The 112,921-nt window shown below is 68.9% G+C and carries 102 protein-coding genes (1 of these 102 cut by a window edge); 36 read left to right on the plus strand and 66 right to left on the minus strand.

Annotated elements, in window-relative coordinates; translation table 11 throughout:
- Positions 1–154: 154 nt before the first annotated feature.
- The 4 genes from acnB to LZ009_RS20620 are packed head-to-tail and all read right to left on the minus strand — an operon-like array spanning position 155 to position 5,356.
- Positions 155–2,746, minus strand: coding sequence for a bifunctional aconitate hydratase 2/2-methylisocitrate dehydratase (gene acnB / locus LZ009_RS20605; RefSeq protein WP_275699859.1), 2,592 nt, complete (start codon positions 2,744–2,746; stop codon positions 155–157).
- A 17-nt stretch (positions 2,747–2,763) separates the two neighbouring features.
- Positions 2,764–3,324: a hypothetical protein gene (locus LZ009_RS20610; protein ID WP_275699860.1), complete on the minus strand. Its 561-nt coding sequence runs from the start codon at positions 3,322–3,324 to the stop codon at positions 2,764–2,766.
- A gap of 18 nt (positions 3,325–3,342) precedes the next feature.
- Positions 3,343–4,332, minus strand: a complete 990-nt coding sequence (locus LZ009_RS20615) for an HpcH/HpaI aldolase/citrate lyase family protein (protein WP_275699861.1) — start codon at positions 4,330–4,332, stop codon at positions 3,343–3,345.
- 37 nt (positions 4,333–4,369) lie between these two features.
- A complete protein-coding gene (locus LZ009_RS20620; protein WP_275699862.1) occupies positions 4,370–5,356 on the minus strand; it encodes a malate dehydrogenase in 987 nt (328 codons plus the stop codon).
- A gap of 156 nt (positions 5,357–5,512) precedes the next feature.
- Between LZ009_RS20620 and LZ009_RS20625 the strand changes: the two genes are divergently transcribed.
- The 7 genes from LZ009_RS20625 to gltA all read left to right on the plus strand — a co-directional run bounded on the left by LZ009_RS20625 (position 5,513) and on the right by gltA (position 11,450).
- Positions 5,513–6,295: a GntR family transcriptional regulator gene (locus tag LZ009_RS20625; RefSeq protein WP_275699863.1), complete on the plus strand. Its 783-nt coding sequence runs from the start codon at positions 5,513–5,515 to the stop codon at positions 6,293–6,295.
- A 125-nt stretch (positions 6,296–6,420) separates the two neighbouring features.
- Entirely contained in the window at positions 6,421–6,849 is a 429-nt protein-coding gene (gene sdhC / locus LZ009_RS20630; protein ID WP_275699864.1) for a succinate dehydrogenase, cytochrome b556 subunit, read from the plus strand.
- A gap of 19 nt (positions 6,850–6,868) precedes the next feature.
- Positions 6,869–7,234 (plus strand): succinate dehydrogenase, hydrophobic membrane anchor protein, encoded by a 366-nt coding sequence (gene sdhD / locus LZ009_RS20635; protein ID WP_275699865.1) that lies wholly within the window; start codon positions 6,869–6,871, stop codon positions 7,232–7,234.
- Positions 7,235–7,245: 11 nt separating this feature from the next.
- Entirely contained in the window at positions 7,246–9,054 is a 1,809-nt protein-coding gene (gene sdhA, locus LZ009_RS20640) for a succinate dehydrogenase flavoprotein subunit (RefSeq protein ID WP_275699866.1), read from the plus strand.
- Positions 9,055–9,108: 54 nt separating this feature from the next.
- Positions 9,109–9,816, plus strand: coding sequence for a succinate dehydrogenase iron-sulfur subunit (locus tag LZ009_RS20645; protein ID WP_275699867.1), 708 nt, complete (start codon positions 9,109–9,111; stop codon positions 9,814–9,816).
- An 11-nt stretch (positions 9,817–9,827) separates the two neighbouring features.
- Positions 9,828–10,121 (plus strand): FAD assembly factor SdhE, encoded by a 294-nt coding sequence (locus LZ009_RS20650; protein ID WP_275699868.1) that lies wholly within the window; start codon positions 9,828–9,830, stop codon positions 10,119–10,121.
- Positions 10,122–10,139: 18 nt separating this feature from the next.
- The gene (gene gltA, locus LZ009_RS20655) at positions 10,140–11,450 is read left to right on the plus strand and encodes a citrate synthase (protein ID WP_275699869.1); all 1,311 of its coding nucleotides are present in this window, start codon (positions 10,140–10,142) and stop codon (positions 11,448–11,450) included.
- 63 nt (positions 11,451–11,513) lie between these two features.
- Here gltA and LZ009_RS20660 read toward each other — a convergent pair whose 3' ends face one another.
- Positions 11,514–11,984 carry a BON domain-containing protein gene (locus tag LZ009_RS20660; protein WP_275699870.1) on the minus strand — a complete coding sequence of 157 codons (471 nt, stop codon included), beginning with the start codon at positions 11,982–11,984 and terminating at the stop codon, positions 11,514–11,516.
- 105 nt (positions 11,985–12,089) lie between these two features.
- Here LZ009_RS20660 and LZ009_RS20665 point away from each other — a divergent pair, with 105 nt between their 5' ends.
- From LZ009_RS20665 to accD, 12 genes are all read left to right on the plus strand, one after another.
- Complete coding sequence (locus tag LZ009_RS20665; protein WP_275700071.1) at positions 12,090–13,052, plus strand: LysR family transcriptional regulator; 963 nt, start codon at positions 12,090–12,092, stop codon at positions 13,050–13,052.
- A gap of 20 nt (positions 13,053–13,072) precedes the next feature.
- Positions 13,073–14,494 (plus strand): 3-isopropylmalate dehydratase large subunit, encoded by a 1,422-nt coding sequence (leuC, locus tag LZ009_RS20670; RefSeq protein ID WP_275699871.1) that lies wholly within the window; start codon positions 13,073–13,075, stop codon positions 14,492–14,494.
- A 9-nt stretch (positions 14,495–14,503) separates the two neighbouring features.
- Positions 14,504–14,626 carry an entericidin A/B family lipoprotein gene (locus tag LZ009_RS20675; protein ID WP_275699872.1) on the plus strand — a complete coding sequence of 41 codons (123 nt, stop codon included), beginning with the start codon at positions 14,504–14,506 and terminating at the stop codon, positions 14,624–14,626.
- The gene (gene leuD, locus LZ009_RS20680; protein ID WP_275699873.1) at positions 14,626–15,282 is read left to right on the plus strand and encodes a 3-isopropylmalate dehydratase small subunit; all 657 of its coding nucleotides are present in this window, start codon (positions 14,626–14,628) and stop codon (positions 15,280–15,282) included. The genes LZ009_RS20675 and leuD overlap by 1 nt, the downstream gene beginning before the upstream one ends.
- A gap of 13 nt (positions 15,283–15,295) precedes the next feature.
- Positions 15,296–16,387: a 3-isopropylmalate dehydrogenase gene (leuB, locus tag LZ009_RS20685; RefSeq protein WP_275699874.1), complete on the plus strand. Its 1,092-nt coding sequence runs from the start codon at positions 15,296–15,298 to the stop codon at positions 16,385–16,387.
- Between the two features lie 80 nt (positions 16,388–16,467).
- Positions 16,468–17,616: an aspartate-semialdehyde dehydrogenase gene (gene asd / locus LZ009_RS20690; protein ID WP_275699875.1), complete on the plus strand. Its 1,149-nt coding sequence runs from the start codon at positions 16,468–16,470 to the stop codon at positions 17,614–17,616.
- Positions 17,617–17,833: 217 nt separating this feature from the next.
- Complete coding sequence (locus tag LZ009_RS20695; protein ID WP_275699876.1) at positions 17,834–20,767, plus strand: FimV/HubP family polar landmark protein; 2,934 nt, start codon at positions 17,834–17,836, stop codon at positions 20,765–20,767.
- 21 nt (positions 20,768–20,788) lie between these two features.
- Positions 20,789–21,571, plus strand: coding sequence for a tRNA pseudouridine(38-40) synthase TruA (truA, locus tag LZ009_RS20700; RefSeq protein ID WP_275699877.1), 783 nt, complete (start codon positions 20,789–20,791; stop codon positions 21,569–21,571).
- A 55-nt stretch (positions 21,572–21,626) separates the two neighbouring features.
- The gene (locus LZ009_RS20705) at positions 21,627–22,334 is read left to right on the plus strand and encodes a phosphoribosylanthranilate isomerase (RefSeq protein ID WP_275699878.1); all 708 of its coding nucleotides are present in this window, start codon (positions 21,627–21,629) and stop codon (positions 22,332–22,334) included.
- The gene (gene trpB, locus LZ009_RS20710; RefSeq protein WP_275699879.1) at positions 22,321–23,571 is read left to right on the plus strand and encodes a tryptophan synthase subunit beta; all 1,251 of its coding nucleotides are present in this window, start codon (positions 22,321–22,323) and stop codon (positions 23,569–23,571) included. Before LZ009_RS20705 ends, trpB begins: the two co-directional genes overlap by 14 nt.
- Positions 23,568–24,380, plus strand: coding sequence for a tryptophan synthase subunit alpha (gene trpA, locus LZ009_RS20715; RefSeq protein ID WP_275699880.1), 813 nt, complete (start codon positions 23,568–23,570; stop codon positions 24,378–24,380). Before trpB ends, trpA begins: the two co-directional genes overlap by 4 nt.
- Positions 24,381–24,401: 21 nt before the next feature.
- Positions 24,402–25,274 (plus strand): acetyl-CoA carboxylase, carboxyltransferase subunit beta, encoded by an 873-nt coding sequence (accD, locus tag LZ009_RS20720; RefSeq protein ID WP_275699881.1) that lies wholly within the window; start codon positions 24,402–24,404, stop codon positions 25,272–25,274.
- Positions 25,275–25,376: 102 nt separating this feature from the next.
- Here the strand turns inward: accD and LZ009_RS20725 are convergent, their stop codons facing one another.
- Entirely contained in the window at positions 25,377–25,922 is a 546-nt protein-coding gene (locus LZ009_RS20725) for a YggT family protein (protein ID WP_275699882.1), read from the minus strand.
- 25 nt (positions 25,923–25,947) lie between these two features.
- Between LZ009_RS20725 and LZ009_RS20730 the strand changes: the two genes are divergently transcribed.
- The gene (locus LZ009_RS20730; protein WP_275699883.1) at positions 25,948–26,607 is read left to right on the plus strand and encodes an LON peptidase substrate-binding domain-containing protein; all 660 of its coding nucleotides are present in this window, start codon (positions 25,948–25,950) and stop codon (positions 26,605–26,607) included.
- Positions 26,608–26,610: 3 nt separating this feature from the next.
- Here LZ009_RS20730 and LZ009_RS20735 read toward each other — a convergent pair whose 3' ends face one another.
- Genes LZ009_RS20735 through LZ009_RS20800 form a run of 14 tightly spaced genes read right to left on the minus strand, consistent with a single transcriptional unit; the run spans position 26,611 to position 41,910 of the window.
- Positions 26,611–28,422, minus strand: coding sequence for a polysaccharide biosynthesis protein (locus LZ009_RS20735; protein ID WP_275699884.1), 1,812 nt, complete (start codon positions 28,420–28,422; stop codon positions 26,611–26,613).
- Positions 28,409–29,911 carry an aminotransferase class I/II-fold pyridoxal phosphate-dependent enzyme gene (locus LZ009_RS20740; RefSeq protein WP_275699885.1) on the minus strand — a complete coding sequence of 501 codons (1,503 nt, stop codon included), beginning with the start codon at positions 29,909–29,911 and terminating at the stop codon, positions 28,409–28,411. The genes LZ009_RS20735 and LZ009_RS20740 overlap by 14 nt, the downstream gene beginning before the upstream one ends.
- Entirely contained in the window at positions 29,908–30,531 is a 624-nt protein-coding gene (locus tag LZ009_RS20745; RefSeq protein ID WP_275699886.1) for a NeuD/PglB/VioB family sugar acetyltransferase, read from the minus strand. The genes LZ009_RS20740 and LZ009_RS20745 overlap by 4 nt, the downstream gene beginning before the upstream one ends.
- Positions 30,532–30,538: 7 nt before the next feature.
- Complete coding sequence (neuC, locus tag LZ009_RS20750) at positions 30,539–31,678, minus strand: UDP-N-acetylglucosamine 2-epimerase (RefSeq protein ID WP_275699887.1); 1,140 nt, start codon at positions 31,676–31,678, stop codon at positions 30,539–30,541.
- Positions 31,671–32,690: an N-acetylneuraminate synthase gene (gene neuB, locus LZ009_RS20755; protein WP_275699888.1), complete on the minus strand. Its 1,020-nt coding sequence runs from the start codon at positions 32,688–32,690 to the stop codon at positions 31,671–31,673. The genes neuC and neuB overlap by 8 nt, the downstream gene beginning before the upstream one ends.
- On the minus strand, positions 32,680–33,387 hold the full coding sequence (locus tag LZ009_RS20760) for an acylneuraminate cytidylyltransferase family protein (RefSeq protein ID WP_275699889.1): 708 nt from the start codon (positions 33,385–33,387) through the stop codon (positions 32,680–32,682). Before LZ009_RS20760 ends, neuB begins: the two co-directional genes overlap by 11 nt.
- Positions 33,384–34,022, minus strand: coding sequence for an imidazole glycerol phosphate synthase subunit HisH (gene hisH, locus LZ009_RS20765; protein ID WP_275699890.1), 639 nt, complete (start codon positions 34,020–34,022; stop codon positions 33,384–33,386). The genes LZ009_RS20760 and hisH overlap by 4 nt, the downstream gene beginning before the upstream one ends.
- Positions 34,019–34,789, minus strand: coding sequence for an imidazole glycerol phosphate synthase subunit HisF (gene hisF / locus LZ009_RS20770; protein WP_275699891.1), 771 nt, complete (start codon positions 34,787–34,789; stop codon positions 34,019–34,021). Before hisF ends, hisH begins: the two co-directional genes overlap by 4 nt.
- A gap of 1 nt (position 34,790) precedes the next feature.
- On the minus strand, positions 34,791–36,107 hold the full coding sequence (locus tag LZ009_RS20775) for an N-acetyl sugar amidotransferase (protein ID WP_275699892.1): 1,317 nt from the start codon (positions 36,105–36,107) through the stop codon (positions 34,791–34,793).
- A 6-nt stretch (positions 36,108–36,113) separates the two neighbouring features.
- A complete protein-coding gene (locus tag LZ009_RS20780; RefSeq protein ID WP_275699893.1) occupies positions 36,114–37,304 on the minus strand; it encodes a UDP-glycosyltransferase in 1,191 nt (396 codons plus the stop codon).
- Positions 37,301–39,085 carry an asparagine synthase (glutamine-hydrolyzing) gene (asnB, locus tag LZ009_RS20785; protein WP_275699894.1) on the minus strand — a complete coding sequence of 595 codons (1,785 nt, stop codon included), beginning with the start codon at positions 39,083–39,085 and terminating at the stop codon, positions 37,301–37,303. Before asnB ends, LZ009_RS20780 begins: the two co-directional genes overlap by 4 nt.
- Positions 39,086–39,087: 2 nt before the next feature.
- Complete coding sequence (locus LZ009_RS20790; RefSeq protein ID WP_275699895.1) at positions 39,088–39,642, minus strand: sugar transferase; 555 nt, start codon at positions 39,640–39,642, stop codon at positions 39,088–39,090.
- Entirely contained in the window at positions 39,639–40,445 is an 807-nt protein-coding gene (locus tag LZ009_RS20795; protein ID WP_275699896.1) for an aldolase/citrate lyase family protein, read from the minus strand. Before LZ009_RS20795 ends, LZ009_RS20790 begins: the two co-directional genes overlap by 4 nt.
- A gap of 7 nt (positions 40,446–40,452) precedes the next feature.
- Complete coding sequence (locus LZ009_RS20800) at positions 40,453–41,910, minus strand: lipid II flippase MurJ (RefSeq protein ID WP_275699897.1); 1,458 nt, start codon at positions 41,908–41,910, stop codon at positions 40,453–40,455.
- Positions 41,911–41,972: 62 nt separating this feature from the next.
- On the opposite strand from LZ009_RS20800, the gene lysS reads away from it, so the two are divergent.
- A complete protein-coding gene (gene lysS, locus LZ009_RS20805; RefSeq protein ID WP_275699898.1) occupies positions 41,973–43,496 on the plus strand; it encodes a lysine--tRNA ligase in 1,524 nt (507 codons plus the stop codon).
- Between the two features lie 156 nt (positions 43,497–43,652).
- Here lysS and nagZ read toward each other — a convergent pair whose 3' ends face one another.
- The 22 genes from nagZ to LZ009_RS20915 form a co-directional block, all read right to left on the minus strand.
- Positions 43,653–44,717, minus strand: a complete 1,065-nt coding sequence (gene nagZ / locus LZ009_RS20810; protein WP_275699899.1) for a beta-N-acetylhexosaminidase — start codon at positions 44,715–44,717, stop codon at positions 43,653–43,655.
- On the minus strand, positions 44,714–45,115 hold the full coding sequence (acpS, locus tag LZ009_RS20815) for a holo-ACP synthase (RefSeq protein ID WP_275699900.1): 402 nt from the start codon (positions 45,113–45,115) through the stop codon (positions 44,714–44,716). Before acpS ends, nagZ begins: the two co-directional genes overlap by 4 nt.
- Entirely contained in the window at positions 45,112–45,855 is a 744-nt protein-coding gene (locus LZ009_RS20820) for a pyridoxine 5'-phosphate synthase (RefSeq protein WP_275699901.1), read from the minus strand. Before LZ009_RS20820 ends, acpS begins: the two co-directional genes overlap by 4 nt.
- On the minus strand, positions 45,852–46,598 hold the full coding sequence (recO, locus tag LZ009_RS20825; RefSeq protein ID WP_275699902.1) for a DNA repair protein RecO: 747 nt from the start codon (positions 46,596–46,598) through the stop codon (positions 45,852–45,854). Before recO ends, LZ009_RS20820 begins: the two co-directional genes overlap by 4 nt.
- Positions 46,595–47,500, minus strand: coding sequence for a GTPase Era (gene era, locus LZ009_RS20830; protein WP_275699903.1), 906 nt, complete (start codon positions 47,498–47,500; stop codon positions 46,595–46,597). The genes recO and era overlap by 4 nt, the downstream gene beginning before the upstream one ends.
- Complete coding sequence (gene rnc, locus LZ009_RS20835; RefSeq protein ID WP_275699904.1) at positions 47,497–48,183, minus strand: ribonuclease III; 687 nt, start codon at positions 48,181–48,183, stop codon at positions 47,497–47,499. Before rnc ends, era begins: the two co-directional genes overlap by 4 nt.
- An 8-nt stretch (positions 48,184–48,191) precedes the next feature.
- Positions 48,192–48,548: a DUF4845 domain-containing protein gene (locus tag LZ009_RS20840; protein WP_275699905.1), complete on the minus strand. Its 357-nt coding sequence runs from the start codon at positions 48,546–48,548 to the stop codon at positions 48,192–48,194.
- A 23-nt stretch (positions 48,549–48,571) separates the two neighbouring features.
- Complete coding sequence (gene lepB, locus LZ009_RS20845) at positions 48,572–49,537, minus strand: signal peptidase I (protein WP_275699906.1); 966 nt, start codon at positions 49,535–49,537, stop codon at positions 48,572–48,574.
- 2 nt (positions 49,538–49,539) lie between these two features.
- On the minus strand, positions 49,540–51,351 hold the full coding sequence (lepA, locus tag LZ009_RS20850) for a translation elongation factor 4 (protein WP_275699907.1): 1,812 nt from the start codon (positions 51,349–51,351) through the stop codon (positions 49,540–49,542).
- Between the two features lie 509 nt (positions 51,352–51,860).
- Positions 51,861–53,357 (minus strand): DegQ family serine endoprotease, encoded by a 1,497-nt coding sequence (locus LZ009_RS20855; RefSeq protein WP_275699908.1) that lies wholly within the window; start codon positions 53,355–53,357, stop codon positions 51,861–51,863.
- 112 nt (positions 53,358–53,469) lie between these two features.
- On the minus strand, positions 53,470–54,486 hold the full coding sequence (locus LZ009_RS20860; RefSeq protein WP_275699909.1) for a MucB/RseB C-terminal domain-containing protein: 1,017 nt from the start codon (positions 54,484–54,486) through the stop codon (positions 53,470–53,472).
- Positions 54,487–54,496: 10 nt separating this feature from the next.
- Complete coding sequence (locus tag LZ009_RS20865) at positions 54,497–55,072, minus strand: sigma-E factor negative regulatory protein (RefSeq protein ID WP_275699910.1); 576 nt, start codon at positions 55,070–55,072, stop codon at positions 54,497–54,499.
- Positions 55,073–55,098: 26 nt separating this feature from the next.
- A complete protein-coding gene (gene rpoE, locus LZ009_RS20870) occupies positions 55,099–55,734 on the minus strand; it encodes an RNA polymerase sigma factor RpoE (protein ID WP_275699911.1) in 636 nt (211 codons plus the stop codon).
- A 2-nt stretch (positions 55,735–55,736) separates the two neighbouring features.
- Positions 55,737–56,189, minus strand: a complete 453-nt coding sequence (locus LZ009_RS20875) for a hypothetical protein (RefSeq protein ID WP_275699912.1) — start codon at positions 56,187–56,189, stop codon at positions 55,737–55,739.
- Between the two features lie 16 nt (positions 56,190–56,205).
- On the minus strand, positions 56,206–57,447 hold the full coding sequence (gene fabF / locus LZ009_RS20880; RefSeq protein WP_275700072.1) for a beta-ketoacyl-ACP synthase II: 1,242 nt from the start codon (positions 57,445–57,447) through the stop codon (positions 56,206–56,208).
- Positions 57,448–57,459: 12 nt separating this feature from the next.
- Complete coding sequence (acpP, locus tag LZ009_RS20885; RefSeq protein ID WP_275699913.1) at positions 57,460–57,699, minus strand: acyl carrier protein; 240 nt, start codon at positions 57,697–57,699, stop codon at positions 57,460–57,462.
- An 81-nt stretch (positions 57,700–57,780) separates the two neighbouring features.
- A complete protein-coding gene (gene fabG, locus LZ009_RS20890) occupies positions 57,781–58,530 on the minus strand; it encodes a 3-oxoacyl-ACP reductase FabG (RefSeq protein ID WP_275699914.1) in 750 nt (249 codons plus the stop codon).
- Positions 58,527–59,471, minus strand: a complete 945-nt coding sequence (gene fabD / locus LZ009_RS20895) for an ACP S-malonyltransferase (RefSeq protein ID WP_275699915.1) — start codon at positions 59,469–59,471, stop codon at positions 58,527–58,529. The genes fabG and fabD overlap by 4 nt, the downstream gene beginning before the upstream one ends.
- Before the next feature lie 49 nt (positions 59,472–59,520).
- Positions 59,521–60,498 carry a beta-ketoacyl-ACP synthase III gene (locus LZ009_RS20900; RefSeq protein WP_275699916.1) on the minus strand — a complete coding sequence of 326 codons (978 nt, stop codon included), beginning with the start codon at positions 60,496–60,498 and terminating at the stop codon, positions 59,521–59,523.
- A gap of 5 nt (positions 60,499–60,503) precedes the next feature.
- Positions 60,504–61,547: a phosphate acyltransferase PlsX gene (plsX, locus tag LZ009_RS20905; RefSeq protein WP_275700073.1), complete on the minus strand. Its 1,044-nt coding sequence runs from the start codon at positions 61,545–61,547 to the stop codon at positions 60,504–60,506.
- Positions 61,548–61,659: 112 nt separating this feature from the next.
- A complete protein-coding gene (gene rpmF, locus LZ009_RS20910; RefSeq protein WP_275699917.1) occupies positions 61,660–61,842 on the minus strand; it encodes a 50S ribosomal protein L32 in 183 nt (60 codons plus the stop codon).
- Between the two features lie 143 nt (positions 61,843–61,985).
- Complete coding sequence (locus LZ009_RS20915) at positions 61,986–62,534, minus strand: YceD family protein (RefSeq protein ID WP_275699918.1); 549 nt, start codon at positions 62,532–62,534, stop codon at positions 61,986–61,988.
- 25 nt (positions 62,535–62,559) lie between these two features.
- On the opposite strand from LZ009_RS20915, the gene LZ009_RS20920 reads away from it, so the two are divergent.
- Together LZ009_RS20920 and LZ009_RS20925 are read left to right on the plus strand one after the other, a co-directional pair.
- Entirely contained in the window at positions 62,560–63,165 is a 606-nt protein-coding gene (locus tag LZ009_RS20920) for a Maf family protein (RefSeq protein ID WP_275699919.1), read from the plus strand.
- Positions 63,165–63,923 carry an SAM-dependent methyltransferase gene (locus LZ009_RS20925; RefSeq protein WP_275699920.1) on the plus strand — a complete coding sequence of 253 codons (759 nt, stop codon included), beginning with the start codon at positions 63,165–63,167 and terminating at the stop codon, positions 63,921–63,923. The genes LZ009_RS20920 and LZ009_RS20925 overlap by 1 nt, the downstream gene beginning before the upstream one ends.
- A gap of 1 nt (position 63,924) precedes the next feature.
- On the opposite strand, the gene LZ009_RS20930 is transcribed toward LZ009_RS20925, so the two are convergent.
- The 4 genes from LZ009_RS20930 to LZ009_RS20945 are packed head-to-tail and all read right to left on the minus strand — an operon-like array spanning position 63,925 to position 66,920.
- Positions 63,925–64,938: a S49 family peptidase gene (locus LZ009_RS20930; protein ID WP_275699921.1), complete on the minus strand. Its 1,014-nt coding sequence runs from the start codon at positions 64,936–64,938 to the stop codon at positions 63,925–63,927.
- Complete coding sequence (locus LZ009_RS20935) at positions 64,939–65,307, minus strand: Rieske (2Fe-2S) protein (protein WP_275699922.1); 369 nt, start codon at positions 65,305–65,307, stop codon at positions 64,939–64,941. It abuts the gene before it with no gap.
- On the minus strand, positions 65,300–65,959 hold the full coding sequence (locus LZ009_RS20940) for an HAD family hydrolase (RefSeq protein WP_275699923.1): 660 nt from the start codon (positions 65,957–65,959) through the stop codon (positions 65,300–65,302). Before LZ009_RS20940 ends, LZ009_RS20935 begins: the two co-directional genes overlap by 8 nt.
- The gene (locus tag LZ009_RS20945) at positions 65,940–66,920 is read right to left on the minus strand and encodes an RluA family pseudouridine synthase (RefSeq protein WP_430300401.1); all 981 of its coding nucleotides are present in this window, start codon (positions 66,918–66,920) and stop codon (positions 65,940–65,942) included. Before LZ009_RS20945 ends, LZ009_RS20940 begins: the two co-directional genes overlap by 20 nt.
- 505 nt (positions 66,921–67,425) lie before the next feature.
- On the opposite strand from LZ009_RS20945, the gene LZ009_RS20950 reads away from it, so the two are divergent.
- Positions 67,426–70,701, plus strand: coding sequence for an Rne/Rng family ribonuclease (locus LZ009_RS20950; protein ID WP_275699925.1), 3,276 nt, complete (start codon positions 67,426–67,428; stop codon positions 70,699–70,701).
- A 91-nt stretch (positions 70,702–70,792) separates the two neighbouring features.
- Here the strand turns inward: LZ009_RS20950 and LZ009_RS20955 are convergent, their stop codons facing one another.
- The 4 genes from LZ009_RS20955 to hemC are packed head-to-tail and all read right to left on the minus strand — an operon-like array spanning position 70,793 to position 74,823.
- Positions 70,793–72,046: a heme biosynthesis protein HemY gene (locus LZ009_RS20955; protein ID WP_275699926.1), complete on the minus strand. Its 1,254-nt coding sequence runs from the start codon at positions 72,044–72,046 to the stop codon at positions 70,793–70,795.
- 8 nt (positions 72,047–72,054) lie between these two features.
- Complete coding sequence (locus LZ009_RS20960) at positions 72,055–73,140, minus strand: uroporphyrinogen-III C-methyltransferase (RefSeq protein ID WP_275699927.1); 1,086 nt, start codon at positions 73,138–73,140, stop codon at positions 72,055–72,057.
- Complete coding sequence (locus tag LZ009_RS20965) at positions 73,137–73,892, minus strand: uroporphyrinogen-III synthase (RefSeq protein WP_275699928.1); 756 nt, start codon at positions 73,890–73,892, stop codon at positions 73,137–73,139. Before LZ009_RS20965 ends, LZ009_RS20960 begins: the two co-directional genes overlap by 4 nt.
- Before the next feature lie 7 nt (positions 73,893–73,899).
- Positions 73,900–74,823, minus strand: coding sequence for a hydroxymethylbilane synthase (gene hemC / locus LZ009_RS20970; RefSeq protein ID WP_430300405.1), 924 nt, complete (start codon positions 74,821–74,823; stop codon positions 73,900–73,902).
- A gap of 56 nt (positions 74,824–74,879) precedes the next feature.
- Here hemC and ppc point away from each other — a divergent pair, with 56 nt between their 5' ends.
- Entirely contained in the window at positions 74,880–77,678 is a 2,799-nt protein-coding gene (gene ppc / locus LZ009_RS20975; protein ID WP_275699930.1) for a phosphoenolpyruvate carboxylase, read from the plus strand.
- Here the strand turns inward: ppc and LZ009_RS20980 are convergent.
- The 3 genes from LZ009_RS20980 to LZ009_RS20990 all read right to left on the minus strand — a co-directional run bounded on the left by LZ009_RS20980 (position 77,675) and on the right by LZ009_RS20990 (position 80,757).
- Complete coding sequence (locus LZ009_RS20980) at positions 77,675–78,856, minus strand: AI-2E family transporter (protein ID WP_275699931.1); 1,182 nt, start codon at positions 78,854–78,856, stop codon at positions 77,675–77,677. The two genes, ppc and LZ009_RS20980, sit on opposite strands and share 4 nt — an antisense overlap.
- Positions 78,857–78,923: 67 nt before the next feature.
- Complete coding sequence (locus LZ009_RS20985) at positions 78,924–79,661, minus strand: LytR/AlgR family response regulator transcription factor (protein ID WP_275699932.1); 738 nt, start codon at positions 79,659–79,661, stop codon at positions 78,924–78,926.
- A 55-nt stretch (positions 79,662–79,716) separates the two neighbouring features.
- The gene (locus tag LZ009_RS20990; RefSeq protein WP_275699933.1) at positions 79,717–80,757 is read right to left on the minus strand and encodes a sensor histidine kinase; all 1,041 of its coding nucleotides are present in this window, start codon (positions 80,755–80,757) and stop codon (positions 79,717–79,719) included.
- Positions 80,758–80,818: 61 nt separating this feature from the next.
- On the opposite strand from LZ009_RS20990, the gene argH reads away from it, so the two are divergent.
- Positions 80,819–82,210: an argininosuccinate lyase gene (gene argH, locus LZ009_RS20995; RefSeq protein WP_275699934.1), complete on the plus strand. Its 1,392-nt coding sequence runs from the start codon at positions 80,819–80,821 to the stop codon at positions 82,208–82,210.
- 1 nt (position 82,211) lies between these two features.
- Here argH and LZ009_RS21000 read toward each other — a convergent pair whose 3' ends face one another.
- The 6 genes from LZ009_RS21000 to LZ009_RS21025 all read right to left on the minus strand — a co-directional run bounded on the left by LZ009_RS21000 (position 82,212) and on the right by LZ009_RS21025 (position 97,090).
- Complete coding sequence (locus tag LZ009_RS21000) at positions 82,212–83,768, minus strand: hypothetical protein (protein ID WP_275699935.1); 1,557 nt, start codon at positions 83,766–83,768, stop codon at positions 82,212–82,214.
- Positions 83,769–83,775: 7 nt separating this feature from the next.
- On the minus strand, positions 83,776–88,584 hold the full coding sequence (locus LZ009_RS21005; RefSeq protein WP_275699936.1) for a beta strand repeat-containing protein: 4,809 nt from the start codon (positions 88,582–88,584) through the stop codon (positions 83,776–83,778).
- Positions 88,585–88,595: 11 nt separating this feature from the next.
- Positions 88,596–94,022 (minus strand): hypothetical protein, encoded by a 5,427-nt coding sequence (locus LZ009_RS21010; protein ID WP_275699937.1) that lies wholly within the window; start codon positions 94,020–94,022, stop codon positions 88,596–88,598.
- A gap of 114 nt (positions 94,023–94,136) precedes the next feature.
- The gene (locus LZ009_RS21015) at positions 94,137–95,342 is read right to left on the minus strand and encodes a hypothetical protein (RefSeq protein ID WP_275699938.1); all 1,206 of its coding nucleotides are present in this window, start codon (positions 95,340–95,342) and stop codon (positions 94,137–94,139) included.
- Positions 95,343–95,602: 260 nt separating this feature from the next.
- A complete protein-coding gene (locus LZ009_RS21020) occupies positions 95,603–96,100 on the minus strand; it encodes a hypothetical protein (RefSeq protein WP_275699939.1) in 498 nt (165 codons plus the stop codon).
- Between the two features lie 18 nt (positions 96,101–96,118).
- Complete coding sequence (locus LZ009_RS21025; protein WP_275699940.1) at positions 96,119–97,090, minus strand: DUF11 domain-containing protein; 972 nt, start codon at positions 97,088–97,090, stop codon at positions 96,119–96,121.
- A gap of 389 nt (positions 97,091–97,479) precedes the next feature.
- On the opposite strand from LZ009_RS21025, the gene LZ009_RS21030 reads away from it, so the two are divergent.
- From LZ009_RS21030 to LZ009_RS21045, 4 genes are all read left to right on the plus strand, one after another.
- Positions 97,480–98,628 (plus strand): alpha-hydroxy acid oxidase, encoded by a 1,149-nt coding sequence (locus LZ009_RS21030; RefSeq protein WP_275699941.1) that lies wholly within the window; start codon positions 97,480–97,482, stop codon positions 98,626–98,628.
- Positions 98,629–98,704: 76 nt separating this feature from the next.
- Positions 98,705–99,898, plus strand: a complete 1,194-nt coding sequence (locus LZ009_RS21035) for a Y-family DNA polymerase (RefSeq protein ID WP_275700074.1) — start codon at positions 98,705–98,707, stop codon at positions 99,896–99,898.
- 126 nt (positions 99,899–100,024) lie between these two features.
- Entirely contained in the window at positions 100,025–100,279 is a 255-nt protein-coding gene (locus LZ009_RS21040) for a hypothetical protein (RefSeq protein ID WP_275699942.1), read from the plus strand.
- A gap of 35 nt (positions 100,280–100,314) precedes the next feature.
- Complete coding sequence (locus LZ009_RS21045; protein WP_275699943.1) at positions 100,315–101,148, plus strand: enoyl-CoA hydratase-related protein; 834 nt, start codon at positions 100,315–100,317, stop codon at positions 101,146–101,148.
- Between the two features lie 10 nt (positions 101,149–101,158).
- Here the strand turns inward: LZ009_RS21045 and queF are convergent, their stop codons facing one another.
- From queF to LZ009_RS21070, 5 genes are all read right to left on the minus strand, one after another.
- On the minus strand, positions 101,159–102,004 hold the full coding sequence (gene queF, locus LZ009_RS21050; protein ID WP_275699944.1) for an NADPH-dependent 7-cyano-7-deazaguanine reductase QueF: 846 nt from the start codon (positions 102,002–102,004) through the stop codon (positions 101,159–101,161).
- Between the two features lie 267 nt (positions 102,005–102,271).
- Positions 102,272–103,156, minus strand: a complete 885-nt coding sequence (locus tag LZ009_RS21055; protein ID WP_275699945.1) for an alpha/beta fold hydrolase — start codon at positions 103,154–103,156, stop codon at positions 102,272–102,274.
- Between the two features lies 1 nt (position 103,157).
- The gene (locus tag LZ009_RS21060) at positions 103,158–104,015 is read right to left on the minus strand and encodes a 2OG-Fe(II) oxygenase (protein ID WP_430300402.1); all 858 of its coding nucleotides are present in this window, start codon (positions 104,013–104,015) and stop codon (positions 103,158–103,160) included.
- 2 nt (positions 104,016–104,017) lie between these two features.
- Positions 104,018–104,803 (minus strand): peroxide stress protein YaaA, encoded by a 786-nt coding sequence (yaaA, locus tag LZ009_RS21065; protein ID WP_275699947.1) that lies wholly within the window; start codon positions 104,801–104,803, stop codon positions 104,018–104,020.
- Between the two features lie 9 nt (positions 104,804–104,812).
- Complete coding sequence (locus LZ009_RS21070) at positions 104,813–105,091, minus strand: hypothetical protein (protein ID WP_275699948.1); 279 nt, start codon at positions 105,089–105,091, stop codon at positions 104,813–104,815.
- A gap of 60 nt (positions 105,092–105,151) precedes the next feature.
- On the opposite strand from LZ009_RS21070, the gene hemA reads away from it, so the two are divergent.
- The 5 genes from hemA to LZ009_RS21095 all read left to right on the plus strand — a co-directional run bounded on the left by hemA (position 105,152) and on the right by LZ009_RS21095 (position 109,974).
- A complete protein-coding gene (gene hemA / locus LZ009_RS21075) occupies positions 105,152–106,420 on the plus strand; it encodes a glutamyl-tRNA reductase (protein WP_275699949.1) in 1,269 nt (422 codons plus the stop codon).
- Positions 106,421–106,512: 92 nt separating this feature from the next.
- Positions 106,513–107,607: a peptide chain release factor 1 gene (prfA, locus tag LZ009_RS21080; protein ID WP_275699950.1), complete on the plus strand. Its 1,095-nt coding sequence runs from the start codon at positions 106,513–106,515 to the stop codon at positions 107,605–107,607.
- Positions 107,604–108,431, plus strand: a complete 828-nt coding sequence (gene prmC, locus LZ009_RS21085) for a peptide chain release factor N(5)-glutamine methyltransferase (RefSeq protein ID WP_275699951.1) — start codon at positions 107,604–107,606, stop codon at positions 108,429–108,431. Before prfA ends, prmC begins: the two co-directional genes overlap by 4 nt.
- A gap of 44 nt (positions 108,432–108,475) precedes the next feature.
- A complete protein-coding gene (grxD, locus tag LZ009_RS21090; RefSeq protein ID WP_275699952.1) occupies positions 108,476–108,805 on the plus strand; it encodes a Grx4 family monothiol glutaredoxin in 330 nt (109 codons plus the stop codon).
- A 179-nt stretch (positions 108,806–108,984) separates the two neighbouring features.
- Positions 108,985–109,974, plus strand: coding sequence for an AAA family ATPase (locus LZ009_RS21095; protein WP_275699953.1), 990 nt, complete (start codon positions 108,985–108,987; stop codon positions 109,972–109,974).
- A gap of 2 nt (positions 109,975–109,976) precedes the next feature.
- Here the strand turns inward: LZ009_RS21095 and LZ009_RS21100 are convergent, their stop codons facing one another.
- Positions 109,977–110,639 carry a lytic transglycosylase domain-containing protein gene (locus LZ009_RS21100; protein WP_275700075.1) on the minus strand — a complete coding sequence of 221 codons (663 nt, stop codon included), beginning with the start codon at positions 110,637–110,639 and terminating at the stop codon, positions 109,977–109,979.
- Between the two features lie 14 nt (positions 110,640–110,653).
- Positions 110,654–112,399 carry a proline--tRNA ligase gene (locus LZ009_RS21105; RefSeq protein ID WP_275699954.1) on the minus strand — a complete coding sequence of 582 codons (1,746 nt, stop codon included), beginning with the start codon at positions 112,397–112,399 and terminating at the stop codon, positions 110,654–110,656.
- Between the two features lie 97 nt (positions 112,400–112,496).
- Between LZ009_RS21105 and LZ009_RS21110 the strand changes: the two genes are divergently transcribed.
- Positions 112,497–112,921, plus strand: the 5' portion of a protein-coding gene (locus LZ009_RS21110) for an RNA pyrophosphohydrolase (RefSeq protein WP_275699955.1). It continues 229 nt past the right edge of the window; the window shows 425 of its 654 coding nt (coding positions 1–425); its start codon is at positions 112,497–112,499; its stop codon lies off the right edge, out of view.

The raw sequence follows: 112,921 nt of genomic DNA on the forward strand, positions 1-112,921 counted from the left end.
CAGTAGGCCGAGCAGGACGATCAGCAGTTGACAGAACGCCCGTCATAGAAGGCTGTGGTGAGCGGCGCAGCCCGAACCGCAGCGATGCGCGCAGCGCCGCGTTGCCCAAAAAAAAGCGGCCCGCAGGCCGCTTCCTTCCTGGCGCGCTTGCGCCTCAGGCCGTCACTTCCGCCGCCGCCTGCGCGTACTCGTCGATGCGGTCGAAGTTCAGGTACTGGTACACCTTGTCGCCGTCCTTGTTGATCACGCCCATGTCGGCGTGGTACTCGGCCACCGTCGGGATGCGTCCGAGCTTCGAGGCGATCGCCGCGAGTTCGGCCGAGGCCAGGAACACGTTGGTGTTCTTGCCCAGGCGATTGGGGAAGTTGCGGGTCGAGGTCGACACGACCGTCGCGCCTTCCTTCACCTGCGCCTGGTTGCCCATGCACAGCGAGCAGCCGGGCATCTCGGTGCGCGCGCCGGCGCCGCCGAAGTTGGCGTAGTGGCCTTCCTTGGTCAGCTGCTCGGCGTCCATGCGCGTCGGCGGCGCCACCCACAGCTTCACCGGGATGTCGCGCTTGCCTTCCAGCAGCGTCGACGCCGCGCGGAAGTGGCCGATGTTGGTCATGCACGAACCGATGAAGACCTCGTCGATCTTCGTATCCTGCACCTGCGACAGCGGCTTCACGTCGTCCGGGTCGTTGGGGCAGCACAGCAGCGGCTCGGTGATCTCGGCCAGGTCGATCTCGATCACGTGCGCGTACTCGGCATCCTTGTCGGCTTCCAGCAGCTTGGGATCGGCCAGCCAGGCTTCGACGGCGGCGATGCGGCGCTCCAGCGAACGCTTGTCGGCGTAGCCCTGGGCGATCATGTTCTTCATCAGCACGACGTTGCTGGTGAGGTATTCCTTGATCGGCTCGGGGTTCAGCTTCACGGTGCAGCCGGCGGCGGAGCGCTCGGCGGACGCGTCGGACAGCTCGAAGGCCTGTTCCACCTTCAGGTTCGGCAGGCCCTCGATCTCGAGAATGCGGCCGGAGAACTCGTTGATCTTGCCGGCCTTGGCCACGGTCAGCAGGCCCTGCTTGATGCCGTAGTAGGGAATGGCATGCACCAGGTCGCGCAGCGTGATGCCGGGCTGCATCTCGCCCTTGAAGCGCACCAGCACCGACTCGGGCATGTCCAGCGGCATCACGCCGGTGGCGGCCGCAAAGGCCACCAGGCCGGAACCGGCCGGGAAGCTGATGCCGATGGGGAAGCGCGTGTGGCTGTCGCCGCCGGTACCGACGGTGTCGGGCAGCAGCAGGCGGTTCAGCCACGAGTGGATCACGCCGTCGCCCGGCTTCAGCGCCACGCCGCCGCGGTTGCTGATGAAGGCCGGCAGCTCACGGTGCGTCTTCACGTCGACCGGCTTCGGGTAGGCCGCGGTGTGGCAGAAGGACTGCATCACCATGTCGGCGCTGAAGCCCAGGCAGGCCAGGTCCTTCAGCTCGTCGCGGGTCATCGGGCCGGTGGTGTCCTGCGAACCCACGGTGGTCATCTTCGGCTCGCAGTAGGTGCCCGGGCGGATGCCCTTGCCTTCCGGCAGGCCGCAGGCGCGGCCGACCATCTTCTGCGCCAGCGTGTAGCCCTTGCCGGAATCGGCAGGCGCCTTGGGCAGGCGGAACACGGTGGAAGGCTGCAGGCCCAGGAACTGGCGCGCGTTGGCGGTCAGGGAGCGGCCGATGATCAGGTTGATGCGGCCGCCGGCGCGCACTTCGTCCAGCAGCACGTCGTTCTTCAGCTGGAAGCGCTCGATGACGGCGCCGTCGCGCTCGATGGTGCCTTCGTAGGGATAGATGTCGAGCACGTCGCCCATCTCGATCTTCGCGACGTCGACTTCGATCGGCAGCGCGCCGGAGTCTTCCTGCGTGTTGAAGAAGATCGGGGCGATCTTGCCGCCCAGCGTGACGCCGCCGAAGCGCTTGTTCGGCACGAAGGGGATGTCCTGGCCGGTGGCCCAGATCACGCTGTTGGTGGCGGACTTGCGGGAAGAACCCGTGCCTACCACGTCGCCGACGTAGGCAACCTGGTGGCCCTTGGCCTTGAGTTCCTCGATGAACTTCATCGGGCCGCGCTTGCCGTCTTCTTCCGGCGTGAAGGCCGCGCCGGGACGCGTGTTCTTCAGCATCGCCAGCGTGTGCAGCGGGATGTCGGGACGCGACCAGGCGTCCGGCGCCGGCGACAGGTCGTCGGTGTTGGTTTCGCCGGGCACCTTGAACACGGTGACCGTGATCTTCTGCGGCACTTCCTGGCGGCTGGTGAACCACTCGGCGTCGGCCCAGCTCTGGATCACTTCCTTGGCGAAGGCGTTGTTGGCCTTGGCCTTCTCGGCGACGTCGTGGAAGAAGTCGAACATCAGCAGCGTCTTCTTCAGGCCGTCGGCGGCAACCTGGGCCACTTCGACGTCGTCCAGCAAATCGATGAGCGGCTTCACGTTGTAGCCGCCGACCATGGTGCCGAGCAGCTCGGTCGCCTTGGCCTTGGAGATCGCGTTCACGGAGATGTCCCCATGCGCCACGGCGGCCAGGAAGCTGGCCTTCACCTTGGCGGCGTCGTCCACGCCCGGCGGCACGCGGTTCGTCAGCAGGTCGAGCAGGAAGCCTTCTTCCTTCTCGGGCGACGACTTGATCAGCTCGATCAGGTCGGCGGTCTGCTTGGCGGACAGCGGCAGCGGGGGGATGCCGAGCGCGGCGCGCTCGGCAACGTGGGCAACGTAGGCTTGCAACATGGGGACTTCTCCGTGGGTCAGGACGCCGGCTTGGCCGGCGCGGGTTCTAGGATGTTGACGGCCGGCCGGGACTTCATTTCCTCGGCGAACTTGGCCTGCTCGGGGCTCTGGCATTCGTCGGCGAGACGCTTGCCTTCCTTCTGGTTCATCAGCATCGACTTGTTGGCGATCTGCAGGAACAGCGCGCCGCGCTCCGGGTCTTCCAGGCGGATGGCGCCGGTGCGGCTTTCCACCGGGTGCATCACGAAGCGGTTGATGCCGTGCGTGACGAGGAAGTAGCCTTCGCGCTTGCGGGCCTTGATGACGACCTTGGCGCCCAGCTCGCAGGGGATGTCGCCGACGTAGACGCGCTTGGCGATCTCGAGTTCGGCCGGGGTCAGCTTGTCGGTGGGATCGGCATCCTCCAGCGGAATGCCGACCTCGATGGCCTCGCGGCGGCTGGTGTGCGCCGGCTTGGCGGCCGCGGGCTTCGTGGCCGCCGGCTTCTTGGCGGCCGGCTTGGCCGCCGGTGCCGCGGTCTGGGCCAGGCCGGCCGTGGACAGCGAAGCGAACAGGATCGTGGCAATCAGGAATCTCATGACGTCTCTCCTTATGGACTAGGGACGCGCGGCAACGAACCAGCCGCGCGCTTCTGCGGGGAGCTCCCTCCCGGTCCCATGTGCCCTCTCCAGCACCTGCCAGTAGTAGCGGTAGCTCGCCCTGTCCTCCAGTTTGCCGTCGAAACTGATGGGTGCCCAGCCGGCGGCCTGGGCGGCGTGAAGGAGTTGTGACGCCTTGTGTATTTCGTCCGCGGCCGGAGCGAACACTTCCAGGATCGGCCTGATCTGGTCAGGGTGGATCGACCACATGCGGGTGTAACCGAACTCGTTGGCTGCGCGCGACGCCGCGGCGCGGAAAGCCGCCTGGTCCTTGAATTCCGTCACCACGCCATGCGAAGGCACCTTGCCGTGCGCATGGCAGGCCGACGAAATTTCCAGCTTGGCGCGCACCACCAGCGGGTGCGTGAACTGGCCCTGCACACCCATGCCGTGCGAGGGAATCGCGCCGCCGTGGGCGGAGACGAAATCCATCAGGCCGAAGCTGAGCGACTGCATGCGCGGGTGCGCGGCGATGTCGAAGGCACGATGCACCGCGGCCGGCGACTCGATCAGGCCCTGCAGCGACAGCTGCTTCGCGCCGGCGGCGTCCAGCGCCTTGGCCGCGCGTTCCACGTCGGCGGCCGACTCCACCTTGGGCACCATGATGTGCACCAGGCGGTGGCCCGCCTTGCCGGCAATCGTCGCGATGTCGTCGTCGAAGGCCGGATGGTCGACCGGGTGCACCCGCACCGCGACCCGCGCAGCCGGCGCGGCATTCAGCGCGAGCTCCACCACCAGCGCCGCGTGTTCCTTCTCCCCGCCGACCGGCGCGCCGTCCTCGCAATCGAGCGTGACGTCGAACACGCAGGCACCGTACTCCTGCGTCATCTCGGCCTGCAGCTGCAGGCTCTTGCGCATGCGCGCCTCGACGCCGCTGTAGTGGTCGCACACCGGCAGGGCGCCGGTGCGCGCCTGGGCGCCGAGGAGGATTTCGCGGGGGTGGGTCATCGGAGATGGATCCCGGGCCGAGCCCGGGATGGCGCCATCAGAGCAGGTGAGCGACGCCCGCCTTCTCTTCTTCCAGTTCCTTCAGGGTCAGGTTGATGCGCTCCTGCGAGAAGGCATCGATCTCCAGGCCCTTGACCACTTCGTACTTGCCGTCCTTGGTGGTGACGGGGAAGCCGAACATGGTGTCCTTGGGAATGCCGTAGTCGCCGTTGGACGGGATGCCCATGGTGACCCACTTGCCATTGGAGCCCAGGGCCCAGTCGCGCATGTGGTCGATGGCGGCGTTGGCGGCCGAGGCGGCCGACGACAGGCCGCGCGCCTCGATGATGGCGGCGCCGCGCTTGCCCACGGTGGGCAGGAAGGTGTTGGCGTTCCACTCCTGGTCGTTGATCAGGTCCTTGACGGACTTGCCGTTGACGGTGGCGAAGCGGTAGTCGGCGTACATGGTGGGCGAGTGGTTGCCCCACACGGTCAGCTTCTCGATGTCCTTGACCTGGGTGCCGGTCTTGGCGGCAACCTGAGACAGCGCGCGGTTGTGGTCCAGGCGCAGCATGGCGGTGAAGTTCTCGCGCGGCAGGCTGGGCGCGCTCTTCATCGCGATGTAGGCGTTGGTGTTGGCGGGGTTGCCGACGACCAGCACCTTGACGTTGCGGGAAGCAACCTTGTCCAGGGCCTTGCCCTGGGCGGTGAAGATGGCGGCGTTGGCGGACAGCAGGTCCTTGCGCTCCATGCCCGGGCCGCGCGGACGCGCGCCGACCAGCAGCGCGTAGTCGGTGTCCTTGAAGGCGGTCATCGGGTCGCCATGGGCTTCCATGCCGGCCAGCAGCGGGAAGGCGCAGTCTTCCAGTTCCATCATCACGCCCTTGAGCGCCTTCTGGGCCTTCTCGTCGGGGATCTCCAGCAGCTGCAGGATCACGGGCTGGTCCTTGCCCAGCATCTCGCCGGAGGCGATGCGGAACAGCAGGGCATAACCGATCTGGCCAGCGGCGCCGGTGACGGCGACGCGAACGGGCTTCTTGCTCATGGGGAAATCTCCGAAGGAAGGTTGCTTGGAAGCAGTGTTGCGGGCCGGTCGGCAGGCTGCGCCGGCCCTGCTGGAAAGCCCGCGAGTTTACCCTTGGCCGCCGCCTCGGTCAATTTGTCTTATGTCTTATATAAGATATGATTCGCCGGAAGTCCAATGGCCGCCCAGCAGATGCCACCGCCCGCCGAAAGCGCGCCCCTCCCCGAGGCGGCGACGCCGGCATTCAGCCCGCTGTACCAGCAGATCAAGGGGCTGATCCTGCAAAGCCTGGAGGCCGGCGAATGGAAGCCGGGCGAGGCGATCCCCAGCGAAATGGAGCTCGCCGCGCGCTTCCGCGTGAGCCAGGGCACGGTGCGCAAGGCGATCGACGAACTCGCGGCCGAGAACCTGGTGGTGCGCCGCCAGGGCAAGGGCACTTTCGTCGCCACGCACGCCGAGCACCACGTGCGCTACCGCTTCCTGAAGCTGATGCCCGATAGCGGCGACCGCGACGCCGAAGGGCCCGCCTCCCGCACCATCCTCGAATGCAAGCGCGTGCGCGCCAGCGCCGAGATCGCGCGCGGCCTGCAGCTGCGCACCGGCGACGCGGTGATGCAGGTGCGGCGCATCCTCGCCTTCGGCGGCGTCGCCACCATCCTGGAAGACTTCTGGCTGCCGGGCAACACTTTCAAGGGGCTGACGGCGGAGCAGATGGCGAACTTCCAGGGCCCGACCTACGCCCTGTTCGAACTCGAGTTCGGCGTGCGCATGGTGCGCGCTGAGGAGAAGATCCGCGCCGTCATGCCCGACGAGCAGCAGGCGCAGCTGCTGCAGCTGCCGCCGCACATGCCGCTGCTCTCGGTGGAACGCCTTTCCTACACCTACAACGACGTGCCGATGGAGCTGCGCCGCGGCCTCTATCGCACCGACACGCATCACTATCGCAACGACCTGAGTTGAACGGGCCGCCGGGAGAAAACGCGGTCTCCGGTATCAATGTGTTGCGTTGCAATAGAATTTTGGGTTGTCCGCATCCCCCGACCTTCCTTTCTCCCCCGCATGCCTTCCCTGAAAGAAACCACGACATGACGACAGAGCTCGCCAAGAAGCGGCCGGAGTTCCGCAACATCAATGCCTTCACCGACCTGCCGACCTACCGCCTGCCGGCGGCCGGCTGGGTGTCGATCCTGCACCGCGTGAGCGGCGTGCTGATGTTCGTGCTGCTGCCCTTCATCATCTGGATCTTCGACAAGTCGGTGTCTTCGGAGGTCGGCTACAACAAGTTCCGCTTCGCCTTCGCCAACGGCGGCTGGGGCATCCTGCTCAAGCTGGTGGCGCTGGCCCTGATCTGGGCCTACCTGCACCACTTCATCGCCGGCATCCGCCACCTGTGGATGGACGTGAGCCACAAGGCGGTGAGCAAGTCCTTCGGCGCCACCTCGGCGACCGTCACGCTGGTGCTCAGCCTGCTGCTGACGCTCGCGCTGGGCCTCAAGCTGTTCGGCGTCTACTGAAGCAAACGGAGCACACAACATGGCAGTCAACTACGGCTCCAAGCGCATCGTCACCGGCGCGCACTACGGCACCCGCGACTGGCTCGCGCAGCGCGTCACCGCCGCCCTGATGGCGGTCTTCACCCTCGCCGTGCTGGTGCAGGTGATCTTCACCCGCGGTCCCCTGGACTACGTCAAGTGGGCCGGCATCTACGCGAGCCAGCCGATGAAGATGCTGACCTTCGCCACCATCGTCGGCCTGCTGTACCACGTGTGGGTCGGCATGCGCGACGTGCTCATGGACTATGTCAAGCCCGTGGGCGTTCGCCTGGTGCTGCAGATCCTGGTCATCGTGTGGCTGGTCGGCTGCGCGGGCTGGGCGATCCAGGTCCTCTGGCGGGTTTGAGAAGAAACAACATGAGCTACACCACCAGCAACATCACCACCCGCAAGTTCGACGTCGTCATCGTCGGCGCCGGCGGCTCCGGCATGCGCGCCTCGCTCCAGCTCTCGCTGGCCGGCCTGAACGTCGCCGTGCTCTCCAAGGTCTTCCCGACCCGCTCGCACACCGTGGCCGCCCAGGGCGGCATCGGCGCGTCGCTGGGCAACATGTCGGAAGACAACTGGCACTACCACTTCTACGATACCGTCAAGGGCTCCGACTGGCTCGGCGACCAGGACGCGATCGAGTTCATGTGCCGTGAAGCGCCGAAGGTCGTCTACGAGCTCGAGCACTTCGGCATGCCCTTCGACCGCAACCCGGACGGCACGATCTACCAGCGCCCGTTCGGCGGCCACACCGCCAACTACGGCGAGAAGCCGGTGCAGCGCGCCTGCGCCGCGGCCGACCGCACCGGCCACGCCATGCTGCACACGCTGTACCAGCAGAACGTCAAGGCCAAGACCAGCTTCTTCGTCGAGTGGATGGCGCTGGACCTGGTGCGTGACGCCGAAGGCGACGTGGTCGGCGTGACCGCCCTCGAGATGGAAACCGGCGACCTGCACGTGCTGCACGCCAAGACCGTGCTGCTGGCCACCGGCGGCGCCGGCCGCATCTTCCAGGCTTCCACCAACGCCTTCATCAACACCGGCGACGGCCTGGGCATGGCGGCGCGCGCCGGCATCCCGCTGGAAGACATGGAGTTCTGGCAGTTCCACCCGACCGGCGTGGCCGGCGCCGGCGTGCTGCTGACAGAAGGCTGCCGCGGCGAAGGCGCGATCCTGCTGAACAGCAACGGCGAGCGCTTCATGGAGCGCTATGCCCCCACGCTGAAGGACCTGGCGCCGCGCGACTTCGTCTCCCGCTCGATGGACCAGGAGATCAAGGAAGGGCGCGGCTGCGGCCCCAACAAGGACTACGTGCTGCTCAAGCTCGACCACCTGGGCGCCGACACCATCCACAAGCGCCTGCCCTCGGTGTACGAGATCGGCGTGAACTTCGCCAACGTCGACATCACCCGCGAGCCGATCCCGGTCGTGCCCACCATCCACTACCAGATGGGCGGCATCCCGACCAACATCCACGGCCAGGTGGTGGCGCAGCAGAACGGCAGCGACAACGACCCGGTCAACGGGCTGTACGCGGTGGGCGAATGCTCCTGCGTCAGCGTGCACGGCGCCAACCGCCTGGGCACCAACTCGCTGCTGGACCTGCTGGTCTTCGGCAAGGCCGCCGGCAACCACATCGTCGAATTCGCCAGCAAGACCAAGTCGCACAAGCCGCTGCCGGCCAATCCCGCCGCGCAGACGCTGGAGCGCCTGAATCGCCTGGACAACACCTCCTCCGGCGAGTACTCGCAGGACGTGGCCAACGACATCCGCTCGGCCATGCAGGCGCACGCGGGCGTGTTCCGCACCCAGGCCAGCATGGACGAAGGCGTGCGCAAGATCGCCGCCATCCGCGGCCGCGTGAACGCCATCGAGCTGAAGGACAAGTCGCGCGTGTTCAACACGGCCCGCGTGGAAGCGCTGGAAGTCGAGAACCTGATCGAGGCCGCGCAGGCGACCATCGAGTCGGCCGCCGCCCGCAAGGAATGCCGCGGCGCCCACACGGTGAACGACTACGAGCGTCCCGCCGACGACCCGAAGACGCCGCTGGGCCGCAACGACGCCGAGTGGATGAAGCATTCGCTGTGGTACAGCGAAGGCAACCGCCTGGCCTACAAGCCGGTCAGGCTGAAGCCGCTGACGGTGGACTCGGTCCCGCCCAAGGTGCGGACGTTCTGATTACGTACTTCTGCTGACTTCGACTGCGCCTAGATTCATAGATACGGACACCAAATGCAAAAACGCACCTTCCACATCTACCGCTACGACCCGGACAAGGACGCCAAGCCGTACATGCAGACGGTGGAGATCGAGCTGGAAGGCAACGAGCGCATGCTGCTCGACGCCCTGATGAAGCTCAAGCAGCAGGACCCGACGATCTCCTTCCGGCGCTCCTGCCGCGAAGGCGTCTGCGGCTCCGACGCGATGAACATCAACGGCAAGAACGGCCTGGCCTGCCTGACCAACCTGCGCGCGCTGGGCGACAAGCCGATCACGCTCAAGCCGCTGCCGGGCCTGCCGGTCGTGCGCGACCTGATCGTCGACATGACGCAGTTCTTCAAGCAGTACCACTCGATCAAGCCCTACCTGGTCAACGAGCAGATCCCGCCCGAGAAGGAGCGCCTGCAGTCGCCCGAGGAGCGCGAGGAGCTCAACGGCCTGTACGAGTGCATCCTGTGCGCGAGCTGCTCCACCAGCTGCCCCAGCTTCTGGTGGAACCCGGACAAGTTCGTCGGCCCCGCCGGCCTGCTGCAGGCCTACCGCTTCATCGCCGACAGCCGCGACGAAGCCACCGCCGAACGCCTGGACAACCTGGAAGACCCGTACCGCCTGTTCCGCTGCCACACCATCATGAACTGCGTGGACGTGTGCCCGAAGGGACTGAACCCGACGATGGCCATCGGCAAGATCAAGGAATTGATGGTCCGCCGGGCCGTCTGAAGAAGAAAGAAATGGAAGCGCTGCTCGACGAACGGGGTCTCAGCAAGCTGCGCTGGCGCTGCCGGCGCGGCTTGCTGGAAAATGACCTCTTCATCGAGCGGTTCTTCGACCGACACGCCGCGAGCCTGACCGTGAAGCAGGCCGAGGCGCTGGGCGCATTGATGGACCTGGCCGACAACGACCTGCTGGACCTGCTGCTGCGGCGCAAGGAACCGGCGGGCGAACTGGCCGGGGACGAGGTGAGGAAAGTGCTGGAGATGCTGCGCGTGCCCGCGGCCGCATCATCGCCGGTTGTTGGGCATTGAATTTACAGGAACGAAACCATGAAACTCGCTGACAACAAGGCCACGCTGTCCTTCAGCAACGGCAGCCCCAGCGTCGAAATGCCGGTCTACCACGGCACCATCGGCCCCGACGTGATCGACATCCGCAAGCTGTACGCACAGACCGGCATGTTCACGTACGACCCCGGCTTCATGTCCACGGCTTCCTGCCAGTCCGCCATCACCTACATCGACGGCGACAAGGGCGAGCTACTGTACCGCGGCTACCCCATCGAGCAGCTCGCCACCAACTGCGACTACCTCGAAACCTGCTACCTGCTGCTGTACGGCGAGCTGCCGAACGAAACCCAGAAGACCGACTTCGTCTCGCGCGTGACCAACCACACCATGGTCAACGAGCAGATGCAGTTCTTCCTGCGCGGCTTCCGCCGCGACGCGCACCCGATGGCCGTGATGACGGGCCTGGTCGGCGCGCTGTCGGCCTTCTATCACGACAGCACGGACATCAACAATCCCGAGCACCGCGAGATCTCCGCGATCCGCCTGATCGCGAAGATGCCGACGCTGGTGTCCATGGCGTACAAGTACACCATCGGCCAGCCCTACATCTACCCGAAGAACTCGCTGAACTACACGTCGAACTTCATGCGCATGATGTTCGCCACGCCCTGCGAGGACTACGAGCCCAACGACGTGCTGGTGCGCGCCATGGACCGCATCTTCATCCTGCACGCCGACCACGAGCAGAACGCCTCCACCTCCACGGTGCGCCTGTGCGGCTCGTCGGGCACCAACCCGTTCGCGGCGATCGCGGCCGGCGTGGCCTGCCTGTGGGGCCCGGCGCACGGCGGCGCCAACGAAGCGGCGCTGAACATGCTGGAAGACATCCAGAAGATGGGCGGCGCAGCCAAGATCGGCGAGTTCGTCTCCAAGGTCAAGGACAAGAACAGCGGCATCAAGCTGATGGGCTTCGGCCACCGCGTGTACAAGAACTACGACCCGCGCGCCAAGCTGATGCGCGAGACCTGCCACGAAGTGCTGAACGAACTGGGCCTGCACAACGACCCGCTGTTCAAGCTGGCCATGGCCCTGGAGAAGGTGGCGCTGGAAGACGAATACTTCGTGTCGCGCAAGCTGTACCCGAACGTCGACTTCTACTCCGGCATCGTGCAGCGCGCGATCGGCATCCCGGTCTCGCTGTTCACGGCCATCTTCGCGCTGGCCCGCACGGTCGGCTGGATCGCCCAGCTGAACGAGATGATCGGCGACCCCGAGTACAAGATCGGCCGCCCGCGCCAGCTGTTCACCGGCGCGACCAAGCGCGACGTGAAGCCGATCGCGCAGCGCTGATCGCCAACCTGGTCATTGCGGACTTGATCCGCAATCCGGAAGGCCCGCCTCGGCGGGCCTTTTTCATTTCGCCTCGTACTTCGGCTTGCCCTGCGTGCCCACCTGCAGGTAATTCACCACGCCCATCACGTCGTCGACCAGCAGCACCGCCTTCTCCATCTGCTCGGCCTGCTCCTTCGTCCGCACGCATCCCATCAGGGTCACCAGGCGCCGCTCGCCCAACACCCACACGCTGGTGTCGTCGAAGCGTCCGTCCATGCGCAGGTACTGCTGCACGCGCGGGATGATTTCCTTGTCGTAGAGATACGAATTGGGCAGGCGGCAGCGGCCGACGCGGTAGCAGCTGGTGCCGTGCTGCGCGCGCACGTGCGCCTCCTTGCGGACCTCCTCCTCGGTGTAACCCGGCCCGCGCGGCACCGGGCAGGCCGGGATTGCCTGCGTCACCGGCAGGAAAGGATCGTCGAAGGCATTCCTGCGTTCCTCGGCCTGGGCGGCAAACACGAGGCCGAGCAACAGGACGGCGGCACGAAGCATGGAATCTCCCGGCTGGCAGGGCCGCCATCGCGGATGGCGATGGCCAAAGCCTTACTTTACTGAGAAAATTGCGACTTGGCATCTCCCACGGCGATGCCGCAAGCCATGCAACCCTCCGAACGCTCCTTCGCCCGCCGGATCGACCTCACCTCGCTGCAGCTGTTCGTGGCCGTCTGCGAGCTGGGCTCCATCGGCCGCGCCGCGGAGCGCGAGTTCATTGCCGCCTCCGCCGTCAGCAAGCGCCTCTCGGACCTGGAGGCGACGCTGCAGACGCCGCTGCTGTACCGCCACACGCGCGGCGTGAACCTCACGCCGGCCGGCGAAAGCCTCTTGCACCACGCGCGCTCGGTGCTCTTCTCGCTGGAGAAGATGCAGGCGGAGCTGTCCGAATACGCCGAAGGCGTGCGCGGCCACGTCCGGATCCACGCCAACATCTCCGCCATCGTGCAGTTCCTGCCGGAAGACCTGGGCGACTTCACCCGCGAGCATCCGCAGGTCAAGATCGACCTCGAGGAGCACCTCAGCACGGAGGTGGTGCGCGCGGTGCAGGAAGGCGCGGCCGACATCGGCATCTGCAATGCCGGCGTCGCCGCCGGCCACGCACTGCAGACGCTGCCCTACCGGCAAGACGAGCTGGTGCTGATCGTGCCGCGCGGCCACGCGCTGGCGCAGCGCGCCTCGGTCGCCTTCGAGGACACGCTGGACCTGGACCATGTCGGCCTGCATTCCAACAGCTCGATCTACCTGGCCATGCGCGAAGCGGCCGCCGCCGCGGGCCGCACGATCCGCCTGCGCATCCACGTCACCGGCCTCGACGCCATGTGCCGCATGATCGACAACGGCCTCGGCGTGGGCGTGATGCCGCGCCGCGCCTTCCTGTTGATGCACGGCGTGGGCGCGCTCGAGTGCGTGCGCCTGACCAATCCGTGGGCGACGCGCAACATCGACCTGGTCGCCCGCGATTTCTCCACCCTCCCCCTCACCGCCCGGCTGCTGGTCGACCACCTGCGGGCGCGCGCCGCCGGGCCTGCCACGTCGCGTAACAAGGCCCTGGCGGCCGCTGCATAGAATCCATCCAAGGAAGAACCATGGGACGCACCCTCTACGACAAGATCTGGGACGAGCACGTCATCCACACCGAGGACGACGGCACCTCCATCCTGTACATCGACCGCCACCTGGTGCACGAAGTCACCAGCCCGCAGGCCTTCGAGGGCCTGCGCGAAGCCGGTCGCAAGGTCTGGCGCATCAGCTCCGTGGTGGCCACCGCCGACCACAACACGCCCACCACCGGCTGGGAGCGCGGCTACGACGGCATCGAGGACCCGATCTCCAAGGAGCAGGTCACCACGCTGGACAAGAACATCGCGGAGTTCGGCTCGGCCGCCTACTTCCCCTTCCTGTCGAAGCAGCAGGGCATCGTGCACGTGATCGGCCCGGAGTCCGGCGCCACCCTGCCCGGCATGACGGTGGTCTGCGGCGACTCGCACACCTCCACGCACGGCGCCTTCGGCGCGCTGGCGCACGGCATCGGCACCTCGGAAGTCGAGCACGTGCTGGCCACGCAGACGCTGCTGGCGAAGAAGGCGAAGAACCTGCTGGTGCAGGTGGACGGCAAGCTCGCCCCCGGCATCACGGCCAAGGACATCGTGCTGGCCATCATCGGCAAGATCGGCACGGCCGGCGGCACCGGCTACACGATCGAGTTCGCCGGCTCGGCCATCCGCTCCCTCAGCATGGAAGGCCGCATGACGGTGTGCAACATGGCGATCGAGGCCGGCGCGCGCGCGGGCCTGGTCGGCGTGGACGAGAAGACCATCGCCTACGTGAAGGGCCGCCCGCTCGCGCCCACCGGCGTCGAATGGGACCAGGCTGTCGCCTACTGGCGTACCCTGCAGTCCGACCCGGACGCGAAGTTCGACACCGTGGTCAAGCTCGATGCGAGCGAGATCCAGCCGCAGGTCACCTGGGGCACCTCGCCCGAGATGGTGACCGGCATCGACGGCCGCGTGCCCGACCCGGACAAGGAGAAGGACGCGAACAAGCGCGGCGCCATCGAGCGCGCGCTGACCTACATGGGCCTGCAGCCCGGCAAGCCGATGAACGACGTGTTCATCGACAAGGTGTTCATCGGCTCCTGCACCAACAGCCGCATCGAGGACATGCGCGAGGCCGCCGCCGTGGTCAAGCGCCTGGGCCGCAAGGTGGCGCCCAACGTCAAGCTGGCGATGGTGGTGCCGGGCTCGGGCGTGGTGAAGGAACAGGCCGAGCGCGAAGGCCTGGACAAGATCTTCGAGGCCGCCGGCTTCGAATGGCGCGAGCCGGGCTGCTCCATGTGCCTGGCGATGAACGCCGACCGGCTGGAGCCGGGCGAGCGCTGCGCCTCCACCAGCAACCGCAACTTCGAGGGCCGGCAGGGAGCCGGCGGCCGTACGCACCTCGTCAGCCCCGCGATGGCAGCCGCCGCCGCGGTGCACGGCCATTTCGTCGACATCCGTCAATTCTCCTAGGAGCTTTCCATGAAAAAAGTCGTTGTGCTGCTCGCCGTTGCTTTCGTTCTCGCTGGCTGCAACACCGTCCGCGGTTTCGGCCAGGACGTGCAGAAGGTGGGAGAGAAGATGGAAGAGAAGGCGAAGAAGTGATGGACAAGTTCGTCGTCCACAAAGGGCTGGTCGCGCCGATCGACCGTGAAAACGTCGACACCGACGCCATCATCCCCAAGCAGTTCCTGAAGTCGATCCGCAAGACCGGCTTCGGCATCAACCTGTTCGACGAGTGGCGCTATCTTGACCACGGCGAGCCCGGGCAGGACCCGGCCAGCCGCAAGCCGAACCCGGACTTCGTGCTGAACCAGCCGCGCTACAAGGGCGCGTCGGTGCTGATCGCCCGCAAGAACTTCGGCTGCGGCTCCTCGCGCGAGCATGCGCCCTGGGCGCTGCAGCAATACGGCTTCCGCGCGCTCATCGCGCCCAGCTTCGCCGACATCTTCTTCAACAACTGCTTCAAGAACGGCATCCTGCCGATCGTGCTGCCAGAGTCCGTGGTGGCCAAGCTGTTCGACGACGTCGCCGCCTTCCCGGGCTACGAGCTCACCGTGGACCTGCCGCGCCAGGTGGTCGTCAAGCCGCAGGGCGAGGAGATCCCGTTCGAGGTGCAGGCCTTCCGCAAGTACTGCCTGCTGAACGGCTTCGACGACATCGGCCTCACGCTGCGCCAGTCCGACAAGATCAAGGCCTACGAAGCCGAGCGCCTGGCCACCAAGCCCTGGCTCGCGCACACGCTGACCGCCCAACGCTGAACCTGGAACGACCATGAAGATCGCAGTGCTGCCGGGCGATGGCATCGGCACCGAAATCGTCGCCGAGGCCGTCAAGGTCCTCAAGGTCCTCGACCTGCCGATGGAACTGGAGACCGCCGACGTCGGCGGCGTGGCCTACGACAAGCATGGCCACCCTCTGCCGGAAGCCACGTTGAAGCTCGCCAAGGAAGCCGACGCCATCCTGTTCGGTGCCGTCGGCGACTGGAAGTACGACAAGCTGGAGCGCCAGTTCCGCCCCGAGCAGGCGATCCTGGGCCTGCGCAAGAACCTCGGCCTGTTCGCCAACTTCCGCCCCGCGATCTGCTACGAACAGCTGACCCACGCCTCCAGCCTCAAGCCGGAGCTGGTGTCGGGCCTGGACATCCTGATCATCCGCGAGCTCACCGGCGACATCTATTTCGGCCAGCCGCGCGGCCGCCGCACCGCCCCGGACGGCAACTTCCCCGGCGCCGAGGAAGCCTTCGACACCATGCGCTACACGCGCCCGGAGATCGAGCGCATCGCCCACGTCGCCTTCCAGGCCGCCCGCAAGCGCAGCAAGAAGGTGACTTCGGTCGACAAGGCCAACGTGCTGGAGACCTTCCAGTTCTGGAAGGACGTGGTCACCGAGGTGGGCCAGCAGTACCCGGACGTGAAGCTGGACCACATGTACGTGGACAACGCGGCCATGCAGCTGGTGAAGCAGCCCAAGTCCTTCGACGTGGTGGTCACCGGCAACATGTTCGGGGACATCCTGTCCGACGAGGCGGCGATGCTGACCGGCTCCATCGGCATGCTGCCCTCCGGCAGCATGAATGCGACCAACCAAGGCCTGTACGAACCGTCCCACGGCAGCGCGCCCGACATCGCCGGCAAGGGCGTGGCGAATCCTTTGGCTACAATATTGTCTGCCGCCATGATGCTCCGTTTCTCCCTCAACCAGCCCCAAGCCGCCGACCGGATCGAGTCCGCGGTGAAGGACGTGCTGTCGCAGGGCCTGCGGACGGCGGACATCCACTCCGACGGCACCCGCAAGGTCGGCACCCGCGAAATGGGCGACGCGGTCGTGGCCTCGATCACCAAGAAGACGATTACCAAGAGCTAGCAAGCTCCGGTTCGTCACGCGCCCTCCCCGGCCCAGACGAGCCGGGGAACCCAGATTCAAAACCTGAAAGGCGCGCACCGATGAAACTCTCGAACGGACAACAACCGCTGGTCGGCCTCGTCGGCTGGCGCGGCATGGTCGGCTCGGTCCTGATGGACCGCATGCAGGCCGAAGGCGACTTCGGCCTGATCGAGCCGGTCTTCTTCTCCACTTCCAACGCCGGCGGCAAGGCCCCGGCCCAGGCGAAGAACGAGAAGGCCCTCAAGGACGCCTTCGACATCGAGGCACTGAAGAAGTGCGACATCGTCATCACGGCCCAGGGCGGCGACTACACCACCGAAGTCTTCCCCAAGCTGCGCGCCGCCGGCTGGACCGGCCACTGGATCGATGCCGCGTCCACGCTGCGGATGAAGGACGACGCGGTCATCATCCTCGACCCGGTCAACCTGCCGGTCATCAAGAACGCCCTCTCCAAGGGCGGCAAGAACTGGATCGGCGGCAACTGCACCGTCAGCTGCATGCTGATGGGCATGGGCGCCCTCTACAAGGCCGGCCTGGTCGAGTGGATGACCAGCATGACCTACCAGGCGGCCTCCGGCGGCGGCGCCCAGCACATGCGCGAGCTGCTCACGCAGTTCGGCACGCTGAACGCCGAAGTGCGTCCGCTGCTCGATGACCCGAAGTCGGCCATCCTGGAGATCGACCGCAAGATCCTGGGACGCCAGCAGTCCATGTCCGGCGACGAGACCGCCAACTTCGGCGTGCCGCTGGGCGGCTCGCTGATCCCCTGGATCGACAAGGACCTGGGCGACGGCATGTCCAAGGAAGAATGGAAGGCCGGCGCCGAGACCAACAAGATCCTGGGCCAGGGCGCGGGCTTCGGCACCGCCGCCGTGCCGGTCGACGGCTTCTGCGTGCGCATCGGCGCGATGCGCTGCCACTCGCAAGCGCTCACCTTCAAGCTGAAGAAGGACGTGCCCCTGGCGGACATCGAAGCCATGATCGCCGCCGACAACCAGTGGGTGCAGGTCGTTCCGAACACGCGCGAGGCCACGCTGCAAGGCCTGACGCCCGTGGCCGTGACCGGCACGCTGGGCATTCCGGTGGGCCGCCTGCGCAAGCTGGCCATGGGACCGGAGTACCTGGGCGCCTTCACCATCGGCGACCAGCTGCTGTGGGGCGCCGCGGAGCCGCTGCGGCGCATGCTGCGCATCCTGCTGGAGGCTTGAGGGTCTGTATCTCGACGTTACGGCGCGTTGTTGCCTGCCAACACGCCGTACGTCAGTACAGGGTGTCAAAGCGTCGCGCGGACGTTAAGAGGTGTCTCAGCTTGTCAGTCTAAGACATTGATGCTATGGTCCTTTTTCGAATTTAAGCCTCGAGGCGATGGGCCGCATGAAGAGAAAAAGACTGCCTCCAGATCGAGCAGTGGGGACGCCAACAACGATGAGCAAGCCGAAGGTTCGGCTTTCTGCGCTGGCGCTCGCGGCGGCAGTAACCCTGGGTTTCGCCACGCCCGACGCCCTGGCCCTGGCCCTGGGCCGCGTCAGTGTGCAGTCCGCGCTGGGTGAACCGCTCCGCGCCGACATCGACGTTCCCGAGATCACCCCGGAGGAAGTGTCCTCCCTGCGCGCCAACATCGCGCCGCCCGCCGTCTTCCAGGCCGCGGGCATGGAAGTCAGCCCCGCCCTGCAAGGCGTGAACATCACGCTGCAGCGCCGTCCCAACGGCACCTATTTCCTGCGCCTGAGCAGCGACAAGCCGGTCAGCGATCCCTTCGTCGACGTGATCCTCGAGGCCAGCTGGGCGTCGGGCCGCCTGCAGCGCGATTTCACGCTGCTGTTCGATCCGCCGAACCTGCGTCCCGGCAACCAGGCGCCGCTGTCGGCGCAGGTCACGCCCGCGCCCGCCGCACCGGCGCGCGCTCCCGCGCCTTCCGCCGGCACGCCGGCTCCCGCACCTGCCGCGCGTCCCGCACCTGCCCCCGCACCGGCACCTGCCGCCCGGGCCGCGGCGCCCACGCCGGCGCCCGCTCCGCGCGTGCCCAGCACCGCTTCCTCTTCGGAAGGCGGCGACGGCAAGAAGGTCACCGTGCAGCCGGGCGACACCGCCGGCAAGATCGCCGGCGCCAACAAGCCGGCCAGCATTTCGCTGGACCAGATGCTGGTGGCGCTGCTGCGCGCCAATCCGGATGCCTTCGTCGACGGCAACGTCAACCGCCTCAAGGCCGGCGCCGTGCTGGACGTGCCCAGCGCCGAGTCCGCGAGCCAGGTGGCGCCCGACGACGCGAAGCAGACGCTCGTGGCGCAAAGCCGCGACTTCAACGAGTTCCGCCGCCGCCTCGCCGAAGGCGTGCCCACGGCGCGTGCGCCGGGCGCCGAACGCCAGGTCAGCGGCCGCGTGAAGGCACAGGTCGAAGACAAGAAGGCCGGCGCCGCGACGCCCGACAAGCTGACCCTGTCCAAGGGCGCCGTCCAGGGCAAGAGCAATGCCGACGCGCTGGCGAAGGAACGCGCCGCCAAGGATGCGGCCAATCGCGTCGCCGAACTGAACAAGAACATCGCGGACCTGAACCGCCTGAGCGGCGCCACGCCCGGCGCTGCCGCGGGCACCGGCGCCAAGCCCGGCGCCGGCGTGAGCACGCCGCCCGGCATCACCGCCCCGCCTGGTGCGCGTCCTGCCTCGGCCACCGCTCCCGCACCGACGATGTCGCCGGCCGCGGCGACGAAACCGGCTTCGGCGGCCGCCGCGGCTGCAGTTGCCGCCGCCCCGCGCGCGTCCGCACCGGCCCCGACGCCTGCGCCCACCCCGGCGCCGACGCCCGCTCCGACCCCGGCACCCACGCCGGCGCCGACGCCCGCGCCTACCCCGGCACCGACGCCCGCGCCCACGCCGGCTCCGACGCCGGCCCCGACGCCCGCGCCCACCCCGGCTCCGGCCCCGGTGGCTGCCGTGGCGCCCGTGACGCCCGCGTCCGCGACTCCCGCCGCCAGCGCGCGCGCTCCGGCCCGTCCGGCCAGCGCCCCCGTCGCCGCCAAGAAGCCCGCCGCCGAGCCCAGCGTGCTCGACGACCTGCTGGAGAACCCGCTGGTCCCCGCCCTCGGCGTCGGCCTGCTGGCCGTCCTGCTGGGCCTGGGCTTCTACAAGATGCGCCAGAAGCGCAAGACCGCCGCGGTGGACAGCTCGTTCCTCGAAAGCCGCCTGCAGCCCGATTCCTTCTTCGGCGCCAGCGGCGGCCAGCGCATCGACACGGCCGAGACCAACAACCCGACCGGCTCCTCGATGGTCTATTCGCCCAGCCAGCTCGATGCGGCCGGCGACGTCGATCCGGTGGCCGAAGCGGACGTGTACCTGGCCTATGGCCGCGACCTGCAGGCCGAGGAAATCCTCAAGGAAGCGCTGCGCATCAACCCGCAACGCGTTGCCATCCACGCCAAGTTGCTGGAGATCTACGCCAAGCGGCGCGACGTGAAGGCCTTCGAGATGGTGGCCGCCGAGGCCTACAACCTCACGCACGGCTCCGGCCCGGAGTGGGAACACATCTGCGAACTGGGCCGCGAGCTGGACGCGTCCAATCCGATGTACCGCTCCGGCGGCCAGCCGGGCGACGACTCCGCCGCTGCAGCCGCCGCGGCTGCGGCCACCAGCCATGGCAGCACGGTCGCCTTTGCCGCGCCGGCCGGTGGGGCCGCTGCCGCAGCCGCCGCCCCCGATCTCGACCTGGACCTGGACTTCTCGCTGGGCGACGAGCCGGACACGGCGCCGCCTGCACCGGCACCCGCGCGTGCCGCCAAGGCTGCGCCCGCTCCCGCGCCGACGGCCGCCCCGATCGCGCCGCTGGACATGGAGTTCTCGCTGCCGCCGGCTCCGGCCGCGGCCATGCCCGACCTCGACCTGCCGCCGGTGGCCGCCGCCGCGCCCGTGCGCCTCGACGCGCCGGACATGACGCTGGACTCCAACAGCATCAACTTCGACGTGTCGCCGTCCCCGGCACCCGCGCCCAAGGCCGCTCCGGCCCCGACGCCGGCGCCCAGCAACAGCGGCATGATGGAGTTCGACCTGGGCGGCCTGTCGCTCGACCTGCCCGGCAGCGCGCCCGCACCGGCGCCGGCTCCCGCTCCTGCGGCTGCCGCACCCAAGGCTGCACCGGCCCCGGCGCCCGCGCTCGACCCGGATGCGACCCTGGTCGGCGGCGGCCTGAGCCTGGCCGGTGGCGGCACCGCCGACGACGGTCCGCTGGCCACCAAGCTGGCGCTGGCCGAAGAGTTCAACGCCATCGGCGACGCCGACGGCGCCCGCAGCCTGGCGGAAGAAGTGCTTGCCGAGGCCTCGGGTGACCTGAAGTCGCGCGCGCAGCGGCTCCTGGCCGAGATCGGCTAAGGGCGCGTGGGAAAGGCGCCCATGCGCTGGGCGCTCGGCGTCTCCTACAACGGACAAGCCTACGACGGCTGGCAGAGCCAGCCGTCGGGCCGCACCGTGCAGGACCACCTCGAAGCGGCGCTCGCCCGCTTCGCCGCCACTCCCATCAACACCTTGTGCGCCGGCCGCACCGATGCCGGCGTGCATGGCCTCAACCAGGTCGTGCATTTCGACACCGAGGTCGAGCGCGCCGAATTCTCCTGGGTGCGCGGCACCAACACCTTCCTGCCGCCGGACATCGCCGTGCAGTGGGCGAAAACCGTGCCCGACGCCTTCCACGCACGCGCCAGCGCCCGCGCGCGGCGCTATGCGTACGTGCTGCTGGAGTCGCCGGTGCGCCCCAGCGTCGAGGCGGGCCGGGTCGGCTGGGTCTTCCGCCCGCTGGACCTCCAGGCGATGCAGCAGGCCGCCGCGCACCTGGTCGGCGAGCACGACTTCACTTCCTTCCGCGCCTCCGGCTGCCAGTCGCGCACACCGGTGAAGACGCTGCAGCCGGTGGCGATCACGCGCCGCGGCCCTTACTGGCGCTTCGAGTTCGAGGCCAACGCCTTCCTGCACCACATGATCCGCAACCTCATGGGCTGCCTGCTGGTGGTGGGCCAGGGCCTGCAGCCGCCCGGCTGGATGCGCGAGGTGCTGGAAGCGAAGAGCCGCGACGCCGCCGCCCCCACTTTCTCGCCCGACGGCCTCTATTTCCTGGGCCCGGTGTATGAAGACCACTGGGGCTTCCCCAGCGAAGTGCCTGCGTATCATTGGCTGCCATGAGCCCGCACGGCCGCCCGAAGGGCGAACTACCACAGCCGCAAGGCGGAGGTTTCCTGTGACCGCCGAACCCCGCACGCGCATCAAGATCTGCGGCCTCACCCGTGAGCAGGACGTGGACGCCGCCGTCGAGGCCGGTGCCGACGCCGTCGGCTTCGTGCTCTATGCGAAGAGCCCGCGCCACGTGAGCGCGGACCGCGCCGCCGAACTGGCGCGCCGGCTGCCGCCCTTCGTCACGCCCGTGCTCCTGTCGGTCAACGCGCCCGCCGCGGAACTGCTGGCCGCCTGCGCGCGCATTCCCAACGCGCTGCTGCAGTTCCACGGCGACGAGACCCCGCAGCAGTGCGACGCCCTGGGCCGGCCCTACCTGCGCGCCGCCCGGGTGCCGCTCGACGAGGCCACGCCCTTCGACTTGCTAAAATTCGCTTCCGACTTCGCAAACGCCCAGGCCGTGCTGCTCGACGCCCACGTCGAAGGCTACGGCGGGGGCGGCAAGGCATTCCATTGGTCACGTCTTCCACCAAGCGTCAGCTGTCACGCCGTTTTGTCTGGTGGGCTCACACCTGCAAACGTGGGCGATGGCATCCTGCAAGTACGGCCGCGGTTCCGTTCGCTGGCCGTTGATGTGAGTTCCGGGGTCGAAGCGTCCACTACCGAAGGGGTTCCCCTGAAGGGCGTGAAGGACCCGGCAAAGATCCATCAGTTCGTCGCGGCCGTGCGTGCCGCCGACGTGCTTCTTGCAAGGCCTTCCGATGTCCTCCTATAGCCAACCCGACGCCACCGGCCACTTCGGCAATTACGGCGGCTCCTTCGTCAGCGAGACGCTGACCCACGCGATCAGCGAGCTGCGCGACGCCTACGCGAAGTACCAGCACGACCCCGAGTTCAAGCGCGAATTCGAGTACGAGCTGAAGCACTTCGTCGGCCGGCCCTCGCCGGTCTACCACGCCGAGCGCATGAGCCGCGAACAGGGCGGCGCGCAGATCTACCTCAAGCGCGAAGACCTGAACCACACCGGCGCGCACAAGATCAACAACGTGATCGGCCAGGCGATGCTGGCGCGCCGCATGGGCAAGCCGCGCGTGATCGCCGAGACCGGCGCGGGCCAGCACGGCGTGGCCACCGCCACCATCTGCGCCCGCTACGGCCTGGAGTGCGTGGTGTACATGGGCAGCAACGACGTGCAGCGGCAAAGCCCCAACGTCTATCGCATGAACCTGCTGGGCGCCCGCGTGGTGCCGGTGGAGTCCGGCAGCAAGACGCTGAAGGACGCGCTGAACGAGGCAATGCGCGACTGGGTCACCAACGTCGAGAACACCTTCTACATCATCGGCACCGTGGCGGGCCCGCATCCCTACCCGATGATGGTGCGCGACTTCCAGAGCGTGATCGGCAACGAGTGCCTCGAACAGATGCCCGCCATGGCGGGCCGCCAGCCCGATGCCGTGATCGCCTGCGTCGGCGGCGGCAGCAATGCCATGGGCATCTTCCACCCTTACATCCCCTACGAGAAGACGCGCCTGATCGGCGTGGAAGCGGCGGGCGAAGGGCTGGAAAGCGGCAAGCATTCGGCTTCGCTGCAGCGCGGCAGCCCCGGCGTGCTGCACGGCAACCGCACCTACATCCTGCAGGACGCCAACGGCCAGATCATCGAGACGCACAGCGTGAGCGCCGGCCTCGACTATCCGGGCGTCGGCCCCGAGCATGCGTGGCTCAAGGACATCGGCCGCGCCGAATACGTCGGCATCACGGACAAGGAGGCGCTGGACGCCTTCCACTACCTGTGCCGCACCGAGGGCATCATCCCGGCCCTGGAGTCCAGCCATGCGATTGCCTACGCGATGAAGCTGGCGAAGACCATGAAGCCCGAACAGTCGATCCTGGTCAACCTTTCGGGCCGCGGCGACAAGGACATCGGGACCGTCGCGGACCTGGCCGGCGTCGATTTCTACGACCGGCCTTCGATGCGCGGCCTCTCCCTGAAGGGCGGGCCCAAGTCATGAGCCGCATCGCCGCCACCTTCGCCAAGCTCGCGCAGCAGAAGCGCAAGGCCCTGATCCCGTACATCACGGCCGGCTTCCCCTATGCCGACATCACTCCGGAACTGATGCACGCGATGGTCGCGGCCGGCTCCGACGTGATCGAGCTGGGCGTGCCCTTCTCCGACCCCATGGCCGACGGCCCGGTGATCCAGAAGGCCGGTGAGAAGGCGCTGGCCTTCGGCGTCGGCCTGGCGCAGGTACTGGCCATGGTGAAGGAGTTCCGGGCCCGAGACAGCGCCACGCCGGTGGTGCTGATGGGCTACGCGAACCCGGTCGAGCGCTACGAGCTCACGCACGGCAAGTCCTCCTTCGCCCGCGATGCGGCCGCCGCCGGCGTCGACGGCGTGCTGGTGGTCGACTATCCGCCGGAGGAATGCGAGACCTTCGCCGCCGAACTGAAGCAGAACGGCCTGGACCTGATCTTCCTGCTGGCGCCGACCAGCACCGACCAGCGCATCCAGCAGGTTGCGCGGGTGGCGAGCGGCTACGTCTACTACGTGTCGCTCAAGGGCGTGACCGGCGCCGGCAACCTCGACACGGACGCCGTGGAAAAGGCCCTGCCGCCGATCCGCAAGCACGTGAAGATTCCCGTGGGGGTCGGTTTCGGCATCCGCGACGCGGCCACCGCCAAGGCCATCGGCAAGGTCGCCGACGCGGTCGTGATCGGCACCAAGGTGATCCAGGTCGTGGAAGAGTTGCCGCGGGAAAAGGTGCTGCCCGCCCTGTCGGATTTCCTACGGGAGATCCGGCGGGCGCTAGACGATAATTAGGGCTAAAGCCCAGGAGCCCCGATGAGCTGGTTAGAAAAACTGCTGCCGCCCAAGATCCAGCAAACCGACCCGAACGAACGCCGCAGCGTTCCGGAAGGCCTGTGGATCAAGTGCCCGAGCTGCGAGACGGTTCTCTACAAGACCGACCTGGAACAGAACCAGAACGTCTGCCCGACCTGCGGGCACCACCACCGCATCGGCGCCCGGGCGCGCCTGAACGCCTTCCTGGACCCGGAAGGCCGCTACGAGATCGGCCAGGAAGTGCTGCCGGTCGACGCCCTGAAGTTCCAGGACAGCCGCAAGTACCCGCAACGCCTGAAGGAAGCGCTGGAAAACACCGGCGAGACCGACGCGCTGATCGTCATGGGCGGCGCGGTGCACAGCATCAGCCTGGTGGCCGCGGCCTTCGAGTTCGACTTCATGGGCGGCTCCATGGGCAGCGTGGTCGGCGAGCGCTTCGTGCGCGGCGTCGAGACCGCCATCGAGCAGAAAGTGCCTTTCCTGTGCTTCACCGCCACCGGCGGCGCGCGCATGCAGGAAGGCCTGCTGTCCCTGATGCAGATGGCCAAGACCAATGCCGCGCTCACGCGCCTGGCGAAGAAGGGCCTGCCTTACATCAGCGTGCTGACCGACCCGACCATGGGCGGCGTCAGCGCCGGCTTCGCCTTCGTCGGCGACGTCGTGATCGCCGAACCCAAGGCGCTGATCGGCTTTGCCGGCCCGCGCGTGATCGAGTCGACGGTGCGCGTGACGCTGCCGGAAGGCTTCCAGCGCGCCGAGTTCCTGCAGACCAAGGGAGCGGTCGATTTCATCTGCGACCGGCGGGAACTGCGCAAGACGGTGGCGAACGTCCTCGCCATGCTGACGCGCCAGGCGGCCGACGCGGTCGAGTAAACAAAGCTTGTCATTGCGGGCTTGACCCGCAATCCATCTCCCGCGCCTGGCCGTGCACCGGGAGATGGATCCCGGCTCGCGGCCGGGATGACAGAGGGGGCGTTACCGCAACACCGCCTCCTGCACCCCCGCCAGCACGAACGTCGCGATCTGCAGCACCACCAGCAACGCCAGCGGCGACAGGTCGAAGCCCCCCACCAGCGGAATCAGCCTGCGGAAAGGCCGCAGCAGCGGGGCGCACAGGCGGTCGATGACGTCCACGATCGGCGAATCGGCCTGCACCCAGGACAGGATCGCGTAGACGATCACCAGGCCGATCATCCCCGACACCACCAGCCGCAGCAGCCCGAACAGCGCCAGCACCGGCACGATGCCCGGGTTCATGTGGCGCGCCAGCAGCCACAGCAGGCCGAACTGCGCCAGCTCGATCAGGTAGGCGGCCACCAGGCTGGACAGGTCGAACTTGCGCGTCTTGGGCAGCACCCGGCGCAGCGGCAGCACGATCCAGTCGGTCAGGGCGAAGACGAAACGCCCCACCGGGTTGCCGAAAGGGATGTGCTGGTACTGCATGTACAGGCGCAGCAGGCAGGCGCCGCCGAGCAGCCCGGCAATGACATCGAGCAGGAAGGATACGATTTGGAAGAGCATCGCCACACGATCAAAAGGTCGTGGGATGATAGCGGCAGCCATTGGAACCGCTGTGCCTGCCCTCCTGACCCTGCAGTCCCTGCCCCTCTTTCCGCTGAGCGCCGTCCTGTACCCGGACGGACTGCTGTCGCTGCGGGTGTTCGAGGTCCGCTACCTGGACATGATCGCCAAGTGCCGCAAGGCCGGCGCGCCGTTCGGCGTGGTTTCGCTCACGCAAGGCAGCGAGGTGCGCCAGCCGGGCAGCCAGGAAGCCTTTGCGCAGGTCGGCACGCTGGCGACCATCCACGACTTCGAGCAGCCCCAGCCCGGCCTGATGCTGGTGCGCGCCACGGGCGCCCAGCGCTTCCGCATCACGGGCAGCGAACAGCTCAAGCACGGCCTGTGGGTGGCCGACGTCGAACGCCTGGTGCCCGACATGGCGGTGCCGATTCCCGATGACCTGCAACCGACGGCCGACGCCCTGGAGCGCCTGATCCAGTCGCTGCAGCTGAAGGCCGACCAGCCGGGGCCCATGCCCTTGCTGCCGCCGTTCAAGCTGGGGGACTGCGGCTGGGTCGCCAACCGCTGGTGCGAGTTGCTGCCGCTGCCAGTGGCCCTGAAGCAGCGGCTGATGGAACTGGACAACCCGCTGGTGCGGCTGGAGCTGGTGAGCGACGTGCTCACGCGCACCGGCATCACGACCTGAGCTTCAGGGCGCTACCTGCGACTGGTACTCCGGCACATGTTGCCGCAACCACGCACGTAAGGCCTCCGCGCCCGGCTGCGCCCCGGCGTCGTCGATCCAGCGCACCACCTCCTCCACATCGGGCAAGGGCCCGCTCGTCTTGGCGATGCGCAGCTTGGCGTGCGGCGTCGGCTCGGTGGTCTCGTCGTCGGCCAGCAGTTCCTCGTAGAGCTTCTCGCCCGGCCGCAGGCCGCTGAAGGCGATCGGCACCTCCTGCTCGGTCTTGCCCGACAGGCGGATCAGCATGCGGGCCAGTTCGACGATCTTCACCGGTTCGCCCATGTCCAGCACGAAGATCTGGCCCGAGCGCCCCATCAGCCCCGCCTGCAGCACCAGCTGCGCCGCCTCGGGGATGGTCATGAAGTAGCGCACGATGTCCGGGTGCGTGACGGTCACCGGCCCGCCGCGCGCGATCTGCGCGGAGAAAAGCGGCACCACCGACCCGCTCGAGCCCAGCACGTTGCCGAAGCGCACGGAGACGAACTGCGTGCGCGGCTCGCGCAGCGCCACCGCCTGCACCAGCAATTCCGCCAAGCGCTTGCTCGCGCCCATCACGTTGGTCGGGTTCACCGCCTTGTCGGTGGAGATCATCACGAAGCGCCGCACGCCGCAGGCCGCCGCGGCGCGCGCCGCGTTCAGCGTGCCCAGCACGTTGGTGCGCAGCGCCTCGATCTCGTTGTGCTGCTCCATCAGCGGCACGTGCTTGTAGGCCGCGGCATGGAACACCACCGCCGGCTGGTGCCGCTGCAGGATCGCGCGCAGGCGCTCCGGCTCGCGCACGTTGGCCGTGTAGTAGGCCGCCTGCATCTGCGGATGCGCGCGGCGCAGTTCCTGTTCGAGCTGGTAGATGTTGTATTCGGAGACGTCGACGCAGACCAGGCGCCCGACGCCGAAGCGCGCCACCTGGCGGCACAGCTCGGAACCGATCGAGCCGCCGGCGCCGGTCACGACCACCACCTGTCCCGAGAAGAGTTCGGCGAGGCCCGCGACGTCCAGCGCCACCGGCGCGCGTCCGAGCAGGTCCTCGAGTTCGATCTTGCGCGGGCCGGAGCTTTCGGCCTGCAGCCACTGGTCGGGGCGCGGCAGCGTCAGCAGCGTGATGCGCGCATCGGCCGCAACCAGCAGCGCCTCGCGCCGCTCGCTGGCGCCCGGTGCGCTGGCCAACAGCGCGGTGTGGACGCCGGCCGCGGCGCACACGTCCTGCAGCTGCGCGATGGTGCCCAGCACGCGCACGTCCTGCAGCGAGCGCCCGCGTTCCTGCGCCAACGGCGACACGATGCCGACAGGCCGCCACTTCTGCGAGCCCTTGAGCGCGCGCAGCGCGCCCGCCGCGTCCTGCAGCGACCCGACGATCACCACCGGTTCGGCGCCCAGGCCGTGCAGCCGGCGTTCGGCCAGCGTGCGCCAGGCCGCGCGCGCCGCGCCCAGCAGCACGAGCGCCAGCAGCGGCTGCAGCAGCAGCACCGACCGCGGGAAGTTGGGGATGCGCAGCATCAGCACCGCCACGGCGGTGAGCACCGCGCCCAGCACGACGCCGCTGCCCAGTTGGCGCAATTCGGACAGGCCGATGAAGGTCCAGACCTGGCGGTCCACGCGCATCACCACCAGGCCGGCCGCCAGCCCCAGCACGCACCAGGGGCTGGCCTGCCAGGCCAGCAGCTCGAAGTCGTCCGGGATGTCGAGGTTGAAGCGCAGCCAGAACGCGCCCCACCAGGCCAGCAGGCCCAGTGCGAGGTCCAGCGCCAGGAGCGGCAGCGCCGTCCTAGGCCAGCGCATCACCCGGCGTCTCCGAACGGGCGAGCACGCGCCGCAGCTGGTCGATCACGCGCTCCTGCTGCGCCTCGCTCATGTTGGATCCCGAAGGCAGGCAGATGCCGGCTTCGAACAGGTGCGCGGAGACATCGTTGCCTTCCGCGTGGGCGAAATACGGCGCGCCGGCAAAGAGCGGCTGCAGGTGCATGGGCTTCCACACCGGCCGCCCCTCGATCGAATGGCGCTCGAGGCTGCGCAGCACGCGGTCGCGCCGCGCTTCGCCACCCGGCAAGGTGAAGCACGTGAGCCAGCGGGTCGAATGCATGCCGGCGGGCTCGGGCATCCACTGGATCTCGTCCAGGTCGGCCAGCGCTTCGCGGTAGGTCTCGAACACGGCACGGCGGCGCGCCACGCGCTGGTCGAGGACGCGCAGCTGGCCGCGGCCGATGCCGGCCAGCACGTTGCTCATGCGGTAGTTGAAGCCGACCTCGGTGTGTTCGTAGTGCGCTGCGGGTTCGCGCGCCTGTGTCGACAGCTTGCGCGCGCGGGCCACCAGGTCGGCGTCGTCGGCCACCAGCATGCCACCGCCGGAGGTCGTGATGATCTTGTTGCCGTTGAAGGAATAGATCGCCACTCGGCCGAAGCTGCCGCTCGCCCGGCCCTTGTAGCGCGCGCCCAGCGATTCGGCCGCGTCCTCCAGCATGGGCACGCCGTAGCGATCGCAGATCGGCTGCAGCGCGTCGATGTCGGCGCTCTGGCCGTACAGGTTGACCACGACCACGCAGCGCGGCAGGCGGTTCTCGCGCCTGGCCCAGGCGAAGGCGCGCTCCAGCGCCTGCGGCGACATGTTCCACGAGCCCGGCTCGGAGTCGATGAAGACCGGCTTGGCGCCGCAATAGAGGATGGGATTGCTGCTGCCCACGAAGGTGAGCGAGGAGCAGAACACCGTGTCGCCCGGCTGCACGCCCAGCAGCAGCAGGGCGAGGTGGATGGCCGCGGTGCCCGAACTGAGCGCCGCCGCGTGGCCGACGCCGGCATAGGTGGCCAGTTCGCGCTCGAAGCCGTCGACGTGCGGGCCCAGCGGCGCGATCCAGTTGGTGCGGAAAGCTTCCTCGACGAAGGCCGTCTCTTCCTCGCCCAGGTGCGGCGAGGACAGCCAGATGCGGTTGGACAGCTCGCGCCGCAGTACGACGTCCACCGGGCGACCTTGCGCGTCGACCACGGGGACGTGGTCGATCTCGTGCTTGTCCATCAATGCGACCGCGGCCGGCAGGCCCTGGTCTTCGCCGACCGTGAGCGGCTTGCCATGCGGGAGCACCGAGACGCGCTCGGTGGCCGCAACGTTGTTCAGCGCGGCGCGGCGCATGTCGCCATCGGTCAACATGCGCAGCAACCTGCCATCGGCGTCCACCACCAGCAGCGCACCGCGCGCGGTCTGGTTGAGGCGCTCGAGCGCGTCGTGCAGCGTGCAATCGGGCGCGATGCAGAGCGCACGGAATTCCTGCTCCTTCATCGCACCCTCCGTGCCGGCACGCCGGCATAGACGCCGGGTTCGAGGATGGGAGCGCGGACGACGGCCCCCGCGCCGAGCGTCACGCCGTCGCACACGCGCAGGCCCGGCAGCACGCTGGCGCCGGCGCCCACCAGGACGCCGCGTCCGACCTGCACGCCGCCCCCGAGGGCCGCTTGCGGGGCGACATGGGTAAAGGCGCCGACCTGCGCATCGTGGTCGACGACCGCGCCGTGGTTGACGATGACGCCGCGGCCCAGGACGGCCGACGGTGCCAGCACCGCCCGGGCGGCAACGAAGCAGCCCGCTTCGACCACGGCATGCGGCGACACGGTCGCGGCCGGATGGACGATGGTGGCCAGCGCACGTCCGGCCACCAAGTCGCTTTCGCGTTCGCGCGCCTCGGCGGCGCCGATCGCCACGTGGAAGTCGGCATCGTCCAGCGCGAGCGCTGCATCCAGTGGCAGCAGGATCACGCCGGGCAGCAGCTCGCCGCGGCAGCGCGCCGGGTTGCGGTCGGTGGCGACCACGCGGCTCCAGTGGCCGCGCGCGAGCGCCGCGTCGGCGACCACCTTGCCGTGGCCGCCCGCGCCCAGGATCACGAGGGTGGAAGCTTGCTTCACGCGTTGTCTAGTAGGAGTTGATCTTTTCCAGGAGGCCGGCGGCTAGCGGCAGGGTGGCGAGCAGCTGCGCGATGCGTTCGCCGGCATGGCCGTCACCCCATCCATTGTCGCATCCGTAGCGCCCGTGGCCGAGCTGCTGCGCGAGGCCGCGCGCGATGGCGCCCTCTTCCGCCGGTACGTCCAGCACATTGGGACCGTGCTCGCGCATCCGCTGGCGGTCGCCGATGTTCAGCACAGGCGTGCCGAAGCTAGCGGCTTCGATCACGCCCGAGGAGGAATTACCGGCCAGCGCTTCGCAATGACGCAGTGCAGCGGCATACAAGGGGCGCGGCAAGTGGGTGACGCGCCGGGAACCGGGTGGCAGCGTGGCGGCGTCCAGCGCGCGCAGCACCTCGCGCGAGCCGGCATCGGCATTCGGTTCCAGCCAGACCACCGGCAGCTTCGCCTGCTGCAGGGCGCGCACCAGGGCCTGCGTCTGCGCGGCAGCCTCGCCGGCCTGTTGGACCACGGGGTGGAACAGCACCAGCACGAAACGGCTGCCCGCGGGCAATTGCAGCGCGGCGAGGCAATCCTCGCGCTCCATGGCGGCCAGTGCCTGCAGGCCATCGAGGCCGGGCGCGCCGGTGACGTGGATACGCCCTGGTTCCTCGCCCATGCGCGCGAGGCGCTCCCGCGCCTGCGCGGTGGCGACGAAGTGATAGCTGGCCAGCTTGCTGATCGCGTGCCGCACCGGTTCGTCGACGGTGCCCGAGCGCTCGCCGCCGTGGATGTGCACGCAGGGCACGCCCACGTGCAAGGCCGCGATGGTGCCGGCCAGCATCTCGCCGCGGTCGCCCAGCACCAGCAAGGCATCCGGGCGATCGCGTGCCAGCAGTTCGGTCATGCCTTGCAGGCAGGCGGCGATGCCTTCGGCCATGCTGGCGCCGCTGCGCGTGGCCATGTCGTACGGGATGCGGGCGCAGATGTCGAGGCCGCTGGCTGCCACTTCATCGACGGTGTGGCCATGCGCGGCGGACAGGTGCTGGCCGGCCACCGCCAGCTGCAGGCGCAAGCCCGGCGTCGCGGCGATGCGCTGCAAGGTCGATTGCATCAGGCCGAAATCGGCGCGCGTTCCGGTGAGGTAGACGATGCGCCGCGCTTCAGCCATCCAGCTGGTCCCATTGCAGCACGCTGCCGGCGGAGATGGCGGAGCGCGCCGTCCGTCCCAGCACCTGGTCCCACTCGCGCGGGGCGATGCCGGTGGCCGGGCGGCGGCAGGCCAGCATGGCGGCCGTGAGTTGCGCGCCGGCCGGGATGTCCTGCAGGGCGACGATGCTGCGGCGGGCGACGCGCGCGGCGTCCTCCTCCTCGGGCCGCCGCGCCTTCACGCCGTCGCCGCGCATTCCGGCGATGCGGCGGATGCCGCGCACCATGGCCGCGAATTCCTCGGGCTCCAGCGAGGCCGCATGGTCGGGGCCGGGCAGCGTGCGGTCCAGCGTGATGTGCTTCTCGATCACGGTCGCGCCGAGCGCCACCGCGGCCAGCGATGCTTCGATGCCGGTGCTGTGGTCGGAGTAGCCGACGGCCAGGCCGGTCGCCTGCGCCAGCGTCTCGATCGCGCGCAGGTTCAGCGCTTCGTCGGCGGCGGGATAAGCGGAGGTGCAATGCAGAACCGCGACGTCGTCGGTGTTGCCGCGTGCAGCGCGCACCCAGGCCAGCGCCTCCTGCACTTCGGCCAGGGTGGCCATGCCGGTGGACATGAGCAGCGGCAAGCCGCTGGCCGCAGCCTTCGCCACCAGCGCGCGATGCGTGAGTTCACCCGAAGGCATCTTCAAGCGCTTGACGCCCAGGCGAACCAGCATGTCCACCGCGTCCTCGGAAAAGGGCGTGGAGAAGAACTCGATGCCGATGCCGGCGCAATGCTCCTGCAACTGCCGGTGCTGGTCCTCGCTCAATTCGAGCTTGCGCAGCATCGCGAACTGGTCGCTCTCGCCGGTCTGGCGCGACTGGTAGGCCGCGGTCGGCGCGCCCGGCACCACCAGGTCCTCGGCGCGAAAGGTCTGGAACTTCACGGCGTCCGCGCCCGCGGACTTGGCGACGTCGCACAGGCGGCGCGCCAGCGCCAGTTCGCCGTTGTGGTTCACGCCGGCTTCGGCGATGACGAAGACTTCAGCCGCCACGGCCCGCCCCATGCCTGGCCAGCAGCCACTCGGCGTATTCGAAGTCCTCGAGGCCGTCGATGTCGACGGACTTCCAGCGCGGCATCTCGTAAGGCACGCACTGCACGCTCCACAGGCCGTGCTCGGCGGCCTTGGCCAGCGCCGCGCGCTGCCACACGTAGATCGAGCCGTTCAAGGCGTAAACCGCGGGCACGTCCTGGCGCCGGCCGCTGCCGTCGCCCTTGGACAGGCGCACCGTTCCATCGGGCTGCGCTTCCACGAGATTGAAATACGGGTTGTCATGCGCCGCGGTGACGCTCACCACCAGCTCCGCCTCAGGCTGCAGGGCGAGCGCCGCTTCGATGTCGGCGCTGCGGCGCAGCGGCGACGTGGGCTGCAGGTCGACGATGCGGGCGATGGCTGCGCCTTCCGCTTCGAGGTAGCGCACCAGGTGCTCGATCACCGGCAGCTTGGGCGCGGCATCGGTCGCCAGTTCGGCCGGGCGCAGGTAAGGCACCTGGGCGCCGGCGCCGCGGGCGATGTCGGCGATGGCGGGATCGTCCGTGGACACGTACACGCCCGCGATGTGTTCGCAGCGCAGCGCCTGCAGGATCGTGTGCACGATCAGCGGCCGGCCGGCGAAGGCGCGGATGTTCTTGCCCGGCAAGCCTTTGCTGCCGCCGCGCGCGCAGATCGTGGCGATGGTCTTGGCTTTCATAGCGCGAGGAACCTGTGCAGCATGCCGAGGCCCGCGTGCGCGCTGCGCTCGGGGTGGAACTGGCAGCCGGTCAGGTTGCCGCTCTGGACCGCCGCGCAGATGCTGCGGCCGTCGTAGTCCACGTCGGCCAGGCGCACCTGCGCATCCGCGGGGTCCGCGCTGAAGGAGTGCACGAAGTAGGCGCGCTCGCCGGGCGCCACCTCGGCCAGGATGCTGCGGCTCCAGTCGCGCGCGGCTTGCAGCGGCCGCCAGCCGATGTGGGGGACGCGATGCGGCTGGCCGTCGCCGCCGGTGGCGGGAATGGCCCGCACGCGGCCGCCCAGCAGGCCGAGGCCGGCATGCTCGCCCATCTCCTCGCTGGCCTCGAACATCATCTGCATGCCGACGCAGATGCCCAGGAAAGGCCGGCCGGTGGCGGCGAAGCGGCGCACTAGGTCGTCGAAGCCGCGCGCGCGCAGTTCCGCCATGCCGTCGCCGAAGGCGCCAACACCGGGCAGCACCAGCCGCGGCGCGTTCAGCGCCTCGGGGCTCGCCTTGTCGATCACGGTGGGCGTTGCACCGCAATGCTCCAGCGCGCGCAGCACGTTCAGCAGGTTGCCGATGCCGTAGTCGAGGACGGTCACTGGGATGCTCATGCCGGCCTCTCCTCGCGGACATCGAAGCCGGCGGCGCGTGCATGCGCCTTGATGTCGGCCAGCGACATGCGCTTCCAGTGCAGGGCATCGGCCACGGCGACCGCAGACAGGTCGATGCCCGCCAGGGCCTGCAGGTGTTCCGCGGCGCCGAAGCCGCCGCTCAGGGTGACCGGAACGCTCACTGCGTCGCAGACCTGCTGCGCCAGCGGCACGTCGAAGCCCTTGCGCGTGCCTTCCTGGTCGACGGAAGTGAGCAGCACTTCGCCGGCGCCGCGGTCCACGGCTTCCTTGACCCACTGCACCACGTCCTTGCCGGTGCGCTCACGGCCGTTGTCGGTGTAAGCCTCCCATTTGCCGGGGGCGACGCGCTTGGCCTCCACGCTCAGCACCATGCACTGCGAGCCATAGCGTTTGGCCACTTCGCCGATCAGGTCCGGCCGCGCGATGGCGGCCGTGTTGATCGCGACCTTGTCGGCGCCCGACAGCATCATGGTCGCCACGTCGGCGAGGCTGCGGATGCCGCCGCCCACCGTGATCGGCACGTAGACCTGGTCGGCCGCGCGCTTGATGATGTCCGACAGGTTGTTCCGCTGGTAGAGGCTGGCGACGATGTCGATGAACAGCAGTTCGTCGGCGCCTTCGTCGTAGTAGCGGATCGCGTGCTCGTTGGGGTCGCCGACGACGCGCAGGCCCTCCAGGTGGATGCCCTTGATGAGGTTGGGCCCCTTGATGTCCAGGCGGGCGATGACGCGGAGATGGCGCGTCAACTCATGCTCCGTCGAACACGGTGTGCCGCAGCTTCCACTGCCCGCCTTCGTGCTTCCACAGGTGCGGCGAGCGGAAGGTGTCGGCCAGCTTCATGAAGTAGGCGCGGTCCATCGTCGGCGACTCGAACATCTTCGAGGCCTGCGGGAACTCCTTGGCCGGGATGCTGAGGTAGCGGAAGATTTCCTCGGCGAAGCGCTCCGGGAATTCGCCGTCGTAGCGCCGCACCAGGGCCACGCCTTCCTCGCGCGTGATGTCGCCCGAACGGATCTCCTGCGCGGCGTCGTAGGTCGCGCGGCCGATGCCGAACTTGGTGAAGGTCGTGTAGTAGTGGAAGTCGTCGATGCGGTCGTCGATGCTGTTGTACTTGCTGTAGGTGCCGGGCGTGCGCTCGGGCGAAGCCTCGAAGCCGCCGTGCTCCACCGCGTAGTAGTAGCAGCTTTGCGGGTGCCACTTGAGGTAGTAGCCCAGGTAGTGCACCTCGATGTTCTTCTGCTGGATCTGCTGCGGGTCGGCCGGCAGGTAGGGCAGCAGGTCCTGGGGCTCCAGGCCGTAGTCGTCGTACAGGCTCTGGATCGACACGCCGCCCAGGTAGATCTGCGACTTGTCCTGCGCGGTGAAGTACGACCAGTCGCGCTTGGCGCTGGTGGTGTCGCCGATCGGGTTGCCGTATTCCGCCTCGTTCTCGCCGTAGATCACGAAGGGGATGTCGTGCAGGATCGCCATCTTGGGCGCCAGCGACTTCTGGCCGAACATGAAGGCCTGGAAAGGGTGGAACAGGTTTTCCACCGCCAGCCGCGTGAGCAGGCGGTGCACCCGGCCGTTCGGCGTGGTCAGTTCGTTGTCGAAGCCCGCGTGCAGCCACGACTGGAAGTTCTTCCAGCCCCACTCGGTGTAGACGTGCGGCGCCCAGGTCACCGTGAGCGGGTGCATGCCGAAGCGCGTCTTCAGGATGTGCGAGGCGTAGAAGCTGTCCTTGCCGCCGGAGCCCGGCACCAGGCAGTCGTAGCCGCTCTTGCTGCGGAACTTGTCGCACAGCGCGGCCAGCTGGTCCTCGCGCTGCTTCCAGTCTATGGTGGCGTTCTTCTGTTCGGCGAAGCGGCAGGCGTCGCAGATGCCTTCCTCGTCGAAGTTGATCGTGGCCTTCTTGCTGGCCTTGGTGTGCTGGTACTCGACCGCGGAATTGGGCCGCTGGTTGGAGATGACGCAGCGCCTGCAAAAGTGCACGTAGCGCGGCAGGCCGTACTTCACCTCGGCCTGGTCGTCGGGCAGGGCAAAGGCGGCGAGGTCGGTGGTCTGCGGGGCGGGAATCAGGGACATAGGCGATTATAAAAAACCGTCCAGCACAGCCAGCACCCGCTCGGTCGCCCCGCCCCCGCCTTGCGTCGCGCGGCGGCCGGCGCGGCTGGCGCGGTCCAGGGCGGCGCGCAGGTCCGGCAGGGGGACGGCGGCGTCGGCGATGCCGAAGCGGGCCAGCGGCATGGCCGCATCGAAAACCGAGCCGAGCACCTGCACCAGACGCGCACCGGCGAGGTGGCCTTCGAGGCCCACGGTGGAGGTCAGGGTAACGACCAGGTCGACGGCGTGCAGCAGCGGTGGCAGCGGCCAGTCCTGGCCGGTGAGGACGATGCGTTCGTGGCTGGGAAGCGCCGGCAGGGCTTGGCCGGAGCGGGCGCGCACGCACAGCACCGCGTCGGGCTGGGCCAGGGTCCAGTCCACCAGGCACTGCAGGGCGCGATCCGGCAGCGTGGGGTCGCCGGGCGTGCCGTCGAAGGGATGCAACGCGGGTTCGACCTGTGCCGGCCACAGCAGCACGCGCTTGCCCTGCCAGCCGTGGCTGGCGCGCAGGGCTGCGCCTTGCTGGGCGAGGCCGGGCGCCTGCAAGGCATCGAAGGCCGGATTGCCGGTGGCGACGATTTCATGGGGCTGTCGTCCGGCCGCGACGAGGAACTCGCGCACGGACTCGTTCAGCACGCAGACGCGGTCGGCATAGCCCGGCTGCGCGATCCAGCGCACTTCGTCGACGGCGAACAGGTCGACCACGCAGACGGCGGGAATGCCCAGCGCGCGCGCCGCCTCGATCGCGGCACGTTCGGCGCGCGGCGAGTTGGTCGCCACCAGCAGGTCGGGCTGCACGCGGCGCAGGATGCGCTCCAGCGTGCGGCGCGGCAGGAAGGCCTGGCGGCCGTCGAGCGCGTAGCGGGCCGCGGCTTCCTGCGCGCCGACTTCCGCTCCGAGATCGGCGTACGAGAGGCCCAGGTAGGCGGCCGTCTCCTCGGGATCGACCACGTTGGCCAGCGTCGCGGTGAGCTCGCGTCCGCGCGCCAGCGCCGCTTCGTCCCCGGGCTGCACGAAATCCTTGACTTGCAGCAAGGGCAAGCCGGCCTGGCGCACATCGCCGGCGGCCGTCGTGAGGCCCAGCACCTGCACCTGGACTTTTCCCCGGAGCGCTTGCGCCAGCGGCAGCACCATGCGCACGTGCCCGCTGCCGTAGCAAACGAACAGGACTTTCTTCATGCCACCTGCGCCTGGCGCGCCCACAGGGCCAGCGCCGCCAGCGCGCGCAGTTCACGCGTGTGGTTGGCGCTGCCGTCGCGGTGCTGCTCCAGCAAGGCCGTCACGGCCTCGGGCCGTAACAGGCGCTGCAGCAGCGGGCTGCCTTGCAGCAGGCCGGACAGCCACGGATAGCTCTCCTTGCGGAACCACTCGCCCACCGGCACGGTGAACATCTGCTTCTTGCGGTAGGCCAGGTCGTGGCCGATCAGGGGCTCGACCGCCTTCTTGTACCAGTGCTTCTTGTCGCCGCTCGCGCCCAGCTTGGTCACGCCGCGCGAGCGGAAGGCGAACTCCATCATCCGCCAGTCGAGGAAAGGCGTGCGCGCCTCGATCGACACCGCCATGCCCATGCGGTCCGGCTTGACCAGGTTGTTGCCCGAGAGCAGCAGCTGCATGTCGAGGTACAGCGCCTGGTTGACGCGGTCGAAGTGCGCGGCTTCCTCGAACCAGGGCTGCGCGGCCGCGGCAAAGCTGTCGATGCCTTGCAGTCGTGCCGCGACTGCGGGCTGGTAGAGCGCTTGCTTGGCCTGTGGCGTGAACAGCGAGATCGCATCGAAATAGCCGCGCTGGAATTCGCCGTCGGGCAGGTCCGCGACGCCGGGCCGCGCGAAGTACTGCTCGTACTTCTCGTAGCCGGCGAACAGCTCGTCGCCGCCGTCGCCGGTGAGCACCACCTTGACGTGCTTCGCCGCGAGTTCGCTCACGCGCAGCGTCGGCAGGAAGGACGCGTCGCCGTGCGGCTGGTCCAGGTGGTAGAGCACGTGCTCCCAGCGATCCAGCATGTTGAGTTCGGCGACTTCCATCGTGTGGTCGCAGCCGAAGCGCTTGGCCGCCTCGGCCGCGAAGGGCGACTCGTCGAAGCGCGGGTCCGCAAAGCCGATGCAGAAGGTCTTGACCGGCCGGTTCACGTGACGCGCCATCAGCGCGACGATGGTGCTGGAGTCGACGCCGCCGGAGAGGAAGGCGCCCCAGGGCACGTCGGCGCGCAGGCGGATGCGGGTGGCGTCGTCGAGGATGGCGAGGAACTCGCGCGACCAGTCCGCGAATTCGAAGTCCTGTTCACGCTGGTCGGCCAGGTTCCACCAGCGGTGCGTCTCGCTGCCGCTGCGCGTGAACTTCATCCAGGTGCCCGGCATCACGTGGCGCACGCCTTGCCAGATGGTCCAGGGCGCCGGGATGTAGTTGAAGCTCAGGTAGTGGTGCACCGCTTCCAGGTCCACCTCGCGCGGGCCGGAGGCGGCAAGCATGGACTTGAGTTCGGAGGCGAACAGAACGCGGCCACCTTCGTCCTGGAAGTACAGCGGCTTCACGCCGATGCGGTCGCGCGCCAGGTACAGCGCGTCCTGGTTCGCGTCGTCGATGGCGATGGCGAACATGCCGTTCAGGCGTGGCAGGCAGGCGATGCCTTCGCGCTCGTACAGCCGCAGGATCACCTCGGTGTCCGAATGCGTCTGCAGCTGCACGCCTTGCGCGCGCAGTTCCTCGGCGAGCTCGACGTAGTTGAAGATCTCGCCGTTCTGCACCACCGCGATGCGGCCGTCGTCGGACACGAAAGGCTGGTGGCCGCCCGCGATGTCGATGATGGACAGGCGGCGGTTGCCGATGGCGACGCCGCGCGCCGGCTGCGACCAGACACCGGCATCGTCGGGGCCGCGATGCCGCAGCTTGTCGCCCATGGCGGCCAGCGCCGCCACGTCGAGGGGACGCCGGCCGCGATCCCAGTAGCCGAAGATGCCGCACATGGCTAGTTGGCTCCCTTGCCGGTGAGGCGGCCCAGGGTCCAGAAAAGGATTTGCAGGTCGAGTGCCAGGCTCTGCTCGCGCACGTAGCGCAGGTCCAGGTCCAGGCGCTGCTCTGGCGTGGCCTCGGAGCGCAGCCTGGCCTGCGCGAGGCCGGTGATGCCGGGCCGCACGCTGCAGCGCGCCTGCCAGTCCTGCGACGTGTAGAGCGAACGCTGCGCCGGCACGTCGGGCCGCGGGCCCACCAGGCTCATCTCGCCCTTCAGCACGTTCAGCAGCTGCGGCAACTCGTCGAGGCTGGTGCGGCGGAGGAAGCGGCCGCTGCGCGTGATGCGCGGGTCGTCGCTGGCCGTGTGGTACGGGCCGATGGCGGCGGCGTTCTTCACCATGCTGCGGAACTTGTAGAGCCCGAACTCGCGGTCGCCGCGGCCCACGCGCTGCTGCTTGAACAGCACCGGCCGCCCGCTCTCCAGGGCGATCGCGACGGCGACGGCCAGCAGCACCGGCGACAACAGCAGCAGGGCCAGGGCGGACACGAGGACGTCCAGCAGGCGCTTCATGCGCGCGCGGCCAGGCCGGCGGAGATGCCGGTGATGGCGTCGGCGATGCGCCGCGCATCGGCCTGCACCTGCGGCGGCGTACGACTGGCCAGGCCGGCCTCGACTTCGCGCAAAGCCTGCACCTCGTGTTCGAACACCACGTCCGGGTCGTCGCGGTGGAAGGTGCGCGAGAGGATCACCGCGCCCGAACCCAGGCGCAGGTGTTCGGCCAGCACGTCGCGCCCCGGCAGCAGGCCCTCTTCCAGGCGCGCGATGCCGCCGAAGCCGAAGCGCAGGCCGCGCGCCTTGGCCGCTCGTGCAACGCGTTCGACGGTACCGTCGGCCAGCGGCTGGAACATGAAGCGATGGCCCAGCGACAGGTGCAGGTCGTTCAGGCCGACATAGATCTCCTGCAGTCCCGGCGTGTCCGCCCACTCGTCCAGCGACTGCAAGGCGCCGGCGGTTTCCAGCAGCGGCACGATGGGCGCGCGGCCCGCAACCAGCGCCGAAAACTCCCGCAAGGTGCGCGCCGTGGTGAACATCGGCAGCATCAGCAGGTCCGCGCCCTGCGCCAGCACGGCGTCGACTTCGCCGGCCGTCCCCGCATGCAGCGGGTTCACGCGCACCATCAGGCGCGAGTTGCGCAGCGCGCGCTTCACGCGGCCCACGTCATCGACCTGGTGCGTGCTGATGAAGGTGTTGCGCCCGGCCTGGCGTTCCGCCTTGCCGTTCCTTTCCAGGTCCACGAACAGGCGAAAGCCGCCCAGGGCGTCGCAGCGCTGCGCGAACGCCGGGTCGTTCGTGATCTGGATCAACTCGAGCATGGCGAAATTATCGCCGCAGGGCCGCACGCAGGTCCGCGCTGGCCCACCAGGTGGCGCCCAGCACCGCCACGCCGGCCGCAACGCCTGCAACCAGTTGCAAACCAAGCTGCGCGGGTGCGCCCGCCACGGCGAGCAAGGCGCGCACCGCGAGCAGCATGGCCAGCGCCACGCCGAGCGCGCGCCAGGGCAGCCAGGACCGCAAACCCTCGCCCACGGCCGCCAGCGTGACCAGGGCGATGCCGGCAAAGCACAGGTTGAGCCACAGCATGAGGCCGGCGCCGTCGTGGGGCCCATAGGCCAGCAGCGCCACCAGGGCCACGGCATAGGCAGCAACCGCAGGTCGCATGCGCGCCTGCGAGGCGAGAATCGCCAAGGCGATGGCGGTCAGCGCCTGCGGCAGCAGCCCCCAGGCCGCGATCCGGCCCCAGTCGGCGACTTGCACGAGGGCGCCCGCCTGCATGCGGCCCCAGCCGAAAAGAAGCTGCGCCAGCGCCGGAGCGGCCACCAGGAGTCCGGCGGCGCTCGCGCAGGCCAGCGCCCAGGCCAGGGCGAAGCCGCGGCGAATCGTTCCGGCTGCCTCGTCGCGCGTCGCCGCGCGCCCCAGCGCCTGCGCGATCGGTCCCAGCGCCAGCGTGGCCACCAGTTGCACGGCCAGCAGCAGCGGGAGTTCCGCCAGTTTCCAGCCGTAGTTGAAGGTCGCGAGCGCGCCCGGCCCCTGCTGCGAAGCGAGCGAGCGCGCGGCGAACGGCAGCGCCAGCGGCAGCCCCGCCGAGGCGACCGCCCAGAACCAGACGGGAGCCCGCGGCAGCTCCGAACCTTCGGGCTGCAAGGGCACGCTGGCAAAGGGACGCTGGCGCAGCGCCAACCACAGCAGCCGCGCGACCATCGCGGCCAGCAGCCCGGCGCCCAGGACGTGGACCGCTGCCCCGGCATGAGCGGCCGTGACCCAGGCAACGGCGGCCAGCGAGGCAATCACCAGGCCGTTGACGACCACGTTGGCGCCATAGAGGCCGACGAAATCGCGCTCGAACTGCAGGCGCGTCGCCCACAAGGCCGCCAACAGGGCCAGCGGCAGCGCCACCGCGCTCCACAGCAGGGCCATCTCCGCTGCCGGGATCAGCTCGTTCGGCAAGCCGCCCGCCAGCGCCCGCACCCCCCAGGCATTCAGCGCACCCAACAGCGCGGCCGCCAGGCAGCCTGCCAGCAGCAGCCCATGGGCCGCGCGGCGCTGGCTGGCCGCGACCTGGCCGGCGCCCTGCCGGGACCAGGCCGGCAACAGCACGTAAGCGAGCCCGCCGCTGGCCAGCACGCCGGCCAGCCAGTCCGGCAGGGACAGCATCAGCACCGCCACGTCGCCCAGGCCGGTGGCGCCGAAGGCCGCGGCCTGGACGGACTCCCGCGCCAGTCCCAGCAAGCGGCTGGCCAGCAAGAGGGAGAGCGAAAGAAGGCCGGCCCGGAGAAACATGGGAGGGCATTATTACAATCGAGGGTTTCGCCCCCTCACCGGCGCTGCCCGCCCGGCCCCCGATGTCCGATACGCCCACCACTCCGCCCACCGATGAAAACCAGCTGATCGCCGAACGGCGCGAGAAGCTGAAGGCCCTGCGCGACGCGCACAAGCAGGGAAAGGGCCCGGCGTTTCCGAACGACTTCAAGCCGGAACACCATGCTGCCACGCTGCATGCGAGCCACGGCGAGAAGGCCGCCGAGCAGTTGGAGTCCGAAGGCCACACCACCCGCGTCGCCGGCCGCATGATGCTCAAGCGCGTCATGGGCAAGGCCAGCTTCGCCACACTGCAGGACCAGAGCGGCCGCATCCAGATCTACGTGACGCGTGACGCCGTGGGCGAGGACGACTACGCCGCCTTCAAGCACTGGGACCTGGGCGACATCGTCGGCGCCGAGGGGAAGCTGTTCAAGACGCGCACCGGCGAGCTGTCGCTGCACGCGACCTCCATCCGCCTGCTGACCAAGAGCCTGCGGCCCATGCCGGACAAGTTCCACGGCGTCGCCGACCAGGAAGTGAAGTACCGCCAGCGCTACGTCGACCTGATGACCGACGAGGAGGCGCGTAAGCGCTTCGTCGCGCGCAGCAAGGCCCTGTCGGGCATCCGCGAGTACATGGTGCAGGCCGGCTTCCTGGAGGTCGAGACGCCCATGCTGCATCCGATCCCCGGCGGCGCCAATGCCAAGCCCTTCGTGACGCACCACAACGCCCTGGACCAGGCGATGTACCTGCGGATCGCGCCGGAGCTGTACCTCAAGCGCCTGCTGGTGGGCGGCTTCGAACGCGTGTTCGAGATCAACCGCAGCTACCGCAACGAAGGCATCTCGGTGCGCCACAACCCCGAGTTCACCATGATGGAGTTCTACGCGGCCTACTGGAACTACCGCGACCTGATGGACTTCACCGAGGCCCTGCTGCGCGACGCCGCCCAGAAGGCCGTCGGCACGCTGCAGCTCACTTACGGCGGCAAGCCGGTGGACCTGAGCCAGCCCTTCGAGCGCCTCACCATCCGCGAGGCGATCGTGCTGCACACCGACGCCGGCGAGAACGTGGACAGCCGCGACTGGCTGATCCCGCAGCTGAAGAAGCTGGGGATGTCGGAGGAGAAGGAGCGCCTGTCGGGCCGTTCGCTCGCTTCGCTGCAGGTGCTGTACTTCGAGGAGAAGGTCGAGGAGAAGCTCTGGCAGCCGACCTTCATCATGGAGCACCCGACCGAGATCTCGCCGCTGGCGCGCGCCAACGACGACCGGCCGGAAGTCACCGAGCGCTTCGAGCTGTACATCACCGGGCGCGAGATGGCCAATGGCTTCTCGGAGCTGAACGACGCCGAAGACCAGGCCGCGCGCTTCCACGCGCAAGTGAATGCCAAGGATGCGGGCGACGACGAGGCGATGTTCTTCGACCACGACTTCGTGCGCGCGCTGGAATACGGCATGCCGCCCGCGGGCGGCTGCGGCATCGGCATCGACCGGCTGATGATGCTGCTGACGGACAGCCCGAGCATCCGGGACGTGATCCTGTTTCCGGCGTTGCGGCGGGAATAAGCGCGCGCGGGGAGCCGCGGTTCGGCTTCGCGCTCACCACGGCCTACGACAGCGTGCACGGAGCCGGGGTTTCCACCCCGGTCAGTCCGTAGGCCGTGGTGAGGAACGAACCGCGGCGGCCTCCCGTAGGCCGGGGTGGCAACCCCGGCTTTCCCCTTACGGCAGCAGCTGCAGCGCCCGCATGTACTTCGGCTCCGTCATCAGGGCATCCCACGACGCCGGCGGCGTGAGCGGCAGCAGCGCCAGGCGCCGGTGCTCGCTGACCTCGTTGGGCGTCCACTCCCCGCGGACCTGCGCTTCCGTGAGCCCATCGAGCATCTCGTCGATCGCCGTGCCACCCTCGCTGTTCACGGACTCGTTGCACAGCAGCACCATGTCGCAGCCTGCCTGCAGCGCCACGACGGCCGCTTCGGTGTAACTCACCTCCCGGCCTTCGATCTTGCGCGCCCCGGCCATGCTCAGGTCGTCGCTGAAGATCGCGCCCTGGAAGTGCAGCTGCGCGCGCAGGATGTCGTTCAGCCACTTCGGCGAAAAACCCGCCGGGCGCTTGTCCACCTTGGGATAGATCACGTGCGCCGGCATCACGCTGGTGAGCGACGTCGTCAGCCAGCCATAGGGCGCGGCGTCCTCGGCGAGGATGGCCTTCAGGCTGCGGTCGTCGACCGGGATCTCCAGATGCGAATCGGCCTTGACGAAGCCATGCCCGGGGAAATGCTTGCCGCAGTTGGCCACGCCTGCCTGCAGCAAGCCGTGCATGAGGCTCTTGGCCAGCATGGTGGCGACGCGCGCATCGCGGTGGAATGAGCGGTCGCCGATCACGCCGCTCTCGCCCCAGTCGAGGTCCAGCACCGGGGTGAAACTGAAATCGACGCCGCAGGCGCGCAGCTCCGCGCCCAGCACGTAACCCGCGGCGGTGGCGGCATCCGTGGCTTGCAAGGCATCCTTCATCCACAGTTCGCCGAACGCGCGCATGGGCGGCAGGTGGGTGAAGCCGTCGGTGCGGAAGCGCTGCACGCGCCCGCCCTCGTGGTCCACGCAGATCAGCAGGTCGTCGCGCACGGCCTTGATCTCCGCGCACAGTGAGGCCAACTGCTCGCGGCTTTGCCAGTTGCGGCCGAAGAGGATCATGCCGCCCACCAGCGGGTGCGCGAGGCGGCGGCGGTCGGCGTCGTCCAGCGCCAGGCCGGCAACGTCGAGGATGACGGGTGCGTGTTCGCTCATGGTTTCTCTTTCTGTTCGACGACCACGAAGCTGGCCGCGTAGTCGGTTTCGTCGGTGACGCTCACCATGGCGGTGAGGCCGCGGGCCTCGCACCATTCCTTGAGCACGCCATGCAGCACGATCACCGGTTTTCCGCTGGAGAGCTTGCCCACCTCGCACAGCTTCCAGGTCATGGGCATGCGCATGCCCAGGCCGACGGCCTTGCTGAAGGCCTCCTTGGCGGAAAAGCGGGTGGCGAGGTAGCGCACGCCGCGCGCCGGCCAGCGCGCGCTGCGGGCGCGCCAGGTCTTCATCTCGGCCTCGCTCAGGATCTTGCCGGCGAAGCGTTCGCCGTGCCGCTCCAGCGAAGCCTCGATGCGACGGATGTCGCAGATGTCGGTGCCGATGCCGTAGATCACGACTTCAGGCAGGCCAGGTAGCGGCGCGTCGTTTCGGCGTAGCCCAGCTCCAGCGCATCGGCGATGAAGGCGTGGCCGATCGAAACTTCGAGCAGGTTGGGCACCGTGCGCGCGAAGGCGCCGAGGTTGTCCAGGTTCAGGTCGTGGCCGGCGTTGACGCCCAGGCCCGCGGCCTGCGCTGCCCGCGCCGCCGCGGCGAAGCGGTCCAGCTGCTGCTGGCGCTGCGGCGTTGACCAAGCCGCCGCGTAGGGCTCGGTGTAGAGCTCCACGCGATCGGCCCCCACGGCCTTGGCAAGCGGCATCTGCTCGGGATCGGCATCCATGAACAGGCTGACGCGCACGCCCAGGGCTTTCGCTTCAGTGATCAGCGGCCGCACGCGTTCCGAATCCTTGCGCAGGTCCCAGCCATGGTCGCTGGTGAACTGGCCCTCGCTGTCCGGCACGAAGGTGGCTTGCTGGGGCCTGAGCCCGCGCACGAACTCCATCAGGTTGTGGAAGGGATTGCCTTCGATGTTGAACTCGGCCCGCGGCCATTCCTGGCGCAGCAGCGCATGCAGCTCGTGGACGTCTTCCGGCCGGATGTGGCGCGCATCCGGCCGCGGGTGCACCGTGATGCCGTGCGCGCCGGCCTGCAGGCAAAGCTGCGCCGCGCGGGCGACGCTGGGGATGCCGAGGTGGCGCGTGTTGCGCACCAGGGCGACCTTGTTCACGTTGACGGAAAGCGCGGTGGCGGAACTCATAGGGCCTGCAGGTCGATCATCAGTTGCCGGGTGCGCAGCGTGTGCACGCCGCAATGGTAGTGCAGCAGGGCGCGCAGCTGCGGCTTGAGCTCGGGCGCGGCGGCGGCTTCGCGCAGCGTCGCGGCGAAAGGCGCCGGATCGTCCAACGCGGCCTGCAGCGCCAGCCATTGCGCGCCGCTGAGGCTGACGCGGGCGTCTTCGGGCGGCGCTTCGCCCAGCCCGCCTTCGGCCTTCAGGCTGTAGCGCTCCTGCGGATCCAGCGGCGCCAGCGTGGCGGTCTGCAGGTCGAGCGAAGGCAGCAGGCCGATCTCGCGCAGCAGCAGCAGCTCGAAGGCGCGCAGGCCGGGCTGCAGCGTGTGCTCGACGTCCTCGCTGCCCAGCACCCGCACCGTGGCGGCATAGGCGTCGAAGAGCGCCGGGTGCGGGTCGTCGCGCGCCAGCAGGCGCAGCAGCAGCTCGTTGAGGTAGTAGCCGGACAGCAGGTTGTCGCCGGTGGGCATGACCTGCCCGCCCAGCCACTCTGCCTGCTTCAGCGTGCGGATCTCGGCGTCGCCGCCGAACGCCACGTGCAAGGGCTGCAAGGGGAGCAGCACGGGCCGGAAATTGGAGCTGGGCTTCTTCGCACCCTTGGCGACCACGGCAATGCGGCCGAAGTGGCGCGTCAGCAGTTCCAGGATCAGGCTGGATTCGCTCCAGTCGTAGCGGTGCAGGACGAACGCCGGTTCGTCGGCGACGCGTTTCATTCGTAGCCGAAGGACCGGACTCGCGATTCGTCGTCGGCCCAGCCGGAGCGCACTTTCACGAAGGTCTGCAGGAAGACCTTCGCCGCCAGCAACTTCTCCAGCTCCTGGCGCGCCTCGGTGCCTATGCGCTTGAGTTTCTCGCCGCCGTCGCCGATGACCATCGCCTTGTGGCTGTCGCGTTCCACCACGATGGTGGCGGCGATGCGCACCATGCGGCCGAACTTGGGGCTGGGCTCTTCCTTGAACTCGTCGATGACGACGGTGGAGGTGTAAGGCAGTTCGTCGCCGGTCAGGCGGAACAGCTTCTCGCGGATCATCTCGCCGGCCAGGAACGTCTCGCTGCGGTCGGTGAGTTCGTCGGCGCCATAGAACCAGGGCTGCTCGGGCAGGTAGCGCGTGCAGACCTCGAGCAGCCGCTCGATGTCCTTGGGCGCCTTGGCCGAGATCGGCATGAATTCCTTGAACGGATGCCGCTCCTGCATGTCGCGCAGCCAGGGCGCGATCTCGGCGCGCCGGTGCACCTGGTCCAGCTTGTTGGCGACCAGGATCGCCGGGATCTCCGGCCGCAGCAGCGCCAGCACCTTGGCGTCGCCCAGCGTGAAGTTGCCCGCCTCCACCACGAACAGCACCAGGTCGACGTCGTTGATGACGCCGGTGACGGCCTTGTTCAGCGAGCGGTTGAGCGCGGAGCTGTGGCGGGTCTGGAAGCCGGGCGTGTCGACGAACACGACCTGCGCGTTGCCTTCGGTGCGCACGCCCGTGATGCGGTGGCGCGTGGTCTGCGCCTTGGCCGAGGTGATGCTGATCTTCTGCCCCACCAGGGCGTTGAGCAGCGTCGACTTGCCCACGTTGGGGCGGCCGACGATGGCCACGAGGCCACAGCGCTGCGCTTCATCCGTCATTTGAACCTGGCTTTCAACACCAACAACATCGCCGCGGCGGCGGCCTGTTCGCCGGCCCGGCGCGAGGCGCCTATGCCGCGCTCCACCAGACCGAGCTCGCTCACTTCGCACTCTACGTCGAAAGTCTGTTTGTGGGCGGCCCCGAGGGTGCCGACCACGCGATAGACGGGCAGGCCCATCTTGCGGCCCTGCAGCATCTCCTGCAGTTCCGTCTTGGCGTCCTTGGCCGCGACGGCCAGGGCGGGATTGAGCTCGACATCCTGGAACAGGCGCCGCACCAGCGCTTCCGCGGCGCCGAAGCCGGCGTCGAGGTAGACGGCGCCGATCAGCGCCTCGACCGCATCGGCCAGGATGGAGGGCCGCTGGCGGCCGTTGGTGCGGACCTCGCCCTCGCCCAGCTTCAGCAGGTCGGGCAGGCCCAGGCGCAGCGCGAGCTGGTGCAAGGGCTCCTGCCGAACCAGCGAGGCGCGCACCTTGGTCAGGTCGCCTTCGGGCAGGGATTGCAGGCGCTCGTAGAGCAGCGCCGAAACGGCCAGGTTGAGGACCGAGTCGCCGAGGAATTCGAGGCGTTCGTTGTGCTCGGCCGAGAAGCTGCGGTGCGTGAGGGCGCGGGAGAGCAGCTTCGGCTCGGCGAACTGGTGCTGCAGGCGGGCTTGCAGCGCGGCAAGCGCGTCAGGTGGCAAGGTCTGGACTACCGGCTGGGGCGCGAAGTGCCCCGGTACTTGAGCAGCAGGTAGGCCGGCCCGAACATGTGGTACTCCTTGTCGTAGGCGAAGGAGATCACGACCGCGTCGCCTTCCTTGGCGACCTCGAGGTCCCGGCCCTTGATGGAGGTGATGCCGTCGATGTCGGCCGCCTTGTCGAAGATGGCGCGCACCTCGGCCACCGTGGCGCCCTGCTGCGCCTTGTTGATCGCCTTCAGCGCCGCCTGGTATTCGATGACCGACGGGAAGGCCTGCGCGCCCATCAGGCCCACCGCGGCGAGCACGCCGACGATGAACAGGATCGTGATGAACGAAATGCCCCTCTGCCTTCTTCTTCCTGCCATTGCGCCCTCTCCAACTAGTTGTCTTATTCGAACGTGCCGATGCGCTTCAGGCTGCCGAAATTCATCCAGATCAGGAAGGCCTTGCCGACGATGTTCTTGTCCGGCACGAAGCCCCAGTAGCGCGAATCGAGCGAATTATCGCGGTTGTCGCCCATCATGAAGTAGTGCCCCTCCGGCACCTTGCAGACGACGCCCTCGACACTGTAGCGGCAATTCTGCCGGAAGGGAAAGTCCTCCGCCCCGGGCACGAAGGCGGGACGCTCGTCGTCGTTCAGGATGTTGTGCTTCTTGTCGCCAAGCTGTTCCTCGAACTGCTTGAAGTAGCGCATCGCGTCCTGGTCGAAGTAGTCGCCCAGCTTGTTCTCGCTCACCGGCTGGCCGTTGATGGTCAGCCGCTTGTTCAGGTAGGCCACCTCGTCGCCCGGCACGCCGACCACGCGCTTGATGTAGTCGAGGCTCGGCTTGGGCGGGTAGCGGAACACCATGACGTCGCCGCGCTTGGGCGGCGTGCCCGAGGTGAGCTTGGTGTTGATCACCGGCAGCCGCAGGCCGTAGGTGAACTTGTTCACGAGGATCAGGTCGCCCACCAGCAGCGTCGGGATCATCGAGCCGGACGGGATCTTGAATGGCTCGAACAGGAAGGAGCGCAGCACGAACACGGCGATGATCACGGGGAACAGGCCCGCCGTCCAATCCAGCCACCAGGGCTGCGCCAGGATCTTCTGCTTCGACTCTTCCAGGTTGGCGTCCACCGGCGCGATGCCCTGCGAGGCCAGCCGGGCCTGGCGCGCGCTGGCGTTCGCCTCGAGCTCCGCGGCCGCGGCGCGGCGCCGGGGCAGGTACCAGAACAGCTCGGCCAGCCAGTACAGGCCGGTGACCACGGTAGCCAGGAACAGGAGCAGCGCGAAATTGCCTTCGACCAGCTCGAAGTACCACGCGCCGGCATAACCGACGAAGGCCGCGAGGATCGCGGCGGTGAGAAAAGGCATTTTTATTCTTCGACTTGAAGGATGGCCAGGAAGGCTTCCTGGGGGACCTCGACCGACCCGATCTGCTTCATGCGTTTCTTGCCGGCCTTCTGTTTTTCGAGCAGCTTGCGCTTGCGGGTGATGTCTCCGCCGTAGCATTTTGCCAGCACGTTCTTGCGCAGCGCCTTGATGTTCTCCCGGGCGATGATGTTGGCGCCGATGGCGGCCTGGATCGCCACGTCGAACATCTGGCGGCTGATGATCTCGCGCATCTTGGCGGCCACCGCGCGGCCGCGGTACTGCGACTGGCTGCGGTGCACGATGATGGACAGCGCGTCGACCTTCTCGCCGTTGAGCAGGATGTCGACCTTCACCACGTCGGAGGCGCGGTACTCCTTGAACTCGTAGTCCATGGACGCGTAGCCGCGGCTCACCGACTTCAGCTTGTCGAAGAAGTCCAGCACGATCTCGCCCAGGGGCAGCTCGTACGTGAGCATCACCTGGCGGCCGTGGTAGGCCATGTTGATCTGCACGCCGCGCTTCTGGTTGGCCAGCGTCATCACCGCGCCCACGTATTCCTGCGGCATGTAGAGGTGCACGGTCACGATCGGCTCGCGGATCTCCTGGATCTGGGCCGCGTCCGGCATCTTCGCCGGGTTCTCCACCATCAGCAGCTCGCCGTCGCCGCGCAGCACCTGGTAGACCACGCTGGGCGCGGTCGTGATCAGGTCCTGGTCGAACTCGCGCTCCAGGCGCTCCTGCACGATCTCCATGTGCAGCAGGCCAAGGAAGCCGCAGCGGAAACCGAAGCCGAGCGCCTGGCTCACTTCCGGCTCGTAGTGCAGCGAGGCGTCGTTGAGCTTCAACTTCTCCAGGCTGTCGCGCAGCGAGTCGTACTGGTTGGACTCGACCGGGTAGAGGCCGGCAAACACCTGCGGCTGGATTTCCTTGAAGCCGGGCAGCGGCTCGGTGGCGGTGAAGGCGGCGCCGCCGGTGCCGGCCTTGATCAGCGTGACCGTGTCGCCGACCTTGGCGGCCTGCAGTTCCTTGATGCCGGCGATGATGTAGCCAACCTCGCCCGCCTCCAGCGACTCGCGCTGGACGTTGTGCGGCGTGAACACGCCGAGCTGGTTGGCTTCGTAGGTGGCCTCGGTCGCCATCAGCTTGATGCGGTCGCCCTTGGCCAGCCGGCCGTCGACGACGCGCACGAGCATCACGACGCCGACGTAGCTGTCGAACCAGCTGTCGATGATCATGGCGCGCAGCGCGCCTTCCGGGTTGCCCTTGGGCGCGGGGATGCGCGCGACGATTGCTTCCAGGATCTCGTCGATGCCCATGCCGGTTTTCGCGGAGCACGGGATCGCGTTGGTGGCATCGATGCCGATGACGTCCTCGATCTCCGCCTTCGCGTTGTCGGGGTCGGCCTGCGGCAGGTCCATCTTGTTCAGGACCGGCACGACTTCCACGCCGAGGTCGAGCGCGGTGTAGCAATTCGCGACCGTCTGCGCTTCGACGCCCTGGCTCGCATCGACGACGAGCAGCGCGCCTTCGCAAGCGGACAGCGAGCGCGAAACTTCGTACGAGAAGTCGACGTGGCCCGGCGTGTCGATCAGATTCAGGTTGTAGACCTGTCCGTCGCGTGCCTTATAGGACAGCGATGCGGTCTGCGCCTTGATGGTTATCCCACGCTCCTTTTCGAGATCCATCGAGTCGAGGACCTGCTCTTCCATCTCTCGATCGGAGAGTCCGCCGCAACGCTGAATGAGGCGGTCGGCGAGCGTCGATTTGCCGTGGTCGATGTGCGCGATGATCGAAAAGTTTCTGATGTGATTCATCAACGGGAACGTTCAAGTGATTGATTCAAAAGGCGCGCACAAAGAAAAAAGGGCGCGCCCTGAAGGTGACGCGCCCTAAACCAACAATCTATGGCAACTGCGATAGTTGGAACTTCATTGTAGGCAAAACGGGCCGGGCGTACAGCCGGAAGGGCACTCCAACTGGGCCGTTGCGGGCGGGCCACGCGCAGGTTATTCACAACTTTTCAACAATTTCGGTGGAGGGTCGGGGGGACAAGTTGTGGGCCGCCTGTGGATGCGCCGGGAAGACCCCGGAACCATCCCGCATCGTGGTGGGACGGGCTGCCGATATGCCGCAATGCTTGCGTCTCGACCGTGGATTCTATCGAAAAACGTCGTTAAGACCGGTCTCAAGTTAGCGTGGGCCAACTTCAAACCGGAACAATGCCCTGACAATTTTTTTTCCGGCCCTGTCTTTTTTTGACCAGCGGTCGGTTCAAAGCCCCAGTCCCCCATGGGGGCTTGGGGCTTTTCCTCACAGGACCCGGCTAGCCGCGGGCCGGGCGGATCAGCAGGTAGGTGGCCAGTTCGCCGCGGCGCAGCAGCACCGGGATCGCCTTGCTCTTGTCGACCCGCGCCACCACCGCGTCGAATTCCTTCACGTTGGCGATCTCGGTGTTGCCGATCGCCACGATGATGTCGCCCTCGCGGATGCCGGCGCGCTGCGCGGCCTCCGTCACGGCGTCGACGCGCACGCCGCCCTTCACCTTGGCTTCGCGCTTCTGCGCTTCGGTGAGCTCGCCCACCTGCAGGCCCAGCGAGGCCGCGGCGGGCGAAGCCTTGGGCCGGTCTTCCGGCGCGGAGCTCGGGCGCGTGGCCCGCGTCGCCACCTTTTCCGGCTCGAGTTCGGCGATGGTCACCGGCAGCTCCCGGGACGCGCCGCGGCGGAACACCGTGACGGTCGCCTTGGAGCCGGGCTTGGTGTTGCCGACGAAACGCTGCAGGTCCGTGGCGCGCTCGATCGTGGTGCCGTTGAACTTGGTGATGATGTCGCCCGCTTCCACGCCCGCCTTGTCGGCCGGCGAGCCGGCTTCCACGCTGCGCACCATCGCGCCTTGCGGGCGGCCCAGCCCGATCGACTCGGCCACGTCCTTGGTGACCTGGTCGATCTGCACGCCGATGCGGCCGCGCGTGACGCGCCCGCTGGTGCGCAACGCTTCGGAGACGCGGATCGCCTCGTCCATCGGGATCGCGAAGGAGATGCCCATGAAGCCGCCGGAGCGCGAGTAGATCTGGCTGTTGATGCCCACCACCTCGCCGCGCAGGTTGATCAGCGGGCCGCCCGAGTTGCCGGGGTTGATCGCGACGTCGGTCTGGATGAAGGGCAGGTAGTCGCCGGTGTCGCGGCCCTTGGCGCTGACGATGCCGGCGGTGACGGTGTTCTCCAGCCCGAAGGGCGAGCCGATGGCCATCACCCACTCGCCCACCTTCAGCTTGGTGACGTCGCCCACGCGCACGGCGGGCAGGCCGGTGGCTTCGATCTTCACCACGGCGACGTCGGTGCGCTTGTCGGCGCCGATGATCTTCGCCTTGAACTCGCGCTTGTCGGTCAGCGTCACCAGCACTTCGTCGGCGCCTTCGACCACGTGCGCATTGGTCATCACGTAGCCGTCGGGCGTCAGGATGAAGCCGGAGCCCACGCCGCGCGGCTGTTCCTCGTCGGGATCGGCGCCGCCGCCGCCGCCGCGCGGGTTCGGAGCGGGCCGGCGCGGCTGGTTCGGCTGGTTGGGGCTGGGCATGGGCACGCCGAAGAAGCGCCGGAAGAACTCCTGCATCTCCTCGTCCATCTGGCCCTGCGCGCCGCCGGCACTGGCACGGACCTTCTCCATCGTTCGGATGTTGACCACCGCGGGGCTCACCTGCTCCACCAGCTCGGTGAAATCAGGCAGCGAGCGCGGCTGCGGCGCCGATTGCGCGAACGCCGCGGCGCCGCTCAGCGCCAGCGACGCGGCAAAGGCGTACTTCTTCCAGTCCATGCGGAACATACGAGGCTCTCCAGGCAGGTTTCGAATCACCAATAGCAGAGATTAAAGCGCAGCGCCCTGGTTCAGCGTCAGCCAAAGACGCTACACGCGAATCCCGCCCCAGGTGGGGGCTTTACCGGCGGCGCTCAAGGCTGAGCGCGAAAGCCTTCAGCGTCTGCGCGGGGACTTCGCCCACGGCGGTGATCCACCAGTCCTGCATCCGCCGGGTGAGCGTGTTGGTGGCGCCGCTGGTGAACACGCCTTCCTGCTGGTGGCGGCGGCCGTCGTAGCTCTCGACGAACAGCGACACGGAGGCAAGGCCGTCCGAGAAGATCCACTGGAGCACGCCTTCCGCGGGGCGCTTGTAGCAGCTCATCGGCCGGAAGCCGGGAACCTGGGCCTTCAGCGACCAGCCTTCGGCGGCGGCGGTGGTCTTCAGGGCATCGGGCTTCTCGACCCGCCAGCCCTCGGGCACGGCCATCATCTGCGACAGCTTGGCGATGCGCACGGGCGCGTCGAGCTGGAGCTCGGAGAAGGCGGCCTGTTCCAGCACGTTGCCCTGGTCGTCCAGCGTCTGCAGCTTCACGACCAGCCCGCTCTTCTTCTCGCTCCAGATCCGGTAGCCGAAGCGCATCGGGTCCTTGGGGGCGACGGAGATGACGTCGGCGTCGTAGCCGGCCACGCGGTCGCTGCCCAGGCGGCGGGCGGCGTAGAACTCGGGAATGGCGGTCTCGCCCGGGTTCAGCGGCTCGGGGAAGATGCCGAAGGACTCGCGCCGTTCGCTCTTGACCGTGCGCGACTCGGGCACGAAAGTCAGCACCTCGTCGTCGCGGCGGAAGGTCTGGCGCGCCGGGCCGGTCAGCGTCTCGACCCGGTCCACCTGGCGCTGGCCGTCACAGGCGTGCCAGATGCGCGCGCTGGACATCCCGCCGTTGCTGGAGGAGACCACGAAGGTGCCGATGTAGCTGCGCTGGCGCGAGGCCTCGTGCATGCGCGAGAGCCATTCGCTGATGGTGCGCTCGCCCTTCTCGTCGCCGCGGCCCGCCGGGCCGGCCTGGGCCGCGCCCAGGCCCAGCGTGCCGGCGGCCCACAGGACCAGCAGGCCGTGGGCCAGGCGCTGGCGTGCGATGCGGAAGGGGACGGGCTTCATCCTCGGGCCCTCAGCGGGCCGGTCCCTCGAAGGTGGCATTGCGCAGGAAGCCCGAAGGGGCCTGCAGCGCGGTGGCGCCGCCGAACTGGCGGTGCGCCTGCAGCAGCTGGTCGAGGCGCGGGTCGCGGATCATGGCCGCGGCGCGCGGATCGGAGGCGGCAGCCACCGGCAGCACGCCGGCCGGCGCGGCGGCCAGCTGCGGGCCGGCGGCCGGGCCGACGCCCGCGGTGCCCCAGACGTTCCAGCCGACGGCGGCAACCGCCGCCACCGAGGCCACGCCGGCCACCAGCTTCCAGCGCCAGTCGTTGGCGGCCGCGTGGCCGGAGGGCCGCACGGCGGCCACGGCCATCACAGGAGCAGCCACGTGGGCGGGCTCCTGCTGCAGGCGCGCCTGCAGCTTGGCCAGGAATTCACCCTGCGCGCTGCCGCCGCAGGCCTGGCCGGAGCGCAGCACCTCGCCGATCACGCAGTAGGCCTGCCAGGTGGCGCGTCCGTCCTCGCTGGCGGCCGCATCCACGCCACGCGCGAGTCCGTCGCCGCGCAGCTGTCCGTCGGCCAGGGCCGAAATCAATTCCCGCTTGTCCATCTTTTGCAATGTATCCATATGCCGCCTTACCACCGCTTGCCCGACTGGTTTTCGAGCATGGGTTTCACCTTGGCCGAAATCGCCTCGCGCGCCCGGAAGATCCGGGACCGGACGGTGCCTATCGGGCAATTCATCACTTCCGCGATCTCTTCATAGCTCAAACCCTCGATCTCGCGCAGCGTCACCGCCTGGCGCAGTTCCTCGGGCAAGGCCTCCATGGCAGAGTTCACCGTGGCAGCAATTTCCTTCGCGGCCAACACCGTTTCGGGCGTTTCCGCGGAGGTTAGTTCGTTCTCCACGCCGGAAGTTTCTTCATCATCATCGCCGCCGCGCAGGGAACTCTCGGACACCACCGGATCTCGCTTGAGGTCGACCAAAGCTTTTTTCGCGGTATTGACGGCGATCCGGTACAGCCAGGTGTAGAACTGGGCCTCGCCGCGGAACTGGGCGAGGGCCCGGTAGGCCCGGATGAAGGTTTCCTGCGCGATGTCCTGGACCAGGTCGGTGTCGCGGACCATCCGGCCTATGAGGCGTTCGATGCGGCGCTGGTACTTGATGACCAGCAGTTCGTAGGCCTTCTGGTCGCCGGCCACCGTGCGTTCCACCAGCACCAGGTCGGTGTCGGAAGGCGAAGGTGCGGGAGCGGCGGGAGTCTTGGTCATCGTTATGCCACCGGCGGCCCGCCGTGGGACGCTGCGGTGGTGGTGCGCGAATATAGCGCACGGCGCAGCGCATCCCAGTGGGACACGGCCGCGTCCCGCTCGGCCCATAGCCAAAGCGGGCGGCCCTGTTCAGGCGTCCATCGCAGCAGCATGCGGGCCTGCAGGTCGAGGGCCAGGTGCGGTTGCCCGGCCACGCTGTCATCGCCTTGTTGCCAGCGCCAGGCGCCGCCGTCCCAGGCGAGGTTTCCGGCGGGGGAACGCAGCCAGCCGGCCAGCGCGGCGAAGCCGGCGGCGGCCAGCACGCCGGCGGCCAGCAAGTGGCGCCAGCCCGGGATGGGCGTCGTGAGGGTCCAGGCCAGGAGGGCGGCAGCGCCCAGCAGCCACACCGTCCCCAGCAAGGCGCCGGCAAAGCGGCTGCGCCCCACCGGATAGGTCACCGATGGGGCCGCATGCATTGCTCTGGAACCGGCTTCAGATCTTCTTGAAGACCAGCGTGCCGTTGGTGCCGCCGAAGCCGAAGTTGTTCTTCAGCGCGTAATCGATCTTCAGGTCCCGCGCCGTGTTGGCGCAGTAGTCCAGGTCGCACTCCGGGTCCTGGTTGAAGATGTTGATCGTGGGCGGGCTTTTCTGGTGGTGGATGGCCAGCACCGTGAAGACCGACTCGATGCCGCCGGCGCCGCCCAGCAGGTGGCCGGTCATCGACTTCGTGGAATTCACCACGGTCTTCTTCGCGTGGTCGCCCAGCGCCAGCTTGAGGGCGTTGGTCTCGTTGATGTCGCCCAGCGGCGTGGACGTGCCGTGCGCGTTGACGTAGTCGATCTGGTCCGGGTTGATCCCGGCATTCTTCACAGCGGCCACCATCGAGCGGCGCGGGCCGTCGACGTTGGGCGCGGTCATGTGGAAGGCGTCGGCGCTCATGCCGAAGCCGGCCAGTTCCGCGTAGATCTTCGCGCCGCGGGCCTTGGCGTGCTCGTACTCCTCGAGCACCAGGACGCCGCCGCCTTCGCCCAGCACGAAGCCGTCGCGGTCCTTGTCCCAGGGACGGGACGCGGTCTCGGGCGAATCGTTGCGGGTGGACAGCGCGCGGGCCGCGGCAAAGCCGCCGATGCCCAGCGGGGAGACGCAGGACTCGGCCCCGCCGGCCACCATGACGTCGGCGTCGCCGCTCTCGATCATGCGGGCCGACACGCCGATGGCGTGCAGGCCGGTGGTGCAGGCCGTGACGATCGCGATGTTGGGGCCCTTGAAGCCGTACTTGATGGAGACGTGGCCCGAGATCATGTTGATGATCGACGCCGGCACGAAGAAGGGCGAGATGCGGCGCGGGCCGCGGTTCACCATTTCGCTGTGGGTCTCCTCGATCATCGGCAGGCCCCCGATGCCCGAGCCGATGTTGACGCCGATGCGCGTGGCCAGCTCGTCACCGAGCGCCTCGCCTTGCGGCAGGCCGGCATCCTCCACCGCCTGGCACGCTGCGGCCAGACCCAGGTGGATGAAGCGATCCATGTGCCGGGCTTCCTTCTCCGGCATGTAGTCCGTGACCTGGAAGTTCTTGACCTCGCCGGCGAACTTGCACGCCAGTGCGCTCGTGTCGAAGGACTTCACCAGGGCGATGCCCGTCCGGCCTGCGACGAGGTTCTCCCAGGACTCGGCAACGGTGTTCCCGACCGGGCTCACGCAGCCCAGGCCCGTCACGACGACGCGGCGGCGCATGCTCATGCTGGCTCAGGCCTTCTGGTGCTGGCTGGCGTAGTCGACGGCGTTCTGCACCGTGGTGATCTTCTCGGCGTCTTCGTCCGGGATCTCGATGCCGAACTCGTCCTCGAGGGCCATGACCAGTTCCACCGTGTCCAGGGAGTCCGCGCCGAGGTCGGCCACGAAGGCCTTTTCATTGGTGACCTGGGACTCTTCCACGCCGAGCTGCTCGGCGATGATTTTTTTGACACGTGCTTCGATATCGCTCATGGTTTCCCTCAAAGGGTTTGTGATTAAGTCCGCGATTTTAAGCCGGGCGGAGATTCCGGCTGGGTAGGCCTGGACCCACGGTCAGGCCATGAACATTCCGCCGTTGACGTGGATCTCTTGCCCGGTGACGTATCCGGCCTGGGGGGAAGCCAGGAAAGCGACCGCGTGGGCGATGTCCGCCGGCTTGCCCAGGTGGCCCAGCGGGATCTGGCCCAGCAGCGCTTTCTGCTGGTCTTCCGGCAGCGCGGCCGTCATGTCGGTCTCGATGAAGCCGGGCGCCACGCAGTTGACCGTGATGCCGCGGCTGCCGAGTTCGCGCGCCAGGGCGCGGGTCATGCCGGCCACGCCCGCCTTGGCAGCGGCGTAGTTGGCCTGGCCGGGATTGCCCGAGGCACCCACCACGCTGGTGATGCTGACGATGCGGCCATAGCGCTGCTTCATCATGGTCCGCATCACGGCGCGGCTCATCCGGAAGACGGCCTTCAGGTTGGTGTCCAGCACCGCATCCCAGTCCTCGTCCTTCATGCGCATCGCCAGCGTGTCGCGGGTGATGCCGGCGTTGTTCACCAGCACGTGCAGCGCGCCATGCTCCTTGGCGATGCCGTCGATCAGGGCCTCGGCCGCCTTGGCGTCGTTGACGTTCAGGTTGGCGCCCTTGCAGCCGGCGTACTGGGACAGCGCCTCGGTGATCTTGGCGGCCCCGTCGTCGGTGGTGGCGGTGCCGATCACCTTCATGCCGCGCGCCGCCAGTTCGTGCGCGATGGCCGCGCCGATGCCGCGCGAGGCGCCGGTGACCAGGGCGACCTGGCCGTGCAGGGTGGTGTTGCTCACGCCAGCAGCCCTTTCACTTCGGCCAGCGTGGCCGGGTCGTACAGCGCCGCGGCCTCCAGCTCGGGAACGATGCGCTTGGCCATGCCGGCCAGCACCTTGCCGGGGCCGCATTCGACCAGCGTCGTCACGCCGCGCTCGCGGATGGCGCGCACGCACTCGACCCAGCGCACCGGGCCGAAGGCCTGCTCATAGAGCGCCGCGCGGATGCGATCCGGGTCGCTCTCGGCCTGGACCTCGATGTTGTTGATCACGGGGATCTTCGGCGCCTGCAGCGCCGTGGCGGCCAGGCGCTCCTTGAGCTTCTCGGCCGCCGGCTTCATCAGGCTGGAGTGGAAAGGCGCGCTCACCGGCAGCAGCAGCGCGCGCTTGGCGCCCATGCCCTTGAGGATCTCGCAGGCCTTGTCGACGCCGGCCCTGGAGCCGGCGATCACGGTCTGCATCGGGTCGTTGAAGTTGACCGCTTCGACCACTTCGCTGTTGTCCAGGGCGCGCTGCGCCTCGGCGCAGCCTTCGATGACGCGCTGGGCATCCATGCCCAGGATCGCCGCCATCGCGCCGGTGCCCACGGGCACGGCTTCCTGCATGGCCTGGGCGCGGAAGCGCACCAGCGGCGCGGCATCCTTCAGCGCCAGGGCGCCGGCGCAGACCAGCGCGGAATACTCGCCCAGCGAGTGGCCCGCCATCACGGACGGCTCGGCGCCGCCTTCGGCGCGCCAGGCGCGGTAGGCCGCCACGCCCGCCACCAGCATCACGGGCTGGGTGTTGGTCGTCAGGGCCAGGGCTTCCTTGGGGCCTTGCTGGATCAGCGTGGCCAGGTCTTCGCCCAGGGCATCGGAGGCTTCCTGGAGCGTTTCCGTGACGGCGGGATGGCCGGCCCAGGCATCGAGCATGCCGACCGATTGCGAACCCTGGCCGGGAAAGACGAAAGCGAACGTTTTCATGGAATGAGTCGTCCTTGTTGTCGGGAGGAGGCGCGCGCCGCGGCCTGGATCAGAAGTCCAGGAGCACCGCGCCCCAGGTGAAGCCGCCGCCCACGCCTTCGAGCATCAGCGTGTCGCCCTTCTTCACCTTGCCGCTGCGCACCGCGTCGTCCAGCGCCAGCGGGATCGAGGCGGCGGACGTGTTGCCATGCTCGTGCACGGTCACCACCAGCTTCTCGAGCGGCATCTTCAGCTTCTTGGCCGTGCCCTGCATGATGCGGATGTTGGCCTGGTGCGGGATCAGCCAGTCGATGTCGGCCTCGGTCTTGCCCGCCTTCTTCAGCGTGGCCCGCGCCGCGTCTTCCAGCACGCCGACGGCGAGCTTGAACACGGCCTGGCCGTCCATCTTGAGCAGCGGGTCGCCCAGCACCTTGCCGCCCGCGACCGTGCCAGGGACGCACAGGATGCCGACGTGCTTGCCGTCGGCATGGAGGTCACTGGCCAGGATGCCGGGGGTGTCGGAAGCTTCCAGCACCACGGCGCCGGCGCCGTCGCCGAACAGCACGCAGGTGGTGCGGTCGTTGAAATCGAGGATGCGCGAGAAGACCTCGGCGCCGATCACCAGCGCCTTGCTCGCGCTGCCGGTGCGGATCATCGCGTCGGCCACCGTCAGCGCATAGACGAAGCCGCTGCACACGGCCTGCACGTCGAAGGCGGGACAGCCGGCGATGCCCAGCTTGTTCTGCAGGATCGCGGCGGAGGACGGGAACACCATGTCCGGCGTGGACGTGGCGACGATGATCAGGTCGATGTCACCCGCCTGGCGCCCGGCCGCCTCGAGCGCGCGCCTGGCCGCCTCGACGCCCAGGTCGCTGCTGGTGACCTCGGGCGCGGCGAAGTGGCGCGCCCGGATGCCGGTGCGCTCCACGATCCACTGGTCGGAGGTCTCCACGCCCTTGGCGGCAAGCTGCGCCGCCAGGTCCGCGTTGGTCACGCGCTGGGGCGGCAGGAAGCTGCCGGTGCCCGTGATCCGGGAATATCTGCTCATTGTGCTCAGGTGGTCGCTTCGACCGGTTCGCCTTCGGCGCCGACCAGGAGGGGTCGGGCATGGGCAATCCGGGCCTGGACGCGGTCCAGCAAGTTGTTTCGGGCCGCATCATAAGCGCGGTTGAGGGCCTGCTCGAAAGCCAGTTCGTCCGCGGACCCGTGGCTCTTGAACACCAGCCCGCGCAGGCCCAGCAGGGCCGCGCCGTTGTAGCGGCGGTAGTCAACGCGCTTTTTGAACGCAGATAGCACCGGCAAGGCGACAATTGCCGCAAGTTTGGTGACGGCGTTGCGCGAAAACTCTTCTTTCAGGAAGCCGCCGATCATCGACGCCAGGCCTTCGCTGGTCTTCAGCGCCACGTTGCCAACGAAGCCGTCGCAGACGACGATCTCGGTCGTGCCCTTGAAGATGTCGTTGCCTTCGACGTTGCCGTAGAAATTGAGATCGCCGGTGTTGGCTGCAGAACGCAGCAATTCGCCGGCTTTCTTGATCACTTCATTGCCCTTGATGACCTCTTCGCCGATGTTCAGCAGGCCGACCGAAGGGCTGTTGTTGTCCGAAAGCGCCGCCACCAGGGCCGAGCCCATCACGGCGAACTGCAGCAGGTGCTGCTCGGTGCAGTCCACATTGGCGCCCAGGTCCAGGACGGTGGTGGCGCCGCCCTTGGCATTGGGCAGGTGGGAGGCGATCGCCGGTCGGTCGATGCCGTCCAGCGTCTTCAGCAGGTAGCGGGCCACGGCCATCAGCGCGCCGGTGTTGCCGGCGGAAACCGCGGCCTGGGCGTCCCCGGACTTCACCTGCTGGATGGCCACCCGCATCGAAGAGTCCTTCTTCTTGCGCAGGGCCACTTCGACGGCGTCGTCCATGGTCACCACCTCGGAGGCAGGAACCACGCGGGCACGGGGATGCTGAAAGGATTCGAGGGCGGCAGGGGCGCCGACGAGGAGCAACTGCGCTTCGGGGTGCGTCTCCAGGAACTGCCGGCAGGCAGGGAGCGTCACCCGGGGGCCATGGTCGCCCCCCATGCAGTCGACGGCGAGGGTCGTTGTCATGGCCTGCAATGTAGAGCCAAAACGGGCGATTTCCGGGCCAGAGAAAACAAAGGCCCGAACTGCGCGTTCACGCAGCCGGGCCCGGCCCCCTGGGGGACTCCCGCAGCGACGCTCAGGCGTCTTGCTTGGTCTTCACGACCTTGCGGCCGCGATAGAAGCCCGTCGGGCTGATGTGGTGGCGCAGGTGGGTTTCGCCGGTGGTCGGCTCGACCGCGATGCCCGGCGTGACCAAGGCATTGTGCGAACGGTGCATGCCGCGCTTGGAAGGCGACTTCTTGTTTTGCTGGACAGCCATGATGGGCTCCTGGAATCGGCCGGCTACCCGGGGGCAGCTGGGGGTTGATCGGTTGGTTGAAGCGCAGGACGGTCGGCGGGCGCAGGACTGGCCTGCATGCCGGTTCGGCGCGAAGCCCACGATTATAGCCCAAAGCGTTCTTCCTAGCTCTTGCCGGTCTTGAGCCGGCCCAGGAGGGCGAAGGGATGCTCTTTTTCCGGCTGCGCCGCCTCGAAGTCGGGGTCGACGGCGGACATCTTCACGGGCTCGGGGCAGACGTCGTGCCGCGGGGCCACCGGCACTTCCATCAGCAGTTCGTCCTCCACCAGTTCCAGCAGGTCGAAGGCCCGCGACAGCGCCAGGATGTCCTCCTCCGCCTCGTCGTCCTCCTTGGCCGCCGTGGCTTCGTCGGCCACGAAACGGAAGGAGCGGCTCACCTCCAGCGGCACGTCCACCGGGTTCAGGCAGCGCTGGCAGACCATGGGCAGGCTGGCTTCGGCCTCCAGGTGCACCCAGATGTCCGGGTGGACGTGGCGGGCGTTGTGCATCTCGCCGCGCGCGCCCCAGTGCACGACGCGTTCCGCGGCCTCCGTGCCTTCGGTCTCGGCCAGCAGGCGGCGAAAGCGGGGCAGCTTGTCGTCCACCGAGAGTTCTGCGCCCTCCTCGGCGAAACGGCGCACGTCCAGGCGGTGCGGGTCGAAGTCCTTGGCCATGAATCCAGTGTAAGAGAATCGGCGGATGCCGCAGTTCCATGCTGACTCAGCCGCACGCACGCTGGTGCTGGGCTCGACCTCCGTCTACCGCCGCGAACTGCTTTCGCGCTTGCAGGTCCCTTTCACGGTCGAGGCACCGCACGTCGACGAGACACCGCAAGCCGGTGAACTCCCCGATCCCCTGGCGCGGCGCCTGGCGGAGGCCAAGGCGCGCTCCGTGGCCGAACGCCATCCCGCGGCGATCGTGATCGGCTCCGACCAGGTGGCGGACCTCGACGGCGAACCGCTCGGCAAGCCGGGCAACCATGCGAATGCCGTGGAGCAACTGACCCGCATGAGCGGCAAGGTGGTGGTCTTCCAGACGGCGCTGAGCGTCGTGTGCCTGGAAAGCGGTTTCGCGCAGCACGACCTGGCCGCCGTGCGCGTGCGCTTCCGCGAGCTGTCGCGCGAGGAGATCGAAGCCTACCTGCACAAGGAGCAGCCTTACGACTGCGCCGGCAGCGCCAAGAGCGAAGGCCTGGGCATCGCACTGCTCGATGCCATCGACAGCGACGATCCCACCGCCCTCGTGGGACTGCCCTTGATCCGCACCTGCCGCATGCTGCGCGCTGCCGGCCTGCGCGTGTTCTGATGGCCGGGCGCCTCTTCCTCGTTCCCACGCCGCTGGACTTCGGCTGCGCGCAAATCGTGCCGATCCGGGAGACGCTGCCGGACGGAACCATCGCGGCGGCCGCCGGCATCACGCACTGGATCTGCGAGAACGCGAAGTCGGCCCGCGCCTTCCTCAAGCGGGTGGGCGAAGTGCAGCCGCTCGCCCTGCCCCTGCAGCAGCAGCAGATCGCGGAGTTGCCGCGCGAGGTGCACAAGAAGGGCGACCACGGACCGGCGGCTTTCGACGCCAGGCCCTTGCTCCAGGCGGCGCTGGAGGGGCACGACGTCGGCTTGGTGAGCGAAGCGGGCATGCCGGCGATCGCCGACCCCGGATCGTCGGTAGTCCGGGCGGCGCACGAACTCGGGCTGCAGGTGGTGCCGCTGGCGGGTCCGGTGTCGCTGCTGCTGGCGCTGGCGGCCAGCGGCCTCAACGGGCAGAACTTCGCCTTCGTCGGCTACCTGCCGCAGGACGCCACGGCGCGCGCATTGCGCCTGAAGGAGTTGGAATCCCTGGCGCTGCGCACCGGCCAGGCGCAGCTGTTCATCGAGACGCCTTATCGCAACCAGGCCTTGTGGCAGGCGCTGGTGCAGCAGCTCAAGCCCACCACGCGCATCGCGGTGGCCAGCGGCCTGACCTTGCCCTCGGCGATGTGCCGCAGCGCGAGCGCCGCGTCCTGGAAGAAGGAAACCGTCCCGGTGACGAACGACGTCCCGGCCGTGTTCGCCGTCGGGATGTGAACTAGCGCAGCGGCTGGACCGCCTTCAGCGCCTTCACCGCCCCGTCGCCGACCGCGGCGCCGAACTTCTTGGCGAGGCGCTCGGCCACGTTCTCGCGGCGGGTGTAGTCGACCAGTTCTTCCGCCTTGATCACCTCGCGCGCGACGTAGTCCAGGTTGCCCAGCTGGTCGGCCAGCCCGAGTTCCACGGCCTGCTGGCCGGTCCAGAACAGGCCGCTGAACAGCTCCGGCGTTTCCTTCAGGCGCTTGCCGCGGCCAGTGCGCACCACGTCGATGAACTGGCGATGCACCAGGTTCAGCATTTCCTGCGCATGCGCCTTCTGCTTCTCGGTCTGCGGGCTGAAGGGATCGAGGAAGCCCTTGTTCTCGCCCGCCGTCATCAGGCGGCGCTCGATGCCCAGCTTGTCCATCAGGCCGACGAAGCCGAAGCCTTCCATCAGCACGCCGATGCTGCCGACGATGCTGGCCTTGTCGACGAAGATGCGGTCGGCCGAAGCGGCGATGTAGTACGCGGCCGAGGCGCAGGACTCTTCCACCACCGCGTACAGCGGCTTCTTGTACTTGGCCTTCAGGCGCTTCAATTCATCGTTGATGATGCCGGCCTGCACCGGGCTGCCGCCCGGCGAGTTGATCAGCAGCACGACGCCCTGCGCGCCGGCGTCCTCGAAGGCCGCCTTGGCCGCGGCGACGATGAATTCGGCGCTGGCTTCCTGCTTGGGGCCGATCTCGCCCTCGATCTCGATCACCGCGGTGTGCGGCGTGGCCTTGTCGGTCGCCGGCGTGCCGCGGTAGGTCAGCGTCCAGATCAGGAAGATGAAGAAGGCCAGCCAGGCCAGGCGGACGAAGGCGCGCCAGCGGCGGGCCGTCTTCTGTTCCTCCAGCGTGGCGAAGAGGAGCTTCTCCATCGTCGCGCGCTCCCAGCCGGGCTCCGCGGCCTTCACGACAGGCGCCGGCGCGGCGGTGGGCGGCGGCGTCGGCTCGGGGGAGTTCGTTTCGGGAAAGACAGGCTCGGTCATCTAGAACTCTAAAGGTTGCAGGTTGAAGGCAGTATGCCAGTGCACCACGCCGCCGCTCTCGGTGAGCGCGATCTTGACCAGCCCGCCGCGGCAAGGGCCGCCGGCGCAGGCGCCGGTGTCCGGCTGGTAGACCGCGCCGTGCGTGCCGCACAGCAGCCAGCGGCCGCTGTCGTCGAAGAAGCGATTGGGCTGCCAGTCCATTTCCATGGCGACGTGCGCGCAGCGATTGAGGTACGCGTGCGCCTGGCCGTGCCAACGGATGGCAAAGGCGCGGCAGGTCTGGCCGCCGTAGACCACGTCGAAAGGCACGGCGAGGCCGCCCTCCTCCAGGTCGGCGGAGTTGCAAAGGGCGACCAGGCCGTCAGCCATGGGCCAGCAGCCAGTCGTGCAGTTCGCGCACGGAATGCACCACGCTGCGCGGCTGGAGCGCCTCGAAGCCATGCGGCTCGTGCGCCCCGTAGGTGACGCCCACGCTGGCGCAGCCCGCGTTCAGCGCCATCTGCAGGTCGTGGGTGGTGTCGCCGATCATCAGCGTGCGCTCGGGCGCGATGCCGAATTCTTCCATCAGCTCGAGCAGCATCTTCGGGTCCGGCTTGCCGGCGGTCTCGTCGGCGGTGCGCGAACCGTGGAACACCGACTTCAGTTCCACCGTCTGCAGCACTTCGTCGAGGCCGCGGCGCGACTTGCCGGTGGCCACCGCCAGCAGGTGATCGCGCCCGCGCAGGTCGGCCAGCATGGGCAGCACGCCGGTGAACAGGTTCAGGTCGTCCTTGTGCGAGAGGTAGTGGTGGCGGTAGCGCGCGCCCAGCTCCTGGTAGCGCTCGCGCGGCACGTCGGGCGCGGCATGGGCCAGCGCTTCCATCAGCCCCATGCCGATCACGTAGGCCGCGGCGGTGTCGGTCGGCGTGGCGCCGCCGACGTCGGTGACGGCCTGCTGGATGCAGCGCACGATGATCCGGGTGGAATCGAACAGCGTGCCGTCCCAGTCGAAGGCGATCAGGTCAAACTGGCGCGGACGCATGGCTCACGAATTTCTGCAGTTCGGGGGGCAAGGGGGCTTGCAGCGCGACGCGCTCGCCGCTGGCGGGATGGTCGAACTGTAACCGCCAGGCATGCAGGAACATGCGCTTGAGGCCCTGTTTCTGCAGGGCCTTGTTGCGCTCGAAGTCGCCGTACTTGTCGTCGCCGGCGATCGGATGACCCTGGCTGGCCAGGTGCACGCGGATCTGGTGGGTGCGGCCGGTCTTGATGGTGACTTCGAGGAGGCTGAAGCCCGGCAGGCCTTGCTGCACTTTCACCAGCGTCACCGAGCGCATGCCGTCCGGGTCGTCCTTGGCCACCACCTTCACCCGCCGCTCGCCGTCGGCCAGCAGGTACTTGTGCAGCGGCAGGTCGATCACCTTCTTGTTGCCCGGCCAGGCGCCTTCGACCAGCGCCAGGTAGGTCTTGCCGGTTTCGCGATCGCGGAACTGGTCCTGCAGCCTGGTGAGCGCCGAGCGCTTCTTGGCGACCAGCAGGATGCCGGAGGTTTCCCGGTCCAGCCGGTGCACCAGCTCCAGGAATTTCGCGGCCGGCCGGGCCTGGCGCAGCTGCTCGATCACGCCGAAGCTCACGCCGCTGCCGCCATGCACGGCCACGCCAGCGGGCTTGTCGATGGCCAGCAGGTGCTCGTCTTCGTAGATCACCGGGAATTCACGCGCCGGCGCCGGTTTTTCCAGCTTTTCGGCCGCTTTCTCGGACAGGCGCACCGGCGGCACCCGCACCACGTCGCCGATCTCGACCCGGGTATCGGCGCCGGCCCGGCCCTTGTTCACCCGGACTTCGCCCGAGCGGATGATGCGGTAGACGTGCGTCTTGGGCACCCCCTTGAGGACGCGGATCAGGAAGTTGTCCAGGCGCTGGCCCGCGGATTCCTCCCCGATGGTCATGAATTTGACTTCAGCGCTTGCGGGGGGCGCTTCGCCCCCTATAATCTGTTTCACTAGCGTTACGCTGTAAGTGGTTGATTTGGCTGGCAGTTTAGTCCACCCCCACCACTGAGCACGCTGGCAGGTCGATGCCACCGGCACCGCACCGCGCAGATTCCGGGCCAAAGCCCGTCGTGGCGCGGGCGGCGCCGGCCAAGCCCGGCTCTTCGAAACACTGAACGGAATTCAAGTCCTCCAGCTACAACCGACGCTGGGGGGCGGATCAAAGCGAGAACAACGGTGCTGATGGTGTTCCTCCTGGCATTCTGGCGCTGGCTCCTGCCGGCGCCCGCCATGCAGGCCCCATGGCCCCTCGTCGGCGTCACTCCCTCCGCAGCCATTGCGGACCGCCGCCGGCGCCAGCTCGCCCCCATCCCTGTGCCCTCGCGACGGCTGCTGAGCTAGCAAGCTCACGCAGCCGCATCGCACTCCGGCAATTCCCTAAGTTTCGAAGCGTCAGTCAGGCACCGAAGTCCGCGCCCCCAACCGGGCGCGCTTGAGGTTTGAAGGAGTGACGCGAATGAAGCGGATGCTGATCAACGCCACGCAGGCGGAAGAACGCCGGCTGGCCATCGTGGACGGGCAGAAACTGCTCGACTACGAAATCGAAATCGAAGGGCGCGAGCAGCGCAAGGGCAACATCTACAAGGCGGTCGTGACGCGGGTCGAGCCCTCGCTCGAGGCCTGCTTCGTCGACTACGGCGAAGACCGCCACGGCTTCCTGCCGTTCAAGGAAATTTCCAAGCAGTACTTCGCCCAGGGCGTGCCGGTCTCGCAGGCGCGGATCAACGACGTCATCAAGGAAGGCCAGGAACTGCTGGTCCAGGTGGAAAAGGAAGAGCGCGGCAACAAGGGCGCGGCGCTCACCACCTTCATCTCGCTGGCCGGCCGCTACGTCGTGCTGATGCCCAACAACCCGCGCGGCGGTGGCGTCAGCCGGCGCATCGAGGGCGACGACCGGGCCGAGCTCAAGGAGAACATGGACCAGTTGGAGTACCCCAACGGCATGTCCATCATCGCCCGCACGGCCGGCATCGGCCGCAGCGCCCCCGAGCTGCAGTGGGACCTGAACTACCTGCTGAAGCTGTGGACCGCCATCGAGGGCGCGTCCAAGGGCGGCAAGGGCGCCTTCCTGATCTACCAGGAATCCAGCCTGGTGATCCGCGCGATCCGTGACTACTTCAATCACGACATCGGCGACATCCTGATCGACACCGACGACATCTACGACCAGGCGCACCAGTTCATGGCGCACGTGATGCCGGAACACGCGCAGCGCGTGAAGCGCTACCGCGACGACGCGCCGCTGTTCAGCCGCTTCCAGATCGAGCACCAGATCGAATCGGCCTACGCCCGCGAAGTGAAGCTGCCCTCGGGCGGCGTGATCGTCATCGACCACACCGAAGCGCTGGTCTCCATCGACGTCAACTCGGCGCGCGCCATCAAGGGCGGCGACATCGAGGAGACGGCGACCCGCACCAACCTCGAAGCGGCCGACGAAGTGGCCCGCCAGATGCGCCTGCGCGACCTGGGCGGCCTGATCGTCATCGACTTCATCGACATGGAAGAGTCGAAGAACCGCCGCGAAGTGGAAAACCGCCTGCGCGACGCGCTGCGGCAGGACCGCGCCCGCGTGCAGTTCGGCTCCATCTCCAAGTTCGGCCTGATGGAAATGAGCCGCCAGCGCCTGCGCCCGGCCCTGTCCGAAGGCGCGTCCATCCCCTGCCCGCGCTGCGGCGGCCACGGCCACATCCGCGACACCGAGAGCTCGGCCCTGCAGATCCTGCGGATCATCCAGGAAGAGTCGATGAAGGACGGCACCGCCGCCGTGCACGTGCAGGTGCCGGTGGAAGTCGCTTCCTTCCTGCTGAACGAGAAGCGCGCCGAGATCGCGAAGATCGAACTGAAGCAGCGCATCGGCGTGCTGATGGTTCCCAACAAGACGCTGGAAACCCCCAACTACCGCCTGGAGCGCCTGAAGCACGACGACGCGCGCCTCGACAACCTGAAGGCCAGCTACCACATGGCCGAGGAGATCGAGGACCCGACCGCCGTGACGCGCCGCTCGCACGAGCGCACCAACAAGCAGGAACCGGTGATCAAGGGCGTGCTGCCCGACGCGCCGGCGCCGATGCCGCTGCCCAAGCCGCCGGTGCAGGAGCCGGTGGCACGCGCTGCCGCGCCGGTGCAGGCGCCCGCGCCCGCGCCGGTGGCCCGTCCGGCCGCCGCGCCGGCGGAAACCGGCTTCTTCTCCTGGATCAAGAGCGTGCTGGGCATGGGCCCGGCGGCCGAACCGGCGCCCGCGCCGGCCCCGGTTGCGGAGGCGCGCCGCGAAGAGAAGCGTGGCGATGGCCGCGGCGAGCGTGGCGAGCGCGGTGGCCGGGACGGCCGCCGGGGCGATGGCCGCGGCGAGCGCGGCGGCCGCGGTGGCCGTGGCGGTGAAGGCCGGCGCGACGGCGAACAGCGGCGCGAGCGCGCGGCCGCGGAAGGCGGCGAGGGCCAGCAAGGCCAGCGCGGTGAAGGCCAGCGCGGCGAACGCGGCGAGGGCCAGGGCCGGCGCGAGCGCGGTGAACGTGGCGAGCGCGGTGAGCAGCGCGGTGAGCGTGGCGAACAACGGGGCGAGCGGCGCGAGCGCGACGTGAGCGCCGGCGGCGAAGGCCGCGAACAGCGCGGCAGCCGCGAAGGGCGCGAGCCGCGTGAGGGCCGCGAGCCGCGTGAAGCGCGCGAACAGCGCGAGCCGCGCGAGGGCCGCGAAGCCCGCGACCAACGCGAACCGCGTGAAGCACGCGAACCGCGCGAAGGCCGCGAAGGCCGCGAGGGTCGTGAAGGTCGTGAGCAGCGCGAGCCGCGTGAAGCCCGCGAAGGCCGTGAGCAACGCGAGCCCCGCGCGCCGCGCGAAGGAGAAGACAACCGCGAGCCGCAGGAAAGCCGCGAGCGTTTCGAGGCGCGCAAGCGCCGCGAAGCACGCGAGGCCGCCGAGGCGCGCGGCGAGGTGCTGCCGCCCGACAACCTGCTGGATGCCGGCGCCGCCGAGGACGCGGCGCAGGATCGTCCGCGCGGTGAGCGTGGCGAGCGCGGCGAAGGCCGGCGCGACGGCGGCCGCCGTGAACGCGGCGAGCGCCGCCCGCGCGACGGCGCGCCGCAGGACGGCAAGCTCGAGGCCGATGCCCTGGCCGGCGCCGCCGGTTCGGTCGGCGCGGTCACTGAGTCGGCCGACCCGCAGCTGCCGCCCGGCGCCAATCCGGTGCTGGAGTCGCACACGCACTTCGACGACAGCCGTCCGGCGGCGGGCGCCGATGGCGCCGACGGCGAAGGCCGCCGCCGCTCGCGCGACCGCTACGGGCGCGATCGCCGCGAACGTGGCGGCGACCGCGGCGAACGCAGCGAGCGTCCGGCGCAAGCCGAGATCGTGACCGGCGCCGAAGTCTCGGCCGCCGAGCAGGAAGTCTTTGCCGGCCACGCGCCGGCGCCGGTGGAGCACCATGCGCCGCGTGCGGAAGCACGCGCGCCGGTCGCCGCCCCGGCTCCCGCCGAAGCCGTGCAGGCGAAGACGCTGCCGCGCGTGCAGCCCTTCCAGCTGCCGGTCGACGAGCTGAAGAACGTCGCCGAAGGCTCGGGCCTGCAGTGGGTGGGTTCCGATGCCGACAAGATCGCCGCCGCCCAGGCCGCGATGGCGGCCGAGCCCAAGCCGGTGCACGTGCCGCGCGAGCGGCCGCCGGTGGTGGAAACCGACGAAGGGCCGCTGGTGCTGGTGGAGACCAAGCGCGACCTGCGGAACCTGCAGCTGCCGTTCTGAGCGGCTTGCTGCCAATGAAAAAGGGCGCCTCCGGGCGCCCTTTTTGTTTGTCGTAGGGTGGGGTCGCTTCGCGACCCCACCACCGTGCGGCTTACTCCCCCGCCGCCCGCTTCCACGCCTGCGCCGCGGCCGACTCGTCCGACCGCTGCTCGGCCAGTTCCGCCAGCGCCCGCCAGGCATTGCGATGCAGGCCCGCATCCTGCAGGCCCAACGCCGCCTGCGTCAGCAGCTGCTGCGCCTTGCCCCACAGCTGCCGCTTCATGCAGGCCATGCCGGCGAGGTATTGCAGGGTCGCGTCGCGCGGGTTCGCCTTCTGCGCCGCCTCGATGCGCGCGAGCCAGCCGGCGTCGAGCGCGCCCAGGCCCTCCTCCAGCGCGCACACCAGCTTCACGCGCAACGCGTCGCCCAGTTCCGACTGCGCCTCCCACACCGGCAGCAGCCAGTCGCGGGCCAGGTGCGCGTCGCCGCGAAGGAACAGCAGGCGCTGCGAGGCGTGGATCGCCACCTCGGGAATCGTGCGCTCCGCCGGCTCCAGCAGGCTCCAGGCCCGCTGCAGCTGCGCGACGTCGTACGCGCCGTTGAGCAGATCGATGGCCAGTCCGCGCACGATGCTGCGCGCCGCCACCGGCGAGAAGGCATGGTGCTTGGCCAGCAGGCGGGCCGTCTCCAGCGCCTCGCGCGCCTGGCCGGCCTGGCGCGAGGCCTTCAGCCGCGTGCGCAGCGACAGCGTGCGGCGCGCCGCACCCTGCGGCAGGCCCTTGAGCCACTGCATCGCCGATTCGGGTTCGCGGTCGTCCAGCGACCAGCGCGCCGCGCGCATCAACGCGCCTTCGCGCGTCTCCTGGGCGTCGCGCGCCTGCACGTGTTCCAGCGCCTGCTTCAGGTGGTCTTCGCGGCCGGCGCGGTCCTGCAAGGCATGCGCGCTCTCGGCGGCGAGCAGGTGCGCGATGGCGCGCAGCTGGCCCGCGTTGGCCGGCTTCTGGCCGGACGCGGTGAGCGAGCCTTCCTGCTGCAGCACCGCCTCCGCGGACTTGCGCGCGCGGATGAAGCGTCCGGCCAGCATGTGCGACAGCGCGTCGAGCAGCGACGCGTAGAGCGTGCGTTCCTTCTGCTGCGTGCGCCAGCGCAGCGCCTGCCGCGGCAGGTCGAACAGCGCCGACAGCGCGCGCAGCGCCGCGTGCAGGAACACGAAGGCGGCCACCAGCAGCAGCACGACCAGGTTCAGGGAAACGTCGACCCGGTATGGCGGCCAGAACAGCGTGACCGTGCCTTGGTTGTTGCCGGCAAACAGCGCGCCCGCGACGGCGATGCCGAACAGGGCCAGGAGCCAGAGCGCGGCGCGCATGGCGGCTCCTACTTCCCGGCGGCGGCCGTTGCCAGCGCCGCCAGGGTCTCGTCGATGCGGGGCAGCTCCACGGTGCGCAGCTGCGCCTGCACCTGCTGCATCTGCGCGGCCGTGGCCTGCGTGCGGCGCGAGGACGGGTCGAAGTATTTCTGCAAGGCGGCCACCGCGGCGGCGATGTCGGCCCGCGCCGCATCGTTCTGGCGCGCCAGCAGCGACAGGCGCGCGTTCAGCAGCTTCAACTTGAGGTTCTCGCGCAGGAAAAAGGCCTGCTCGGGGGCGAGCAGCGCCGCCTCGGGCTGGTCGATGCGGCTCACGCGCACCAGGCCGCGGGCTTCCTCCAGCACGGTGTCGCGCGCCTTCTGCCACCAGAGCACCGGCCCAGGGGCCGCCGGCGCGGAAGCGTGCTTGCGGGCGGTCTCCGCGATGGCGGGGCTGGGCACGGCGTTGGCCAGCGGCAGGTCGTCGACCTGGCGCACCAGTTCGTCCAGGCGCGCCAGCACGCCGGGCACGTCGGTGACGCTCGCCTGGCGGATCCGCACGCTGTCGCGGCCGACCGCGGCCTGCAGGCGCGCGAGGCGCGGCTGCGCGGCGCGCGAGAGCCGGTCGTCGGCGCTGCGCAGCGCGGCCAGCAGGGGTTCGGCGCTGCCGGTGAGCTGGGTCTGCTGCTGCGCGAGGCGCAGGGCGGACTCGATGTCCACCACCAGGTTCTCGTCGCGCGAACGCGAGAGGCTTTGCATCAGTTCTTCGAGCTGGGTGCGCTGCAAGGCGACTTCGCTGACGCGCGACTCGAGCACGACCTGGCGGGCGGCCGCATCGCGGGCGATGTCCTGGGCCTGCCGCGCCAGGGCGCGGGCCTCGATGGCGTTTGCGCCGCTGTCGGCGCTCTGGCGCGCCAGCTGTTCCTGGATGCCGCCCAGCTTCTGCCAGAGCAGCAGGCACGCCAGCAGCGCACCGCCGGCCAGGGCAACCAGCACCAGCAAGGTGGCGCGCGAGACCGTGGCGCTTCGTCCGGCCGCGGCAACGGCCGGAACCGGGGCCACCGGCAAGGGCGGCGACGGCAACTCGGACGGCGGCAACTCGGGCGTCGAACTCATCGGCTCGATTCTATCGACGCCACCACGTCCGGCAGGCCCGGCCGGCATTGCTGCACGTAACCAAACCCCAACGCCTGCACGGCCTGCGCGATGCGCGGATGGGTTGCCAGCGCGCGCGCTTTGCTCCAATCCTGCCCGGGCAGCAACTGCGCGAGGTTGCGGGCCGCCTCCGAGCTGCTGAAGAGCCAGCAATCGCCGGCCGCGGCGCGCGCCTGCGCCACGTCCTGCTCGCTCCAGGCGGGGATGCCGCGCGCGTAGGCCGCGACTTCGTCCACGCCCACGCCGCCCGCCGCCAGCTGTTGCGACAGCCATTCGCGTCCCTGCGAGCGGCCTTCGGCATCGGCGCCGCGCACCAGCAGCAGCCGGCTGCCCGGCGCCAGCCGGCCGCGCACCTCGGCCCACAGGCTTTCGGAATCGAACTGGGCGGCGTCCGGCGCGGGCGCATCGATCTGCGCCGGCGGCACGCCGGCTTCCCGCAAGGCCTCGGCCGTCGCCGGCCCCGGCGCCCAGGCCCGCGGCCCATCCTGCGGCCAGGACGCGCCGGCCGCGAAAAATCCATGCACCGCATTCGCGCTCACGAACATCACGGCGCCATGGCGATCCAGTGAATCCCAGGCGTCGGCCAGGGACTGCGCGTCCGGGGCCGGGGTGATGGCGATCAAGGGCAAGGCGATGGCGTCGTGGCCGCGTTCGCGCAACTGCGCGACCCACTGCGCCGCCTCGCGCGCCGGCCGCGTGACGACCACGCGCATCACGCGCTCAGTGGGCGCCGCCGGCGCGCAGCCGTGCCGCCACGTGCGTGCCGACGGCAGCGGCCTGCTCGACATCGGCGACCACTTCGGCGGAACGCGCCTGCACCAGCGGTGCCGGCGCATCGGGGTTGCCCCAGGCCGCCGTCAGCTGCAGGTACTCGCCGTCGAAGTGCGCATGCGCCGCCAGCGGCATGGAGCAGCTGCCGCCCATGGCCCGGCTCACGGCGCGTTCGGCCGCGACGCAGAGCGCCGTCGCATGGTGTTCCAGCGGGGCCAGCGCGGCGATCACATCGGCGCGATTGCTGCGCACCTCGATGCCCAGCGCGCCCTGGCCGGCCGCCGGCAGCATCTCGGTGGGTTCGAAGAACTGGCGGATGCGCTGCGGCAGGCCCAGGCGCTTCAGGCCGGCGGCCGCGAGCACGATGGCGTCGTAGCCGCCTTCGTCCAGCTTGCGCAGGCGCGTGTCGAGGTTGCCGCGCAGCGGCTCGATCTTGAGGTCGGGCCGCTGGGCGCGCAGCAGCACCACGCGGCGCAGGCTCGACGTGCCGACCACCGCGCCGTGCGGCAGGTCGGCCAGCGTGGCGTACTTGTTCGAAACGAAGGCATCGCGCGGGTCCTCGCGCTCCATCACGCAGGCGAGGGTGAAGCCTTCGGGCAGGTCCATGGGCACGTCCTTCAGGGAGTGCACCGCGAGGTCGGCCCGGCCTTCTTCCAGCGCCGTCTCGAGCTCCTTCACGAACAGGCCCTTGCCGCCCACCTTGGACAGCGAGCGGTCCAGGATCTGGTCGCCCTTGGTCGTCATCCCGAGCAGGCTCACCTGGTGGCCGCGCTGCTCCAGCAAGGCCTTGACGTGTTCCGCCTGCCAGAGGGCGAGCCGGCTTTCACGGGTAGCGATGATGAAGTGGGCCAAGGCTCGTAACCTGTTCGTAATCGGGCGGGGGAAGGCGATGCTAGCATCCCTCGCATCCCCCCACAGGAGTGAGATCCATGCCCCCGGCCACGACGCCGCCCGTGCGGCGCGCCAAGGACAACGAACGCCCGCTGGTGGACGACATCCGCCTGCTCGGACGCATCCTCGGCGACGTGATCCGCGAGCAGGAGGGGGTGCCGGTGTTCGAGCTGGTCGAGCGCATCCGCAAGCTGTCGGTCGCCTTCCGCCGCGACGCCAACCAGGAAGCCGACCGCGCGCTCAAGTCGCTGCTGAAGTCGCTCTCGGGCGACGAGGCGGTGCGCGTGATCCGCGCCTTCACCTACTTCAGCCACCTCGCCAACCTGGCCGAGGACAGGCACCACATCCGCCGCCGGCAGGTGCACGAGCGCGCGGGCGACACCCAGGAAGGCAGCCTGGAGGTGGCGCTGGCGCGCCTGCGCTGGGCCGGCATCAACGCCCGCACGGTGTCGCAGACGCTGGCCCACAGCTACCTCTCGCCGGTGCTGACGGCGCACCCCACCGAAGTGCAGCGCAAGAGCATCCTCGATGCAGAGCGCGACATCGCCCGCCTGCTGACGGAGCGCGACGAGATCCGCGCGCGCGCGCAGCCGCGCGACGCCCTTGCGCCACGCGAGCTGGCGGCCAACGAGTCGCAGCTGCGCGCGCGGGTGATGCAGCTGTGGCAGACGCGCCTGCTGCGCTTCACGAAACTGAGCGTCGCCGACGAGATCGAGACCGCGCTTTCCTACTACGAAGCGACCTTCCTGCGCGAGATCCCCAAGCTCTATGGCCAGCTGGAGCAGGAGCTCGGCCAGCAGCCGGTGGCGAGCTTCCTGCGCATGGGGCAGTGGATAGGCGGCGACCGCGACGGCAACCCGAACGTCAGCGCGCAGACCCTCGACTACGCGCTGCGCCGCCAGTGCGAGGTGGCGCTGCGCTACTACCTCACCGAGCTCTACTGGCTGGGCAGCGAACTGTCGCAATCGGCGATGCTGGTGGAGGTGAGCCCGGCGATGAAGGCGCTGGCCGAGAGCTCGCCCGACACCAACGAGCACCGCCAGGACGAGCCTTACCGGCGCGCGATCACGGTGATGTACTCACGGCTGGCCGCCACGCTGAAGGAATACACGGGCGGCGACGCGGCCCGCCACGTGCTGGCGCCGCGCAATCCCTATCCGCGTGCCGAGGACTTTCTCGCCGACCTGCGCACCATCCGCGATTCGCTGCTGGCCAGCCACGGCGCCGCGCTGGTGCAGCAGCGCCTGCATCCGCTGATCCGCGCGGTGGAAGTGTTCGGCTTCCACCTGGCGACGGTGGACCTGCGGCAAAGCTCGGACCAGCACGAACTGGTGGTGGCGGAGCTGCTGCGCGTGGCGCGCATCAAAGCGGACTACGCCAAACTGCCCGAGGCCGCGCGGCGCGAGCTGCTGCTGAAGCTGCTGTCCGATGCCCGCGGCCTCAAGGTGATGGGCGCCGACTACAGCGAGCTGGCGCGCAAGGAACTGGCGATCTTCGAGGCGGCTCGCCTCATGCGCGCGCGCTTCGGCCCGCAGGCGATCCGCCACTACATCATCAGCCACACCGAGACGGTGAGCGACCTGCTGGAAGTCCTGCTGCTGCAGAAGGAAGTGGGACTGTTGCGGGGAACGCTCGATGACGGCGCGGTGGCCGACCTGATCGTGGTGCCGCTCTTCGAGACCATCGAAGACCTGCGCAGCGCCGCGCCCATCATGCGCGAGTACTACGCCCTGCCCGGCATCGCGCGGCTGGTGCAGCGCTCGGGCGCCGAGCAGGACATCATGCTGGGCTACAGCGACAGCAACAAGGACGGCGGCATCTTCACCAGCAACTGGGAGCTGTACCGCGCCGAGATCGCGCTGGTGTCCCTGTTCGACCAGCTGGCCAATTCGCACAACATCCAGCTGCGCCTGTTCCATGGCCGCGGCGGCACCGTGGGCCGCGGCGGCGGGCCGAGCTACCAGGCGATCCTGGCGCAGCCGCCCGGCACGGTGCGCGGGCAGATCCGCCTGACCGAGCAAGGCGAGGTGATCGCCTCCAAGTACGCCAACCCGGAGATCGGGCGGCGCAATCTCGAGACGCTGGTGGCCGCGACGCTGGAGGCGACGCTGCTGCAGCCCACCAAGCCGGCGCCCAAGGCTTTCCTGCAGGCAGCGGAAGCGCTGTCGCAGGCCAGCATGAAGGCGTATCGCTCACTGGTCTACGAGACGCCGGGCTTCGGCGACTACTTCTTCAGCGGCACGCCGATCCGCGAGATCGGCGAACTGAACATCGGCTCGCGCCCGGCCTCGCGCAAGGCCAACCAGAGCATCGAGGACCTGCGGGCCGTGCCCTGGAGCTTCAGCTGGGCGCAGTGCCGGCTGACCATCAACGGCTGGTACGGTTTCGGGTCGGCGGTGGAAGACCTGATCGCGCAGCAGGGCCGCAAGGAAGCGGTGGCGCTGCTGCAGAAGATGTACCGGCAGTGGCCCTTCCTGCGCGCGCTGCTGTCGAACATGGACATGGTGCTGGCCAAGAGCGACCTGGCGCTGGCCTCGCGCTATGCGGCCCTGGTGCCGGACGCGCGGGTGCGCAAGCGCATCTTCGGCGCCATCGAAGCGGAGTGGCAGCGGACGGTCGATGCGCTGGCGCTCGTCACCGGCGAAAGGCAGCGGCTTTCCAGCAACCCGGCGCTGGCCCGGTCGATCCGGCACCGCTTTCCCTACATCGATCCGCTGCATCACCTGCAGGTGGAACTCGTGCGCCGCTGGCGCGAAGGCAGCGGCAACGAACGAGAGCGCATCGGAATCCACCTGGCGATCAACGGGATCGCCGCGGGACTGCGCAACACGGGCTAGGAGCCCAGCAGCTCGCCGACCGGCTTGAGGTGGTCGACGCGGTCGCACACGGCCTTGATGGCCATCAGGATAGGCACGCCCAGCAGCAGACCCCACACGCCCCAGAGCCAGCCCCAGGCCAGCACGCCGATGAACACCGCCACCGCGTTCATCGAACTGGCCTTGCTGGTTGCCCAGGGCACGATCACGTAGCCCTTGATCGTGTCGATCACGAGCGAGCTGCCGCCCACCAGCAGCGCCGAGCGCACGTCGCCGAACTGCATGAAGGCCACCAGCGCCGCCATCACCGTGACGACCGTCGAGCCGATGTAAGGGACGAGGCTGAGCACGCCGGCGGCGATGCCCCACACCGCCGCGTGGTTCAGGCCGATGACCGCAAAGGCAAGGCCGGTCGCCAGGCCCGTGCCCAGGCCGGCCAGCAGCTGCACCAGCAGGTAGCGCTGCATCTGCGCATTGATTTCCTCCAGCGCCTGCACCGTGAGCTTCTTCTCGGCGAGGCCGGGCCCGGTGATCTTCACCAGCTTGCGGCGGAAGGTGTCCCCGGAAATCAGCAGGAAGTAGGTGAGGAAGGTGACCATCACCGTCTGCCCCACCGCCGTGGCGAGGCCCAGGGTGCCGGACCAGAGGTGCTCGCGCAGGTCGAAGCGCGGCTTCTCGATGATCACGCGCGTCGGGCCGCCGGGGCGTTGCGCCGGCGCCGCGCCGCCCGCTTCGTCGGCGGCGCGCTGCAGTTCGGCGGCTGCCTTCTGCACCGAGTCGATCGTGCTGTCCGAGCGGGCCGGTGCCTGGGCGCGATGCAGGGAATCACGCAGCTTGCGGGCCACCTGCGGCAGCGAGGTGATCAGTTCGTTGGCGTCGTCCGAGAAGGAGTAGATCGCCCCGCCCATGCCGCCCAGGATGCCGAGGATCAGCACCGCGGCGCTGACGCTGCGCGGCACGCGCCGGCGCGCCAGCCAGTCCACCACCGGCGACAGGGCGTAGCTGAAGACCAGCCCCACCATCACCGGGATGAAGAAGGCACTGGCCCAGCGCAGCACGGCCAGGACGGCCAGCACGGTCAGCACCACCAGCGCCATGCTGCGGATGTCCACCGGCATGTGCAGCAGCACGCGCGGCGGGTCGCTCGGTTCCACCGGCGGGGGCGGCAGGTCTCGGAGGGTGTCGGGGTCGGTGCTCACAGCGGAGCATCCTAGACCCATGGCTCAGCTTCGGGGGCCGATTCGGCGCGGAATGGATGCCGTCCGACTAGCTGGCGAGCGCTTCCCGTACGGCGCTGAGTTGCCGGCGCGATACGGCCAGCGATTCGTCGATGCCGTTCAGCCGCACCGCCCAGCCTTCGCCCTCCTCGGGGTCGAAGTGCTTTTCCAGCGCCCGCACCGCCCGCCGCGACACCAGCGCGTTGCGGTGCACCCGCAGGAACTGCGCGCCGTGGCGCTCCTCCAGGTCGGACAGCGAGCCGTCCAGGATGTAGCTGCGCGCGGCGGTCCGCACGGTGATGTACTTCAGTTCCGCCTTGAAATAGAGCACTTCGGTCACCGGCACCCGCTCGGTGCGGCCGCGGTCCTGGATCACCAGGACTTCCTGTTCGGTCTCCTGGCCACCCGCGCGCGCCTGCACCAGCCGGTCGACCTTGCCCAGCGCCGCTTCCAGCCGCTCGAGGCGCACCGGCTTGGTCAGGTAATCGACCGCTTCCAGCTCGAAAGCGGTGACGGCATGCTCCGCATAGGCAGTCACGAAGACGACCGCCGGGGCATCGGGCAGGCCCCGCAGCACGCTCGCCAGCGCCAGGCCGTCGGCGCCGGGCATGTGGATGTCCAGCAACACCGCATCGAAAGCCTGGCGGCGCAGGTGTTCCATCGCCTGGGCGGCGTTGGCGGCTTCGGCCCCCACTTCCACCGCCGGCGATCCGCATTCGGCCAGCAAGGTGCGCAGCCGCGAACGTGCCAGCGGCTCGTCGTCCACCAGCAGGACTTTCAACCCCATCGTTGTTCCCCCTCGCCAGTCAAAGAACGGGCCCCTCGGCCCCGCGGCACGGCCCTCAAGCCGGCACTTCCATCCGCACCTGGTACATCCCGTCGATCAGCGCCGTCTGGAACTGAGCCTGCACATCATGCAACAAGCGCAGGCGATCGCGCACGTTGTCTTGCGCGACACCGTTGCCCGGCTTGCCCTGGCCCGCCGGCACCGTGTTGGTCACCTTGATCACCACCACGCTGCCGCGGCGCTGGGTCGTCACCTTGACCTCGGCGCCGGTCGGGCTGGGCTCGACCCCGTGCTTGACCGCATTTTCCACCAACGGCTGCAGAAACAAAGCGGGCACGCGCGCGCTGCCGGCCCGCGGGTCGATGGACCATTCCACCTGCAGCCGCTCGCCGAAGCGCACCTGCTCGATCGCCAGGTAGCGCCGGGCCACCAGGACCTCCTCGGCGAGGGTGGCGGAATCGCCCTGCTCCACCAGCGCGTGCCGGAACAGCTCGCTCAGGTCCTCCAGCAGCGCCTCGGCGCGGGCCGGGTCTTCCCGGACCAGGGCGATGGCGGAATTCAGGCTGTTGAACAGGAAGTGCGGGCGGATGCGCGCCTGCAGTTCGGCCAGGCGCGCCGTGGTGTCCGCCGGCATGCGGCCCTTGGCCCGCAAGACCAGTGCCGCCACCAGCACCGAGGACAGCAGCGCGCCGGCGCAGGCCGAGGCCAGCCAGGGCCGGCTCTCCGGGCGCATGAACAGCGCCAGCAGGCCGCAGCCATAGAGGCCGGAAACGGCCCCCAGCGTCACGCCGCACAACTGCTGCGCGATGGGAGGCAGCCGCGCCAGCACCTTCTTCAGGCTGCAGGCGAGCACCAGCCAGCCCAGCGTACCCGGCAGCGCCGCCCCGCTCAGGAGCGCCACGCGCTCGACCCAGTGCATCACGCCGGCGGCGCCGAACATGGCGCCGACCGCGACCACGGCCTCCACGAACAGCAGCGCCCGCAGCACCACCCCGAGCTGGCAGGCGTCGAAGACCAGCACCCGCCGCGGGACGCGCGGCGGGGCGCTGGTCCGGGACAGTTCCTGGAACGCCGATAATAGTTGCGAGTCGTTCATCTCTTGCCATTATGGTGAACCGGCGCCCGTCCCCACCTTTCCCCGCATCCGTGCATCCCCTATGAGCCAACTCGATCAAAAGTCCGAGGCGTGGTCCGCCCTGTTCAGCGAGCCCATGAGCGACCTCGTCAAACGCTACACGGCCAGCGTGTTCTTCGACAAGCGCCTGTGGCAGGCCGACATCGCCGGCTCGCTGGCCCATGCGGCCATGCTGGCGCGCCAGGGCGTGATCGCGCAGGCCGACCTGGCCGCCATCCAGCAGGGCATGGCGCAGGTGCGCGCCGAGATCGAGTCCGGCGCCTTTGAATGGAAGCTGGACCTCGAGGACGTGCACCTGAACATCGAGGCGCGCCTCACGCAACTGGTGGGCGACGCCGGCAAGCGCCTGCACACCGGCCGCAGCCGCAACGACCAGGTGGCCACCGACGTGCGCCTGTGGCTGCGCGGCGAGATCGACCTCATCTCGGAGCTGCTGGCCGGCCTGCAGAAGGCCCTGCTAGCGCTGGCGGAGCAGAACGTCGACGTGGTGCTGCCCGGCTTCACGCACCTGCAGGTGGCGCAGCCCGTGAGCTTCGGCCACCACATGCTGGCCTACGTGGAGATGTTCGCGCGCGACCAGGAACGCATGGCCGACGTGCGCAAGCGCGTCAACCGCCTGCCACTGGGCGCGGCGGCGCTGGCCGGCACCACCTATCCGCTGGACCGCGAATGGGTGGCCCGGGAGCTGGGCATGGAAGGCGTCTGCCAGAACTCGCTGGACGCCGTGAGCGACCGCGACTTCGCCATCGAGTTCACCGCCGCGGCATCGCTGGTGATGGTGCACGTGAGCCGCATGTCCGAAGAACTGATCCTCTGGATGTCGCAGAACTTCGGCTTCATCCGCATCGCCGACCGCTTCACCACCGGCTCGTCGATCATGCCGCAGAAGAAGAACCCCGACGTGCCGGAGCTGGCGCGCGGCAAGACGGGCCGCGTGGTGGGCCACCTGATGGCGCTGATCACGCTGATGAAGGGCCAGCCGCTCGCGTACAACAAGGACAACCAGGAAGACAAGGAGCCCTTGTTCGACACCGTCGACACGCTCAAGGACACCCTGCGCATCTTCGCCGAGATGGCCGGCGGCATCACGGTGCAGCGCGAGGCGATGGAGAAGGCCGCCCTGCGCGGCTATGCCACCGCCACCGACCTGGCCGACTACCTGGTGAAGAAGGGCCTGCCGTTCCGCGATGCGCACGAAGTGGTGGCGCATGCCGTGAAGGACGCGCAGGCCAAGGGCGTGGACCTGAGCGAACTGCCACTGGCCGATCTGCAGAAGTTCAACCCGGCGATCGGCGAGGACGTGTTCGGCCCGCTGTCGCTGCGTGGCTCGCTCAACGCCCGCAACACGCTGGGCGGCACCGCGCCGGCGCAGGTGCGCGCGCAGATCGCGCGCCATCGCGCGCGCCTGGCCTGAGTCAGTTCAACCGGACCTTGAACGAGAAGCTGAAGCCGGGGTAGGCCCCCGCCCCGCTCCAGCCCACCATGCGGCCGCGCGGCTTCACCCGCAGGTTGGTCACCGCGGCATCGAAACCGCTTGCGTCCGGCACCGGTACATAGGTCCAGGTGGCGCCATCGTCGCTCGAGAACTCGAGGTCGTCGGTGGTCGACGACAGCGAGGTGTAGCTGAAGGTGAGCGTGCTGGCGCTGTCGGTGAAGGTGATCGGCCCGGCCGGCGTGCCACCCAGGTTGCCGACGAACAGCGCGGTGTTGGGCGGGATCCGGTCCGAGATGACGAGGCTGTTGCTGTCCACCTGGCCGAGGCCCGTGTTCGCCACTCCGATCGTGTAGAGCGATTCCGAGCCCGGGATGTTCTTCGGGTTGGTGGTGCCGCTGATGGGATCGCGCAACACCTGCACCGTCTTGGTGTTCAGGAGGCCGGGATAGACGATGGTGCCGACGGCGCTGGCCGTCGTCGACGCCGAGCCCAGCGACACCGACGCCTGGTTGACGATGGTCCCGGTCGGATTGCCGGTCAGCTGCGCGTTGATGGTGAAGGTGACCGTGCCGCCCGGCAGCATCTGCGGGATGGTGAGGCCGGCGCCCTGCATGTTGGCCACCGTGGTGCTGGCAACGGTGGGACAGGTGGCGGACTGCGCCGCGCAGCTCACCCCGGAGGTCGGCAGGTTGGCCACCGCGGGATCCTTGAACACCACGCTGGTGAGCGTGATCCCGGTGGTATTGCTCACGGTGACGGTGTAGGTGGTCGTGTCGCCCGGCGTGATGCTGGTGGCAGGATTGGTCTTGGTGATCTGCGGCAGCGTGACCACCGAAACGTTGCCCTGCACGCCGCTGGGCGCGTTGCACTTGGACGTGGTGTTCGGCACCGGGTTGGCAGCGCTGGTGCAGACCAGCCCGCTGGGGCTCGCCTGGTTGTCCCAGGTCACCACGAAGGGAATGTTCAGCGCGCCGCTGCTGTCGGCGGCCTGGCACTTCACCACCACGCCCGTGATGGTGAAGGTCTGCGTGCCGCCCGTTCCGACCGTGGACGCACTGCCGTCGCCGCAGGTGTCGGTGACAGGCTGGCCGGAGATCGTGTACGGCCCGGGATCGAGGCTGGGGAAGACCGAAGTCGGCAGGATCGCCACCTTGCAGGACCGCGAGCCGGTGCCGGTGGGCGTGCTGCGCGTGGACAGCAGCTGCGGGTTGCCGCCGTCCTGGGCCAGGAAGATGCCGACGTCGTAGCGCGTGCTGGAGCCGAAGGTGACCGTCACGTCCAGGTCGAGGGTCACGGTGCCGCCGCCGACGCACGAAGTCGGCGTGCCCGGCCCGCTCTTGGCGGTGATGTTGGTGATCTGCACGTCCTTCGCCGTGCAGCCCAGGCTGCTGCCGTAGCGGTCCGCCGGGCACATGTCCAGCGGAAAGGACGGGGCCAGCGTCTGCGCCGCCACGGCGCCGGCCAGCAGCAGCAGCATCAACCCCGCCAGCAGCCGGAGCCAGCAGCCCCGCAGGGCGGCAAGGTTCGAGCTTTGCATTCTTCCCCTAGTTCAATTTCACCTTGAAAGCGATGGTGAACGACGGATACGGCCCCGCCCCGCTCCACCCGGCCATGCGGCCACGCGGACGCACGCGGAGGTGCGTCACCGCGGCGTCGTAGCCCGTCCCGTCCGGCACCGGAGTGTAGGCCCAGGTGGTGCCCCCATCGTTGGAGAAGTCGATGTCGTCGGCCGCGGAGTTCAGCGCCGTGTAAGCCAGGGTGAGGCTGCTGCCCGCATCCGCGAAGGTGACCGGGCCGGCCGGCGAGCCGCCGAGGCTGTTGACGAACAGGGCGGTGTTGGGGGGAATCGGGTCGACGATGCCGATGGTGCCGTCGTCGACGCGCCCCAGCCCGCTGTTGGTCACGGTGATCGTGTACAGCGATTCCGAGCCGGGGATGTTCTTCGGATTGCTGGTGCCGTTGATCGGGTCACGCACCACCGCCACCGTCTTGGTGCTGCTCAAATTGGGGTAGACGATGGTGTCGCTGTCCTGCACCGTCGTCACGCCGGCGCCGGACGTCGCCGTTGCCACGTTGGTCAGCGTGCCGGTCGGATTGCCGGACAGCGTCGCCGTCAGCGTGAGCACCACGGTGCTGTTGTTCGGCATCGACGACACCGTCATGCCGCCGGCCGACTGCAGCGCCGTGATCATCGCCGCGCTCGCCAGGGCCGGACAGGTCGCCCCGCCCTGGGCGGCGCAGGCGGCGCTGTTGATCGTGAGGTTGGCCACCGCCGGGTCCTTCAGCACCGCCGCCGTGCCGCCCGTGTAGGTGGCGCCGCTGGTGTTGCTCATGGTGATGACGTAGGTGGTGGTGTCGCCGGGCGAGATGCTGGCTACCCCGTTGGTCTTGGTCAGGTTGGGGCCGGGCGGCGGCGTCACCGTCAGCGTCGCCGTCACGTTGTTCACCAGGTTGATCGAGAGTCCGCTGATGTTGGCCGCCGCGTTGTTGTAGCTGCCCGAAGCCGCGGCGGTCACCACCGCGGTGACCGTGCAGGACTGCAGGCCGGCGGCCAGGGTGGCGCCGCTCACCGCCAGGGTGCCGCCGCCCGCCGTGCCCGTCACCGTGCCGCCGCATTGCGAAGCCGCGGGCACGGACGACAGCGTCACGCCCGCCGGCAGCGTCTCGGTGAAGGCGATGCCGTTCTGCTCCGCCAAGCCGGGGCCGTTGGTGAGGACCAGCGCCATCGTCGACGTGCCGCCCGCCACGATGCTGCTGGGCGTGAAGGTCTTCGACAGGCCCACGGCTTCCACCACCAGCGTGTCGTTCACCGTCGTGGCCGTGAGGCCGCCCAGCAGGTTGCTGATGTTCGACGTGGTGTTGGTGTAGGTGCCCGCCACCGTGCTGCGCACGGGAATGGTGATCGTGCAGCTCGCACTGGCGCCGAGGTCGACGCCGGTGATGGTCAGCGTCGACGTTCCCGGCGCGCCGACCCGCCCCAGGGCCGTGCCGCCCGTGCTGGTGCAGGTGCCGCCGAAGGCGCCGCTGGGCGCGACGACCAGGCCGGTGGGCAGCGTGTCGCGAAAGCCCATGTCCGTGGTCGCCGAGGCCTTGTTGCTGATGGTGAAGGTGAGGATGGAGTTCTCGCCCACCCCCACCGGGTTCGGCGACGTGACCTTGGTGAGCACCGGAGAGCCCGGCGCGGTGACGACCAGGGTCGCAGTGGCCAGGTTGCCCGTGCCCGCGTTGGCGCTGCGTACCGCGCCGGTGGTGTTGGTCAGCGTGCCCAGCGTACCGGTCGCGACCACGCGGAAGGAAATCAGGCAGCTGGAGCCGGGGCCGCCGGTGGCGCCGCCGGCCACGTCCACGATCGTGTCGCCCTGTGCGCCGCCGCTGTTGACCGTGAAACCGCAGGTATTGACCACGCTGGGCGGGCTGGCGATCGCCATGCCCGCGGGGAAGGGATCGGTGATCGCCACCCCTGTGATGGACCCCAGCGAGCCACCCGCCGGATTCGTCACCGTCAAGGTCAGCGTGGACGTGCCGCCGGCCGGCACGCTGGCCGGGCTGAAGGACTTGGCCAGCACCGGCGGATAGGACACGATCGTCGAATCGGTGGCCGTGTTGTTGCCGCTGTTGCCGGCGGGTTCGCTGCCGCCGGACACCGTCACGCTGTTGACGACGGGGGACGCGGCGGCCGCGGCCGCCGTCGGGACGACCGAGATCACCACCGGCGGCGCCGAGGTGTTGTCGGCGATGACCGTGGTCCGGGTGCAGGTCACGTTGGGCGAGGCGAAACTGCAGGTCCAGTTGGTGCCCACGGCCGACACGTAGGTCAGGCCCGCCGGCAGCGTGTCCACCATGGTCACGGTGCCCGTGGTCGTCATCTGCCCGATGTTGGTCACGGTCACCGTGTAGGTCGCGGTGACGCCTACCGCGAAGGAGCCGTTGTGCGACTTGGTGACCGCCAGGTCCGGCGCGGTCACGGGGGTCGTCAACGCATACGAGTTGTTGCCGGTGTTGGCCGGCGCCTCGGCCGCGCCGACGACGTTCACGGTGTTGGTCACCGACGGTGCCGCAGCGGCGCCCACCGTCACCGGCACCACCACCGTCGTCGAAGTGCCCCCGATCGGGATGCTGGTGGAGCGCGTGCAGTAGATGTGCGAGTTGCCCGCCGTGTTGGCGCCGGGCTGGTCGCCGTTGGCCGCGCAAGTCCAGCCGGTGCCTATCGTCCAGTTGGTCGGCGTGAGGCTGCGGATGGTGAGGCCCGCGGGCAGGTCGTCGGTGAAGCTGTAGGTGCCGGTCGTGGCCCGGCTGCCGGTGTTGGCGACCGTGAAGGTATAGGTCGATGTGGACCCGACCGCCAGGGAGCCCGCCACCTTGGTGATGCTCAGGTCGAAGTCGTTCACCACCGTCGTCAGCGATGCGTTGTTGTTGCCGTTCGCCGTCGGCGGCTCCCCGCCGCCGCTGACGCTCGCCGTGTTGACCACCTGCGGCACCGCGGTGTTGAGGACGTTCACGACGAAGGTCACCGTGGTGGACGTATTGCCGGCCAGCAGCGCGGTGGAGCGCGTGCACAGCACGCCCGTGCCCCCGACCACGTTGTTGGGCGCGGCGGCCGGGCAGCTCCAGCCGGCGCCGGCGACCGGCGCCGAATAGAGCGTGAGGCCGGTCGGCAGCGGGTCGGACAGCGTGTAGGTGGCCGCGCCCGTGGTGGTGCCGCCGACATTGGTGACGCTAAGCGTGTACGTGACCGTCGTGCCCACCGTCATGCTGGAGGTCGCCAGGGTCTTGTTGGGGCGCAAGTCGGGGCAGGACGTGCTGCAGACCACGTTGCCGACGGTGGACGTGTTGTTGCCGTTGTTGCTGGCCGGCTCGCCGCCGCCACTGATCGCCGCGGTGTTGGTGACGGTGGGCGCGGCGCCCGCGCTCGGCGTCACGGTCAGCGTGATGGGGTTCGGATTGGTCGCACGCGCGCCGATCACCGTGCTGCTGGTGCAGGTCACGGTGCCGGAGGCGTTGCTGCAGCTCCAGCCGGTTCCGGTCGCGGACACGTACGTCAGGGTCGCCGGCAGCACATCGACCACCGTGTAGGTGCCGCTGGTGGCGGCGGAGCCCGCGTTGCTCACCGTGATGCTGTAGGTCCCGGTGAGGCCCACCGTGAAGCTGGAGTTCGGCACCTTGCTCAGGGTCAGGTCGGGACTGGGCGTCACCAGCACGGAAGCCTGGTCGTCTTCGCTGGCCAGGCTGTTGTTCGGCGTGGAATCGGGGTCGTACTGGTCCGAATAGCTGATCTGCGCGGTATTGGTCACCGCCGTGGAGCCGCTCACGTCCACGTTCATGGTCAGCGTGGCCGACGCACCGACCGCCAGCACGCCGATGCGCCAGGTGCCCGCCGGATAGATGCCGACCGTCGACGTCGAATAGGTGCCTTGCGAGGGGGTGAAGGACGTCACCGTCAGGCCGGCCGGCACTGCGTCGAGCACGCGCGCGTCGGTCACCGGCACCGGCCCGTTGTTGGTCACGGTGACGGTGAAGCTGGTGGTGGCGCCGGGCGTGGCGTTGCTGGCGGTCTTGGTCAGGCTCAGGTCGGCCACGCGCTGCGGCGCGGTGGACAGGTCGCCGATGTTCGCCATGCCGGTGGTGTTCGGCAGCGCCGTCGCAGCCAGCGTGGCCAGGTTCACCTTGCGCAGGTTGCCGCCGTTGTACATCGAGATCAGCATCGTCCCGTCGTGCGTGAACGCGCAGCCCGTGACGTAGCCGTTGGGCGCGGCGACGCCGGTGATGCCGGTGCCGGTGATCGTGCCCAGCCGCGTGCTCACGCCCGCCGACGTGACGGTGAAGACGTCCTGGTTGGCGACCATGTACAGGACGCCGGTGTTGGTGTTCAGGCAAAGGTCGCCGCTGGAAGTGGGCAGGTCACCGCTCAGCGGCGTGGTGCTCAGGATGCCGCCGGTGTTGGTGTCCAGGGTCCAGATGCTGGTCGTGGTGTCCATCGCCAGCAGGTTGTTGGCGTTGTCGAAGCCCAGGCGCACCACGTTGGTGGTCGTCGCGCCGGGCGTGCCCACCAGCACGGGCGCGACGTTGGGCGTGGCCGGATTCCAGCGCCACAGGTTCGGGTTGGTGCCGCTGGAATCCAGGTAGAACAGCATGCCGTCGCTGGGCCGCGTGGCAAGCGTGTAGCCCTGCGGGTTGGCCGGCGGATTGATCGGCGTCAGCAGCGTGGCCGGGCCGCCGCTCACCACGTCCACGCTGTAGATCCCGTTCAGGTTGAGATCCATGATGAAGACGTTCTCGGCGCGCGCGGGCGCGGCCAGCAGCGCCAGCAGCGGCAGCAGCACCAGCCAGAGGGCGCGGGTGAAGAAGGCGTGCATCGCGGGTGGTCCTAGGGCTTCAAGGGCAACTGGCCCTTCGCGCGGTCGTTCAGGTCGAAGGTGTCCTGGTCGACCTTGACGCGCAGTGCCACGTACAGGCCCTTGCCGCGGTATTCGGAGCCGGTGAAGTCGGCGTCGGTGAAGCCCATCTGGTTGTAGCCGACGGCCATCCAGGTGTTGTCCGTCAGGCGGTAGCCGACCGAGACGCCCATCTGCGTCTGGCGGGTTCCCGTGCGGTACGAATGCAGCATGCTGGCATGCAGGCCCACGTCCCAGCGCTCGGCGATGTCGTGGCGCGCCTCGACGCCGATCAGGTCGGTGTAGCCGCTGTAGCTGGTGTCGCCGATCATCTCGCGCACGTACTTGGCGCTGTACTGCAGCGCGACCTGGGTGTCGCGGGTCGCCTTCCAGTTGGCGTTGAAGTTGCTGATCAACTTGCGCGTGAGCAGGCGCGAGGCCAGGCTGGTGGTGTTGGAGTCGTCGACGTACTCGAACTTCTCCAGCCACATCCAGCTGCTGTCGGCGGGACGCGAGGCGAAGCTCAGGCGCGCCGCGATGTTGCGGGTGTCGCTGGCGCCGTTTTCCTTCATCACCGACAGGCCGGCGGCCATCACCTGACCCTGCGCCAGCTTGCGCTGCGCGCCCAGCAGCAGGTTGACCTTGGTGCCGTCGTCGGCGCCGCGCCATTCGGCCCGCGCATTCGCGCTCCACACGTCGTCGTGGTAGGCCAGGCCCATGCTGACCGCGGTGTAGTCGCCCGTCACCAGGCCATAAGCGGCGCTGGCAGCGGTGGAGGTGCCCGACGCGGGCGGCTGCGCCGGGCCCAGCGGGTTGGCGGTGTTCTTCAGCGTCTGGACGCGGTCGATGCTGGCGTCGGCGGCCCAGCGGTCGTTGATCTGCACCTTCTGCACCAGGCCCATGTTGGCGTACAGGCGGTTGGAATCCAGCGTGCCCTGCGCGCCGCCGCCCAGCTGCATCTCGGCGCCGCGCCAGAGCGTGGTGCGCAGGCCGATGCGGGTGGTGTTGGCCTTGACCTCGTCGCCGCGCGCGAATTCCTGCGTCGCGAGCAGCGTGGTCTCGGGCGTGAGCTTGTAGTCGGCGCCCAGCACCAGCCGGTTCGGGAAGTTCACGGTGCCCTTGCTGCCCACGTCCAGGTCGGTGGTCGCGCGCAGGATCAGGCGGCGCTCCATCATCTCGTAGGAGACGCCGCCGGTGACCTGGCGCGCCTCGCTCTCGTTGCCGGCGCCGTCGCGTTCGTTGGCCAGGCGGGCGCCGCCGCGCAGGGTGAGGCCTTCCTTGTCGGTCCACTCGGCCTGGCCTTCGACCACGTCGCGGCGGCCGCCGCTCACCAGGTTGTCCTGGCGGTAGGTCGTGCCCGAGACCTGCATCTGGTCCGACAGCTTCAGGCGGCCCTCGGCGCCGACGGAACGCTGGCCGGCGGAGGCGGCAGCCTGCTGGCCCAGGCCGAAGCCCGGCTGCTGCTGCGAGGCGTAGGCGCGCGCGGCAATCTTGCCGTCGTCGTGCGTCACCTCGGCCAGCCAGGCGTTGCCCTTCTCGCTGCCGGTGCCGGTGTTGCGCTCGGTGGTCGCGGCTTCCGCGCGGATCTTGGTCGTCTCGCCCAGGCGCACCGTGGCGTCGACGGCGGTCAGGTTGGCTTCGCGGCCGGCCGTGCCTTCGTGGATGTGGGTGGCGCCCACTTCGCTCTTCTCGCCGACCTTCAGCGCCGCGCGGCCGCCGTAGGTCCAGGTCTCGCCGGCCTTGCCGTCGGTCTCGTACTCCGCGACGATCAGCACCGGGTTGAGGTTGGTGTCGCGCGAGGGGATCGGCTCGCGGAAGAACAGCGTGCCCTGCGCCGCATCCAGCTGGTAGTCCAGGTAAGGCGTGAGCGAACGGGTGGACAGCACCTGGTCCGGATGGAAGCGGTCGCGCACCTCGATGCGGATCTTCTCCGAGTTCAGCAGCACGTTGCGCGCGCGCAGGCGGTACAGGCCCGACGTGCCGTCGCCCTGCAGTTCGTCCTTCATGAAGGCCTGCGCCGTCTTGGCGGCGAAGGCGTTGTAGCCGACGCGCTCGCCCTTGTATTCCGATTTCAGGCCGGTCAGCGTGCGGCTGTAGCGGCCCAGTTCGCTCACCGTGAGGCCGGTGTCGAAGTCGCCGAACAGCGCATAGAACTGCTTCTTCTCGATCTTCAGGTACAGCTTGCTGGTGCTGGCCGCGTCGAACTGCGGCTGCGTGCCGTCGGCGTACAGCGTGTAGTACTGGTTCGGGTCGATCGCCTGCTTGAGCGAGGAGGCGTCGCGCGCGCTGCCGCGGACCTTGGCGCTGTCGTAGGCGGCCGTCAGGAGGTACTCGCCCTTGACCTGGCCCTTGGCATAGAAGGCGATGCGGTTGCCGTCGGACAGGCGCTCGTCGGCGGAGGCGTCCTTCAGCGCTTCCAGGTTGCCGGAAAGCTTCTTGTGGACCAGCGTGCCCTCGGCGAAGCCCACCAGGATCCACTCGCGCAGGTCGGCGCTCAGCCAGGCGCGCACTTCCTGCGTGCGCTGGCCGGGGAAGTCGAAGCGCAGCACCGCCTCGCCGGTCTGCGTGGTGGGCTGCAGCGGGATCAGCGCCACGCCGTCGTCGGCGACCTGGAACTTGGGCTGGCCGCCCAGGTTGCCGGACAGCGGCTCGCGCTGCAGCGCGTCGGCCTGCTGCTGCGGCAGGAACGGCGAGTTCAGCTGGAACTCGCCGGTGAGGCCGCGGCGCACCGGCTGGCCTTCGGCATCGAGCATGCGCACGGCGACCACCGGGTTGGAGCGGCCGTCGGCCACCAGGCGCGAACGCTGCAGGTCCAGCACCACCTTGGCCGGCGCCGACGAATAGTGGATCACGCGGCTTTCCTGCAGCAGCACGGCGCCCTGCGCGTCGCGCACCAGCAGGTCGAGCGTGTTGGCGCCGTCGCGCAGGTCGACCGCGCGCCAGTTCGAAATCGCCCACGTGCCGCTCGGGTTGAGGATGGAGCCTTCGTAGCGCAGGGGATCGACCGGATTGCCGTTCACCTTCAGGTCGACCTGCGCGCCCTTGGCGTGCTTCACAGCGACCTTGATCACGGGCAGCGCGGGGGCGAAGCCGACCTTCGGGTGCAGCCACTCGTTGCCCGCGGGCGCGGCGGCCAGCCACTTGTCGTCGTAGGGCAGCTTCTCGATCAGCACCAGCGGCGCGCCGCCGGCGCTGCCGGGCGCCGGCGCGGTCGCGGCGTCGGCGGCCGGCGCAGCGGACAGCACCCCCAGCGGCAGCGGCGAGCACTGCGCGGCTTCGGTGGCCTGCGCGCCGAGCACAAGCGGCTGCAGGTTCAGCGCCGGCTGGCCGACCGGTTGCACGCGCACCGATGCCTTCAGTTCGCCGGCGAGGGGCGCCGCGGTGTCGAAGGCAAACACGTGGTTCCAGCGGCCGCGCTGGGCCGGCAGGCGCAGCACCAGGAAGTCGTCCTGCTGCTCGACGCCGGCCAGGGGCTGGCCATCGACGGTCACCGAGCCGGGGACGACCTTGGCGCCGGCCGGCAGCATCACGGTGGCCGACACCGACTGGTTCGCCACCGGCGCCGCCAGCTGCAGCTGGGTGCGCTGGCCGTCACGCTGGAACTGCTGGCGCAGGCAGCTGGGCGCGCGCACCAGGCGGAAGTCGGCGCGCCACAGCGTGCCGCCGCGCACGTTCACGAACTGCGAGAAGTCGCGACCGCCCGTCTTGCTGGTGGATTCGCAGTTCTTCAGCTCCACGCCCTGCGGCAAGGTGGTGGTGTCGATCTGCACGACGTGCGTGCCGGGACGGATGTTGTCGGCGTGCCAGTTGCCGTCCACGTCCGTCAGCAGGAAGGTGCCGTCTTCCAGCAGCACCCGCACGTTCGCCATCGGCTTCACTTTCGCGGTGTCGCGCGCATCGGCTTCGCAGGACTCGGCCACCGTCACGCGGCCGGCCAGGATCGCGCGGCTCTGGTTCAGGTCTTCGCGCACCTGCACGTAGGCCTTGGCGATGTTCGACGTGATGCGGCCGGCGGCCTGCGCCACGTTCTCGGCCTGGCCCGGCTGCGCGCCGGCGGCAACGACGGCGACGTAGCGCACCGTGACGCCGCCGCTCGCGGCCAGGGTGCCCAGGGAGAACAGCAGGCTGCGGCCGTCGGCGCTGACTTCCGGATCGGCGAGCACCGCTTCGTTCAGGCGGGCCGAGCCCTTCTGGTAGCGGAAGCCGCCCGGCAGGCGGTCCGCGATCTGCACGCCGGGCAGCGAATAAGCGCCGCGGTTCGCGATGGCCAGGGTGTAGGGGACGAAGTCGCCGATCGCCGCGACCGACTTGCCGGCCGTCTTGACGATCGCCACTTCGCCCAGCGGGCCCGGATCCAGCGGGATGTCGATTTCGATCGCGGGGCCGGGCACCAGCGTGAAGACCTCGCCGCGCGAGCCCAGGGAGAGCTGGTACGGGCCACCCGGCAGGCCCTTGAGCGTGAGGTCCGGCGACTTGGACGGGAAGCGGAAGCCGGCCGGCGGTTCCACCAGGAAGCTGTACGAGCCCGGTGCCATGCGCGGGAACTGGTAGCGGCCCGAGGTGAAGGGGTAGCTGGTGCCGCCGCCGTCGGTGACGGTGGTGCCGGAGATGATGCTCGAGGGATAGCTGCTGACGCCGTCGTTGCCGAACACCTGGGCGGGCTGGCCAGTGGCCATGTTGATCACCGTGACCTTGGCGCCGTCGACCGGCTGGCCGGTCGAGGCGTCGAACACCACGCCCATCGGGTCGATCAGGGCGGCGGCGCTGACCGCGACGTGGCCCTCGGAGTCGTCGTAGTAGGTGACGGTGAGGCGCTGGTTGGCGCCGGCGCTCAGCACGCAGTTGCCGGCCTGCACGGCCGCGTTGGTGGTCTGGATGTAGCCGGTGAAGACGCCGGTGGAGGCGCCGGTCTCGGTGAGGCGCAGCGTCTCGCTGTCGCCGTTGGCGACCTGCACGGTCACGGTCAGCGTGTCGGGCAGCGCCGGGTTGAGGTTCTGGTCGAAGTCCGTGACCTGGATGAAGACCGCGTCGCCGGTGGCGTAGGTGGTGGTCGGCGCCAGCATGTAGTTGGCGGGAACGGGCATCGTCCCGACGCCGGGCGCGACCGGCGCGGGCAGCAGGGTCAGGCCGGCGCCGGCCTTCTCGCACTGGGTCGGCGCCACCGGCTGGCGGTTCGCATAGCCCGCGGGCAGGCCGGTGGTGGTGGCGGCATAGCCGAGCAGTTGCACGCTGGCCGGCGTGGAGGCGCTGGTGACCAGGGTCGTCGAGCCGGTGACCGGGATCGCCACGCCGGAAATGCTGAACGAGGCGGTGGCCGTGTTGACGATGGAAGTGTTGGGCGGCGTCGCGGCCTGGGCCAGGCCGGCGGCGCACAGGAAGAAGGCGATGCAGGCCTTCGCATGGACGCGCGCTGCGCCCATGCGAAGACCCTCTGGCCGGGCGGCCAGAGGAGCACCGGCCGCCGGCGTGCCCTGAAGCACGCCGGCGGCTGCGGCTATCCAGCGATGAAAGCGGGACAGGCGCATCGGTTCAGATCAGTTGATCTTCACCTGGAAGGTCACCGACACGGTGTCGCCCACCTTGAGCTCACCGGCGCTGTACGTCGATTCCGCCGGCAGCGCGACGCCGAAGTCGATGGTCAGCGCGCCCGCGTTGAAGCCGGCGCCGTCGCTGTCGCTGTTCGACGTGGTCAGGTACTTCGGATAGCTGGCGGCCGGACGGTTCGCGAACACGACCTTGAAGCCCTTGCCCGCGCCGCTCTGCGGCACCATGCCGGCAGCGCAGTTGGTCGCGGCGCCCGCACCGGTGATCAGGTCGGAGTCGAAGGACAGGTTGGTGTTGAGCGTGTCGTTCAGCTGGGTCAGCGTGGCGGAGGCACCGCCGTTGTTGGTGATGCTGATGGTGTACGCGGCGTAGGAACCCGGGATGTTCTTCGGCGCGGTAGAGCCGTTGAACGGGTCGCACACCGCCGTCACCGTCTTCGTCACCGTCAGGGCTGCCGTGGCGACACGGTAGGCGCTGCGGGCGCTGTAGTTCGCGGCGAACGAGGCATCGTCCGTGCCGGCCAGGTCGGCGAAGACGATGTCGACCACGTTCGGGTCGTTGGTCGCGGACTGCGTCAGCGCGGTCAGGCCGTTGCTGCCGGCAGCGCGCGCGGTGGCCGTCAGCGAGATGCCCGACACGTCGCCGTTCAGCTGGCCCAGCGGGATCGTGCAGGTCACCTTCACGGTCGCACTGGCGTCGGGCGCCAGGTTGCCGATGAAGTTCTGCGCCAGGTTGGTCGGCCCGACGGCGAACGCGCAGGTGTTGACGTCGAAGTTGTCGGTGTAGCTCGACGCGCCGACGGTCACGCTGGTGGTGTTCGCCAGGTTGGCGGTCGCCAGCGAGAAGTCCTGCGTGTTGTTGCCGGTGTTGGACACCACGAAGGTGGCCGTGACCAGGGTCTGGCCCGCGACGCCGCTCACCGGCGACGAGTCCGTCGTGCTGACGGTCAGGTTCACCTTGTTGTCGACCACGAAGGTGGTGGTCGCGCCGGTGGCGTTGGTGCTGCCGGTCGGCGCCGAAGCGATCGACGGCTGGGCGACGGATCCCACCGAGTACGACAGGGTCGCCTTGTTGCCGATGCTGGTGCCCGCCTGCGTGCCGGCGGCGTTGACGTTGCCCGTGACGAGCAAGGCCGAGACGCAAAGGGTCGCAAGCGCCCCTCCTCGTCCCAGGAATGTCTTCAAGACTGCTTTCATGATGATTCCCTCAAAAAATTTCAGTTGTTGCTAAGGAGAAATTGCGGAAAGAGGAGTCGGCCCTGGTGCCTTTGCCGGCGGACCGCAGCCGCCGGGCGGGCCGCAGCCCCTGGGCGGGCCGCACCCCCCCGGTGGGCCGCAGCCGAACGGAAGCGAGCGCAGCCGCCGGAGCACCCGGCGGCTGCGCAGGGGCGGGCAAGCGACGGGACGCCGGCTGGTGGGGTTCACCTGGGCGGCCACGGCTTGCTCCGGCTGCGAGATCAGTTGACCACCACGCGGAAGCCCACCACGCCCTGCTTGCCGGGGGCAAGCTCGCCGCGGTAGACCCAGCGCACGTGGGTCATTTCGGAGATGCCGGCGGGGCGTTCCTTGCCGTCGGCGCCGATCACCTTGACCTTGTCGGCCGCGGCCCAGGTCTTGCCGCCGTCGGCGGAGAAGGTGATCTCGGTGTTCTCGCCGAAGGCGCTGCCGCCGACGAGGGTGGTGTTGGCCGGCAGCGGGTTGACGACGGCGATGTTGCCGGCGGCGCGCTTGCCGACGTTGCGGAAAGTGGAGGTGTAGATGATCTCGGCGCCGGGGATGCTCTTGGCGACCGGCACGCGCTTCTTCTCCACCTTGCCGTCGGCGGCCTTGACTTCGACTTCCTGCTCCGCGACGTTGCGGAATTCGATGTCGCCGCCTCCGGCCTGCGCGAACGCGCTCGCGTGGAAGGCAGCGGCAAGCGCAAGCAAGGCTGCGATGACGATGTGTTTTCTCATGGTGCTCTCCTGGTGGTGTCAGTTGACGGTGGCTTTGAACTCGATGACGCGGGTGGCGGGAACCGCGAGGGTTCCGAAACTGGCCTGCACGGCGCCGTTGGCGAAACTGGCTTCGTCGCCGTCGGCGGCGTCGGTGCGCACGGCGGTGTCGACCGTGATGCTTCCGGGGACATAGGTGACCTGCGCCGGCAGCGGGTCGTTGACGGCGACGTTGTCGACGGTTCCGGTGCCGGTGAGGGTGATGACGAGGCGGTAGGTCACGACGCTGCCCGGCATGACGCGGGTGCCGCCGCGCGGGTCGCGCACGTTGACGACCGACTTGGCCAGGCCCATCGACGCGCCGGCGACCAGGTAGCTGCCGCTGGCGCTGGCGCGGCCGTTGCCGATGCCGGCCACGACCTGGACGCCGCCGAAGGTGCCGAGTGCCGTACCCGGCGCGGCGGTCGAGGCGCCGGGCGTGGTGGCGGTCGCGGTGAACCCCACCTTGCCGAAGGAGCCGGTGGCGATGCCGGCCGGGATCTGGCTGGAGACGTAGACCTGGCGGCTGGCGTCGGCGGCCAGCACGATGTCGTTGGCGCCCGGCGCGTAGAGGATGTCGGCGTTGGGGCCGGTGCGCTGCAGGCCGGGCTGGGCGCCGCTTTCCAGCCAGATCGCGCCGTCGGTGGCACTGGCGGGGTCGAACTGGTCGCCGCCCTGCACGTTGTCGCGGCTGAGCGCGAAGGTTTCGGTGCCGTTGCCGGTGTTGCTGACCACGAAGGCCAGCGGCTTGGAGCTGTCCGGGGAGGTGGCCGGAACGGCCGCGCCGTCCTGCCAGGTCACGGCCACGTTGACGACGCGGGCCACCACGATGGGCAGCGAGACGGCCGTGGCGCTGCCGGGGCGGCCCTCGGCGGTGTAGGTCAGGGTGGCGGTGTTGCCGATGACGGTGCCGGCGCCGGTACCTGCGGCCCAGGCAAGCGGCGCCCAGAGCGCAGCGAGGGCGGTCGCCAAGCGCACCGCCCAAACCCAAGCCCAACGCGTCCGATCTCGTTCTGGATACACAACTTCACCGGCAATGGAGCAATTTCCCTAACCAGCCTTCCGATTCAACCCGACAGCAGGAAGGCTGGCACAATGAAATCGTTGGTCCGTCGCTGTGTTACGGCTCATCCGTTGGGATGAAGCAACAAGCACAAGGTTACAAATCCGGGCCTAGATTTCTAGAAATGTCACATGTGACACATCCGGAAACAATTATAGGGAAAGTGCCTAAATGGCCGCGTCCGTCCATGGACAAAGCGCCACCGCTCATCGTCGAGAACGGGCGTTTCCGTGCGGATTACCGGATTTCGGCGGATTGACCAGCCGGTAACATCCGGGCAAAAGCCGAGGAGGATCGTTTGCCCGTCATCACCAACATCGAGGACCTGCGCGTCCTGGCCCAGAAACGGGTGCCGCGCATGTTCTACGACTACGCGGATTCCGGCTCCTGGACCGAGAGCACCTACCGGGCCAACGAAGCCGACTTCGAGAAGATCCTGCTGCGCCAGCGCGTGGCCGTGAACATGGAAGGCCGCAGCACGCGCACGACCATGATCGGGCAGGAGGTGGCGATGCCGGTAGCCATCGCGCCGACCGGCCTGACCGGCATGCAGCATGCCGACGGCGAGATCCTCGCCGCAAAGGCGGCCAAGAAAGCCGGCATCCCGTTCACCCTGTCGACCATGAGCATCTGCTCGCTGGAAGACGTGAGCGAGGCGACCGGCCGCCATCCCTTCTGGTTCCAGCTTTACGTGATGCGCGACCGCGGCTTCATCGAAGCCCTGATCGACCGCGCCAAGGCCGCCGGCTGCTCGGCGCTGGTGCTCACGCTGGACCTGCAGATCATCGGCCAGCGCCACAAGGACCTGAAGAACGGCCTGTCGGCGCCGCCCAAGCTGACCCCGGCCAACATCCTGAACATGATGACCAAGCCCCGCTGGTGCCTGGGCATGGCCGGCACCAAGCGGCGCCAGTTCGGCAACATCGTCGGCCACGTCAAGGGCGTGGAGAACATGGGCTCGCTGTCCGAGTGGACGGCCAAGCAGTTCGACCCGCGCCTGTCGTGGAAGGACGTCGAATGGATCAAGAGCCGCTGGGGCGGCAAGCTGATCCTCAAGGGCGTGCAGGACGTCGAGGACGCCTACCTCGCGGCCGAATCCGGCGCCGACGCGGTGATCGTCTCCAACCACGGCGGCCGCCAGCTCGATGGCGCGCCGTCTTCGATCTCCGCCCTCCCCGCGATCGTCGACGCCGTCGGCGACCGGATCGAGGTGCACATGGACGGCGGCATCCGCTCCGGCCAGCACGTGCTGAAGGCGGTGGCGCTGGGCGCCAAGGGCACCTACATCGGCCGCGCCATGCTGTACGGCCTGGGCGCGATGGGCGAGGAAGGCGTGGACAAGGCGCTGGCGATCATCCGCAACGAGCTGGACCTGTCGATGGCCTTCTGCGGCCGCACCGACATCAACACCGTGGACCGCGGCATCCTGCTGCCGGGAAGCTACTGACCCCACGCCGCGGGCACCGCCCGCGGCTTGCGACAATCCCGCGGTGAGCAAGATCCGCCGCATCGCCCACCTCGACATGGACGCCTTCTTCGCGTCCGTCGAGCTGCTGCGCTACCCGCAGCTGAAGGGCCTGCCGGTGGTGATCGGCGGCGGGCGGCGCACGGTCGACGAGATGCTGCGCGAGCGCTTCGCCGACCGGCCGCTGGCGAAGATTCCGCCCGAGGCCTTCCCGCTGCTCAAGGACTACGTCGGCCGCGGCGTCATCACCACCGCCACCTATCCCGCGCGCCAGTTCGGCGTCGGCTCCGCCATGGGCATGATGAAGGCGGCCAAGCTGTGCCCGCAGGCCATCGTGCTGCCGGTGGATTTCGACGAGGTGCGCCGCTACTCGCGCGGCTTCAAGGCCATCATCCGCGAGATCGCTCCGCTGGTGGAGGACCGCGGCGTGGACGAGGTCTACATCGACTTCACCGACGTGCCCGGCGGCCAGCGCGAAGGCGGACGCGTGCTGGCCCGCCTGATCCAGAAAGCGATCTTCGACGCGACCGCCCTCACCTGCTCGATCGGCGTGGCGCCCAACAAGCTGATCGCCAAGATGGCCAGCGAATTCAACAAGCCCAACGGCATCTCCATCGTGTACGAGGCCGACGTGCAGACGAAGATCTGGCCGCTGGCGGTGCGCAAGATCAACGGCATCGGCCCGAAGTCGGAGGTGAAGCTGCACAAGCTGCACCTGCACACCATCGGCGACATCGCCGCGCAGTCGCGCGACTGGCTGATCGACAACTTCGGCCAGGCCTACGGCGCCTGGATGCACGATGCCGCCTGGGGCCGGGACGACCGGCCGGTGGTGACCGAGAGCGAACCGGTTTCCATGAGCCGCGAGACCACGTTCGAGCGCGACCTCCATGCCGTGCGCGACCGCAAGGAACTCGGCGACATCTTCACGGACCTTTGCACGCGGGTCGCGGAAGACCTGCAGCGCAAGGGCTACGTCGGGCGCACCATCGGCATCAAGCTGCGCTTCGACGACTTCCAGACGGCGACACGCGACCTCACGCTCGACGACTACACGGCCGACCCGGCCACCATCCGCCGCGCGGCCGGCCAGTGCCTCAAGCGCGTGGACCTGGCGCGCAAGCTGCGCCTGCTGGGCGTGCGCGTCGGCAAGCTGGCCAAGGCCGAGGAGCTGAAGGCCGCGGCGGCCGCCGCGCCGGAGCAGCCGCCCCACGTGGCCGAGCAGACCCTGGACCTGTTCTCCGGCACCTGAAGATCGCCAAAAGGAGGGAGCGGTTCGGGCTGGCGGCTGACATTGCCCCTTTGGGAATTGACGCACTCTTACGCGCAACTTACAGTGAATTCCACCAGTCCTGCCGACCGGCACTGGAGAGCGCATATGAGCCTCGACGAACTGCAGCGCATCAAGCAATGGCACCTGCGGCACCGCGACCACCCGGTGGAGAGCCACCTGTGGGACGCGATGCTGACCTTGTGGCTCGCCGGCTGGGTCGGCTGGATCCCCGCCTTCGCCTTCGACGCCCTGTGGGCCGCGCCGCTGTGCGCCATCGCCATGTCGGCGCCCACGCTGTACGCGACCTGGCGGCTGCGCGCGCACCAGGCCCGGCGTCTTCGTTGCGACTGGGCCCGGTAGAAGCGTGCGCTAAAGTGGGCTCGAAGGAGCCCGCCATGCAATGTTTCCAGCTCACGGTGGAGCGGCAAGTCGCCCACCTCGTCCTGAGCCGTCCGGACGCGATGAACACCATGCACCCGCAGTTCTGGCGGGAGCTCGACGAGGTCCTCGCCCAGCTGCACCGCGACCCGGGTGATGCGCGCGTGCTGGTGCTGTCGTCGACCGGCAAGCACTTCTCCGCCGGCATGGCGCTCGAGGCTTTCGGCGGCGCCATCACGATGGACGACAGCACGGCCGAAGGCCGCGCCGCGATCTTCGACCTGCTGACCGACATGCAGTCGACCTTCACCCGGCTGGAGACGCTGCGCATGCCGGTGATCGCGGCGATCCAGGGCGGCTGCGTCGGCGGAGCGGTCGACCTGGTCACGGCCTGCTGCCTGCGCTACGCGACGCGCGACGCCTTCTTCTGCATCCAGGAAATCAACATCGGCATGGTGGCCGACGTCGGCACGCTGCAGCGCCTGCCCAAGCTGCTGCCGATGGCGGTGGCCAAGGAAATGGCGTACACGGGACGGCGCCTGCCGGCCGCGCGCGCCGCCGCGCTCGGCCTCGTCAACGAGGTGTTCGAGACGCCGGCCGAAATGATGGATGCGGTGATGCAGTGCGCCGGCGAGATCGCCGCCAAGCCGCCGGTGGCCATCTGGGGCAGCAAGCAGGCGCTGCACTATGCGCGCGACCACTCGGTCGACGACGCGCTCAAGCAGATGGGGTGGCTGCAGGGCGCGATCTGGAGCAACGCGCACGTGCGCGAGGCGATCATGTCGGGCAAGGAAAAGCGCGCGGCAACGTTTCCCGGACTGCAGGCGCTGCAGTCCTTCCGCGAACTCTGACGCGTCCCGGCTACTGGCGCGCGTTGCGGATGTTGGGCGGCAGCGCCAGCGGATGGCTCGCGCGCAGCGGATTGATGTCCAGCCCGCCGCGCCGCGTGTAGCGCGCATAGACCGACAGCCGCGTCGGGTGGCAGTGCCGCCACACGTCCATGAAGATGCGCTCGACGCACTGCTCGTGGAACTCGTTGTGGTTGCGAAAGCTCACCAGGTATTGCAGCAGGCGCTCCTGGTCGATCGGCGGGCCGACATAGGAGATCTGGATGCTGCCCCAGTCCGGCTGGCCGGTGACCAGGCAGTTGCTTTTCAGCAGGTTGCTGGTGAGCGTCTCTTCCACCGGCGTCTCGCCGGCCGCCGCGCGCAGCAGGTGCGGCGCCGGTGTGTACTCGGTGCATTCCACGTCCAGCCGGTCGAGGCTGAGGCCGGCCAGTTCCTCCACCCGTTCGTTGTCGAACACGTCGGGCAGCAGCAGTCGCACGCCGATGGTCGATGGCTGCTCGGCGCCGCGCCACACCGCCTCGCTCATGTCCGCGCGCAGCCGCGCCCGCACTTCGTCGGCCGACGCGAACTGCGTGTTGCTGAAGCTGCCCAGGTACAACTTGAGCGACTTGCTCTCGATGATGTTGGGCGTCTCGCAAGGGACGGTGAAATGCGCGATGGCCAGCTGCGGCTTGCCGCGTGAGTTCAGCCAGCTCAGCTCGAACGCCGTCCAGAGGTCGGCGCCGAAGAAAGGCAATGCACCGGTCAGCCCCAGTTCGGCGCGCTTGCTTGCGCGCTCGATCGGATAGAGCTGCGAGGGGTCGTAGTGATCGGGATAGCTGGTCGTCTTGCCCAGCGTCGACTGTTCCGGCGAATTCATGGCCTAGGTTAACTCGAAAAAATCGCAGGCGATTTTTTCGAGTTGCCTGATCAGTGTGAAGAGGACCGGCAAAGCCGGATCCTCTTCACAGGGGGGACCGCGCTGCATGATATTCCGCGCGATCCTCGAAGTGTGCCGCCCCCCGCGCAGCGGCACGTGGACCGGACGGAGCATCGCGCAGACCGGTCTCCATTGCGAAGGGGAACCGGCTTCGCCGGGCCCCTTCGCACTGATCAGATCACTGAAAAAAGTCGCTTGCGACTTTTTTCAGTGAAGGCAGTCCAGGTGCGCGAGCAGTGGTGGCAGCAGGCGCTCGACCACGCCAAGCGGGAGGTCATGGCCCATGCCGGGCACGGTCACGAGGCGCGCGCCGGGGATGCGCCTGGCCGTGTCGGCGCCGCAGGCCAGCGGCACCAGCGGATCGTCCTCGCCGTGCAGCACCAGCGTCGGCACCCGCACGGCCGCCAGCTGGTCGGCGCGGTTCACGTCGGCAACGATGGCCGTCAGCTGCCGCAAGGAACCGGCAGGATGGTGGTTGCGCCGGACGGCGGCCAGCACGCGCTCGCGCAGGTCCGGCTCCGGAATCGGAAAGCCCGGGCTGCCGATCAATCGGAAGACCTTCACTGCATGGTCGACGATCGCGCCCTCGCTGCGGTCGCGCGGCCGCCCCAGCAGCGCGCGCTGCACCTTGGGCGTCGGCCCCGGCAGGCGCCGTGCGCCGCTGGAACTCATGATGCTGGTGAGCGTGCGCAGCCGCTGCGGCGCCGCGATCGCCATGCGCTGCGCCACCATGCCGCCCATGCTCGCGCCCACCACGTGCGCCTGCTCCACGCCCAGCGCGTCCAGCAAGGCCAGGCCGTCGCGCGCCAGGTCTTCCAGGCGATACGGCGAACGCACCGGCAGGCCGAGGCGCAGCTTGAGGCTTTCCCACAGGATGTTGGGCACGCCGAGGTGGTCCAGGTGCGCCGACAGGCCGATGTCGCGGTTGTCGAAGCGCAGAACGCGGTAGCCTTCGGCGGCGAGCGCGTCCACGAAGGGCTGGGGCCAGGCAATGAGCTGCATGCCCAGGCCCATCACCAGCAGCACCACCGGCCCGCCGGCAGGCCCGCTTTCCTCGACTTCGAAATCGAGCCCGTTGGCGCGGACTTTCACTTCACTCGAAGCGCCGTTCGCGCAGCCACTTGGTGGCGATCCACTTCTCGCCCTCGATCACCGGCTGGCCGCCGTGCAGCGTGCGCGTGGAAGGGTGCGGGCGCTCGTAGCTGAAGAAGACGGCGTTGCCCTTGCGCGGCGCGACTTCCAGGTGGACATCGGGAAACACGGTGCCGCCGCCCTTCTCCGGTTCGGCCAGGTACATCACCAGGGTGCCCACCCGCTGGCCGCCGCGCTTCACGATGGTCGGCGTGCCCGGCTCGGCGGGATCGAAGTAGTCGTAGTGCGGCTTGTATTCGGCGCCGGGGCCGTATTGCAGGATCTGCAGGCCTTCGCCGTTCTCTTCGGGCCAGTTCACCAGCCGCGCGATGCGCTGCTCGATGCGGCGCACGAGTTCGTTTTCGCCGCGCTGGAAGAACATGCCGTTGCTGGTGCGGTCGGCATTGACCTCTTCGCCGCCGGTCTTGGTCGCCACCGTCAGCGAACGCGCGAGCCGCGGCTTGGCCAGTTCGATCAGCTGCTCGCATTCCTCGTCGGACAGCAGTCCCCCGAACACCACCACGCGCGGCGCGCCCATGGACTGCAGCACGCAGACGCGGCGATCGCCGGCATCCAGGTACAAGGGCGATTCGTCCAGGCTGGGTTCGGGCACCGGCACTGCCGGCGGCAGCCCGATGGCGACGGCCTGGGCCTCCAGGTGGGTGCGCAAGGTGCTTTCCATGGCCTCCACGGCCACGTCCTCGCTCCACCCGGAAGCCAGCATGGCCTGCAGCACCGATTCCGCGCTGTGGCCTGCTGCGGCCTGCGACACGATCCACTCGCGCAGCTCGGGGGTCACCTGCTGCTTGCTAAAACTCACGCTCACTGAACCACCTCCTCGCTGCGGCGCCGGAACACCAGCCGATCGGGCTGGGAAGCGGCGGGGTCGAAAGCATACCCGTCCAGGTCGAAGCCTTCCAGCTTGCGCGGGGTGGCTATCCGGCGGGTGATGGCATAGCGCGCCATCAGGCCGCGCGCCTTCTTGGCGAAGAAGCTCACCACCTTGTAGCCGCCGGGCTTCCATTCCTCGAACACGCATTCGATCACCCGCGCCTTCAGCGCCTTGGTGTCGACGGCCTTGAAATATTCCTGCGAAGCCAGGTTGACCACCACCGGCGTCTTGTCGGCGGCCAGGTCGCGATTGAGGTTTTCCGCGATGCGGCTGCCCCAGTAGCGGTACAGGTTGGGCGCGGCGCCGACCTTCAGCGCCGTGCCCATCTCCAGGCGATAGGGCTGCATCCAGTCCAGGGGCCGCAGCACCCCATAGAGGCCGCTCAGGATGCGCAGATGCTGCTGCGCCCAGTCGAGATCGGCCGCCGGCAGCTCGCGGCCACGCAGGCCGTCATAGACGTCGCCGTCGAACGCCAGCACCGCCTGGCGCGCGTTGCGCTCGGTGAACTTGGGCGTCCAGGCCTGGTAGCGCGAGGCGTTCAAGGTGGCCAGGGCATCGCTGATGTCCATCAGGCTCGCGATCTGGCGCGGCGACTTGCGGCGCAGGACTTCGATCAGCCGCTCGGAATCCGTCACGAATTGCGGCAGCGTGTGTGGCAACGGCGCCACCGGCGTGTCGTAATCGAGCGATTTGGCGGGGGACAGCAGGAACAGCATGGCGGCCGATTATCCGCGCCAGGCCCGGCCGGCCAGCCACTGCGCGCTGGCCACGGCCAGCACCATCGCGGCGTAGCTGGCCATCTTGCCGTCCCGCCCGAAGTACCACAGTCCAAGCCCCAGGGCGGCCAAGCCAGCTAGGAAGTTGATAGCGAACAAGGCCCACCAGGCGGGGCGCGGCGCTCCCCGGGGCAGCAGCCAGCGGCCGGCCAGGGCAAGCAGCAGGGCCACCGCCAGGGCCGGCAATGCGAAGCTCAGCACGTGCTTGAAAAGGTCGAGGGCGTTCAAGATGAAGGAATTGATCCAGGCTAAGTGCTTGATCTGCCGCGGAATTTTATAATTCGCCCCATGGCAGTCTGGGCATTGGGCATCAACCACACGACGGCGCCGCTGGATATGCGCGGGCGCTTTGCCTTTGCCGTCGACCAAATCGGCCCCACGCTGCAGTCGCTGCGAGGCAGTTTCGACGCCCGCGGCCGCGCGCCCGAGGCGGCGATCCTGTCCACCTGCAACCGCACCGAGATCTACTGCGCCAGCAGCCGCATCGAGATCGAGCCGACCATCGAATGGCTGGCCCATTCCGGCGGTGTCGCCCCCGGCGTGCTGCGCAGCCACTCGTACATGCTGCAGGACGCGCAAGCCGCCCGCCACGCCTTCCGCGTCGCCAGCGGGCTCGACTCCATGGTGCTGGGCGAGGCCCAGATCCTGGGCCAGCTGAAGGACGCGGTGCGCGCCGCCGAGGAAGCCGGCGCGCTTGGAACCACCTTGAACCAGCTGTTCCAGCGCTCCTTTGCCGTCGCCAAGGAAGTCCGCAGCTCCACCGAGATCGGCGCCCATTCCATCAGCATGGCCGCCGCCGCCGTGCGCCTGGCCGCCCAGTTGTTCGAGGACCTCGGCCAGGTGCGCGTGCTGTTCGTCGGCGCCGGCGAAATGATCGAGCTGGCGGCGACCCACTTCGCCGCGAAGAACCCGAAGTCGATTGCCGTGGCCAACCGCACGCTGGAGCGCGGCGAGAAGCTCGCCGGCCGTTTCGGCGGCGAAGTGCTGCGCCTGGCTGACCTGACCAGCCGCCTGCACGAATTCGACGTGGTGGTGAGTTCCACCGCAAGCCAGTTGCCGATCATCGGCCTGGGCGCGGTGGAGCGCGCCATTAAGGCGCGCAAGCACCGCCCGATGTTCATGGTGGACCTCGCGGTGCCGCGCGATATCGAGCCCGAGGTGAAGCAGCTGGAAGACGTCTACCTGTACACGGTGGACGACCTGGCCCACGTGGTGCAGACCGGCCATGCCAACCGCCAGGCCGCCGTGGCGCAGGCAGAGGCCATCATCGATGCCGGCGTCCAGAGCTTCGTGCATTGGATGGACCAACGCGGCGCCGTCCCCGTCATCCGCCAGCTGAACGCGCAGGCGGACGAATGGCGCGCGATCGAACTCGCGCGCGCCCGCAAGCTGCTGGCCAAGGGTGAGGACGTCGATGCGGTGCTGGAAGCGCTGTCGCGTGGCCTCACGCAGAAGCTGCTGCACGGCGCCATGGCCGAACTGCACACCGGCGACGCCGAAGCGCGGCAACGCGCGACCCAGGCGATCGAGCACTTCTTCCTGCGCAAAGAGCGTTAGCGCCGTCCTGTCGTGCCGGGCTCGTCCCCGGCATCCACAGCGCCGGCCCGCCGCCCTGGATTGCGGGTCAAGCCCGCAATGACCTACCGCTTATGAAACCCTTTCTCAGACAACAGCTGGAACGTTTCCCCGTCCGCCTGCAGGAACTCGACTTCTTCCTCGCGCAGCCGGAGGTGGTCAACGACATGGCGCGCTACCGCGAGCTCACGCGCGAGCACGCGGAAGTGAGCGAGGTGGCGGGCCGCTACCAGCTGTTCCAGCAGCGCGAGCGCGACCTCGCGCAGGCGCGCGAGATGCTGGAAGACCCGGAGATGGCCGACATGGCCAAGGAGGAGATCGCCGCCCTCGACACCGAGCTGCCCGCGCTGGAGGTCGAACTGCAGGGCCTGCTGCTGCCGAAGGACCCGGACGACGCGCGCAACACCTTCCTGGAAATCCGCGCCGGCACCGGCGGCGACGAGTCGGCCCTCTTCGCCGGCGACCTGCTGCGCATGTACACCCGCTACGCCGAGCGGCAAGGCTGGCGCACCGAGATCGTGAGCGAAAGCGAAGGCGAGGTCGGCGGCTACAAGGAAGTGGTGATCCGCGTCGTCGGCGACGCCACCTACGGCAAGCTGAAGTTCGAATCCGGCGGGCACCGCGTGCAGCGCGTTCCCGCCACCGAGAGCCAGGGCCGCATCCACACCAGCGCGTGCACGGTGGCCGCGCTGCCCGAGCCGGACGAAGCGCAGGCCGTGCAGATCAACCCCGCCGACCTGCGCATCGACACCTACCGCGCTTCCGGCGCGGGCGGCCAGCACGTGAACAAGACCGATTCGGCGGTGCGCATCACGCACATCCCGACCGGCATCGTGGCCGAATGCCAGGACGACCGCTCGCAGCACCGCAACAAGGCCAAGGCGCTGCAGGTACTGTCGGCGCGCATCCAGGAGAAGGAGCGCTCCGAGCGCGCGGCGAAGGAAGCCGCCACCCGCAAGGGCCTGATCGGCAGCGGCGACCGCTCGGACCGCATCCGCACCTACAACTTCCCGCAGGGCCGCATGACGGACCACCGCATCAACCTCACGCTGTACAAGCTGGCGATGATCATGGAAGGCGACCTCGACGAGGTGGTGCAGGCGCTGCTGCTGGCGCGCAAGGCCGAACAGCTCGAGGAGCTGGAAGTGGGCATGGGCGCGGCGCGGTGAACCTGCAGCAGGCCCTGGGCGAGGCGGCGGCGCAAGGCCTGGCCCGGCTCGACGCGCAATTGCTGCTGCTGCACGTGCTGGGCCGCGCGCAGGGCGACCGCGCCTGGCTGATCGCGCACGACGGCGACCCGCTGCCGCAAGAACAAGCCCGGCGCTTCGCCGAACTCGTCGCCCGCCGCGCCGCCGGCGAACCGCTGGCCTACCTGGTGGGCAACAAGGAGTTCTTCGGCCTGCCGCTGCAAGTCGATGCGCGGGTGCTGGTGCCGCGGCCGGACACGGAGGTCCTGGTCGAATGGTCGCTGGATTGCCTGCAAGGCCGCACCGCGCCGCGCGTGATCGACTTGGGCACCGGCAGCGGTGCGATCGCGCTGGCGATCCGGCAGGCGCGCACCGATGCGCACGTCGAGGCAGTGGATCGCAGCGCTGCGGCGCTCGAAGTCGCGCACGCCAATGCGCACGCGCTGGGCCTGCCGGTTCGCTTGCGCCAGGCCGACTGGCTGGACGGCGCTACCGGGCCTTATGACCTGATCGTGAGCAACCCGCCGTACATCGCGGCCGGCGACGCGCACCTGCCCGACCTGCGCCACGAGCCCGAGTCCGCCCTGGTGGCCGGCGCCGACGGCCTGGACGACATCCGCCGGATCGTCGCGGCCGCCCCGGCGCTGCTGGCGCCCGGCGGCTGGCTGCTGCTGGAGCACGGCTGGGACCAGGCGGCGGCCGTGCGCGCGCTGCTGGCCTCCGCCGGCCTGGCCGAAGCGCAAAGCCGCCACGACCTGGCCGGCATCGAGCGCTGTTCCGGCGCCCGCCGCCTTGAACTGGGATAATTCACCGCAATGTTCGGCGCAGGCCTGCCTAGGAGATTCTTGAAATGAGCGACACCCAGCAACGCATCGACGACCTGGTGAAGAACAGCGACGTGCTGCTGTTCATGAAGGGCAACGCGAGCTTCCCCATGTGCGGCTTCTCCGGCCGCGCCATCCAGATCCTGAAGGCCTGCGGCGTGGACCCCAAGCAGCTGAAGACCGTCAACGTGCTCGAGGACGACGAGATCCGCCAGGGCATCAAGGAATACAGCAACTGGCCCACCATCCCGCAGCTTTACGTCAAGGGCGAGTTCATCGGCGGCTCGGACATCATGATGGAGATGTACCAGAACGGCGAGCTGCAGCAGGTCCTGGGCAGCCAGCCCCAGTCCTGATGGCGCCGGGTGCGCGGTCCGCCGCGCACCGTCAGCACTCCGCCACCCCGGCTGCCAGCGGCAGCCGTCCCGCCCCCACTGTCGACTCCTGCTGACATGCGCGCGGGTTAGCGCAGCCATTCGTTGCCCCCTGGCACGGCCTATGCTGGAATCAGCAAAAGTCGTTGAAGGAGTGGCAGATGGAGTCCCGCAGCCTCGTTCCCCAATCCGGCCTGAACCTGCCGATCGCCAAGGTCCGCAGCGTGTTCCGCCCGCACGACGTCGAGCGCAAGCTCGCCAAGCTGGCGCGCGAGCACGAAAGCCTGCGCGCCACCTACGAACGGATGCTGGAGCGCGGCCCCGAGCGCTTCCAGGTCAAGCCCAGCGGCGTGCCCGAGATGGCCGCGCTGTACGACCAGCTTCCCAATTTCGCCGACGCGCTGGACGACATCCGGCGCCACGTCGCGCTGGCGCAGGACAGCGGTGACGGCCTGGAGGTCACGCCCATGCTGCTGCTGGGCCCGCCCGGCATCGGCAAGACCCACTTCGCGCGCCAGCTGGCCGAGTTGCTGGGCACCGGCATGAACCTCGTGCCCATGAGTTCGATGACGGCAGGCTGGCTGCTGTCCGGCGCGTCGTCCCAATGGAAAGGCGCGAAGCCCGGCAAGGTGTTCGAAGCGCTGGTCGACGGCCAGTACGCCAACCCCGTCCTGGTGGTGGACGAGATCGACAAGGCCAGCGCGGATGCGCAGTACGACCCGCTGGGCTCGCTCTACAGCCTGCTGGAACACGACACGGCGACGACCTTCATGGACGAATTCGCCGAAGTGGCCATCGACGCGAGCCAGGTGATCTGGATCATGACGGCCAACGACGAGCGCTGCATCCCCGAGCCGATCCTCAACCGCATGAATGTGTTCGAGATCGACGCGCCCTCGCCCGAACAGGCCCGCGCCATCGCGCGCAACCTCTATGCGTCCATCCGTGGCGAACACGGCTGGGGCCAGCATTTCGAACCCGAGCTTGCCGACGACGTGCTGGACCTTCTGGCCGACCTGGCGCCGCGCGAGATGCGGCGCGCGCTGATGACCGGCTTCGGCAACGCGCGCCTGGCCGGCCATGAGGCCGTGCAGGTGGAGGACCTGCCGAAGGCAGAGGGGGCGAAGTCGAAGATCGGCTTCCTGCAGTAGCCTTAAGGGCCGCCCGGAACCTTCTCCGCCGGCTTCGCCGGATCCGGCGAGCGTTCCGGAACCGGCGTGTCCGTGAACACCCAGCCGCGTGCGGCGGCAAACACGGCGCGCGGGTATTGCGGCTGGCCGCGGCTGCCGTTGTAGCGGCCCAAGGCCAGGTACAGGTCGCCGTTCTCGCGATCGAGGTAGTGGCGCAGGATCACGCAGCCGAAGCGCAGGTTCGTCTGCATGTGGAACAGGCTGGACGGATCGCCGTTGCCGATGAGGCGCGTCCAGAAGGGCATGACCTGCATGTAGCCGCGCGCGCCCACCGGGCTCACCGCGAATTTGCGGAAGCCGCTCTCCACCTGCACCAGGCCCAGCACCAGGCCCGTATCGAGGCCCGCGCGGCGGCTCTCGTACCAGATGGTCTGCAGGAATTCCTTGCGCTCGGTCCAGTCGGCCTTGCGCCGCACCAGCCGGTGGCTCATCTGCCCCAGCCAGCGCAGGTAGGTGAGGCGCGCCTCGGTGTTCGGGAAGTCGGGAACCGGCGGCGCACCGTAGGCGACGGCGGCGCTCAGCGCGGTGCGCACCGAATCGATCAGCGGCTCCTCGACCTGCGCGCCGGCCTGCGCCCGTCCGCCCAGGAGCAGCATGCCGGCGCCCGCCAGCGCGGGCTGCAGCATGGCGCGCCGCGTGATCACTTGGCCAACCGCCCCTTCACGAAAGCGAGCACGTCGGCGGCCGGCACCTTGGTGGCGGCGGCGTCGCGGCGGTGCTGGTATTCCAGCTGGCCTTCCTTCAGGCCGCGGTCGGAGATCACCACGCGGTGCGGCACGCCGATCAGTTCCCAGTCGGCGAACATCGCGCCGGGGCGCTCGCCGCGGTCGTCCAGCAGCACGTCGACGCCGGCCGCGGCCAGTTCGTCGTGCAGCTTCTCGGCGGCCGCCTTCACGTCGGCGCTGCGGTCCATGCCGATCGGGCAGACCACCACCGTGAAGGGAGCGATCGCATCGGGCCAGATGATCCCGCGCTCGTCGTGGTTCTGCTCGATGGCCGCCGCCGGCAGGCGCGTGATGCCGATGCCGTAGCAGCCCATCTCGAACAGCTTGGGCTTGCCGTCCTCGTCGAGGAAGGTGGCGTTCATCGGCTTGCTGTACTTGGTGCCCAGCACGAAGATGTGGCCCACCTCGATGCCGCGTTCGATGGAAAGCGGCCCCTTGCCGTCGGGCGAAGGATCGCCTTCCACCACGTTGCGGATGTCGGCCACCAGGTCCGGCTCGGGCAGGTCGCGGCCCCAGTTCACGCCGGTGATGTGGAAGTCCTCTTCGTTGGCGCCGCAGATCCAGTCGGCCATCACGGCCACTTCGCGGTCGGCCACGATCTTCACCTTCTCGCGCAGCGCGATCGGGCCCAGGTAGCCGGGCTTGGTGCCGAAGTGCTGCTCGATCTCGGCGACGGTCGCGAAGCGGAAGCCCGCGTCCAGCCCCGGCACCTTGGAGGCCTTGATCTCGTTCATGCCGTGGTCGCCGCGCAGCAGCAGCAGCCAAAGCTTGCTGGACTTGACGACGCCCTGGTCGTCGACTTCGTCGCTGGCCAGCACGATGGACTTGACGGTGGACTGCAGCGGCACGCCCAGCAGCGCCGCGACGTCCTCGCAGGTCGCCTTGCCCGGCGTGGGCACCTTCTTCATCTCCTGCTTCGCAGCGGGACGCGGGCCGGCGGGCGCCAGCGCCTCCGCCTTCTCCATGTTGGCGGCGTAATCGCTGTCGGGGCAGTAGACGATGGCGTCCTCGCCGGTGGCGGCGATCACCTGGAATTCCTCGCTCAGGTCGCCGCCGATGGCGCCGCTGTCCGCGGCCACCGCGCGGTAGCGCAGGCCGAAGCGGTCGAAGATGCGGCGGTAGGCCTGCGCCATGCCCTGGTAGCTTTTCTTCGCGCCCTCGAGATCGCGGTCGAAGCTGTAGGCGTCCTTCATGATGAACTCGCGGCCGCGCATCAGGCCGAAGCGCGGGCGGCGCTCATCGCGGAACTTGGTCTGCACCTGGTACAGGTTCTTCGGCAGCTGCTTGTAGCTGCGCAGCTCCTGGCGGCCGATGTCGGTGACGACCTCTTCGCTGGTGGGCTGCACGATGAAATCGCGCTCGTGCCGGTCCTGGATGCGCAGCAGCTCGGGGCCCATCTTGTCGAAGCGGCCCGTCTCCTGCCACAGCTCCGCCGGCTGGACCACGGGCATGGTGAGTTCAACGGCGCCCGCTCTATCCATCTCCTCGCGCACGATCGCCTCCACCTTCCGGATGACGCGCAGGCCCATCGGCATGTACGTGTAGATGCCGGCGCCGAGCTTCTTGATCATGCCGGCGCGCGTCATCAGCTTGTGGCTGGCGACTTCCGCATCCGCGGGGGCTTCCTTGAGGGTGGAAATCAGGAACTGCGAGGCTCTCATCGAATTGGAATCAGGGGGTGGGGAGCGGCTGAGCCCTTCCAGCGCGCAGGAGCGCCGTGCATAATGGACTCAGTTCAGAAGATTTTGGGGTGTGATTATGCTTGACCGGGACGGCTTTCGGCCCAACGTCGGCATCATCCTGCTCAACCAGAGAAACCAGGTGTTCTGGGGCAAGCGCATCCGGACGCACAGCTGGCAGTTCCCGCAGGGCGGCATCGACCGGGGCGAAAGTCCCGAGCAGGCGATGTTCCGCGAGCTGCACGAGGAAATCGGGTTGATGCCGGAGCATGTTCGCATCGTCGCCCGCACGCGCGACTGGCTGCGCTACGAGGTGCCGGAACGGTACATCCGGCGCGACGCGCGCGGCCACTACAAGGGCCAGAAGCAGATCTGGTTCCTGCTGCAGCTCACGGGGCAGGACTGGAACCTCAACCTGCGCGCCACCAACCATCCGGAATTCGACGCCTGGCGCTGGAACGACTACTGGGTGCCGCTCGACGTGGTGGTGGAATTCAAGCGCGG

It is taken from the genome of Ramlibacter paludis (genome assembly GCF_022012305.1).
GTDB lineage: Bacteria > Pseudomonadota > Gammaproteobacteria > Burkholderiales > Burkholderiaceae_C > Ramlibacter > Ramlibacter paludis.

Bases quoted from the DNA above. Each gene is read 5' to 3' on its own strand.
- acnB (WP_275699859.1), bottom strand. From the start codon at position 2,746: ATGTTGCAAGCCTACGTTGCCCACGTTGCCGAGCGCGCCGCGCTCGGC.
- LZ009_RS20610 (WP_275699860.1), bottom strand. From the start codon at position 3,324: ATGAGATTCCTGATTGCCACGATCCTGTTCGCTTCGCTGTCCACGGCC.
- LZ009_RS20615 (WP_275699861.1), bottom strand. From the start codon at position 4,332: ATGACCCACCCCCGCGAAATCCTCCTCGGCGCCCAGGCGCGCACCGGC.
- LZ009_RS20620 (WP_275699862.1), bottom strand. From the start codon at position 5,356: ATGAGCAAGAAGCCCGTTCGCGTCGCCGTCACCGGCGCCGCTGGCCAG.
- LZ009_RS20625 (WP_275699863.1), top strand. From the start codon at position 5,513: ATGGCCGCCCAGCAGATGCCACCGCCCGCCGAAAGCGCGCCCCTCCCC.
- sdhC (WP_275699864.1), top strand. From the start codon at position 6,421: ATGACGACAGAGCTCGCCAAGAAGCGGCCGGAGTTCCGCAACATCAAT.
- sdhD (WP_275699865.1), top strand. From the start codon at position 6,869: ATGGCAGTCAACTACGGCTCCAAGCGCATCGTCACCGGCGCGCACTAC.
- sdhA (WP_275699866.1), top strand. From the start codon at position 7,246: ATGAGCTACACCACCAGCAACATCACCACCCGCAAGTTCGACGTCGTC.
- LZ009_RS20645 (WP_275699867.1), top strand. From the start codon at position 9,109: ATGCAAAAACGCACCTTCCACATCTACCGCTACGACCCGGACAAGGAC.
- LZ009_RS20650 (WP_275699868.1), top strand. From the start codon at position 9,828: ATGGAAGCGCTGCTCGACGAACGGGGTCTCAGCAAGCTGCGCTGGCGC.
- gltA (WP_275699869.1), top strand. From the start codon at position 10,140: ATGAAACTCGCTGACAACAAGGCCACGCTGTCCTTCAGCAACGGCAGC.
- LZ009_RS20660 (WP_275699870.1), bottom strand. From the start codon at position 11,984: ATGCTTCGTGCCGCCGTCCTGTTGCTCGGCCTCGTGTTTGCCGCCCAG.
- LZ009_RS20665 (WP_275700071.1), top strand. From the start codon at position 12,090: ATGCAACCCTCCGAACGCTCCTTCGCCCGCCGGATCGACCTCACCTCG.
- leuC (WP_275699871.1), top strand. From the start codon at position 13,073: ATGGGACGCACCCTCTACGACAAGATCTGGGACGAGCACGTCATCCAC.
- LZ009_RS20675 (WP_275699872.1), top strand. From the start codon at position 14,504: ATGAAAAAAGTCGTTGTGCTGCTCGCCGTTGCTTTCGTTCTCGCTGGC.
- leuD (WP_275699873.1), top strand. From the start codon at position 14,626: ATGGACAAGTTCGTCGTCCACAAAGGGCTGGTCGCGCCGATCGACCGT.
- leuB (WP_275699874.1), top strand. From the start codon at position 15,296: ATGAAGATCGCAGTGCTGCCGGGCGATGGCATCGGCACCGAAATCGTC.
- asd (WP_275699875.1), top strand. From the start codon at position 16,468: ATGAAACTCTCGAACGGACAACAACCGCTGGTCGGCCTCGTCGGCTGG.
- LZ009_RS20695 (WP_275699876.1), top strand. From the start codon at position 17,834: ATGAGCAAGCCGAAGGTTCGGCTTTCTGCGCTGGCGCTCGCGGCGGCA.
- truA (WP_275699877.1), top strand. From the start codon at position 20,789: ATGCGCTGGGCGCTCGGCGTCTCCTACAACGGACAAGCCTACGACGGC.
- trpB (WP_275699879.1), top strand. From the start codon at position 22,321: ATGTCCTCCTATAGCCAACCCGACGCCACCGGCCACTTCGGCAATTAC.
- trpA (WP_275699880.1), top strand. From the start codon at position 23,568: ATGAGCCGCATCGCCGCCACCTTCGCCAAGCTCGCGCAGCAGAAGCGC.
- accD (WP_275699881.1), top strand. From the start codon at position 24,402: ATGAGCTGGTTAGAAAAACTGCTGCCGCCCAAGATCCAGCAAACCGAC.
- LZ009_RS20725 (WP_275699882.1), bottom strand. From the start codon at position 25,922: ATGCTCTTCCAAATCGTATCCTTCCTGCTCGATGTCATTGCCGGGCTG.
- LZ009_RS20730 (WP_275699883.1), top strand. From the start codon at position 25,948: ATGATAGCGGCAGCCATTGGAACCGCTGTGCCTGCCCTCCTGACCCTG.
- LZ009_RS20735 (WP_275699884.1), bottom strand. From the start codon at position 28,422: ATGCGCTGGCCTAGGACGGCGCTGCCGCTCCTGGCGCTGGACCTCGCA.
- LZ009_RS20740 (WP_275699885.1), bottom strand. From the start codon at position 29,911: ATGAAGGAGCAGGAATTCCGTGCGCTCTGCATCGCGCCCGATTGCACG.
- neuC (WP_275699887.1), bottom strand. From the start codon at position 31,678: ATGGCTGAAGCGCGGCGCATCGTCTACCTCACCGGAACGCGCGCCGAT.
- LZ009_RS20760 (WP_275699889.1), bottom strand. From the start codon at position 33,387: ATGAAAGCCAAGACCATCGCCACGATCTGCGCGCGCGGCGGCAGCAAA.
- hisH (WP_275699890.1), bottom strand. From the start codon at position 34,022: ATGAGCATCCCAGTGACCGTCCTCGACTACGGCATCGGCAACCTGCTG.
- LZ009_RS20775 (WP_275699892.1), bottom strand. From the start codon at position 36,107: ATGTCCCTGATTCCCGCCCCGCAGACCACCGACCTCGCCGCCTTTGCC.
- LZ009_RS20780 (WP_275699893.1), bottom strand. From the start codon at position 37,304: ATGAAGAAAGTCCTGTTCGTTTGCTACGGCAGCGGGCACGTGCGCATG.
- asnB (WP_275699894.1), bottom strand. From the start codon at position 39,085: ATGTGCGGCATCTTCGGCTACTGGGATCGCGGCCGGCGTCCCCTCGAC.
- LZ009_RS20790 (WP_275699895.1), bottom strand. From the start codon at position 39,642: ATGAAGCGCCTGCTGGACGTCCTCGTGTCCGCCCTGGCCCTGCTGCTG.
- LZ009_RS20795 (WP_275699896.1), bottom strand. From the start codon at position 40,445: ATGCTCGAGTTGATCCAGATCACGAACGACCCGGCGTTCGCGCAGCGC.
- LZ009_RS20800 (WP_275699897.1), bottom strand. From the start codon at position 41,910: ATGTTTCTCCGGGCCGGCCTTCTTTCGCTCTCCCTCTTGCTGGCCAGC.
- lysS (WP_275699898.1), top strand. From the start codon at position 41,973: ATGTCCGATACGCCCACCACTCCGCCCACCGATGAAAACCAGCTGATC.
- nagZ (WP_275699899.1), bottom strand. From the start codon at position 44,717: ATGAGCGAACACGCACCCGTCATCCTCGACGTTGCCGGCCTGGCGCTG.
- LZ009_RS20820 (WP_275699901.1), bottom strand. From the start codon at position 45,855: ATGAGTTCCGCCACCGCGCTTTCCGTCAACGTGAACAAGGTCGCCCTG.
- recO (WP_275699902.1), bottom strand. From the start codon at position 46,598: ATGAAACGCGTCGCCGACGAACCGGCGTTCGTCCTGCACCGCTACGAC.
- era (WP_275699903.1), bottom strand. From the start codon at position 47,500: ATGACGGATGAAGCGCAGCGCTGTGGCCTCGTGGCCATCGTCGGCCGC.
- LZ009_RS20840 (WP_275699905.1), bottom strand. From the start codon at position 48,548: ATGGCAGGAAGAAGAAGGCAGAGGGGCATTTCGTTCATCACGATCCTG.
- lepB (WP_275699906.1), bottom strand. From the start codon at position 49,537: ATGCCTTTTCTCACCGCCGCGATCCTCGCGGCCTTCGTCGGTTATGCC.
- lepA (WP_275699907.1), bottom strand. From the start codon at position 51,351: ATGAATCACATCAGAAACTTTTCGATCATCGCGCACATCGACCACGGC.
- LZ009_RS20855 (WP_275699908.1), bottom strand. From the start codon at position 53,357: ATGTTCCGCATGGACTGGAAGAAGTACGCCTTTGCCGCGTCGCTGGCG.
- LZ009_RS20860 (WP_275699909.1), bottom strand. From the start codon at position 54,486: ATGAAGCCCGTCCCCTTCCGCATCGCACGCCAGCGCCTGGCCCACGGC.
- LZ009_RS20865 (WP_275699910.1), bottom strand. From the start codon at position 55,072: ATGGACAAGCGGGAATTGATTTCGGCCCTGGCCGACGGACAGCTGCGC.
- rpoE (WP_275699911.1), bottom strand. From the start codon at position 55,734: ATGACCAAGACTCCCGCCGCTCCCGCACCTTCGCCTTCCGACACCGAC.
- LZ009_RS20875 (WP_275699912.1), bottom strand. From the start codon at position 56,189: ATGCATGCGGCCCCATCGGTGACCTATCCGGTGGGGCGCAGCCGCTTT.
- fabF (WP_275700072.1), bottom strand. From the start codon at position 57,447: ATGCGCCGCCGCGTCGTCGTGACGGGCCTGGGCTGCGTGAGCCCGGTC.
- acpP (WP_275699913.1), bottom strand. From the start codon at position 57,699: ATGAGCGATATCGAAGCACGTGTCAAAAAAATCATCGCCGAGCAGCTC.
- fabD (WP_275699915.1), bottom strand. From the start codon at position 59,471: ATGAAAACGTTCGCTTTCGTCTTTCCCGGCCAGGGTTCGCAATCGGTC.
- LZ009_RS20900 (WP_275699916.1), bottom strand. From the start codon at position 60,498: ATGAGCAGATATTCCCGGATCACGGGCACCGGCAGCTTCCTGCCGCCC.
- plsX (WP_275700073.1), bottom strand. From the start codon at position 61,547: ATGACAACGACCCTCGCCGTCGACTGCATGGGGGGCGACCATGGCCCC.
- rpmF (WP_275699917.1), bottom strand. From the start codon at position 61,842: ATGGCTGTCCAGCAAAACAAGAAGTCGCCTTCCAAGCGCGGCATGCAC.
- LZ009_RS20915 (WP_275699918.1), bottom strand. From the start codon at position 62,534: ATGGCCAAGGACTTCGACCCGCACCGCCTGGACGTGCGCCGTTTCGCC.
- LZ009_RS20920 (WP_275699919.1), top strand. From the start codon at position 62,560: ATGCCGCAGTTCCATGCTGACTCAGCCGCACGCACGCTGGTGCTGGGC.
- LZ009_RS20925 (WP_275699920.1), top strand. From the start codon at position 63,165: ATGGCCGGGCGCCTCTTCCTCGTTCCCACGCCGCTGGACTTCGGCTGC.
- LZ009_RS20930 (WP_275699921.1), bottom strand. From the start codon at position 64,938: ATGACCGAGCCTGTCTTTCCCGAAACGAACTCCCCCGAGCCGACGCCG.
- LZ009_RS20935 (WP_275699922.1), bottom strand. From the start codon at position 65,307: ATGGCTGACGGCCTGGTCGCCCTTTGCAACTCCGCCGACCTGGAGGAG.
- LZ009_RS20940 (WP_275699923.1), bottom strand. From the start codon at position 65,959: ATGCGTCCGCGCCAGTTTGACCTGATCGCCTTCGACTGGGACGGCACG.
- LZ009_RS20950 (WP_275699925.1), top strand. From the start codon at position 67,426: ATGAAGCGGATGCTGATCAACGCCACGCAGGCGGAAGAACGCCGGCTG.
- LZ009_RS20955 (WP_275699926.1), bottom strand. From the start codon at position 72,046: ATGCGCGCCGCGCTCTGGCTCCTGGCCCTGTTCGGCATCGCCGTCGCG.
- LZ009_RS20960 (WP_275699927.1), bottom strand. From the start codon at position 73,140: ATGAGTTCGACGCCCGAGTTGCCGCCGTCCGAGTTGCCGTCGCCGCCC.
- LZ009_RS20965 (WP_275699928.1), bottom strand. From the start codon at position 73,892: ATGCGCGTGGTCGTCACGCGGCCGGCGCGCGAGGCGGCGCAGTGGGTC.
- ppc (WP_275699930.1), top strand. From the start codon at position 74,880: ATGCCCCCGGCCACGACGCCGCCCGTGCGGCGCGCCAAGGACAACGAA.
- LZ009_RS20985 (WP_275699932.1), bottom strand. From the start codon at position 79,661: ATGGGGTTGAAAGTCCTGCTGGTGGACGACGAGCCGCTGGCACGTTCG.
- LZ009_RS20990 (WP_275699933.1), bottom strand. From the start codon at position 80,757: ATGAACGACTCGCAACTATTATCGGCGTTCCAGGAACTGTCCCGGACC.
- argH (WP_275699934.1), top strand. From the start codon at position 80,819: ATGAGCCAACTCGATCAAAAGTCCGAGGCGTGGTCCGCCCTGTTCAGC.
- LZ009_RS21000 (WP_275699935.1), bottom strand. From the start codon at position 83,768: ATGCAAAGCTCGAACCTTGCCGCCCTGCGGGGCTGCTGGCTCCGGCTG.
- LZ009_RS21005 (WP_275699936.1), bottom strand. From the start codon at position 88,584: ATGCACGCCTTCTTCACCCGCGCCCTCTGGCTGGTGCTGCTGCCGCTG.
- LZ009_RS21010 (WP_275699937.1), bottom strand. From the start codon at position 94,022: ATGGGCGCAGCGCGCGTCCATGCGAAGGCCTGCATCGCCTTCTTCCTG.
- LZ009_RS21015 (WP_275699938.1), bottom strand. From the start codon at position 95,342: ATGAAAGCAGTCTTGAAGACATTCCTGGGACGAGGAGGGGCGCTTGCG.
- LZ009_RS21020 (WP_275699939.1), bottom strand. From the start codon at position 96,100: ATGAGAAAACACATCGTCATCGCAGCCTTGCTTGCGCTTGCCGCTGCC.
- LZ009_RS21035 (WP_275700074.1), top strand. From the start codon at position 98,705: ATGGACGCCTTCTTCGCGTCCGTCGAGCTGCTGCGCTACCCGCAGCTG.
- LZ009_RS21040 (WP_275699942.1), top strand. From the start codon at position 100,025: ATGAGCCTCGACGAACTGCAGCGCATCAAGCAATGGCACCTGCGGCAC.
- LZ009_RS21045 (WP_275699943.1), top strand. From the start codon at position 100,315: ATGCAATGTTTCCAGCTCACGGTGGAGCGGCAAGTCGCCCACCTCGTC.
- queF (WP_275699944.1), bottom strand. From the start codon at position 102,004: ATGAATTCGCCGGAACAGTCGACGCTGGGCAAGACGACCAGCTATCCC.
- yaaA (WP_275699947.1), bottom strand. From the start codon at position 104,803: ATGCTGTTCCTGCTGTCCCCCGCCAAATCGCTCGATTACGACACGCCG.
- hemA (WP_275699949.1), top strand. From the start codon at position 105,152: ATGGCAGTCTGGGCATTGGGCATCAACCACACGACGGCGCCGCTGGAT.
- prfA (WP_275699950.1), top strand. From the start codon at position 106,513: ATGAAACCCTTTCTCAGACAACAGCTGGAACGTTTCCCCGTCCGCCTG.
- grxD (WP_275699952.1), top strand. From the start codon at position 108,476: ATGAGCGACACCCAGCAACGCATCGACGACCTGGTGAAGAACAGCGAC.
- LZ009_RS21095 (WP_275699953.1), top strand. From the start codon at position 108,985: ATGGAGTCCCGCAGCCTCGTTCCCCAATCCGGCCTGAACCTGCCGATC.
- LZ009_RS21100 (WP_275700075.1), bottom strand. From the start codon at position 110,639: ATGCTGCAGCCCGCGCTGGCGGGCGCCGGCATGCTGCTCCTGGGCGGA.
- LZ009_RS21105 (WP_275699954.1), bottom strand. From the start codon at position 112,399: ATGAGAGCCTCGCAGTTCCTGATTTCCACCCTCAAGGAAGCCCCCGCG.